This is a genomic window from Runella sp. R0.1_18, assembly GCF_057652155.1.
In genome coordinates this window covers 57672-173014 of sequence record NZ_JBYFCK010000013.1, presented here as the reverse complement: position 1 = coordinate 173014, position 115343 = coordinate 57672, and the positions used below count along the sequence as shown (strand labels likewise).

95 protein-coding genes and 2 tRNA genes (1 of these 97 only partly in view) are annotated in these 115343 nt (G+C 45.0%); 48 read left to right on the top strand and 49 right to left on the bottom strand.

The window, feature by feature from the left end; translation table 11 throughout:
- The first annotated feature begins 339 nt into the window (after positions 1–339).
- Entirely contained in the window at positions 340–1152 is an 813-nt protein-coding gene (locus AC23P2_RS21305) for an Rpn family recombination-promoting nuclease/putative transposase (protein ID WP_487775077.1), read from the top strand.
- Positions 1153–1195: 43 nt separating this feature from the next.
- On the opposite strand, the gene AC23P2_RS21300 is transcribed toward AC23P2_RS21305, so the two are convergent.
- From AC23P2_RS21300 to AC23P2_RS21270, 7 genes are all read right to left on the bottom strand, one after another.
- Entirely contained in the window at positions 1196–1492 is a 297-nt protein-coding gene (locus AC23P2_RS21300; RefSeq protein ID WP_487775076.1) for a DUF3817 domain-containing protein, read from the bottom strand.
- Positions 1493–1582: 90 nt separating this feature from the next.
- A complete protein-coding gene (locus AC23P2_RS21295; RefSeq protein WP_487775075.1) occupies positions 1583–2407 on the bottom strand; it encodes a sterol desaturase family protein in 825 nt (274 codons plus the stop codon).
- 40 nt (positions 2408–2447) lie between these two features.
- Positions 2448–2984, bottom strand: a complete 537-nt coding sequence (locus AC23P2_RS21290; RefSeq protein ID WP_487775074.1) for a DUF4833 domain-containing protein — start codon at positions 2982–2984, stop codon at positions 2448–2450.
- A 97-nt stretch (positions 2985–3081) separates the two neighbouring features.
- Positions 3082–4200: an MFS transporter gene (locus AC23P2_RS21285; protein ID WP_487775073.1), complete on the bottom strand. Its 1119-nt coding sequence runs from the start codon at positions 4198–4200 to the stop codon at positions 3082–3084.
- Positions 4200–4898: a DsbA family oxidoreductase gene (locus AC23P2_RS21280; RefSeq protein ID WP_487775072.1), complete on the bottom strand. Its 699-nt coding sequence runs from the start codon at positions 4896–4898 to the stop codon at positions 4200–4202. The genes AC23P2_RS21285 and AC23P2_RS21280 overlap by 1 nt, the downstream gene beginning before the upstream one ends.
- A 14-nt stretch (positions 4899–4912) precedes the next feature.
- Entirely contained in the window at positions 4913–6580 is a 1668-nt protein-coding gene (locus AC23P2_RS21275; RefSeq protein WP_487775071.1) for a S8 family serine peptidase, read from the bottom strand.
- A 673-nt stretch (positions 6581–7253) separates the two neighbouring features.
- On the bottom strand, positions 7254–7934 hold the full coding sequence (locus AC23P2_RS21270) for a hypothetical protein (protein WP_487775070.1): 681 nt from the start codon (positions 7932–7934) through the stop codon (positions 7254–7256).
- Between the two features lie 193 nt (positions 7935–8127).
- Between AC23P2_RS21270 and AC23P2_RS21265 the strand changes: the two genes are divergently transcribed.
- The 6 genes from AC23P2_RS21265 to AC23P2_RS21240 all read left to right on the top strand — a co-directional run bounded on the left by AC23P2_RS21265 (position 8128) and on the right by AC23P2_RS21240 (position 18110).
- Positions 8128–10323 carry a peptidase domain-containing ABC transporter gene (locus tag AC23P2_RS21265; RefSeq protein WP_487775069.1) on the top strand — a complete coding sequence of 732 codons (2196 nt, stop codon included), beginning with the start codon at positions 8128–8130 and terminating at the stop codon, positions 10321–10323.
- Between the two features lie 4 nt (positions 10324–10327).
- Complete coding sequence (locus tag AC23P2_RS21260; RefSeq protein ID WP_487775068.1) at positions 10328–11689, top strand: HlyD family secretion protein; 1362 nt, start codon at positions 10328–10330, stop codon at positions 11687–11689.
- Positions 11690–11702: 13 nt separating this feature from the next.
- Positions 11703–13130, top strand: a complete 1428-nt coding sequence (locus AC23P2_RS21255; RefSeq protein ID WP_487775067.1) for a TolC family protein — start codon at positions 11703–11705, stop codon at positions 13128–13130.
- Positions 13131–13248: 118 nt separating this feature from the next.
- Entirely contained in the window at positions 13249–15576 is a 2328-nt protein-coding gene (locus tag AC23P2_RS21250) for a glycoside hydrolase family 65 protein (RefSeq protein ID WP_487775066.1), read from the top strand.
- A 118-nt stretch (positions 15577–15694) separates the two neighbouring features.
- Complete coding sequence (locus AC23P2_RS21245) at positions 15695–17734, top strand: S9 family peptidase (RefSeq protein ID WP_487775065.1); 2040 nt, start codon at positions 15695–15697, stop codon at positions 17732–17734.
- Positions 17735–17759: 25 nt separating this feature from the next.
- Positions 17760–18110 carry a DUF2200 domain-containing protein gene (locus AC23P2_RS21240; protein WP_487775064.1) on the top strand — a complete coding sequence of 117 codons (351 nt, stop codon included), beginning with the start codon at positions 17760–17762 and terminating at the stop codon, positions 18108–18110.
- A 171-nt stretch (positions 18111–18281) separates the two neighbouring features.
- Here AC23P2_RS21240 and lgt read toward each other — a convergent pair whose 3' ends face one another.
- From lgt to AC23P2_RS21220, 4 genes are all read right to left on the bottom strand, one after another.
- Entirely contained in the window at positions 18282–19133 is an 852-nt protein-coding gene (gene lgt / locus AC23P2_RS21235; protein WP_487775063.1) for a prolipoprotein diacylglyceryl transferase, read from the bottom strand.
- A gap of 20 nt (positions 19134–19153) precedes the next feature.
- Complete coding sequence (locus AC23P2_RS21230; RefSeq protein ID WP_487775062.1) at positions 19154–19351, bottom strand: hypothetical protein; 198 nt, start codon at positions 19349–19351, stop codon at positions 19154–19156.
- Complete coding sequence (locus AC23P2_RS21225) at positions 19338–19853, bottom strand: RNA polymerase sigma factor (protein WP_487775061.1); 516 nt, start codon at positions 19851–19853, stop codon at positions 19338–19340. Before AC23P2_RS21225 ends, AC23P2_RS21230 begins: the two co-directional genes overlap by 14 nt.
- Positions 19854–19953: 100 nt before the next feature.
- On the bottom strand, positions 19954–20850 hold the full coding sequence (locus AC23P2_RS21220) for an alpha/beta hydrolase (protein WP_487775060.1): 897 nt from the start codon (positions 20848–20850) through the stop codon (positions 19954–19956).
- 212 nt (positions 20851–21062) lie between these two features.
- Between AC23P2_RS21220 and AC23P2_RS21215 the strand changes: the two genes are divergently transcribed.
- From AC23P2_RS21215 to AC23P2_RS21205, 3 genes are all read left to right on the top strand, one after another.
- Entirely contained in the window at positions 21063–21389 is a 327-nt protein-coding gene (locus AC23P2_RS21215; RefSeq protein WP_487775059.1) for a rhodanese-like domain-containing protein, read from the top strand.
- Positions 21390–21461: 72 nt separating this feature from the next.
- Positions 21462–21701, top strand: coding sequence for a hypothetical protein (locus tag AC23P2_RS21210; RefSeq protein ID WP_487775058.1), 240 nt, complete (start codon positions 21462–21464; stop codon positions 21699–21701).
- Positions 21685–21888: a DUF6132 family protein gene (locus tag AC23P2_RS21205; RefSeq protein ID WP_487775057.1), complete on the top strand. Its 204-nt coding sequence runs from the start codon at positions 21685–21687 to the stop codon at positions 21886–21888. The genes AC23P2_RS21210 and AC23P2_RS21205 overlap by 17 nt, the downstream gene beginning before the upstream one ends.
- A gap of 167 nt (positions 21889–22055) precedes the next feature.
- On the opposite strand, the gene AC23P2_RS21200 is transcribed toward AC23P2_RS21205, so the two are convergent.
- From AC23P2_RS21200 to AC23P2_RS21190, 3 genes are read right to left on the bottom strand one after another with little or no spacing between them, the layout of a single operon-like run.
- Entirely contained in the window at positions 22056–31352 is a 9297-nt protein-coding gene (locus AC23P2_RS21200; RefSeq protein WP_487775056.1) for a DUF7933 domain-containing protein, read from the bottom strand.
- Between the two features lie 35 nt (positions 31353–31387).
- Positions 31388–34549 (bottom strand): hypothetical protein, encoded by a 3162-nt coding sequence (locus tag AC23P2_RS21195; RefSeq protein WP_487775055.1) that lies wholly within the window; start codon positions 34547–34549, stop codon positions 31388–31390.
- Between the two features lie 47 nt (positions 34550–34596).
- Positions 34597–36255 (bottom strand): tetratricopeptide repeat protein, encoded by a 1659-nt coding sequence (locus AC23P2_RS21190; RefSeq protein WP_487775054.1) that lies wholly within the window; start codon positions 36253–36255, stop codon positions 34597–34599.
- Between the two features lie 358 nt (positions 36256–36613).
- Between AC23P2_RS21190 and trxA the strand changes: the two genes are divergently transcribed.
- From trxA to AC23P2_RS21150, 8 genes are all read left to right on the top strand, one after another.
- Positions 36614–36937 carry a thioredoxin gene (trxA, locus tag AC23P2_RS21185; protein ID WP_183971506.1) on the top strand — a complete coding sequence of 108 codons (324 nt, stop codon included), beginning with the start codon at positions 36614–36616 and terminating at the stop codon, positions 36935–36937.
- A gap of 41 nt (positions 36938–36978) precedes the next feature.
- Positions 36979–37185 (top strand): YgaP family membrane protein, encoded by a 207-nt coding sequence (locus AC23P2_RS21180; protein ID WP_487775053.1) that lies wholly within the window; start codon positions 36979–36981, stop codon positions 37183–37185.
- A gap of 96 nt (positions 37186–37281) precedes the next feature.
- Entirely contained in the window at positions 37282–37623 is a 342-nt protein-coding gene (locus AC23P2_RS21175; RefSeq protein ID WP_487775052.1) for an ArsR/SmtB family transcription factor, read from the top strand.
- A gap of 25 nt (positions 37624–37648) precedes the next feature.
- Positions 37649–38683, top strand: coding sequence for an ACR3 family arsenite efflux transporter (gene arsB, locus AC23P2_RS21170; RefSeq protein ID WP_487775051.1), 1035 nt, complete (start codon positions 37649–37651; stop codon positions 38681–38683).
- Complete coding sequence (locus AC23P2_RS21165; RefSeq protein ID WP_487775050.1) at positions 38680–39285, top strand: arsenate-mycothiol transferase ArsC; 606 nt, start codon at positions 38680–38682, stop codon at positions 39283–39285. The genes arsB and AC23P2_RS21165 overlap by 4 nt, the downstream gene beginning before the upstream one ends.
- 839 nt (positions 39286–40124) lie before the next feature.
- Positions 40125–40730, top strand: a complete 606-nt coding sequence (locus tag AC23P2_RS21160) for a transposase (RefSeq protein ID WP_487775049.1) — start codon at positions 40125–40127, stop codon at positions 40728–40730.
- Positions 40731–40923: 193 nt separating this feature from the next.
- Positions 40924–41481 carry a Tll0287-like domain-containing protein gene (locus tag AC23P2_RS21155; RefSeq protein ID WP_487775048.1) on the top strand — a complete coding sequence of 186 codons (558 nt, stop codon included), beginning with the start codon at positions 40924–40926 and terminating at the stop codon, positions 41479–41481.
- A gap of 200 nt (positions 41482–41681) precedes the next feature.
- Complete coding sequence (locus AC23P2_RS21150; RefSeq protein ID WP_487775047.1) at positions 41682–42632, top strand: hypothetical protein; 951 nt, start codon at positions 41682–41684, stop codon at positions 42630–42632.
- A 90-nt stretch (positions 42633–42722) separates the two neighbouring features.
- On the opposite strand, the gene AC23P2_RS21145 is transcribed toward AC23P2_RS21150, so the two are convergent.
- The 5 genes from AC23P2_RS21145 to AC23P2_RS21125 all read right to left on the bottom strand — a co-directional run bounded on the left by AC23P2_RS21145 (position 42723) and on the right by AC23P2_RS21125 (position 49779).
- Positions 42723–43301, bottom strand: coding sequence for a Uma2 family endonuclease (locus AC23P2_RS21145; RefSeq protein WP_487775046.1), 579 nt, complete (start codon positions 43299–43301; stop codon positions 42723–42725).
- Positions 43302–43563: 262 nt separating this feature from the next.
- Complete coding sequence (locus AC23P2_RS21140) at positions 43564–46686, bottom strand: efflux RND transporter permease subunit (protein WP_487775045.1); 3123 nt, start codon at positions 46684–46686, stop codon at positions 43564–43566.
- A 171-nt stretch (positions 46687–46857) separates the two neighbouring features.
- Positions 46858–47916: an efflux RND transporter periplasmic adaptor subunit gene (locus AC23P2_RS21135; protein ID WP_487775044.1), complete on the bottom strand. Its 1059-nt coding sequence runs from the start codon at positions 47914–47916 to the stop codon at positions 46858–46860.
- 2 nt (positions 47917–47918) lie between these two features.
- Positions 47919–49244 carry a TolC family protein gene (locus tag AC23P2_RS21130; protein ID WP_487775043.1) on the bottom strand — a complete coding sequence of 442 codons (1326 nt, stop codon included), beginning with the start codon at positions 49242–49244 and terminating at the stop codon, positions 47919–47921.
- Between the two features lie 58 nt (positions 49245–49302).
- Entirely contained in the window at positions 49303–49779 is a 477-nt protein-coding gene (locus tag AC23P2_RS21125) for a MarR family winged helix-turn-helix transcriptional regulator (RefSeq protein WP_487775042.1), read from the bottom strand.
- Between the two features lie 169 nt (positions 49780–49948).
- Here AC23P2_RS21125 and AC23P2_RS21120 point away from each other — a divergent pair, with 169 nt between their 5' ends.
- Positions 49949–50596, top strand: coding sequence for a response regulator (locus tag AC23P2_RS21120; protein ID WP_487775041.1), 648 nt, complete (start codon positions 49949–49951; stop codon positions 50594–50596).
- A gap of 2 nt (positions 50597–50598) precedes the next feature.
- Here AC23P2_RS21120 and AC23P2_RS21115 read toward each other — a convergent pair whose 3' ends face one another.
- Positions 50599–52608: a tetratricopeptide repeat-containing sensor histidine kinase gene (locus AC23P2_RS21115; protein WP_487775040.1), complete on the bottom strand. Its 2010-nt coding sequence runs from the start codon at positions 52606–52608 to the stop codon at positions 50599–50601.
- Between the two features lie 110 nt (positions 52609–52718).
- On the opposite strand from AC23P2_RS21115, the gene AC23P2_RS21110 reads away from it, so the two are divergent.
- Positions 52719–53507 carry a nuclear transport factor 2 family protein gene (locus tag AC23P2_RS21110; RefSeq protein WP_487775039.1) on the top strand — a complete coding sequence of 263 codons (789 nt, stop codon included), beginning with the start codon at positions 52719–52721 and terminating at the stop codon, positions 53505–53507.
- A 136-nt stretch (positions 53508–53643) separates the two neighbouring features.
- On the opposite strand, the gene AC23P2_RS21105 is transcribed toward AC23P2_RS21110, so the two are convergent.
- The gene (locus AC23P2_RS21105; protein WP_487775038.1) at positions 53644–54204 is read right to left on the bottom strand and encodes a Uma2 family endonuclease; all 561 of its coding nucleotides are present in this window, start codon (positions 54202–54204) and stop codon (positions 53644–53646) included.
- A gap of 52 nt (positions 54205–54256) precedes the next feature.
- Positions 54257–55045 (bottom strand): TrmH family RNA methyltransferase, encoded by a 789-nt coding sequence (locus tag AC23P2_RS21100; protein ID WP_487775037.1) that lies wholly within the window; start codon positions 55043–55045, stop codon positions 54257–54259.
- A 20-nt stretch (positions 55046–55065) separates the two neighbouring features.
- Between AC23P2_RS21100 and tamL the strand changes: the two genes are divergently transcribed.
- Positions 55066–57702 (top strand): translocation and assembly module lipoprotein TamL, encoded by a 2637-nt coding sequence (tamL, locus tag AC23P2_RS21095; protein WP_487775036.1) that lies wholly within the window; start codon positions 55066–55068, stop codon positions 57700–57702.
- Positions 57703–57818: 116 nt separating this feature from the next.
- Here the strand turns inward: tamL and AC23P2_RS21090 are convergent, their stop codons facing one another.
- Positions 57819–58478 carry a lysoplasmalogenase gene (locus tag AC23P2_RS21090; protein WP_487775035.1) on the bottom strand — a complete coding sequence of 220 codons (660 nt, stop codon included), beginning with the start codon at positions 58476–58478 and terminating at the stop codon, positions 57819–57821.
- A 2-nt stretch (positions 58479–58480) separates the two neighbouring features.
- Positions 58481–58891: a methylmalonyl-CoA epimerase gene (gene mce, locus AC23P2_RS21085; RefSeq protein WP_487775034.1), complete on the bottom strand. Its 411-nt coding sequence runs from the start codon at positions 58889–58891 to the stop codon at positions 58481–58483.
- A 102-nt stretch (positions 58892–58993) separates the two neighbouring features.
- Here mce and AC23P2_RS21080 point away from each other — a divergent pair, with 102 nt between their 5' ends.
- Positions 58994–60019 carry a LacI family DNA-binding transcriptional regulator gene (locus AC23P2_RS21080; protein ID WP_487775033.1) on the top strand — a complete coding sequence of 342 codons (1026 nt, stop codon included), beginning with the start codon at positions 58994–58996 and terminating at the stop codon, positions 60017–60019.
- On the opposite strand, the gene AC23P2_RS21075 is transcribed toward AC23P2_RS21080, so the two are convergent.
- Positions 59994–60902, bottom strand: coding sequence for a sterol desaturase family protein (locus tag AC23P2_RS21075; protein WP_487775032.1), 909 nt, complete (start codon positions 60900–60902; stop codon positions 59994–59996). The genes AC23P2_RS21080 and AC23P2_RS21075 overlap by 26 nt on opposite strands.
- Positions 60903–61019: 117 nt before the next feature.
- On the opposite strand from AC23P2_RS21075, the gene purE reads away from it, so the two are divergent.
- The 3 genes from purE to AC23P2_RS21060 all read left to right on the top strand — a co-directional run bounded on the left by purE (position 61020) and on the right by AC23P2_RS21060 (position 62998).
- Positions 61020–61508 (top strand): 5-(carboxyamino)imidazole ribonucleotide mutase, encoded by a 489-nt coding sequence (gene purE / locus AC23P2_RS21070; protein WP_487775031.1) that lies wholly within the window; start codon positions 61020–61022, stop codon positions 61506–61508.
- 104 nt (positions 61509–61612) lie between these two features.
- Complete coding sequence (locus AC23P2_RS21065; RefSeq protein ID WP_487775030.1) at positions 61613–62326, top strand: LysM peptidoglycan-binding domain-containing protein; 714 nt, start codon at positions 61613–61615, stop codon at positions 62324–62326.
- Positions 62327–62365: 39 nt separating this feature from the next.
- Complete coding sequence (locus AC23P2_RS21060) at positions 62366–62998, top strand: acetyltransferase (protein WP_487775029.1); 633 nt, start codon at positions 62366–62368, stop codon at positions 62996–62998.
- 72 nt (positions 62999–63070) lie between these two features.
- On the opposite strand, the gene AC23P2_RS21055 is transcribed toward AC23P2_RS21060, so the two are convergent.
- Positions 63071–63142 (bottom strand) — tRNA-Arg (locus AC23P2_RS21055).
- 200 nt (positions 63143–63342) lie between these two features.
- Here AC23P2_RS21055 and AC23P2_RS21050 point away from each other — a divergent pair.
- Together AC23P2_RS21050 and AC23P2_RS21045 are read left to right on the top strand one after the other, a co-directional pair.
- Entirely contained in the window at positions 63343–65007 is a 1665-nt protein-coding gene (locus AC23P2_RS21050) for an amidase (RefSeq protein WP_487775028.1), read from the top strand.
- A gap of 18 nt (positions 65008–65025) precedes the next feature.
- A complete protein-coding gene (locus AC23P2_RS21045) occupies positions 65026–65454 on the top strand; it encodes an energy transducer TonB (protein ID WP_487775027.1) in 429 nt (142 codons plus the stop codon).
- 54 nt (positions 65455–65508) lie between these two features.
- Here the strand turns inward: AC23P2_RS21045 and AC23P2_RS21040 are convergent.
- From AC23P2_RS21040 to AC23P2_RS21020, 5 genes are all read right to left on the bottom strand, one after another.
- Positions 65509–65583, bottom strand: a tRNA-Val gene (locus AC23P2_RS21040).
- 29 nt (positions 65584–65612) lie between these two features.
- A complete protein-coding gene (locus AC23P2_RS21035; protein ID WP_487775026.1) occupies positions 65613–66920 on the bottom strand; it encodes an MFS transporter in 1308 nt (435 codons plus the stop codon).
- Positions 66921–66928: 8 nt separating this feature from the next.
- Positions 66929–68380, bottom strand: coding sequence for an APC family permease (locus AC23P2_RS21030; protein WP_487775025.1), 1452 nt, complete (start codon positions 68378–68380; stop codon positions 66929–66931).
- Between the two features lie 65 nt (positions 68381–68445).
- Positions 68446–70929, bottom strand: coding sequence for a bifunctional glycoside hydrolase family 9 protein/polysaccharide deacetylase (locus AC23P2_RS21025; protein ID WP_487775024.1), 2484 nt, complete (start codon positions 70927–70929; stop codon positions 68446–68448).
- 73 nt (positions 70930–71002) lie between these two features.
- Positions 71003–71839, bottom strand: a complete 837-nt coding sequence (locus AC23P2_RS21020) for a 1,4-dihydroxy-2-naphthoyl-CoA synthase (RefSeq protein ID WP_487775023.1) — start codon at positions 71837–71839, stop codon at positions 71003–71005.
- 386 nt (positions 71840–72225) lie between these two features.
- Between AC23P2_RS21020 and AC23P2_RS21015 the strand changes: the two genes are divergently transcribed.
- Positions 72226–72957, top strand: coding sequence for a hypothetical protein (locus AC23P2_RS21015; protein ID WP_487775022.1), 732 nt, complete (start codon positions 72226–72228; stop codon positions 72955–72957).
- A 478-nt stretch (positions 72958–73435) separates the two neighbouring features.
- On the opposite strand, the gene AC23P2_RS21010 is transcribed toward AC23P2_RS21015, so the two are convergent.
- From AC23P2_RS21010 to nadA, 4 genes are all read right to left on the bottom strand, one after another.
- Positions 73436–73726: a hypothetical protein gene (locus AC23P2_RS21010; protein ID WP_487775021.1), complete on the bottom strand. Its 291-nt coding sequence runs from the start codon at positions 73724–73726 to the stop codon at positions 73436–73438.
- An 88-nt stretch (positions 73727–73814) separates the two neighbouring features.
- A complete protein-coding gene (gene yidD, locus AC23P2_RS21005) occupies positions 73815–74024 on the bottom strand; it encodes a membrane protein insertion efficiency factor YidD (protein ID WP_028526289.1) in 210 nt (69 codons plus the stop codon).
- 87 nt (positions 74025–74111) lie between these two features.
- Positions 74112–75008: a nucleotidyltransferase family protein gene (locus AC23P2_RS21000; protein WP_487775020.1), complete on the bottom strand. Its 897-nt coding sequence runs from the start codon at positions 75006–75008 to the stop codon at positions 74112–74114.
- Between the two features lie 112 nt (positions 75009–75120).
- Positions 75121–76119 carry a quinolinate synthase NadA gene (gene nadA, locus AC23P2_RS20995; RefSeq protein WP_487775019.1) on the bottom strand — a complete coding sequence of 333 codons (999 nt, stop codon included), beginning with the start codon at positions 76117–76119 and terminating at the stop codon, positions 75121–75123.
- 140 nt (positions 76120–76259) lie between these two features.
- Here nadA and AC23P2_RS20990 point away from each other — a divergent pair, with 140 nt between their 5' ends.
- Positions 76260–76691, top strand: coding sequence for a hypothetical protein (locus AC23P2_RS20990; RefSeq protein ID WP_487775018.1), 432 nt, complete (start codon positions 76260–76262; stop codon positions 76689–76691).
- Positions 76692–76702: 11 nt separating this feature from the next.
- On the opposite strand, the gene AC23P2_RS20985 is transcribed toward AC23P2_RS20990, so the two are convergent.
- The 4 genes from AC23P2_RS20985 to AC23P2_RS20970 form a co-directional block, all read right to left on the bottom strand.
- A complete protein-coding gene (locus tag AC23P2_RS20985; RefSeq protein ID WP_487775017.1) occupies positions 76703–77248 on the bottom strand; it encodes a Uma2 family endonuclease in 546 nt (181 codons plus the stop codon).
- Positions 77249–77379: 131 nt separating this feature from the next.
- Positions 77380–78285 (bottom strand): prohibitin family protein, encoded by a 906-nt coding sequence (locus tag AC23P2_RS20980; protein ID WP_487775016.1) that lies wholly within the window; start codon positions 78283–78285, stop codon positions 77380–77382.
- Positions 78286–78404: 119 nt separating this feature from the next.
- The gene (locus AC23P2_RS20975) at positions 78405–79718 is read right to left on the bottom strand and encodes an NAD(P)/FAD-dependent oxidoreductase (RefSeq protein ID WP_487775015.1); all 1314 of its coding nucleotides are present in this window, start codon (positions 79716–79718) and stop codon (positions 78405–78407) included.
- Positions 79719–79887: 169 nt separating this feature from the next.
- A complete protein-coding gene (locus AC23P2_RS20970; protein WP_487775014.1) occupies positions 79888–81021 on the bottom strand; it encodes a 5-(carboxyamino)imidazole ribonucleotide synthase in 1134 nt (377 codons plus the stop codon).
- Between the two features lie 256 nt (positions 81022–81277).
- Here AC23P2_RS20970 and bcp point away from each other — a divergent pair, with 256 nt between their 5' ends.
- From bcp to AC23P2_RS20920, 10 genes are all read left to right on the top strand, one after another.
- The gene (bcp, locus tag AC23P2_RS20965; RefSeq protein WP_487775013.1) at positions 81278–81727 is read left to right on the top strand and encodes a thioredoxin-dependent thiol peroxidase; all 450 of its coding nucleotides are present in this window, start codon (positions 81278–81280) and stop codon (positions 81725–81727) included.
- Between the two features lie 130 nt (positions 81728–81857).
- Positions 81858–82715 (top strand): transketolase, encoded by an 858-nt coding sequence (locus AC23P2_RS20960; RefSeq protein WP_487775012.1) that lies wholly within the window; start codon positions 81858–81860, stop codon positions 82713–82715.
- A gap of 133 nt (positions 82716–82848) precedes the next feature.
- Complete coding sequence (locus AC23P2_RS20955; RefSeq protein ID WP_487775011.1) at positions 82849–83865, top strand: AAA family ATPase; 1017 nt, start codon at positions 82849–82851, stop codon at positions 83863–83865.
- Entirely contained in the window at positions 83859–84425 is a 567-nt protein-coding gene (locus tag AC23P2_RS20950; protein WP_487775010.1) for a hypothetical protein, read from the top strand. Before AC23P2_RS20955 ends, AC23P2_RS20950 begins: the two co-directional genes overlap by 7 nt.
- A gap of 21 nt (positions 84426–84446) precedes the next feature.
- Positions 84447–85403 (top strand): transketolase family protein, encoded by a 957-nt coding sequence (locus tag AC23P2_RS20945; protein WP_487775009.1) that lies wholly within the window; start codon positions 84447–84449, stop codon positions 85401–85403.
- 101 nt (positions 85404–85504) lie between these two features.
- Positions 85505–86062, top strand: coding sequence for an RNA polymerase sigma factor (locus AC23P2_RS20940; RefSeq protein WP_487775008.1), 558 nt, complete (start codon positions 85505–85507; stop codon positions 86060–86062).
- Between the two features lie 71 nt (positions 86063–86133).
- Positions 86134–86571, top strand: coding sequence for a hypothetical protein (locus tag AC23P2_RS20935; protein WP_183971443.1), 438 nt, complete (start codon positions 86134–86136; stop codon positions 86569–86571).
- A 21-nt stretch (positions 86572–86592) separates the two neighbouring features.
- Complete coding sequence (locus AC23P2_RS20930; protein WP_487775007.1) at positions 86593–87030, top strand: Spy/CpxP family protein refolding chaperone; 438 nt, start codon at positions 86593–86595, stop codon at positions 87028–87030.
- A 112-nt stretch (positions 87031–87142) separates the two neighbouring features.
- Positions 87143–89785, top strand: coding sequence for an alpha-L-rhamnosidase N-terminal domain-containing protein (locus AC23P2_RS20925; RefSeq protein ID WP_487775006.1), 2643 nt, complete (start codon positions 87143–87145; stop codon positions 89783–89785).
- A gap of 21 nt (positions 89786–89806) precedes the next feature.
- Entirely contained in the window at positions 89807–91504 is a 1698-nt protein-coding gene (locus AC23P2_RS20920; protein ID WP_487775005.1) for a M14 family metallopeptidase, read from the top strand.
- Positions 91505–91927: 423 nt separating this feature from the next.
- Here the strand turns inward: AC23P2_RS20920 and AC23P2_RS20915 are convergent, their stop codons facing one another.
- The gene (locus tag AC23P2_RS20915) at positions 91928–95305 is read right to left on the bottom strand and encodes a UvrD-helicase domain-containing protein (RefSeq protein ID WP_487775004.1); all 3378 of its coding nucleotides are present in this window, start codon (positions 95303–95305) and stop codon (positions 91928–91930) included.
- 380 nt (positions 95306–95685) lie between these two features.
- Between AC23P2_RS20915 and AC23P2_RS20910 the strand changes: the two genes are divergently transcribed.
- The gene (locus AC23P2_RS20910; protein WP_487775003.1) at positions 95686–96972 is read left to right on the top strand and encodes a hypothetical protein; all 1287 of its coding nucleotides are present in this window, start codon (positions 95686–95688) and stop codon (positions 96970–96972) included.
- A 6-nt stretch (positions 96973–96978) separates the two neighbouring features.
- Here the strand turns inward: AC23P2_RS20910 and AC23P2_RS20905 are convergent, their stop codons facing one another.
- Both AC23P2_RS20905 and AC23P2_RS20900 read right to left on the bottom strand, forming a co-directional pair.
- Positions 96979–97692, bottom strand: coding sequence for a hypothetical protein (locus tag AC23P2_RS20905; RefSeq protein WP_487775002.1), 714 nt, complete (start codon positions 97690–97692; stop codon positions 96979–96981).
- Positions 97693–98952, bottom strand: a complete 1260-nt coding sequence (locus AC23P2_RS20900) for an AAA family ATPase (protein WP_487775001.1) — start codon at positions 98950–98952, stop codon at positions 97693–97695. It lies immediately after the preceding gene.
- Positions 98953–99094: 142 nt separating this feature from the next.
- Here AC23P2_RS20900 and AC23P2_RS20895 point away from each other — a divergent pair, with 142 nt between their 5' ends.
- Positions 99095–100876 (top strand): ABC transporter ATP-binding protein, encoded by a 1782-nt coding sequence (locus AC23P2_RS20895; protein ID WP_487775000.1) that lies wholly within the window; start codon positions 99095–99097, stop codon positions 100874–100876.
- A 17-nt stretch (positions 100877–100893) separates the two neighbouring features.
- Here the strand turns inward: AC23P2_RS20895 and AC23P2_RS20890 are convergent, their stop codons facing one another.
- The 4 genes from AC23P2_RS20890 to recF all read right to left on the bottom strand — a co-directional run bounded on the left by AC23P2_RS20890 (position 100894) and on the right by recF (position 103032).
- Positions 100894–101118: a VF530 family protein gene (locus tag AC23P2_RS20890; RefSeq protein ID WP_122929281.1), complete on the bottom strand. Its 225-nt coding sequence runs from the start codon at positions 101116–101118 to the stop codon at positions 100894–100896.
- Positions 101119–101150: 32 nt separating this feature from the next.
- Positions 101151–101564 (bottom strand): putative toxin-antitoxin system toxin component, PIN family, encoded by a 414-nt coding sequence (locus AC23P2_RS20885; protein ID WP_487774999.1) that lies wholly within the window; start codon positions 101562–101564, stop codon positions 101151–101153.
- Positions 101561–101797 carry a hypothetical protein gene (locus AC23P2_RS20880; protein ID WP_487774998.1) on the bottom strand — a complete coding sequence of 79 codons (237 nt, stop codon included), beginning with the start codon at positions 101795–101797 and terminating at the stop codon, positions 101561–101563. The genes AC23P2_RS20885 and AC23P2_RS20880 overlap by 4 nt, the downstream gene beginning before the upstream one ends.
- Positions 101798–101925: 128 nt before the next feature.
- Positions 101926–103032 carry a DNA replication/repair protein RecF gene (gene recF, locus AC23P2_RS20875; RefSeq protein ID WP_487774997.1) on the bottom strand — a complete coding sequence of 369 codons (1107 nt, stop codon included), beginning with the start codon at positions 103030–103032 and terminating at the stop codon, positions 101926–101928.
- A 95-nt stretch (positions 103033–103127) separates the two neighbouring features.
- Between recF and pdhA the strand changes: the two genes are divergently transcribed.
- On the top strand, positions 103128–104147 hold the full coding sequence (gene pdhA / locus AC23P2_RS20870; protein ID WP_487774996.1) for a pyruvate dehydrogenase (acetyl-transferring) E1 component subunit alpha: 1020 nt from the start codon (positions 103128–103130) through the stop codon (positions 104145–104147).
- A gap of 85 nt (positions 104148–104232) precedes the next feature.
- The gene (locus AC23P2_RS20865) at positions 104233–104964 is read left to right on the top strand and encodes an MlaE family ABC transporter permease (protein ID WP_487774995.1); all 732 of its coding nucleotides are present in this window, start codon (positions 104233–104235) and stop codon (positions 104962–104964) included.
- A gap of 39 nt (positions 104965–105003) precedes the next feature.
- Here the strand turns inward: AC23P2_RS20865 and ung are convergent, their stop codons facing one another.
- Positions 105004–105669 (bottom strand): uracil-DNA glycosylase, encoded by a 666-nt coding sequence (ung, locus tag AC23P2_RS20860; RefSeq protein ID WP_487774994.1) that lies wholly within the window; start codon positions 105667–105669, stop codon positions 105004–105006.
- 84 nt (positions 105670–105753) lie between these two features.
- Here ung and apaG point away from each other — a divergent pair, with 84 nt between their 5' ends.
- Positions 105754–106140: a Co2+/Mg2+ efflux protein ApaG gene (gene apaG / locus AC23P2_RS20855; RefSeq protein ID WP_487774993.1), complete on the top strand. Its 387-nt coding sequence runs from the start codon at positions 105754–105756 to the stop codon at positions 106138–106140.
- A gap of 57 nt (positions 106141–106197) precedes the next feature.
- The gene (locus AC23P2_RS20850; protein ID WP_487774992.1) at positions 106198–106977 is read left to right on the top strand and encodes an O-methyltransferase; all 780 of its coding nucleotides are present in this window, start codon (positions 106198–106200) and stop codon (positions 106975–106977) included.
- A gap of 37 nt (positions 106978–107014) precedes the next feature.
- Here AC23P2_RS20850 and AC23P2_RS20845 read toward each other — a convergent pair whose 3' ends face one another.
- Positions 107015–108289, bottom strand: coding sequence for an OmpA family protein (locus tag AC23P2_RS20845; protein ID WP_487774991.1), 1275 nt, complete (start codon positions 108287–108289; stop codon positions 107015–107017).
- Positions 108290–108465: 176 nt separating this feature from the next.
- Here AC23P2_RS20845 and AC23P2_RS20840 point away from each other — a divergent pair, with 176 nt between their 5' ends.
- The 3 genes from AC23P2_RS20840 to AC23P2_RS20830 all read left to right on the top strand — a co-directional run bounded on the left by AC23P2_RS20840 (position 108466) and on the right by AC23P2_RS20830 (position 112565).
- Entirely contained in the window at positions 108466–108903 is a 438-nt protein-coding gene (locus AC23P2_RS20840; protein ID WP_028526256.1) for a MarR family winged helix-turn-helix transcriptional regulator, read from the top strand.
- 162 nt (positions 108904–109065) lie between these two features.
- Entirely contained in the window at positions 109066–111531 is a 2466-nt protein-coding gene (gene topA / locus AC23P2_RS20835) for a type I DNA topoisomerase (RefSeq protein ID WP_487774990.1), read from the top strand.
- Positions 111532–111704: 173 nt separating this feature from the next.
- A complete protein-coding gene (locus tag AC23P2_RS20830; protein WP_487774989.1) occupies positions 111705–112565 on the top strand; it encodes a dienelactone hydrolase family protein in 861 nt (286 codons plus the stop codon).
- 169 nt (positions 112566–112734) lie between these two features.
- On the opposite strand, the gene AC23P2_RS20825 is transcribed toward AC23P2_RS20830, so the two are convergent.
- Positions 112735–115343, bottom strand: the 3' portion of a protein-coding gene (locus tag AC23P2_RS20825) for a TonB-dependent receptor (RefSeq protein WP_487774988.1). It continues 73 nt past the right edge of the window; 2609 of the gene's 2682 nt are visible here — the last part of the coding sequence; the start codon falls outside the window, past its right edge; its stop codon occupies positions 112735–112737.

The following is a 115343-nucleotide window of genomic DNA, read 5'->3' as shown; positions in this document are numbered from 1 at the left end:
TTTTTGTTTGTGTTGTTGGATGCTCACATCCAACAACACAATAAGTCGTACCTACGTCAGGTTGAACGCATTAAAAAAAGTAGCCTCAGCGAGGCTAAATCTTAATAGAAAAAAGGGATAAAGGCCATCCAAAAGCCCCATCGGGGTGACATCTTTGACCGAACGTCGTCCGCCCAGATGGGGCTTTGTGGTGGATTTGATTCATTTTTCTACTAAGATGTAGCTCCTCTGGAGCAATCAATAGCCGCTTTATATTTTAATGCGTTCAACCTGTACCTACGTATCTTAGCAAAATGAAACAAAGAATAATGTGTAAATTGCATTAAAATCAATGCGCGAATGGCTAAATACATCAATCCCTATACCGATTTTGGCTTTAAAAAATTGTTTGGTGAAGAAGCCAACAAAGACTTATTGATTGATTTTTTAAATCAGCTTCTTCCTCAACATCATCAAATAACTGAACTTAACTTTCGTAATGTAGAAGGTTTTGCAGAAATACCCATTGAACGAAAAGCTATATTTGACATTCATTGCCAAACAAAAAGTGGTGAAAGAATCATTGTTGAAATGCAGAAAGCAAAGGTGAATTTCTTCAAAGACCGCTCACTTTTTTATGCAACGTTTCCTATTCGCGAACAAGCTAAAAGGGGTGAATGGGATTTTCGACTCACTCCTATTTACATGATTGCTATTCTTGATTTTCAATATGATGAACAAGAAGAAAAACAGAAGTTTTTGCGAAGCGTTAAGCTCAAAGACCAAGACGGCGATATTTTCTTTGATAAATTAACATTCAAGTTTTTGCAAATGCCCTTGTTTTCAAAAACAGAACATGAACTTCAAAGCCATTTCGATAAATGGATTTACTTCTTGAAAAAACTAGAAAGTTTTGATGAGATACCAACCATACTAAAAGAGCCTATTTTTGAAAAAGCCTTTGAAGTAGCCGAAATAGCAAATATGTCGCCTCAACAGTTTGAGTTGTATCAAGAGAGCCTAATGACGTACATTGAGGTAAAAGAAGTAGTAAAAACGGCTGAATTGGACGGAGTAAAAAAAGTCGCAAGAGAACTGAAAGATGACGGGGTTTCGGTTGAAAAAATCATGAAATACACCAACCTTTCTGCCGACGAAATAAAGAATCTTTAATAAGCGGAGAAAAAAAATATCCTCCGCCCCATTCATCACAGACTTATACCTGGCGAAACAACTTCGCGTCGGCCCAAAAAGTACCAAAAGGAACAATAGAGACGAGCAATGCCAAAGCCGTTTTTTTCAGAGGCCAGTTGTACTCAATTTTACTCTGCACAACCGCCAATACGTACAACACAAACAGCAAACCGTGCACCATACCAATCACTTTGTTGGGGCCTGGCATCTCGGCATAATACTTCAATGGCATGGTTACGAACAGGATAAGCAAAAACGAAACACCTTCTATAAAACCAATGACCCGCAATCGTCCTATTTGAGTTTTAAGTAAATCCATTCTTTTCTAAAATTAAGGTTGAAAAACGCACCAATCAATCTACAAAGAAAGGCGATTTACTACTTCATTTAGCGTTTATATACCAAAAAATTAAGGCGGCCCAAACAATACCTCTGTTACCTCTCGCCAGCTTTTGGCCTTCCGAACATCCCTAACAATGTCTCGCCACTCGTGAAAATTGAGATAGACCACGTTGTTGGAAGTTACAGGCTTCGTTAGCCCGTAAATGGGTCGTTCGGTTTCTTCTTGAAATGTTCCAAACAAGCGATCCCAAAGAATAAAGGTGGTTCCAAAGTTTTTATCAAGGTAAGCATCATTTTTGCCATGATGCACCCGATGATGCGAAGGCGTAACAAAAATATACTCAAACCAGCGAGGCATCTTGGTAATGACCTCCGTATGAATCCAGAACTGATACAATAAGTCGATTTGGTAACACATAAACGTAATCACGGGGTGAATGCCTGATAGCCAAACGGGCAGGAAAAAGATGATTTTGATGTGCTGCGTCCACGAATTTCGAAACGAAGTGGACAAATTTAGGTGTTCCGACGAATGGTGTGTTACGTGGGTAGCCCACCAAATCCGTTGTTTGTGCGCAATGTAATGGGCAAAATAATTACAAAAATCAATGCCTAAATATGCCAACACCCACGCCCACCAAGTATTTGGGATACGCCACGGTACGAGTTCGTAGCAAAACAAACTCAAACCAACCGTAAACGCTTTCAATAATCCATTGATAACCAAACTCCCAACCCCGATTCCGACCGAAGCTTTCAAATCATCAGCATCATAATGATGATGCGGGTCGTGGCGTAAAAACCAGTATTCAAGGGCTACAAAAATAAAAATAACGGGGGCTGCGTACAGCAATAGTGGCTGCACGTCTTGTTCAAACTGCAAAGGATTCATCAGAATGTCGAATTAAAAATGGAGGATATCGAATAAGAAATCACTGAATGTCAATACGTTCATACGCTTTGGCATGGGTGTCAGTATCGAAACCAAAAAGCTCCACGTACTTTACTTTTGGAATAAACGCATTGTTGGCCAACTGCACAAACACTTTCTGTAACAGCACTTTACGGCCATTAATGTGGGTCATAGCCACGGGTTTATTTTCTTGATACGTAACCCAAATTTGGCGTTTCTTAAACGCATTCAAGGAAATTTCGTAGGTATTGGCACTAGGAGTTGAATGGTGTTTGTAGCCATAAGCTAGCTGCCACTGAAGCGTCGAGAGACTTTCACGTTGCCCGCGGTCGGCGTACCGTATCCAATATACGTTCATCGGGCTTTCATCGTCCAATTTTTTGTCCGCACCGACATTCGCCTCGTACATGACGGTATTGATGTTATTGCTCCGTTGGATGTAGAACAAATGGTTTGATGTGCGCGGAGGCTCGGGGAAATGGAGTTTTGAGGGCGTTTCATCGGCACAAAAAGTACCCAACGCCCCTGCTACCAGAAGCATACTCAAAAGTTTCATAGCTGTAAGTAAGGTTGTTTTTAAGACCTTCAAACCCATGACAACTCAGCGCAGCATCCCCCCTATGGCTGACATTACTTTTTTACAAATGGTACTTTTACCGAAAAATACGAAGTAAATAGACCGTCAAAGCAGTAATCACTACCTCAAACACCAACAAGGCATTGACAATTCCGACGTGGTCAGACAGGTAGCCAAGAAAAATAGCTGGAATCCCAAAGCCGATGTAGCCCATAAACATGTAGCCCGACACCGCCCTTGCCCGCTGAACCCCGCCATAGTTAGCGATTAACGCCAAGCCTCCCACGTACGAAAAGCCGTAGGCCGCCAAGCCAACGAGTGTAGTTCCACTCAAAATTACCCACAATTGCCCCAAGTGACTGCCCAAAACTACAAGCCCGAAACCCAACGGTACCAGTACATAACCGATGCGAACCGATTGTTTCGGGTCGTTTTTACGAATAAAAGGTTGCAAGAAAGCGCCCGTCCAATTGATTAAGACCAAGCAAAAGCCCGCGTAAGGCGTCAGATGAAATTTCGCCAATTGGGTCGGGATAATGGCAATGACCGTGCCCGTTGCCGCCCAACAAATCGCAATGGCCATGTTGACGGGAAAAGAGCCTTTAGGAAAATAGGGAAGTCGAAGGATATTGCCACCAATGGGTTTGGGGTTAGGCAACGTAAAAAGAAGGATAAGTCCAATAAAAGTGATTCCTAAAAGCAAATAATACGTAGGCGGAACAAGCTGAAAATCAACGAGCAAATACAAGGTGGTGGCAAGTGCGCCTCCACTGAAACCAATTGCCGTAGAAAGTGAAGCCAAATTAGCGGCTTTGGTTGGCGCATTTTTGTCGGGGTACAAAACTTCGGTTAAATAGGCGGTTCCAGTGCCCATACTCAACGCCAAAGCAACCCCTTGTAACATCCGAGCAAATACCAAAGCCGTTACATTGGGAAAAATAGTAATGACGAGCGTAGCTAAAAAGGAACAAAAAACGCTCACAATCAGCACAGGTTTTCGCCCGATTCGGTCAGAAATTCCCCCTAAAAAAACGTAACAAGGCAGCATACCTGTAATGTACGCTGCCAAGACTAAAGCAGTTTGGCCGTTGTTGAGTCCTGCTTCAGCCGCATATACCCGAAAAAGGGGCATCGAGATATTTACGGCCAAAGTAACCAGCAACAACGCAAACGAAATAATGCGAAAAGGCGGCATTAGCATACACCCGTTTCGAGGTCACATGCTTCTCCTTGCGTTGGCGCTTGAATAGGTGCTTTTACCGCAATATCTGGCAATGCTTGCAAAAATAAGTCCGTTGGCTGCGCGCCTGACACCGCGTATTTGTCGTTGATGATATAATACGGCACACCGCTCACGCCCATCAAACGGTTTTGGTAAAGAAGTTGATCCACTTCTTCTGAGCCCTTTTCAGAAGCAATAAATTGACGCACTTCTTCGGCATCTAACCCCACCGACTGCGCCACTGCTACTACGTTTTCGACATTGGCAAGGTTAACACGGTTTTCAAAATAAGCTTTAAAGAATGCCTCTACCAATTCCAATTGTTTGCCTTTTTGCTGGGCAAACCATACCAAACGGTGCAAACCATGCGTGTTGGGTGAAACTTGTTGGTTCAACAAATCAAATTCTAGCCCTTCGCCCGCCGCCACATTCGACACTTGGTTGGTCAATTCATAAAAACGCTCTTCTCCGCCAAATTTAGCCGAAAGCCTTTCTTTCATATTTTCTCCTTCCAGCGGCGTATCTGGTGAAAGCTGAAAAGGTAAGTAACTGATTTCAAACGTGTAATCATCTTTGAGCTGGTCAACTGCCTTTTCCAAGCGGCGCTTTCCGATGTAGCACCACGGACAAACAACGTCCGAAACGATGTCGATTTTAATGTGTGGTTTCATGTCAACTTTTTTTCTTATTTGATTACTTTCAAAACCCGCACGCGTTCGTTATCGTTCATTTTTAGCACATAACTCCCTTGAGGCATTGCCGTCGGTAGTGTCAGTTTACTTGATGGTTCGTTGGCCATGACCGACTGCTGTAACCATACTCGCCCCACCACGTCTGTCAATGCAACTTCCACTTTTTTTCCCGTAAATTCAGCTCCCCATTGAATCTGTAACGCATTGGCATTCCCCAATGGATTCGGAAACACAATGACTTCCGCTGGTTTATTTCCACCAACTCCCATGGGCAAATATTTGGCCCGTGCCACCTCCGTCGCTGCGGCAAAAGTGGGAATGCCGTAGCCAAATTGAGGGGTTGGGCTGGCAAAACGATCTCCTGCCCGACGAATACAATCAATTACTTGCATGGCGGTAAGTTGGGGTTGTGATTGCCAAAATGCCGTAACCAAACCCGCAATCAACGGGGCAGAATACGACGTTCCGTTGCCAGCGGTCACATTGCCCGCTTGATTTGATAAAACAGTGGCAAACCCTTGAGCGCAGACGTCAGGTTTCACCCGCCCGTCGGCCGAAGGACCAATGGAACTAAACGACGCCAATGCTTTGGTACTTCCCACGGCTCCCACGGCCAAAATCGAATCGGCATCGGCAGGGGCTGAAATGTATTTCCACGCGCTCGCCCCTTCGTTCCCAGCCGAGGCCACTACCACCATTCCAGTCGCTGCTGCCCAGTCGGCCGCACGCGTAATCAGCGTCGTTTTACCGTTCATATCGGCGTAGGTATAATCGTCGGCTTCGTTATCAAATTGATAGTAACCCAATGAAGTATTGATAACATCAACTCCAAGGCTATCGGCGAACTCGGCCGCAATGAGCCAATTGGCTTCCTCCAAACGCGACTCACTGTTATCGTCTTCCGTACGGAGAAGTGCGTAAGAAGCGCCGTAAGCTGGACCAATCAAGCTATTTTCTTTAAAGCTTGCCATGATACTAAACACGTTGTTTCCGTGCGAATGGTCTTCGTAAACGCTAGTTTCGTTGGCCACAAAATCGTAAGTAACCACCACACGTTTGTCGGAAAACAATGTACTCAGCGCAGGATTTGTATTGGAATTTAAGAAACCAGCATCCAAAATCGCCACCAACATTCCTTTGCCATTGTAGCCTTGGTCGTGCATGGCATCGGCACCCAACATTTGAATTTGGCTAAGCGAAGCTCCATAATTGAAAGCATCCATGCCAAATTTTTGTTGCGCGGCATTGGTTTGTTTTTCGGCAGACAAACGGGCCGTACGAAGGGAACGATTAAACTCAACCCCTTTCACCGACGACAACGCCCGAATGGCCGTCAGTTGTGCCGAGGTTGCTTCAACCAATACGGCATTCAACCAACGGGAGGTGTACCAAACTTTGGCACCCGTTTGACGAATTTGAGATACATAACTAGGATTGACAGGCAAATCTCTCGACGTCAGCGCAATCCCTTGTCGCGAACGACGATCCACGGAGCGCTGACTCAGATAGGCCGTGGGTTTGTCGGTCGTAAAGGGCGTACCTGTTTTGTCTTTTAACAAAACCAAGTACTTGGCGGTCTGCGCCTGTACCATCCCACTCCACATAAAAAGCCAAGTGAGTACCGCCACAAAAAGCCATTTACTCTTCTGATTACCAATCATTTGTGTGTATTTTTATGTATTTATTCTTTTTCTAGGGTTCGACACTCGCTCCTCGGGTTGTGAGCAACCCTCAACACGATTCGACATTCTGCATTCTACCCTCGACATTCTCTACAAATATGTAGCTCCTCTGGAGCAACCAATTTCGACATTCTACCTTCGACACTCGCTCCTCGGGTTGTGAGCAACCCTCCTCACGATTCGACATTCTGCATTCTACCCTCGACATTCTCTACAAAGATGTAGCTCCTCTGGAGCAACCAATTTCGACATTCTACCTTCGGCACTCACTCCTCGGGTTGTGAGCAACCCTCAACACGATTCGACATTCTGCATTCTACCCTCGACATTCTCTACAAATATGTAGCTCCTCTGGAGCAATCAATTTCGACATTCTACCTTCGACACTCACTCCTCGGGTTGTGAGCAACCCTCCTCACGATTCGACATTCTGCATTCTACCCTCGACATTCTCTACAAAGATGTAGCTCCTCTGGAGCAATCAGTTTCGATATTCTCTACTCTACCTTCGACACTCGCTTGTCGGGTTGTGAGCAACCCTCAACACGATTCGACATTCTGCATTCTACCCTCGACATTCTCTACAAAGATGTAGCTCCTCTGGAGCAATTCAGTTTCGATATTCTCTACTCTACCTTCGACACTCGCTCACCTACTCTACCCCTGTGCGTTTAAAACGAACGAACTGACGTGTTCCAAAATCGACTTGTGCCTTTCCAATACAAGAAGGCGTTGACGAGCAAAATTGCACATTAATTCGTTCACGATAAATCAGTCCCACGCCCGCTGCGTATGTTTCAATACGTTTATCCTGATTCACCAGTGTTGAGTCATTTTGTTGAACTACCGTTACCGTTCTATCAAAAGCTGTTCCTCCGATTTTTATCGACTTATTTACTTCTTTTAATAAATACTCATCTTCTCCCAAATTGTTGTAAACATTCCCATTCCAAGTGCGTTTTTCTGCAAGAGGGAACACCATTTTTACGTATTCTCGACCACTTTCGTTGCGGACAACATAGTCGATTTTTAATCGTACTGTAAACGTAGAATCTGGAATCCAAGGCTGGCCTTCCAATGTCCGACGGAAACGGGCAATACGATGTACTTTATCCCCCGCAGGATCAAGGTAAGTTTCGGCCACCTTTTCTCTCCATTGAAACGCCCGAACCACGGCTGGGCGTCCAAGAGCTACTTCTTCTTCGTTTACGTCATATTCCACAAATCGCCCTACCTCCAGTGGAAAAAATTCACTACCTTTCAACGGCGTAGCACAATCATTGCAAGGTGAACTGCAAGAATTTATCCCAAAAGTCAAAACTATGCCTATCAAAGTCCAGTTTATTAAAGAAAAGTGTCTTAACAAAATGGTCACACAAAAATCCCAATAAACACGCTTCATTGTTCTATTTTCGTTTTAGTTTACCTCAAAAGACCAATATTAGAATTGAGTTAGAATTAACGAATATCGGAACAAATATAACGGTCTATTGCTTTTTCAACTATCAACCCATCCAAGAAAACGCATGAATTCGCAGTATATACGGCAAATTGTAGAACAACTTGCTATTTCGACTGGGCAACCCGTTGTAACCCACCGAACGACCTACGACCAAGTCGAGCAGACGTCTTCATATTCAGGAACAGATATACATCGGTTTATTGAAGACCTCCACCGAAGCGCTCGGCTCAACAACCTAACGTTGGTGGTGAATTGTTTGCCCAAAGACCAGTTTGTTTCGTTTATCGAATCAGCAACCCACCCAGTGCTTTACTTTGAGAAGCATAGTTTGGGCCTCACCCCTGTCATTGTAGGCAAAGATGATCAAGGCGTCCCCATTCTTTGGAGCCCCATCATCGAAAACCGTCCTCGCCATACCACAGCAGAAGTATTATCTCCTTTGGTGTTTGAAAACCAATCTGACACTTCTAAAAACGGACAAGTATTGTATATCACCGCTTTTCCGATGCAGCCTCTGGTGAGCGACGACAGCACATTAAGCCAAACTGAGAACGAAATTCTCAGCCCTGTACAGCGGCTAATTCGTCTGTTGCGTAACGAAAGCAAAGACATAGGTTACATCTATTTTTATGCCGTGGTGGTCGGTCTAATTAGCCTCGTGTTACCATTAGGCGTACAAGCTATCTTTAGTTTGGTTTCGAGTGGTTCTGTGTTTAGTTCCGTCTATGTGCTAATGGGCTTGGTTGTACTGGGACTTATCGGAAGTGGGATTATGCAAATCATCCAAGTGTCGCTGGTAGAAACCCTTCAAATGCGAATCTTTGCCAAAGCAGCGTTTGAGTTTACGTACCGTGTACCACGTTTGAAATACGAAGCCCTCCGCCAAGACAATCCTACGGAGCTTATGAACCGTTTTTTCGACGTACTGACCATCCAAAAATCGCTTCCTAAGTTTTTGATAGAGCTCACTGCTGCTTTATTACAAATCATTTTTGGGTTACTTTTACTTTCGTTTTACCACCCTTTCTTTATTGCTTTTAGCTTATTTGTCATTCTAATCTTCCTTGCCATTATCCGAATTAACGGACGCAAAGGACTAGAAACCAGCATTAAAGAATCAAAATACAAATACCGCGTTGTGGCCTGGCTCGAAGGAATGGCCAGTACACTATTTTCATTTAAAACCGCAGGCTCAACCCACCTACCCATTCAGCGCATGGACGGGCTCGTGACCAATTACCTCACCTACCGAAACAAGCACTTCAAAATTTTAAAAGGATTTTACTACTATTCGTTGGCCTTTAAGGTAGTTGTCATCGGTGGTTTATTGATTCTGGGAACGTACTTACTTGTCAACCGCCAAATTTCGTTAGGCCAGTTTGTTGCTTCCGAAATCGTCATTGTGTTGTTGACAGCTGCCGTTGAAAAACTACTGTTGAGTATCGATGTGGTTTTTGACCTCCTTACAGCAGTCGATAAACTAGGATATGTTTCTGATTTAACGTTGGAAAAAGAAGGTGGTTTGCGTTTCTCAGCTACGCAGTTTCCCAAAGGGCTTGAACTTAAAACACGGCAGTTGAGCTACACCTATCCCGACGCTTCTAGCCCTGCTATCAAAGAAATTTCGATGGATATAAAGCCTGGAGAGCGGATTTGTTTGACAGGGCAAAATGGTTCGGGAAAACATACACTTTTAAAATTGCTTTCGGGCATCCTTACCGAGTATGAAGGAAGCCTTATTTATAATGGTGTTTCTATGCGGGACTTAGACATCACTACCCTGCGTAATTACCTGAGCATGAACTTTCCCAACCAAGAAATTTTCGACGGAACTATTCTCGAAAATTTGACCATGGGGCGCGCAGGCATCACGTTGGAGCGTGTTATGGATGCCCTAGAAAAGCTACACCTTACCGAAGAAATTGCCCAATTGCCCGATGGCCTTGCCACCTCAATCATCTCGGGTGGGCGCCATTTCTCGTTGAGTTTTGTGACCAAAATTGCCCTAGCTCGTTGTTTGCTTACTCAGCCTAAATTGCTCTTATATACCGATGCCCTTCGGCAAATAGAACGCAGCGAACGGATTAGAATCATTGAATTCTTGACAGATCCTGCTCACAATTGGACGCTTGTGGTACTTTCCAACGACCCCGCATTTATGGGAGCCTGCGACCGCGTGGTGGTCTTGGAAGAAGGCCAAATTCTCGCCGAAGGCCCCTACAAAACTGTATTAAAGCACGTTGCAACGCTCGAAAACTAAGACCATGCTCAATATATCAAAACAGCGGGTCAATGTACCTGCCATCGAAAATGAAGTCAATTCACTTCATACCCTCCATTCCCCAAAAACCGCCAGGATTGTTTATCGCTGGATTTTGGGTATCGTCATTGTTTTAATTCTGGTGATGTTTTTGCCTTGGCAACAAAACATCAATGGGAAAGGCTACGTAACCGCCCTGACCCCCAAAGACCGTCCCCAAAATATTCAGAATGCCGTAGCGGGACAAATTCAGCAATGGCATGTTCGAGAAGGCGACTACGTCAAAAAAGGAGATACGCTTGTCACTATTTCGGAAGTTAAAGATGATTATTTTGACCCGCAAATACTAATCCGAACTCAAGAGCAAATTCAGGCCAAGCAAGAGGCTATCAATGCTTACAAAACCAAAATTCAAGCCACTGATTCGCAAATTTCATCGTTGCGACAAGGGCTTCAACTGAGCCTTGAAAAAACGCGCAACAAGTTGCTCCAGGCCCGTCTTAAAGTAAAAAGCGATAGTGCCGATTTCATCGCTATCAATCGGGGTTTTGAGATTACTAAAGAGCGCCTCGAACGTGGGGAAGCCATGTACAAAGATGGGACGATTTCGTTGGTGGACTTGGAAAGCCGTCGGGTAAAGTTTCAAGAAGACCAAGCAAAATTTGTATCACAAAGTCAAAAATTGGCCATTTCGCGCAATGAACTCATTAATGCACGCATTGAGCTCAGTTCGGTTGAGGTTGACTACCAAAAAGACATTGCCAAGTCGTTTTCCGACCGCAGTACAGCACTTTCAAGCCTCGCTGATGGTGAGTCTGAGTTGTCGAAACTTAAAAACAAATACGAAAATATCCGAATCCGCCGCGAACAATATATAATCCACGCTCCACAAGATGGGTACATCATCAAAACCCTTAAAGCAGGTATTGGGGAAACCATAAAAGAGGGGGAGTCTATTGTTACGCTCCAACCCGATAAGCCTGATTTGGCGGTAGAATTGTACATCAAAGCCATGGATTTATCGCTCATCAAACCTGGACGCCACGTTCGACTCGAATTTGATGGGTGGCCAGCTTTGCAGTTTTCGGGTTGGCCAGGTACATCAGTAGGTACATTTGGCGGAACGGTAGCGATTGTTGATCGCGTCAATAGCAAAAATGGTGAGTACCGCCTCCTAATCAAATCAGACCATGAAGGCAATGAAAACGACAAATGGCCTGATCAACTCCGCATTGGCTCTGGTGTCAACGGCTTTGTAATGCTCAAAGATGTGCCTATCTGGTGGGAAGTTTGGCGTCAGCTCAATGGTTTCCCGCCCGACTACCTCAATGATATTTTGCCTGCGGAAGAGAAGGAGAAAAAATAAAAAGTGTAAATCGATGAAATTCGTCATAAAGTTACTTGTCGTACTACCCTGCTATGTAGGTTTTTTACCTACTTGGGCGCAGACCGACACAGCTAAGGTCTTTTCTTACCGCGATTTTTATGAGTTGGTGGCCAAAAACCACCCCGTATTGCGGCAAGCAAGCAACCTTTCTGACCAAGCCAAAGCTGAGTTAATGATGGCCAAAGGAAGCTTTGACCCAAAGTTAGAAGCCAACTTTGACCGCAAATATTTTGAGAACAAAGCCTATTTTAATTTTTGGGACAACCAACTTAAAGTCCCACTCTACTGGGGAGGAATTGATGTAAAAGCAGGGTTTGAAAGAAATGTAGGTGACGTGCTTGGAACGGATATTCGTACGCCATTGGACGGGCTAAGTTACATCGGCATTACGGTTCCAGTCTTGCAGCGATTTGTCATTGATGAACGCCGCGCTACGCTTCAAAATGCCCGTTTGTTTCAAAACATGGCCGAGGTAGAGCGTGTAAAATTGGTCAATAAACTAATACTTTCAGCTGCCAAAGAATACTGGACGTGGTACTTTGCCTACCGAAATTACGCCCTTGTCAAAGAGTTTCATGATTTGGCCCTTCAACGATATGATTTGGTCAAAAAACGCGTGGCACAGGGAGATTTACCCGCCGTAGATACCGCCGACGCCCAAGTGACGCTCATCGATCGACGAATTATGCTCGAGCAAGCCTACGTGGATTTTCAAAACGCCCGACTCATTTTGTCAAATTATTTATGGGATGACAACAACGGCCCTCGTGAGTTGCCCAGCAATGCAATCCCTCAGCTCACTCCTGCCCAACGCATTGATAATAATACACTTACGCAATTTCTGGACATGGCACGCCAAAGACATCCCGAAATTCAAAAGTTAGACATCAAAACTCAGCAATTACGCATCGATGAGCGACTAGGTCGTGAAATGCTCAAGCCCAAATTTGACATTGGGCTATCATCCCTCAACTACACCCATCGCTTCATTACTGGGCTAGAAATCCCCAAATCGACGGGGCCTTTCCCGCCTTTTTACAAACTAAATGTAGATTTTTCGATGCCGTTGCTTTTCCGCAAAGAGCGTGGTAAGCTGGAAACCATCCGCATCAAACAAGCCCAAAATAACCTCGAACTACAACAAGTGCGCCGCGAAATTAACAACGATATTCAAACAGCTTACAATGAAGTCATTAACCTAGAAAAACAAATCCAAAGCCAACAAATTGCCATCGAACGCCAAGCACAAGTATTACAAGCCGACGAACAACGTTTTGCCATTGGAGAAACCCAATTGCTTCAACTAAACATGCGCGAGTCGAAACTCAATGAACTGAAAGTGAAGCTCGAATCCATGAAATCGAAGTACGAAAAAGCCAAAGCTACGCTTTTATTTTCAGCAGGTTTGAGTGAGTGGTAAACACGAAAAGGTAACTCGCTACTAATTATTGAAAAAATCGTTATAAAAACCCTCGCCCGAAATGCCTAATTTTGGGGTTTGATTAAACACTTTCCCTAGTGGGTGGGCTCTTCTAACGATGAAAAATTACATAAAACACGACCCTTGGTGCATTATCGAGGAAGGATTTTATCCTGAATACAACGAAATCACCGAAAGTCTTACCAGCCTTGGCAACGGCCGAATGGGCCAACGAGGCAACTTTGAAGAACAATTTTCGGGCAAAACACTACTCGGAAACTACGTCGCTGGCGTTTTTTATCCCGATAAAACCCGCGTAGGTTGGTGGAAAAACGGCTATCCGCGCTATTTTGCCAAAGTACTCAATGCTTGCAATTGGATTGGTATCAACGTTGACATCGAGGGAGAAACGCTCGACTTGGCAACCTGCACCGTTTCTGATTACTCGCGTGTGCTCAACATGAGAGAGGGTATTTTGGAACGTACGTTCGTTGCTACCCTCACCAGCGGCAAACAGGTACGTGTTCAAGCTCAGCGTTTTTGCAGCATCGTTGACGACGAAGCGGGAGCGATTCGCTATTCGGTGACGCCGCTTAACTTCGACGGCACCATCACCCTGACGCCTTCGCTTGATGGCGATATTAGCAACAAAGACTCCAATTATGGCGAGAAGTTTTGGGACGAAATTCACAAAGAGACCGCTTTCGGAGAAGCTTATCTTGAAATGCGTACAAAAGACACCCCGTTCAAAACGGAGTTGTTCAACGTATGTACAGGAATGAAAATTGACATCACGATCAACGGAGAAAGTGTTGATTTTCAAAACAAACCTGTTAAGTCTGAAAAATACGTTGCGTGTGAGATTGAGCTAAAAGCCAAAGCCAACGAAGAAATTACGTTGTACAAATATGCCGTTAACTTGGCTTCGCTGAACCACGCACTTGAAGACCTTCTCCCCAATGCCAAAGCCTACATCGCACGCATTTCGGCCAAAGGTTTTGAACAAATGAAGGCCGAACAGGCGCAAGCGTGGGCAGAACGCTGGGCTCAAAATGACATTGTTATTGAGGGAGACTCGGACAGCCGCACTGATGCGGCTCAGCAGGGGATTCGTTTCAATATTTTCCAACTCGAACAAACCTACACGGGCGAAGACGCTCGCCTCAACATTGGCCCTAAAGGCTTTACGGGAGAAAAATACGGCGGAAGTACCTACTGGGATACCGAGGCGTATTGCTTGCCATTTTATCTCGCAACGGCTGACCAAAAAGTAGCGCGTAATCTGTTGGTGTACCGCCATAAACACCTTCAAAAAGCCATTGAAAATGCCGCAATGCTGGGCTTCGACAACGGGGCGGCGTTGTACCCAATGGTGACCATGACGGGTGAAGAATGCCACAATGAATGGGAAATCACGTTTGAGGAAATCCACCGTAACGGCGCGATTGCCTACGCTATCCACGATTACATCCGCCACACGGGCGACGAAGGGTATTTAGCTGAGTATGGGCTAGATGTGTTGGTAGGAATCGCTCGTTTTTGGGCACAACGTGTCAACTGGTCGGCAGACAAGAAAAAGTACGTGATGCTGGGCGTGACAGGGCCTAACGAATACGAAAACAACGTCAACAACAACTGGTACACCAACTACCTAGCGGCTTGGTGCTTGCGCTATACGTTATCAGCGATTAGCAGTTTGCAGTCAGCGGTTGGTGGAGAACAGCCTGCGGTGTTGGGCACATTGAGTGAGGCAGAATTGGCTAAATGGCAGCATATTGTGGACAATATGTACTACCCTTATGATGCTGAACGGCAGGTATTTTTGCAGCAAGATGGATTCTTGGACAAAGAACTTTTGACCGTTGACGACATTAAAGAACACCGTCCTATCAACCAAAAATGGTCGTGGGATCGCATTTTACGGAGTTGTTTTATCAAACAGGCCGATGTATTACAAGGGCTTTATTTCTTTGAAGAAGAGTTTGATACCGAAACCATCCGTCGCAATTTTGACTTCTACGAGCCGATGACCGTGCATGAGTCGTCGTTGTCGCCTTGCGTACACGTGATTCAGGCCGCGAAATTGGGTTACAACGAAAAAGCGTACGAAATGTACCTTCGTACTTCCCGCCTCGACCTCGACGATTACAATAACGACACCGAAGACGGCCTTCACATCACGAGTATGGCAGGAACTTGGATGTCGGTCATTAAAGGTTTTGCAGGAATGCGCATCAAAGATGGTAAACTGGCCTTTACCCCATTTTTGCCCGAACAATGGAAAGGCTATTCGTTCCGCATTGGTTTCCGTGGACAAGTAGTACGCGTAGCCGTACGCCCCAACGAAGTGGAAGTGGAGAACCTTTCAACGCAGCCGTTGAGTCTTGTCATTAACGGTACCGAAATCACCGTTGCTGCGCAGGCTACGGGGGTAGTGAAAGGGTAAAAGAAAAATATTACTTTCAAAAAGCGGGGTCTGGCGACTCCGCTTTTTTTGTACTCCAACTTGAGTCTATCTTCGATATACAAGCCTCGGAGAGGCGAAATATTTGTAGGAGAGCGAAATGAACATACAAGCGGTGGAAATAGATGCCTACGGCATGACAAAATGGGCTATCCTTATTTTTCCGACCCACAGCTTTTTTGGGCTTTCTCCATTCCCTCCCTATCTTTGGTTTTCAAACACTATCTTGAAAATCAGCATGAAAAATCTAAGTTTCATTGGGCTGCTCCTGTTGGGCATAACTACCCAAGCCCAAACACTATTGACGCCCGAACAGCTCTGGAAATTAGGGCGCGTGAGTGGGAAGGGCATTTCTAAAGACGGAAAATCGGTCATTTATAGCGTCAGTACACCCAATATCGACGAAAACAAAAGTAGTAGTAAAACCTACGTTGTCCCCATCGGCGGCGGCAACGCCTCGCTCGTCACCAACGTGGACGAGTTACTTGTCAATCCCAAAATTTCGCCCGACGGGAAGTTCAAAATCAGCAGTGAAGAAGTAAAAGTGATGAAAGTGACGGGTAAAGATGCCTACCCTCAGCTCGCCAAAAGTAACGTCCTTATTTATGACCAGCTCAATTATCGCCACTGGGACGAATGGGAAGACGGTAAATTTGGACACGTGATGCTCACGCCTATAGGGGGCGGAGCTGCCAAAGACCTGATGGAAGGCGAACCCCACGATTGTCCGCTCAAACCCGACGGCGGTGACGAAGATTTTGTGTGGAGCCACGACGGGAAAAAGGTTGTATATGTAACCAAGAAAAAATTCGGAACGGCCTACGCAATCAGTACCAATACCGATTTATATGCGTACGATTTAGCCACAGGCACAACGACCAACCTCACCGAAGACAATAAAGGCTATGACCTTCAGCCTGCGTTTAACCGACAAGGGCAACTCGCGTGGCTTCAAATGAAACGCGACGGCTATGAGTCTGACAAACAGAACATTATTGTAAGCAACGGTATAACCAAAATGAACCTCACCGCCCAGCGCGACGACTTACACGTGGATGGTTTTAAGTGGAGCGAAGATGGACGTAGCTTGTTTTTTACGGCAGCTACCAACGGTACCTCACAGCTCTTTCAGGTGACGTACCCTGGTTTGACCAAAATGATGCCCATCATTACCCAAATTACCAAGGGGGATTTTGACGTAAATGGAATCATCGGACAAAGCGGAAATACACTCGTGGTAAGTCGTGCGGATATGAACCACGCCAGCGAACTCTACACCGTGAACATTTCGGATGGCGCTATGACGCAGCTGACCCACGTCAACGACGCTACTTACGCTACTTTGGGGATGTGCAAAACCGAACGTCGTTTTGTTAAAACCGTGGACGGGAAAAGTATGTTGGTATGGGTGATTTATCCTCCCAATTTTGATAAAAACAAAAAATACCCTGCCTTGCTTTACTGCCAAGGAGGCCCTCAAAGCGCTTTAACGCAGTTTTATTCGTTTCGTTGGAATTTTCAATTGATGGCATCCAATGGATATATCGTTGTGGCACCTAATCGACGTGGCATGCCTGGACACGGCACTAAATGGAATGAGCAAATCAGCAAAGACCACGGTGGCATTGTGATGCAAGACTACTTAGCGGCCATCGACGATGTGAGTAAGGAGCCGTTTGTCGATAAAAATCGGCTAGGTTGCGTGGGGGCAAGTTACGGAGGTTATTCTGCGTTTATGCTGGCAGGAATGCACAACAACCGTTTCAAAACCTTCATTGCCCACGATGGCATCTTTGATTTTCGTAGTATGTACGGCACGACCGAAGAGCTTTGGTTTCCGAATTTTGACTACGGCGGGCCGTACTGGGACACCAAAAATGCAGCAGCGCAAAAATCGTACGCTCAATTTTCACCCAGCAATTTTGTGGCAAAATGGAACACGCCTATCTTAATTTTTCACGGTGAAAAAGACTACCGCGTTCCGCTTGAGCAAGGCTTGCAAGCATTTCAAGCGGTGCAGCTGAGGGGTATCAAAAGCCGTTTGGTGGTGTTGCCCGACGAAAATCACTGGGTGCTTCACGCCCAAAACGCCCAAGTTTGGCAGAAAGAATTTTATCGATGGTTGAAAGAGACGTTGTAAGGTAATTAAAAGAACTGAACCCCCTATGAATAATACCCGAGTGTATAAAATGGCTTTTGCGGGCGTGTATCCGCATTATATTCAGAAAGTTGAGAAAAAAGGACGTACGAAAGAAGAACTGCACCAAATCATCCATTGGCTAACGGGCTATGACGAAATGGCACTCCAAAAAGTGCTCGAAGAACGGGTGGATTTTGAAACGTTTTTTGCGCAGGCACCCCTTATGAACCCCAACGCTCATAAAATTACGGGGGTTATTTGTGGGTACCGAATCGAAGACATTGAAGACCCTTTGATGCAAAAAATTCGCTACCTTGACAAACTGGTGGACGAACTGGCGAAGGGAAAAGCCATGGAGAAGATTTTGCGAAAATAGAAATTTGTCCCTCATTATTAAGCACTTCGACAGTGCCGTCATAAAAACCCCTGACAGGAATTGTTCTTGTCAGGGGGGATTATTTTTCAACTTTGCCCTGTCCTAGAATAAGGATACATAAAAGGTATCATAAAAATGAAAGGACAACCCAAACTACAATTTGGGTCAAAATCAGTTTCGCGTCTCTGACGCAGCAGTCACTCGTCGCTTCTGGGCATAAGCCAGTACAAAGAATCCCATCAAAATAGCAGGTAAACTGAGCCATTGCCCCATATTTACAACCATCTCATTTTCAAAATCTTCCTGTGGATTTTTAAGAAATTCGACCATAAAACGAAAGCCAAAAAGCAACACCAAAAACAACCCCAAAATAGTTCCTTGTGGCAGTACTTGCCTTTTTTGTTTCCATAAATAAAAAGTCAATGCGAATAAAAATAGGCAGAAAACGGCTTCGTAGAGTTGGGTAGGATGACGAGGAACGAGGGGCAATAAGCGAAAGTCGGTTTCGTGGACAAACACAAACCCCCAAGGCACGTCCGTAGGTTTGCCGTAAATTTCGGAATTGAACAAATTTCCAGTTCGAATCAAAGCTCCACCCAACGCAACCGCAATGACTACCCGATCGGCCAACCATAAAAACGAAGGATTGCCTGCCTTCTGACTATAAAGAATCAAAGCCAACACAATGGAAATAATAGCCCCGTGGCTGGCCAAGCCGAAGAAAGGTAGGCTGATTAACGACAATAACCATTCCTTGGGTTGGGAAAAAAGAAGCTCCCATTCATAAAACAAATAATGCCCCAAACGAGCGCCGATGACGGTGGCAACTGCCACATAAATCAACAAAGAATCGGCTTTGACAGCATCCACTTTTTCGGTTTGAAAAATGAAGGCAATCAGCGATTTCCCTACCAAAAAGCTAAAAGCAAACAACAAACTGTACCAATGAATCGGGAAAGTCTTTCCCAAAAAGTCAATAGTGATGAGGTCGGGATGAATATCCCAAATGATATATACCAACATGCGAAAAAGAGGTTATGAGTTTAACAACCAGAAGTAATGCCCATCAGAAAACAACTCACGCAAAAGTGGAGCAAAGGCCGTTGGACTCTTTGGTACCAAAGCACTGGTGCGGGGCGGGTTTGGATGAGTTGCGAAAGCTCCGAAACACTCCACTCCGACTGGTCGTTTACCTGCGTTTTGTAAGACTCCCACAGTGGTTTTAATTCATCTAAATTCATGGCCATTGGTTTTTAAAAGCCGTTCGAGTTTTACTTTAATTCGATTGATTCTGGTACTGACATTGGTGCGGCTCAAGGTCAAAATACTTGCGATTTCGTCGTAGCTATATTCTTCCAAATAAAGCGTAATAATGGCCTTATCCAAATCGGAAAGTTGCTCAATCGCCCCGTAAAGTTCTTGGGTAGCCTGCGTTAGTTCAAGTGAACTTGTTGCCTCCGAAATCTGATACACATCGTCCGAATAAGGTTCATTTTTTGGGCGCGACTTATCCTTTCTCAACTTCGTAAAGATGGTATTAAGCGCAATTCGGTAAATCCAAGTAGATTCTTTGGACTGGTGTTTAAACGAAGGAAATGACTTCCAAAGTTGAAGAACGATTTCCTGAAACATGTCTTTTCGGTCTTCGCTTTGGGAAAAATAGAGACTGCAAAGGCTATGAATTAGCTTTTGCTGGGTAGTTATTAGCCGTAAAAATTCTTCCTGCAACGAAACTTTTGCCACAACAATAAAGGCTTAATGTGTTTTGAAGTATTAGTTGCAGGAAGTGCTATAAAAGTCACACGTTGTCAAAAATATTTACGTGTGCTCCTCCGATTTATATCTAATTTTTAGGTTCGAGCAGTCCCATTCCTTCCATCCACGCTTGGCAACCGTCGGGCCAGTGTTTGACTGAGCCTTTTTGTTTTTTGCCCAAACCAAAACCATGACCACCGTTTTCATAGACCAAAATCGAAGCAGGAATTTTATATTTTCTTAGGGCATCGTAGTACATCAAGCTGTTTTCAACGGGTACACCTTTGTCGTCGGTGGCATGTACCAAAAGCGTAGGTGGCGTTTTGTCGCTCACTTGCTTTTCGCTAGAGTAATATTCCAATTGCTCAGGTGACGGGTTTTTACCCAACAACAACTCAAACGAACCTGCGTGTTTGAAAGGCCCCGAACTAATAACAGGATAGATTAAAATTGAGAAATTGGGCTTGCATATTTCGGCATTGGAAAGGTTTTTCAAGCCTGTCATCGAGGTAGCAGACTGCCAATGCGTACTTACCGTTGAGGCCAAATGCCCTCCTGCGGAAAAGCCCATGATGCCAATGCGATTGGGGTCAACTTTGTACTTGGTAGCATTGCTACGCACCAATTGCATGGCTTTAAGCGCATCTTGGAGCGCTACTTCGTGTTTGTTGGCCCAAAGAGCATCGTCGGGTAAGCGGTATTTTAACACAAAAGCCGTTACCCCAAAACTATTAAACCACTGCGCCACGTCCACACCCTCGTGGCCAGAGGCTTCGATGCGATAACCACCGCCTGGGCAAATTACCACGGCTGCTCCCGTCGGCTTTTCGGGCATATAGACCGACAGCGTGGGTAGCACAATGTTGCTAATGCGCAAAACTCCGTCATTTCCGACTTCGATTTTTTCCTGAATGCTACGATTTTTTAGGTCATTGGGAATTTGTCCATCGGGCCAAAGAGGAATGACGGTTTGAGAACGCGACATAGTACAACTGAAAAAGAGAGCTATAAGACCAAAAACAAAACGCAAAGATAAGGCGGATTTCATGGGGTTCGTGTTTTTTTCATTCGAGTTTAATATAGCTCTAAGTTTATTTTAGTACGATTTCTACTCATGTGTAACAAATATCACGCTTTCAGCCTGTTTTCTTCCTGACCTTTGTACCATACATTCACAATCTTAAACATCTCAAAGCCATGTTTAGCTTTTTTAAAACCAAGAAAAATTACGAAAACGTAAACGCTTCTACATTCAAACAATTACTATCAGAAACGCCTAATGCCGTAATAATCGACGTACGAACAGCCGCTGAAGTTCGTTCAGGAGCCATCAAAGGAGCAACGAACATCGACCTAATGAGAATGGATTTTCAGCAAAACATTGCTAAATTGGACAAAAATAAAACTTATTTTGTTTACTGTCGGAGTGGCAATCGCAGTGGACAAGCCTGCCAACTGATGGGCGACATGGGTTTTGAAAAAGTCTATAATCTCTCGGGTGGAATGATGGGTTGGCCTTATTAAGCAAATTTGCAAGGGAGAAAAAGGCAAGAAGCAAAAAGAGAGAAATTACATTTTTTATTAAAAAATAATCGAATGCTAACGGTACTTGAAAATTGGAACCTAATGCGAATTTTACGCATGGGTATGGGCCTTTGGCTCATTTACTCGGCTTTCGCTGATCATCAACCACTTTTAGGATTGATGGGAGGTTTGTTTGCCCTTCAGGCCGCATTAAATGTCGGTTGTTGTGGCGGGGGAGGTTGTGCTTCGCCAAATCTTCGTCAGTCGTCAACATCATTAAACGATGAACCTGTTTATGAAGAAGTTAAGTAATTTCAACTGGGCTTGGATTGGCGCAGGCGCTGGAGCCATTGTTGGCTATTGGTATTGGAAAGAAATTGGGTGTGTCACTGGTACTTGCCCCATTAAATCGCAGTGGCAAACCATGGTGCCGTATGGTACGCTTATGGGGTATTTGGGTACGGATTTGCTCCAATCTTTCTTTAAACCAAAGGAATAAAGTTTACTATTTTTCAGATTAGTTTTTATACGAAACAGCCCGTCGGCAATGCTGACGGGCTGTTTTTTTCTTCTTACTCAACGTTATGAAAACTATCTTTTGTCAATCGGATGCTCGTTGGGGTTGCGAGCAACCCCAACGCACAATTGAGCACCCCCGATGCACGATTACTTCTTGATTTTACGCGTCGTAAATGGTACGCAAAGTTGATCTGAGCAGCAATTTGTACCCGCTTGGATGATGATTGGGCAACATCCTCCCGTTGGACATCCACCGTTGATGGCAGTGTAGGTATAATTTCCTACGGCATCCAACAATACCACGTGCTGCCCCGCCAGAGCTGTCAATTCTTGACCATCTTTGAACCATTTCACGCCCGTGTAGTTGGTTCCAATACTCACTTCTACTTTGCTTCCACTACACAATGGAATTGGCACTGTAAAACACTGACGATCTAAATCGTCTTCGGCGTCTTGGTTGTTGTCTGGGGTTGAATCCACGTCTTTTTCACCTGCCGACGTAATTTCGGCCTTGTTGAAGTACAAACCAGGTTGCAACACTTTTACGCGGTAAGTGAGCGTTACGGTATCGCCGTTGGCTGCAACATTTCCAATCGTCCAATTTATCACATTGCCCGTGAGGGTAGCAGCCCCTCGATTTGTGACAAAACTATTGGCAACATATTGCACTGCCGTTGGCAATGTATCCGTCACCACTACGTTGGTAGCTGCATTGGCTGACTGGTTATAGACTTTAATCGTATAAGTCAGCTCCTCGCCCACTTGAGCGATTTTCTTGCTGATCAACTTTTTCAAGGCCAAGTCAATTTCTACCAAGCAGTTTTGCGCCGTCACCGTTACAGGAATTCGTTCACTTACTTCTCCTGCACACGTTCCGTTGGTACTACGGGCTTGTACATAAAACGTGACCGTTCCTGTGACATTTCCTGCGGGTTTGAAGCTCGTTGTATTCACTGCTACTGGTGCTCCGCCCGTTGGCAACGTAAACCAGTCAATTGTTGCCTGACCGATGACAGTTGCTTTAAGCGTTGGGAAAGTATCGTTCAAACAAGCAGTTACACTTGAAGCCAATACGGCTGGATTAGACGGCACACAACCACAATTAGGCTGCGCATAAGTAGTGGTAGCCGAGCAGTTAGAAGCACTAAACGAAGCTGTTACTGTCTGGTTACCTGCCCCCGTCAAACCTGTTAATGAGAACGACATTGGGCTTGTAAAAGGTGCGCTGAAGGTCAACGTTTTGCCAGCCGCTACGATGGTCAACGTACCTGTTGTGGGGGCGCTCACAAAATTCACTATCCCATTCAATGTATAACTACCCGTTGTTGTGTTACACAACGTTCCTTCTACGGATACGTTAATGGCGCATTGTTGGGTAGTTGAGCAGTTCTGCGGTGCTTTGTAAGTAGCGTTAGCGCTACAAATCGACGTTGCCGAGAAGCTTACTTTTACTTGATGCTGCGCTCCGTCACTTACCAATCCTGCGATTGAGTATGTTTGAGTAGGGCTAAACGGTGCTGTAAATACTTGCGTTTTTCCGCCTACTGATACGGTCATTGTACCTGTTGTGGGGGCATTGCTTACCGTCACTGTTCCACTCACGCTGTAGGTGTTGGTTGCTGCCACACAACTACCTGGCGTTGCCGTAATCGCAACCCCGCATTCATTAGCACGGCAGTTGACAGGAGCGGTATAAGTTGCCGATCCTACACAACCAGCATCTGCACTAAATTTCACCGTTACTACGTGGCTCGAACCATCACTCATCAAGTTTTTGATGTTATAAGCTTGAGGACTTGTAAATGGTGCCGTAAACACTTGGCTTTGCCCATCTACCGTCACCGTCATTGTACCTGTTGTTGGCGCATTTGAGAAACTCACACTGCCGTTCAGCTCGTACAAACCTGTGGCTGCGACACAAGCCGTTGGCACTGCTGTGAGGGTTGTCGTACATGGATTTGTTTTACAGTTTGCGGGAGCCGAATAAGTCAATGATGACTTACAAGCACCATCTGCCGAGAATGCGGCTGTAACAACCTGCGCCTGACCGTCGGCTGGCAACCCTGATAATGTGTAATTAATAGGGCTTGTAAATGGTGCATTAAACACTTGCTCAACACTTCCGACACTCACTACCAATGTTCCAGAAGTTGGCGGGTTACTGAATGTCAATTTACCCGTTAACGAGTAAGTGCCTGTGGCTGGTACGCAACTTCCTGGAGCTGCTGTCATGCTCATTGTACACGCTACAGGTTCTTCGATACAAGTAGGAACAATGATTTGCACCGTATCTCTACACGTTTGTCCGCCTCCTGTGATTGCGTAAACAAACTTATACGTACCTGCGGTTGACATTCCTGATACGGCATTTCCTGACACGGTCGCTACTGCTGGGTTAGTACCCATAACACTCCAAACACCACCTGCTGTAATCGGCGCAAGGGTTGCAGTCGTTGGAGCAACACCACCGCTTCCACATACCAAGGTTTGGTCATTTCCTGCATTCGGTTTAGTACAAACCGCACAAGGCTGAACAATCACCGCTACTGTGTCTTTACAACCCGCCGCTGTGGTATAGATAAACTGATACGTCCCTGCGACCGTCATGCCTGATACACTGTTGCCCGAAATCGTCGCTGCCACTGGTGTAGTGCCCAACTGTGCCCACGTTCCCCCCGCTGGACTTGGCGACAAGGTCGCGCTCGTTGTCAGCGTATTCGTCGATGGATTCGCACAAGCCAATACTTGGTCTTGACCCGCACTTGGTTTGGCATTCACCGTCACCACCACTTGCGCTGTGTCTTTACAGCCTGCCGCGTTTTGCGCTACCAAAATATACGTCGTTGTTGAGGTAGGTTTCACCGACGATGGCGTGGTTACTACCGTGCCATTCGCTGTACTCAACGTCCACACTGGGCTCAACAACGATGCGTAACCTGTAATCTTTGAAATCAAATCCACCGACTCGCCTGCACATATCGTAGCACTGCCATCAGCTATCACTGGCTTGGCTTTTACTTCTACTTGTGCCGTGTCCGTACACGTTTGTCCGCCCGAAGTTACAGAATACACATATTTGTAAATACCTGCCGAAACCAGTCCCGTAATGTTACCGTTGGCATCTATGCTCGTCACCGCTGGGTTGGCTGGGCTACCAATCGGTGCCCACGTGCCGCCAGCTGTCGCTGCTGTCAATTTTGCCGTACTCGTTGGTTGGCATAACGAAGCAGCATCTGGCCCCGCGTTTGGTTTTACACAACCTGCACAAGGCTGAACAATCACTGCTACCGTGTCTTTACAACCCGCCGCTGTGGTATAGATAAACTGATACGTCCCTGCAACCGTCATGCCTGATACACTGTTGCCCGAAATCGTCGCTGCCACTGGCGTAGTGCCCAACTGTGCCCACGTTCCCCCCGCTGGACTTGGCGACAAGGTCGCGCTCGTTGTCAACGTGTTCGTCGATGGATTCGCACAAGCCAACACCTGGTCTTGACCCGCACTTGGTTTGGCATTCACCGTCACCACCACTTGCGCTGTGTCTTTGCAACCTGCCGCGTTTTGCGCTACCAAAATATACGTCGTTGTTGAGGTAGGTTTCACCGACGATGGCGTGGTTACTACCGTGCCATTCGCTGTACTCAACGTCCACACTGGGCTCAACAACGATGCGTAACCTGTAATCTTTGAAATCAAATCCACCGACTCGCCTGCACATATCGTAGCACTGCCATCAGCTATCACTGGCTTGGCTTTTACTTCTACTTGTGCCGTGTCCGTACACGTTTGTCCGCCCGAAGTTACAGAGTACACATATTTGTAAATACCTGCCGAAACCAGTCCCGTAATGTTACCGTTGGCATCTATGCTCGTCACCGCTGGGTTGGCTGGGCTACCAATCGGTGCCCACGTGCCGCCAGCTGTCGCTGCTGTCAATTTTGCCGTACTCGTTGGTTGGCATAACGAAGCAGCATCTGGACCCGCGTTTGGTTTTACACAACCTGCACAAGGCTGAACAATCACCGCTACCGTGTCTTTGCAACCCGCCGCTGTGGTATAGATAAACTGATACGTCCCTGCGACCGTCATGCCTGATACACTGTTGCCCGAAATCGTCGCTGCCACTGGTGTAGTGCCCAACTGTGCCCACGCTCCCCCCGCTGGACTTGGCGACAAGGTCGCGCTCGTTGTCAGCGTATTCGTCGATGGGTTCGCACAAGCCAACACTTGGTCTTGACCCGCACTTGGTTTGGCATTCACCGTAATTGAGTGACTGGCACTTGCCGAACAGTTGGTCGTTGCATCCGTATAGCTGTAACTAAAGGTCAAGCTTGTGATATTAAATCCTGGGTTCAACGTTAGCGTACTTCCATTTTGGGTTGCTGCTCCCACAGGGAATCCTGAAGGAAGCGTAAATGTTCCACCAGCTGGTGACCCAGTAAATGTCACTGGCAGGTTCGTTTCACAAACCGTCGTTGGTCCCGAGATTGTTACGACTGGACGCGCTTTTACCGTAATCTCAGCACTGTCTTTTTGCGTACAGCCGCTTGTAGTTTGTGTATAATAAATGTAGAATGTTCTTGGTGCAGTGGCAGAAAGCTGCGTCAACGCGGTGGTAGTATTCACTGTTGCACCCGTTCCTGTATCCGTCACGCCAGGGCCTGTCCAAGTACCGTTGGTAGTTGCTGGGTCTGGGTAGGTCACTTCAGCTCCTACGCATACATTGGCTGCGGCGAAGTTCTGTGGCGTTGGCTTTGGATTAACTATTAATTGTACAAAAGCTGTATCCGAACAAGTTGTATTTCCTGTCGTATTGACAATCACCGCAAAATACTTCGTACCTGCGATGGTCAGCGCCGTACCTGTTGGAGTAAAACTGGCGTTGGTTTGACCTGAGATAGCCGTTCCTAACGCCCCCGTTGTATCAGTCAATGGCCCGAACCACTTGTACTCTACGCCCGTACTTGGGGTTGCCGCATAAGCCGAAGCCGTTGCTCCCGAGCAAATGGTTTGGGTTTTAGGACTCACTGCTGCAACTGGTTTAGTACAGGTGGGGGCACAAACAGGTGCTGTTATTTGCAAAGTATCTTTACACCCATTCAACGTATAAACAAAGCCATAGCTTTTTCCTTGGGCGTCGGCGTTGGTGATAGTCACTAAGCCTGCGCTGCTCACGGTCATTCCCGCTGGGTTGGCGGCCAAGGCTGTCCACGTACCATTGGCAGGTGCTCCTGTCAGTTGAACGGTGGCTGGTAAGCTACCATTGTTACACGCCAAGGTTTGGTCAGGCCCTGCATTTGGTTTGATATTGATGGTATCTTTATCAGATTCGGTAGCAGCACCGATGCTGCTAAATGCAGTAAACGTTCCACTTCCTGCTGGGTCTTCTTTGGCCTCGTACAAGTCAAAATCATCTTTTGCTTCTACAATAAACTTATCCCCTGTATAATTGGCAGGAACTTGAATTTTTACTTTAAAAATCCAATCTGGGAAGTCACAATTTACGTCATTTTGCCCCAAAGCAGAACAAGGCTTACGCGCGGTGTTTACAGGGTCAGCTTCATCTAAAATATTTGACGTATTACGGCCACCATCAGCCCCACTTTGATCTGTAACTTGCTGAATAGTAAGCCCCACTGGCGGACTGAAAGGATCAAAAGCCGCTCCACCATTTAACAACGGAGAGGTAATACGCATGTTTCGCGCTTCAAAACGGCGCTTTGGCAGCGTAATCGTCTGTCCACCCACAACAACCGTCCCAGGATTTTGAGCAGCATCCTCGTCGATGAGTAAACGTGCAATCAAATCAGCCTCTACAAACTCTCCTGGTTTGACGCAGTCATTGGTAATTTCTACGTCCATGTTGACACCCGCTGTAAACAACAAGTCAGCATTCCCCGCCTTGATGGTATCAGTCCCACACAATCCTTTGGCCAGCCCGCAAATCAAGAAAACATCGCCTGGATTGTAGGGGGTATTAGCCAACGTAGCAGTAAACAACCACGATTCGAGCGGTTGCATGATGCCATCGTTGTTGACATCACCACTTTTCGTGACGGTCAGTACCGTAGGTGCGCCTACCGTTCCTTTAAATAGTTTGTATGTACCTTCAAAAGTTATGTTTGATAGTGGCGAAGAGCCATTATTAACCACCCCAAACGTAATGGCGACAATGTCGTTTTGCGTACGGATGCTTTGTGGAGCTAAGACAATACCCACTGCCATTTTAGCCGCTGAGCACACATCGCCTACTTTTACAACCGCAGGGTCTGCATCATCTTCGTCGCTCAAGGCATTGGTTTCAGTAGGGTTTCCTGTTCCATTGCCATAAATACTATCGTCGCTTGGGGTTCGTTCTTTCCCTCCCGCATCGTTGGCTGGATTATCGTCTGGCGTGCTGTCAATGTCTGTTCCACCCGTAGCGGCACTAATTTCCGAACGGTTGATTAAATCGCCCGTTGCCGTATTTTCTACCACTAAGCTAATTGACAAAGTAGTATCACGACCTGCTTTTAACAATGGTAATGGCGTAATCAGCGTTGCTTTACCTGCTGCTGCCGTCCATTGGGTGCTTGTCGGAAGGCTCATTCCAGTTGGAATATAATCCGTGACTTGGATATTGGTCGCATCTACCGTTCCTTGATTAAAGAGGCTAATCTTGTAGTTAACCGTTGCTCCTAGGGTCACTATAGAATCTTGTCCTGGGGCGAGGGTTTTGCGCAAGGCCAAGTCAAATATCGGACTAGGAACTACTTTCAAGCACGCTTCCGCAATATCTTCATTTCCCGTCATCACCATAATGGTTCCGTTGCTTACTTCACCAGTCATGGCATTCATCGGAATGGTATTACAATAGTCGCCTGCCGTAGCGCTGGTAACAGGGACAGTGATGGTACACGTTCCTGGCGCTATCGTTGACCCCGACGTCAAACCTACTTCATTGGTGCTGCTGAAAGTACTGATTGTCGCACAAGTTCCCGTAGCAACTCCCGCCAGTACTACCCCCGCTGGCAATTCGTCTTTAAAATTTTGCCCAAGCGTAATGGCCGTACTGTTACGGTTTTCAATGGTGATGGTCAGGATACTATTTTGGTTGGTTTGTACCATTGCTGGCGCAAACGCTTTTTTAAGCAACGGTGCGGCGATGTAGGCATTTTTAAATTCAATACATGCTTCGGTGGTGTCTATCGTGCTACAAGAGCTAGTTTGAAGTGCCCCTGGCACTAATTTATTACAATAAATCCCCTCCGCTGGCACAATCACATCTACCTGAATCTGCGTCAGACCTGGTGGTAGCGACGTTCCGTTGGGGATAAAAATTATGTTGCTTCCTGCTGCCGCAATCACTGGTGTTGCATTGTTTACACTTACATTGGGCGTAGCAGCAACGGTCATTTGGGCTGGACTGCTTGGAAGATTATCCACAAAGGTAGAGGTCAACGTAATTGGCGTTGTCTCGTTGTTGTTAATCTTGAGTGTCAAACGAACAGGAGTACCAGGTTTCGCCGACGATGGGCTAAACTCCTTCGTAATGGTTGGAACGTTTGGCCCTGTCACGGTGATGGTGGCGCAATCGTCGTCGTCTTCGTTCAAAGCAGCTTCATTGCCTGGGGTTGAATCTGGGTCATTCAACGGGGAAGCCGTATTTACCCACGCACAGTTGGTAAATGTTCCTGCTTTTGTGGCTTTGGTCGTAATGGTCAGCGTCACCGAGGCATTGGCCGCCAAGCTCGGAATAAGCCATCCTCCGATGGGATTGTAGGTAGTTCCAGCAGCAGGATTGCTACTTAATACCAATAATTCAAGCGGCATATTGTCCACTACTTGAACATTGGTAGCCGTCATCGTTCCCTCATTGGTAAGTGTCAATGTCCACACAAAATTTGAGCTGACGGGACACGTCACACCATTGGTTGGGTTGACGGTTTTAGTCAACTTTAAATCAATGAAAGTCGGGGCTTTACAAACTTCGTAAGTTGCTAAGTCGTCTTCCGTTGTATTATTATTATTAGGGGTGGAATTGGGGTCAGCTTGGTCTGCTGACATCACTTGCACCACCATTTTTTTACATCCGCAATCGGTTTCTGCAAGAGTTACAGGGAAATCTTGGTAACAATCGTTAGACCCGTTAAACACCCGCACGGTATATAATTGATTTCCATTCGGGTTGGGTAAATTACTAAAGGAATAAGCTCCGCCCGTCAGGGTTTGTGCCGAAGCGTAAGCTGTTCCCGTATATGTCCCCCCCAACGAAATCCCGACTTTATCTCCGTTTGTTACCCCCGAGAGGGCGATACTGGCGTTGCTGTTGGAGCTTGTTCCTGTACAGGTCGCTGGTGTTGGCGTCAAGGTAGCGGTAGGTTTAGTACACGTACCCGAAGGGCAACTGGTTGGATTAAGCACTACCTGTAAATCAGTGGTACAGCCTCCTGAGTTAAATACCCGAACCGTATAGGTGGTCGCCGAAGCGGGGTTAGGCAAGGTACTAGCAATGACACCACCCGCTGGAATCGCCGTGGCAGTAGCGTATGTTAGTGACCCAGTATAGGTATTCCCAACCACATAATCGTATTTATCGGTTGCCCCGAAATTCGATAAAGTTATTTTCCCATCGTTGTTTGGGCTCGTAGCGCCACAAGTCGCAGGGGTGATGGCAGCTACGGGCACTGGTCCGCCGCCGCCGCAAGTGCCGTTGAGGCAAATATCATCATATCCTACGGTAGGACCCACTCTTACTGAGCCCCAGCTTCCAGTCTCAATAAGCCTATGGACAAGCCCAAAAACGACCGTCCAAGTTACTTCCGACGAGCCGTCCGAAGTAAAATCTGCGGTAGTGGGAAATGAAAACGTAAAGGGAGTTCCGTTGACGTTGGACGCTGCTACATTTTGGGTTTGGTTATAGACCAATACCCCGTTACGGTACACACCCACGCCTTGTTTTTCGTAAGGAATAGAAGTTCCATTGTATTGTTTTTGGATAAGTTTGACCGAAAAGCTAGTAAGAGAACCCGATTTCCCCGCTGGCAACTTATACTCTACATAGATATTTCCGCCTATTTCAGGCTTAAATACCGTTTCTGAGGGAGACCACCCCTCCGAGACGGCATAAATATTAGTACCAGGGCGCCAGTAACCCGACAAACAAAGCGCATTGGCGAAGTCGTTGGTGTTACTAAAACCTTTAGATCCCAAAAGTGCTTGTCCACAACCACTGTTGGTATTGGGACAAAAAGTATTTTTGTTTTGGGCAAGTATTGGCACAGTTTGTTTGTACGACCACCCTTTGGTAGAAGGGACAGCACCATTACACTGAGCTGTTCCCGAATTAAAATCCCACTTGGCGAGTACCGAAGGGGCGGAAGTGTTGCATTGTGCATGAACCTGCGTGGAAATCATCCCACACATGATTCCTAGGGCTACGATGAGCGTAAATAACTTTTTCATCCGATGGTTGAGTTTCAGAAATATGTTGTGAGAGATTAGTTTACTTTTAGGGTGAAAGTCAGGGTTGTATTTCCTACAGCCAAGTTCGGCACCGTCCACTGCTGGGTTGTGGCATTATACGTTCCTGATGCTGGTGATACGGTCAGCAGTGAGGCTGCGGGCTCTGGCATAGGAACTGATACAACCACGTTGGTAGCGGTTAGGGGGCCTGCGTTGGTGAGCGTAACGATGTAGGTAAGTTGTTCGCCCTGCGCGCCTGTTTTTGAGGTTGGAGGAGCAATGCTCACGCTTAGATTGGCCTGCGGTGCTGCTGCTGTAATGGTTACATTGACAGCCGTAGTAGCGGTTCCTGCCCCCGAATAACAGTTTGAAGCTGCATCAAAAAAAGCCGCATATACCGTTCCTGAAGTAGCGTAAGCCGTTGGATTCGCAATCTTGTTGGCCGTGGTTGCAGGCGTACCAGTATGCCATGTCAGCGTCGTACTTGCAGGTAAATTAGAAGCAGTAATCGTTGAAAGGTTCACCGAGCCCGAACCCGAAATTGAGGTGCTGCTTAGGGTAGGAGAATTTTCACCCGCCACACAACTAAAATAAGTACAAGGATCGGTTGGGGCAAACACGACAAGCTTGGCCAATGAATGGTAGAGGTTAGCAAAGAACTTGTCAGTATTGCTTGTGATTGCCGCCCCCGTTGTTAATCCACCCAATTCGGTAATTAAATCTACATCGGCTAGGTAAATGTCGTTGGTAGATTTATCAACCACTCCCGTTGTTCTCTTGTTTGGACTTGCAGCATCTTGCACAATGATACAAGCAGAAGCTGGAAGAGCAGAATACGAACCTTGGTATCCCCCCCCTTGGTTGAACCCGACCACACTTCCGAATGGGCCACTGATAACGGCCTCCCCCAGAGTTGTTAAGGCATTGGGATTTGTATTTCCTGAAACACCTGTGTAGCCCGACACCAACACCCCTGCATAGTTTTGGAACGCCAAAATCACGTTACTTTTTGAAGCGGCATTCCAGCTAATAAGCTCGGTTTTTTCGGCAGTAGTATATGCACCCACTGTTCCTCCTGCGTCGTTATTATCAATTCCTAAATCTACAATTTGACAACCTGCGGCTTCAAGCCCTGTTTTTGTGAATGCTACCGTAAATGGGACTATTTTAAAGGTAAATGTAGAAGTCCCAGTTAGGCTAAAGTTTGCTACATTCAACAGTTTATCGGCGGCGTTTGTCCTTTGCGCTCCCCCAATACCGTAGTCTTTCCCTGTTTTATAACACACTGTAATCGTTCGCTTAAGCGGTGGAATTTCGCGGTATTTGACTTCACTTACACCTGGGTTTGAGCTGGCCAGCACGTTTTTAGGCACATCGACAATCCCGTTGACATCGGCATAAGTATCGGCGGTTTCGGAGCCACTATCAAGGCCGTTTACCCCTGACACGTTATTAAAAGTTAACCCTGACTCTACTTTATCTAAATCTAAATCTCCGTCTGAGTCGGTATCCAAAAAGTCTTCGCAGCCATCGGCATCGGTATCCAGCGGTGTCAATCCACCCAAGTATGCGGAATTTACGCCATTATTGGTTGTATAAGTAGCAGCGTTATCCACGTTTGAGGCAACGTAAGTCAAGGTAGATTGGGCTTCTACGTTATCAGGAATCCCGTCGTTGTCTGAGTCCAGATCAAGGCTATTGGCAATGCCATCTCCGTCAAAATCACACACACCTTGAACGGCAGTGTTAACAAACAATTCATTGATCCAAGGGGTAGAACGAGACGTACCCGAAACCCCATACAAACGATACGATTTATATGCCGTGGTATTGGCAGGGAAGGCAAACGTTTCGGCATCATCACAAGTCCCATACACACAAGCCGCTGTCGTAGCCGTACGCGTGGAAGAAATAATATCCGTCCAGTTAGTACCATCATTACTTCCTTGGACTTTCATCACCGCCCCGTTAGAAAAAAGGTACGCTCCTACGGCCAGTTCGATTCCTTTCAATAAAGTTGGTTTAACAAAGTCAACCCTAACGTAGGTTTTTCCTGCCACTGTTTGGGCTGTTCCAGTATAGTAGAAAGAGTTATTCGCCACATTTCCATCCAATAGTACATTAATATTTCCTGTAACAGCAGCATCTGTTGATACTTTTAATTTACCTTTATTAGTAAGGTCTGTATTATAATTCACCGCCCCACAGTAGGCATCTTCTACCGTATCTAAGATACCGTCGTTATCATCGTCCAAATCTACTTTATTGCCCAATCCGTCACCGTCGGTATCCACAAAAGGTACTACGCCAGGATCTACAATTGTTTCTGTTATGTCACAGGTAATAGCTGTATTGGTAATTGTCAAAGAAACATTACCTCCACCAGCCGAACCCGGTTGAAGCTTAAAGTTGGTAGTTGTCCCATAAGTACCTGTAGTTGGTGTCACCGAACCACTCGAAACAGCCACTGAATACGTACCAGTCCCCCCCTGAGGGTTGAGTTTAAAGGTAATTTCATCATCAGCAGTTGTACTGGTATTCGCTCCGTAGGTACAACTAATATCTGACAAACCTGACGTTAAAACTGGGCTTCCGAAGTAAAGCTCGTTGGTCCAGCTATTAGCTGTTGTCCCCGAAATACCATAAACGCGATATTGCAAATAGGGCGTTGTATTTCCCGTAATTGGAAATTTTCGGGAGTTACCAGATGCCCCATAAGCGGGAGCGGTTGCGGTTGATGAAAACGTTTGCGTCCCCGTCAAATCTGTCCAGGTTGACCCATTATTACTTCCTTCAATCCGATACGTTGCACCGTTATTGAGAGGGGTATTAACAACAATTTCAATTCCATCAAGAATCGCCGCCGAGGAAAATACAAATTTATATACCTCTTTGTTGGCAATGGCCTGACTCGCTTGAAACCAAAAACCATTGGTGGCGGCGTCACCATCTCTAAGCGCAGCAAGGTTTCCTCCACCAGTATTTAACCCCGAAGTGATGGTGATACCCGTTTTATTGGCCGCTAAGTTCCAATCTTTGTAGCAATCAGGATTGGCTACCATCGGAGCGGCTTTTTTAGGGGAAGAATTGGCATAGGAAACCAATGACCAGCCCATCCCCAAACACGCCACCAGCATTACCTGCATGACATGTAAGAATCTTTTGTCGCTGTTTTTGAGTAAAGCATGGGTTCTCATAACATTTTTTTGAATTAAAACGGTTTATAATGCACTTCTTTACAATGTCAGATAAAATGAATCAATCGGCTATTGGGTCTTTTTTGTAATGCTTGTTGTTTTGCCTGACGATACGCTGTTTGTTCTCCTCGAAATTTTCGGAGCAACGCCAATTGTTCCTCTACGGGAGCCATTAGGCGCGGCGGTTCGTCGTATTTGATGGCACTTTGGAGACTTAATGCTTCTTTCCAAGCCGCCTCGTTGAAGGGTTGGGTTTTGTCCATGTTGTCCACCCAGCCCGCCAATTCGTAGCGCATCATATTCATAATATCGTAGGTTTCATTGATGCTCTTAAACTCGGCGGTCGCCTGCTTTGTCGCTCCTTGTTGCTCGTATTGCTGCATCAACTGGCTCAGTTCCATGCCGTATTGGTTGGCTTCTTGGAGTCGCTGCTGACGCACTGCCTGCATTCCTAGGCAATACAAACGCAGGGTTTGATAATAATTTGTCACCAATGAATACTGAATCGGGCGCTGCGAATCGTTAAGAAGCGTTTCGAGGTACGTCACTGCTTTTTGCCATTCTCCAAAACGTATATGAACCCACGCGGGTAAAACTTTACCTTCATAGTACAGCATCATTGCAGCGCCTTCGTTGATAGGTTGCATTTCAAGGGTTATATTAGTAAGCGAAGAAGCCGTTTCAAGCGCCCCTTTTTCGTCACCTGCTTCGGCTTGGGCTACCGCTAAAAAGTGAAGATTATGTACGTAGTTTTGATTGGCCGAAAAGGGAATCTTTTCTGAAACATGGTAGTCGGTTTCTTGTTTTTTTGCTTTGGCATAAGCGCTTATTGCTTTTTCATAACTTCCCTTCAAATAGTATAAATGCCCTGGCATGTGCGTAATGTGCGGGGCATTGGGGGCTATTTTTACCATTTGTTCGGCAACAGGGATGGCTTTCGCAAATTCTTGGCGCAGCTCCATAACGTGAATATAGTAGTGCATCAATGCCACATTTTCGGGAAACCGACGCAGCGATTTTTCGAGCAATTGAATGGCTTCTTGTTGGCTTTCCTCTTTTTCATGTTGACGCAGTATAATCGACGCCCAGGCAATGGCTTCGGGTTCGTCGGGATAAGTTTGGTATAGTTTTCTAAAAACTTGTAGTGTTGTTTCGGTTAATCCTTGTTTTACAAGTACCTCTGCCGCCTTGATAAAATCTTTTTCTACGGAAGAAACCGTCCCAGACAATGCCTTCGCTTTCTCGATAGCTTCTTGCCAAACGCTTTTATCATCTCCCCCAAACCCTGGCTGACAAAGCGCTATTCCCCAATATCCCATGGCACAATTAGGGTCATTTTCTACCACTTGCTGAAAAGCCCGATAGGCTTCGAGGTGCCAAAAACCGTGTAAATGATTGAGCCCTTGGTCAAACCATCGTTGGGCTTCTTTGTTTTTGGTCGTAATTTCTAAATGGCTATTTCCTATTCCCGTTCTAAAGACTGGTTTTTTTATGTCTTTCAGTATATTTTTTGAGACAATCCCTACAGTGCACAACGGAATACTATTTTCAACACTAAGAATATCCCTTTTCGCTGTTTCATTACTTTTTTGACACGCTCCAATTCCTCCTAAGATAACATAGGGTAGGATAAATTTAACCAAAAACGACTTTAAGTGACATTCGTACAGCTGAAGGACAATATCAACAGAGGTATATACTATCATTGGATTGACACAACATTGAGTATAGATTTATATGTTTGCCAAAATCAATAAACGTGCCAAAATAATACCCACAACACCCAAATAGCATTTCATAATATCCTATTTCTCTTTTTTGGTGTACAATAAACAAGATAAAAATGCCTTATGTAACACAAATAAGTATATACAAAACAATCATAAACCACTGTTAATCAATTGATTACTTAAAACAAACACATGCTTCATAATACAAAAACACAAATCATAAAAAACTAAGTTGGTATATTCAAAATTTTATTCATTTGGCCTTATGTGATATTCATCACGTACAAACACGCCGTTCTGCATTATCTTTGCTACATAAAAACATTCACATGTCATGGACTCGAAACAACAATCATTCAAAGACATCATTAGCGGAGATACGCCAGTAGTTGTAGATTTTTTTGCCGAATGGTGTGGGCCTTGCAAAATGATGGCACCCATTCTCAAAGATTTTGCCAGCCAAATGGGCGACCGCGTGCGGGTACTCAAAATTGATGTCGATAAAAATCCCGCCGCTGCCCAAGCCTACCGTATCCAAAGTGTACCTACGCTTGTAGTGTTTCAGAAGGGCGAAGTAGTGTGGCGTCAGTCGGGCGTAGTGCAGAAAAAACAATTGGAGCACGTTGTAAATCAACTGCCACGTACGTATGCACAGTAATTGCAGAAATTTATTGGCTAAACCTTCTAAACTCGATTAATATGAAACCTAACATGGGCGGCACAGACCGCATAATTCGCCTTATTGTAGCCGCCATTGTGGCTGTTTTATATTTCACTGGCACGCTTACAGGAACCCTTGGCATTGTTGCACTGGTAGTGTCTGCAATTTTTGTACTGACCAGTTTAGTGAGTTTCTGTCCGCTTTATACGCTCATTGGGCTAAACACTTGCCCAGTGAAGAAATAGCGTTTTGTCATTTTTATCCTCTGAGCAATCAAAAACCACTCAGAGGATTTTTTTACAACAATTAACATCGTATATTTGCGATATAAAATAAATAACATGGCTATCAACCGAAAATTAGATTTTGCTGCCGACGAAATTGCCTTAGCCGATTTTGCAAAAGCGATTGCGCATCCTGCTCGCATTGCGATTCTGAAAATACTCTCCCAACAAAAAAGCTGCATTTGTGGGGAAATCGTAGAAGGCTTACCACTAGCCCAAGCGACCGTTTCGCAGCACTTAAAAGAACTCAAAGCCATTGGGCTTATCAAAGGCACTATTGAAGGAAAAACTTCTTGCTATTGCATTGACTGGGAAGTTTTTAACCAATTTATAACCCGCTTTGGCGTTTTTGCAGATTTGTCGCAAAATGCTTCGTGTCAGTCTCAATCATGCTGTTAATTCCAGTGACTAACAAACCATCTGTATGGCTCAAAAAAAACTCTCATTTTTAGACAATTACCTCACCCTTTGGATATTTCTGGCCATGCTCATTGGTGTGGGTATCGGCTATTTTTTTCCCGAATCCGAGGCATTTATCAATAGTTTCAACGTCGGCACTACCAATGTACCACTGGCCATTGGCCTCATTTTGATGATGTACCCACCCTTGGCCAAAGTGCGTTACGAAGAACTTCCCAAAGTGTTTTCCAACACCAAAATTCTAGCGTTGTCACTGATACAAAACTGGATTATTGGTCCATTGTTGATGTTTGGTTTGGCGGTTATTTTCTTACCCGATAAGCCCGAATACATGACGGGACTGATTATGATTGGAATAGCTCGCTGTATTGCGATGGTCATCGTTTGGAACGACCTCGCAAATGGCGACCGCCTCTACGCCGCAGGGTTAGTAGCGTTCAATAGTATCTTTCAGGTGCTTTTTTACTCAATCTATGCTTGGGTATTCATTACGGTTTTACCTCCTTTGTTTGGATTAAAAGGTTACGAAGTTCATATCACTATCGGAGAAGTTGCACAGAGCGTATTTATCTACCTTGGCATTCCGTTTTTGCTGGGCATTATTTCTCGTTATGTGCTCACAGCACTAAAAGGACGTGAATGGTTTGAGCAGGTGAATTTACCCAAAATCAGCCCAATTACGCTGATTGCTCTGTTGCTCACAATTGTAGTGATGTTTAGCTTAAAAGGCCAGTTGATTGTACAAATTCCACTGGATGTAATCAGAATTGCGATTCCGCTTACTTTCTATTTTGGCATCATGTTTTTATCCGCTTTTTACCTTTCCAAACGAGCAGGCGCCAATTACGCTAAATCCACTTCGTTGGCTTTTACAGCGGCGGGCAACAACTTTGAGTTGGGCATTGCCGTAGCGATTGCAGTCTTTGGCATCAACTCAGGGGCTGCATTTGCCGCTGTGGTTGGGCCATTGATAGAAGTACCCGTTTTAATATTATTCGTGAATTACGCCCTCAAACAAACCCACAAATTTCACCCATGAATTCCCAGCTAAGCACTTATTTTGAATCCCTCAATCTCAACGAAGTTGCCACCGAACGCCAAGCTGTTTTGCAACCTTTGGCAGATTATATCAAGGCAAAAATAAAGAGCCAGCAACCTATCAATCTGACCTTTATCTGTACCCACAATTCTCGTCGGAGCCATTTGGGGCAAGTGTGGGCGCAGGTAGCAGCGTCCTATTTTGGGGTTATGAACGTCCACTGTTTTTCGGGAGGAACTGAAACCACGGCTTGCAATCCTCGTACTATCGCAGCATTAGAGCGGGCAGGTTTGCGAATTTCCAAAACTGCGGATACTGATAACCCGACCTACGAAATCAGCTACGACGAAGCGTCTGTTCCCATCATCGCCTTCTCCAAAGTCTATGACCAAGCGCCTAATCCAAGCAGTGCATTTGCGGCCATTATGACCTGCGACCACGCCGAGGCCAATTGTCCGTACATTCCAGGAGCTGAAAAACGCTTACCGATTATGTACATCGACCCCAAAGTATCAGACGATACGCCCGAAGAAACCGCTACCTATGACGCCCGCTGTCGGCAGATTGCGACGGAAATGAAATGGGTGTTTGGGCAGCTATAAACAAGATTTGAACCCTAGGTCAGACGATAGTCAGACCGACGATGACCTAATAGCCAGACTGACGACAATTAGACCAAATACTTCGAGTCTGACTATCGTCTGACCTCACCACTCACACCAGAATGACCCATCATACAGTGAATAATCTTATCGACGAGGTCAGACGATAGTCAGGCCAAAAGTGACCTACTAATAGTCAGACCGACGATAATTGGACCAAATACTTCGAGTCTGACTATCGTCTGACTCTCACCACTCACACCAGAATGACCCATCATACAGTGAATAATCTTATTGACGAGGTCAGACGATAGTCAGGCCAAAAGTGATATACTCCGAGTCTGACTATCGTCTGACTCTTCCCACTCACACCAGAATGACCCATCATACAGTGAATAATCCTATCGACGAGGTCAGACGACAGTCAGACCAAAAGTGACCTACTAATAGTCAGACCGACAATAATTGGACTATATAATCCGAGTCTGACTATCGTCTGACTCTCACCACTCACACCAGAATGACCCATCATACAGTGAATAATCTTATTGACGAGGTCAGACGATAGTCAGGCCAAAAGTGATATACTCCGAGTCTGACTATCGTCTGACTCTCACCACTCACACCAGAATGGCCCATCATACAGTGAATAATCCTATCGACGAGGTCAGACGACAGTCAGACCAAAAGTGACCTACTAATAGTCAGACCGACAATAATTGGACTATATAATCCGAGTCTGACTATCGTCTGACTCTTGCCACTCAAACTACCCTAGCCAGAGTGACTTATAAAACAAGTAATAGTCTGAATTTGACCAAATTTCAACTATTCACTGTATGCAAGTTTTAGCCGAACGCCTGTATCATGTATATAACCAAGGGAACAACCAAGAAATCATTTTTCACACCAAAGATGACTATGTCCAATTTCTTAAACACGTCAGAGAAAAGGTATTTCCCCATTGTGAAATAGTAGCCTATTGTTTAATGCCCAACTACTTTCACTTTTTAATCAATACGACTCAAAAATCAATAGAACCTGTTAAACTAGGACAACTGACCAGCACAGTTTTAAATAATAGTTTCAGGTTGTTACTCAGCGGATATGCCAACGAATTTAACAAGAAATACCACAGAACAGGCTCTTTATTTCGCCAAAAAACGAAATTCAAAAACTTGGAAAGCGAAAGTGATAAGCCAAGCAACAATTACCCTTTCGTATGTTTTCATTATATACATCAGAATCCATTCGTGGCCAACCTTTGCACCAAAATAGAGGATTGGGAGTTCAGTTCGTTTAGGGATTATTTAGGGTTACGAAGCGGCACTTTGGTTAGCAAACAATCCGCGTTTGATTTAATTGGTATTCAGCAAGATAGCTTTTATAAGGAGTCCTACCAAGTAATCACTGAGTCGAAAATCAAGTATTTATACGATATGTAGGTCCGACGACAGTCAGACCGATTGTGTTATGCTTGAGCAGCGGTCTGGCTATCGTCTGACCTGAGCCACATTAAACACCTACAACCATGGCCGCTTTTTTCTTTGGTCTTGTTATGCTACATTTGGTAGCGGGCTTCGGCTGGGTATTGTATAAAATTGCATTTCAAAAAAAGACACTAACTGACCTTCTCCTATGAAATCGGTACTTACTGCGGGACTCATTTTTATTATGGCTATTATTGGCACGGCCTTTCAGCCGAGTTCGCAGGCTCCCATTGATTACCGAAAACTGGGCGATTCTCTCAGCCTCCAAGCCCAACAAGTACTTGTGCGTAACTTATTAGGAGCGATTCAAAAAGGAGGCTCCGACTACGCCGTCGATTTTTGTAGCGAACGAGCCATGCCCCTGACCGATTCATTGTCGAAGAAATACAAAGTTCGTATTCAGCGGATTTCGGTCAAAAATCGTAATCCCAAAAATGCGGCATCACTCTTTGAACGCAAATTATTGGAATCATTTGCTTCGGCCAATTCTCCCAAAGATACCCTCCTCCAAACTCCCAAAGGCGCTATTTACTACAAACCGATTCGGGTAGCGATGCCCACTTGCCTCCAATGCCACGGTAACCCCAAATCGGACATTAATTCAGCAACACTTTCTACCATCAAGGAAAAATACCGTTTCGACAAAGCCACAGGCTATGCCCTCAACGACCTCCGTGGCGCTTGGAAATTGTCGTTTGAAGAATAACACTTCCCCTTTTTCTCCCTACCGTTTACTCAATATGTGGAATATTCACCACAATTTTACCCATAACACTGCGTTTTGGGCTAGGAATGGCTTTTTTGATATTCTTGGCATACAAACACGATTGAAACCTCATTTATACAAAACATGAAACAACGCTGTACTTGCTTTAATTAAGTTACACCAAACAATCAATTACAATCATGGAAAACAATCAGCAAGGAAAAAGCCCTTTTGCGTGGGTAGCGCTAATCATCATGACTTTAGCGACAGGTACGTTTGGCATCTTGTTTTACAATCAAAAACAAGAAACGGAGTCGAAAGAGGTAACCATCGTCCAAAAAGCCAAAGAATTGGCCTTCACTCAGACCAAATTGGATTCGGTGTCGCGTAGTTTGGACATCAAGATTGCCGAAGTGCAACAATTGGGCGGAAACGTAGAGGAATTGATGAAAGTAAAAGCGAAGTTGGAAGCTGATAAACTAGCGTTGCGTAAAAATGCAAAATTTGAAGTAGCTAAATACAACGCTAAAATCAAGGAATACGAGCAGTTTTTGGCCGATAAAGACGTGGAAATTGCGAAGCTAAAAGAAGAAAACGGTTTGTTATCGGTTGAAAATCAATCTTTAGCCAGTGAAAACACGAACTTAAAAACGGAGAAAGAAACACTTACACAAGCCAAAATGCAGCTAACAGATTCGGTAACAGCTTATTCTAGCAAAAACCGTGAACTTAGCCAGAAAGTAGCAATCGGGGCGGCACTTAAAGCCGAAAATATCAAAGTGTTGGCCGTTTCACCAAAAGGTAAAGTTCGCACCGACGACACCTATCGCTCGAAGCGAGTTGACAAGTTGAAATTACAATTTACGCTTCCTCCTAACCCATTGACAGAGACGAACGAAAAAGAAATTTATGTTCGTGTGCTCGACCCCGAAGGAGCCGTTATCACCGACGAAGCAATGGGCTCAGGGAAGTTTAACTGGCAAGGTCAAGACATGATGTTTACTACCAAAGACCGCGTGGCTTATCAAAACACGAATCAAACTGTTGAAATGATGTACGATAATCCACAACGCCTACGCCCAGGAAAATACAACGTTGAAGTTTATGCTGAAGGTTTCAGAATCGGAAGCAGCCAGTTTACCATCAAGTAAGATGGCTTAGACCAAGAAATCCCTTTCATATATACACAATGCCCAATTACCCAAATGCGGTCAGGTACTTACCCGACCGCATTTTTGTTTTTAAGCACTAGGCGCTTTATCGTTTTGTGCTCGGGCAAACAGCTCGTTGACACTTATTTCAAAATCTGGCAAAACAGGGTTAGCCGAACAAATATCATCTTCCAGGCAAATTTTCACATTACGACGAGAGGTATATACATACACTACTTCTTGCTCAGGAATAACATTCCAAACCACTTTCACACCCGCTTTGAAATATTCCGTTAGCTTTTCTTCTACTCGATAAAGTTGGTCTGATTCAGACACCACTTCGATAACAAACTCTGGAATGACATCGTTACCCTCGCGCCCTTGATATACTTGTGCTCTAGTAAAATAAGCAATATCTGGTCTTCTCATTTGAATACTATTAAGCATTACATCAGGTTCGGCAATGAAAACGCCTTTTTGATAGTAGCCTTTATTGATAAATAGTAAATTCAAAATATCGTAGATGTAATACTGCCTTTTTTTCATTCCTGTAAATTGAATTAGTTCCCCGTCATACCACTCATACTTTAGGCCATCGTTGGGCTCCCACTCCTGAAACTCCGCAAGCGTCCGAGGCAATACTGGATTATTTTGTGTAGTCTGCACCATGGTTGTGATTTCTTTTTTCAAATATAAAACATTTGCTGGTGATTCTGACAATGCTTATCAAGCGACGATTCGGTTTTGAGAAACCGAGTACGCAGGTTTTGAGAAACCTGCAGCACCGTGTACACCGTGTGGGAGGTTTCTCAAAACCTCCCCGAAAGAGATACACAAACCTCCCCGAAAGAGACACAGCAAACCTACCATACAACAAACCCTCGCTAGTGGATACTAACGAGGGTTTGTCAATAAATTCTCAGAACAACTACTAGGCTATTTCTGCCAAGTCAACCTTCTTTGCTTTCTTTTTCTTGCGTCCACTGAAACGCTCTTTTATACGGTCAACGACTAAGTAAGTCCCTGGCACGATGAAAAGTGTTAAAATGAGAGAGCTGGTCAACCCTCCGATAATGACCCATGCCATCCCGTTTTTGGTTTCGGCACCTGCACCGCTTGCCAAGGCAATCGGCAACATCCCGAACACCATCGCGAGCGTCGTCATCAAAATGGGCCGCATCCGTTCTTTCCCTGCTTCAATCAACGCATGAACGACATCATAACCTTGTTCTTTGAGGTGATTGGTGAAATCGACAATCAAAATGGCGTTTTTGGCCACCAAACCTAGCAACATAATCATCCCTACAATGGAGAACACCGTCAAACTTTCCATCGTAAGAGCCAAAGCCAACAACGCCCCAATCAACGCCACGGGAATAGAGAACAACACCACAAACGGATACACCACGCTTTCGTATAAGCCTACCATGACGAAATACACCAACAAAATCGCAATCCCGAGGGCTAAGCCAAGGCTTCCAAAGGCATCAGATTGTTGTTGCATTTGCCCCAAATATTCTACCGAAACGCCATCGGGGAGTTTTACTTCGTTCATCTTTTTCTGAATGTCAGCTCCTACCGTACCTACAGGTCGGCCAACTACTTGGGCATTGATGGTAATCGACGAAAGACGATTGATACGCTCCAATACGCTCTCGCCCGATTGTTCTTGCACCTGCGCAAACTGCGATAGCTCAAATGTTTTTCCTTGGTTATTGACAAACAACAGATGGCTTACATCATTCAGGCGTGAGCGGTCAAACTGGTCGAGACTGACTAAAATATCGTATTCATTTCCGTTTTGCTTGAATTTGGCACGGTCGTTTCCTCTAAACGAGTTTTGTAACGCCATCCCTACGTCAGTCGCACTGATACCCAACTGCGCCATTTTTTCGCGGTCAAGTTTTACCGTTACTTCTGGTTTTGGATCTTTTACCGAGAATTTTACGTCTTGCGTACCAGGCACTGATTTTACAATCTCCAACGACTGCGCCGCTGTCTTACGGATGGTTTCGAGGTTCGTGCCTTTAATTGCAATCTGAATCGGCGCTTGCGACGCTCCTACGATACTCGCAGGACTTACAGTCACTTTGATACCTGGCAGTTCCAACAATTCGTGTTTGAGCATTTGCCCAAATTTCTCCGTAGAAAGCGTCCGCTGTTTTTTATCCACCAACTTGATATTCAACTCAGCAATGTTACTATTGGACGACGCCCCAAAGTTGGTACTTGTGTAACCTACGTTGGTAAAGACGTTGGTCACTTCGGGGTGTTTCATAATCATCTGCTCCGCTTTTTGCGACAACTCGTTAGTTTGGTAAATCGAGGCGGTTGGTGCTAGTTCCAATTGAATATTCATCTCTCCTTGGTCACTTTGTGGCATAAATGCCGCTCCAATAAAGCCCGCTGGTACTAGATAGATGGTTCCTACTAACATCCCCAAAATAGCCAAGTACATCCAACGTTTATGACCCAGCACCCATTTCAAGAAATAGACATAAACCGCCGTAAGGCTATCAATAAATCGTTCAAAACCTAGGTTGAGTTTTCCCCACAAACTGTCTGGATTCAAAGTTTCGAGTTTCCCAAAACGTGATACCAACAACGGGGTCAGCGTAAATGAAACCACCAAACTCATCAAGGTCGAGAACACCACCACGAGCGAGAACTCACGCAAAATATTACCAATCAATCCGCCCGTCAAGGCCAACGGTACAAACACCACCACGTCCACCAAAGTAATGGCCAAGGCCGTGAAACCAATCTCACTCCGACCATCGAGGGCCGCGGTGCGTTTGTCTTTGCCCATTTCGAGGTGTCGGTTGATGTTTTCCAACACCACAATTGAGTCATCGACCAAAATACCTACCACCAACGAAAGCGCCATCAAAGTCATCAGGTTGAGTGAAAACCCTGCTAGGTACATCAGCAAAAACGTTGGCAAAATCGAAGAAGGCAGTGCGACCAAGACAAACAACGACGAACGGAAACTGTGTAAAAACAACAACATCACAACTGATACGATAAGAATCGCCAAAAATAAGTCATCGACTACCGCGTGAGCTGATGCAAGGGTATAGACCGACTGGTCGGAAGCAATGTTAAATTTTAGGTGAGACTTAGCATATTGCTTTTCCAACACTTCCATTTTCTTACGCGCCAACTCACTTACGGACACAGCATTGGCATCCGACTGTTTACTAATCTGAATACCAATCGACGGTTTGGCGTTGATGTGGTTGATGGCCGTTGGTTTGGCCGTCGCATCCACTACTTCGGCAATATCCCGCAATAAAATTTCACTACCGTTGGTGCGGCGCGCTACTACTAAGTCGCGCAAGCGGGAAGTGGTTTCGAGGGTAGCATCAAAACGAATGGCATACTGTGCCGTACGGGTTTCGAGCTGGCCCGCTGGGTAACTGGTGTTGGCGTTATTGATGGCTTGCGAAACTTGTACAATCGACACCCCATAAGCTCGCAATTTATCACTGTCCACGTTGACCTGAATCTGGCGTTTATTTCCCCCAACAACGTTTACCTGACCTACCCCTGGTACGTTGGCCAACTGTGGTTTCAACTCATCATCAATCAAATCGTACAATTCGGTGGGTGACAAATCGGCCGTCACCCCCATACGTAACACGGGAATTTCGTCGGTCGAAAACTTATTCACAATCGGGCGGTCGGCCTCGTCGGGAAGTAAGTTAATAATTTGCTCAATCTTACGCTGAGCATCTTGCTGCGCCAAGGTGGTGTTTACCCCATTTTTCAACTGAATCGTCACCAACGATACGCCTTGTTGCGACGTCGAAGTCATGCGATCCAATCCTTCTAACGACGACAAAGCGTCTTCGATACGTTTCGTTACGTTGGTTTCTACCTCGTCGGCCGAAGCCCCAATGTAGGTAGTTGCCACGCTAATAACGTTGGCTTCAAACTTGGGCAACAAATTATATGACAACTGTTTATAGCCCAACACCCCGAATAAAATCAGGACGATAAAAACAGTAGTGACCAATAAAGGTCGTTTGACGGCTATTTCGGTAATTGACATAGTTGTATTTTTTTAATGTCGAGGGTAGAGTGCAGAATGTCAAATTTAATGTCGAGTGTCGAGTGCAAAATGTCGAATAGAAATTCATAATTCGACAATCTCCATTATGCTCTCGACACTATTTTTACTAGGACTCATTCGACGTTCTGCACTCTACATTCGACACTTTATCTATTTAGTTATCTGCACATTGCGCCCTTCGCTGAGGTTCAATTGACCTGTAACGACCACCACATCACCTGTTTCAAGGCCACCGAGCACCTCAATGTTATCGCCCAATTCACGTCCTACTTTGATGATGCGTTGGTGCGCTACGTTGTTGTTAATCACATAAACGTACGGGTTCTTCAAACTTTCTACCAACGCCAAACGCGGAATAAGCAACGCCCGCTGATTTGATTTTTGGGAGAAATCAACGTTCACAAATGTCCCCGCCTTCAATCCCGCAGGATTAAGGATGGTAATTTCGACGGGATAATTGTGTTCGTTGCTTCCTTGCGGTGCGATATAGCTAATTTTACCCGTCAACACTTTATCAGGGAAAATATCCGTAGTGACTTTGACCACCTGCCCAATTTTCAATTGGTACACATCACTTTCATTGACTTGGACGTCCACTTTCAAACGCGCTACGTCCAAAATCGTCCCCACAACTGCACCTGCACCTACAAACTCCCCTGGTTCGATGTCTTTTTTCACGATTCGGCCGCTAATGGGAGCTTTGATAGTCGCATCTGCAATTTGCTTTTTAATCTGTTCGGCCTGATTCAAGGCATTTTCGTAGTTAAACTTTACTTCGTTGAGTTGAATTTCGGTCGTTGCATTACCTGCCAACAAGGTTGTATAACGCTCCACATCCTTCTTGAGTTTGTTGATAGTCAACTGCGTCGATTCGAGCGATAATTCTTTCAATTTGTTATCCAGCTGCACCAAAGCGGCCCCTTGGCTTACTTGCGAACCCAATTCAAAGTTTACGTTGGTAACGCGCCCTGCGGTCATGGCCGTAATAGCGGCTTCCTTAAACGGCACCAAGTTTCCCGTTTTAATCAATTGTTGCGACACCTCTCCTTCGGCTACCTTACTGACAGTCACAGGAATAGGCGTATTATTATTGGTGGTTGGTAATGCTTTTTGGGCATCAATTTTCTTTTTATTGGCCGTCAATCGAAATGCAATCAGTGACGCAGCGACTACCAAAACCAGAGCGACGATTAATGATGACTTCTTCATGTCTAGAGTTGATTATAGAAAGTTAGCAACGTTCCTTGCGACTGTTCGAGGTCGAGGCGTGCTTGGTAAAAATTAATGAGTGAGTTAATATAATTCGATTGAGATTGACGGTACGAGTTGTCGGCATTGATGAGGTCGGTCAACGACTTGGTACCTTGTTTGTACTGCAACGTCACGACGTTATAAACTTCTTGTGCTTGCTTTACTGTACGCTCATCGTTTTGAATGCTTGTACTTGCTTTTTGAATTTGGGTCTGGGCATTGTTAAACTGCAACCCAAACGCCGCGACGTTCATCCGCAATTGCTCTTCTTGGGTCAAAATTGTAAGGCGCTGTTGTTTGTATTGCGCATCTCGCTGAAAACCGTCGAAAATCGGTACGTTCAAACGTAAACCCACACTCCCGAAGCCTGTAAAACTGCGAAATCCATCGGCAAATTGATTGCCCAATGCCATCGTACCATAGCTGGCCGTAAAGTTCAACGTAGGTTGATAACCCGCTTTAATTCGCTGCAATTGAAGCTTTTGAAGCTCCAAGTTGGTCGCCGCTTTTTGGTACGACACCAAGCCTGGGGCATTAAATTGACTGATGTCAGCTTGCGGAGTTTGGCGCAATAGCAATGAATCCGACACGTTTACCTCTTGGTCTTGCGTAAGCCCCATTTGGTACTTGAGGCGGTTTAAGGCCAACGCCAAATTGCTCTCACTCAATGCCAACTGTGAACGCGTATTGTTATAAGTTACCTCCGTATTGGTCACATCAATGGCTTGAATCACGCCATTGTCACGCTGTAACCGCAAGACATTCAACACTTTTTCGGTACGGTCTAGGTTGTCTTTCAACAACGCTATCTGCTGTTTCACAATAAATACTTGGTAGTAATTACTGGCGATGTTATAAATAATCTCCTCTTTCGTTTGGCGCATCGACAAATCAGCCAATTTCTGGTTGGGCTCCGCCGCTTTTAAACCAAGCAAAGCCGCTTTATCATAAATGGTCTGGGTCAATTGCGCCGAAGCTACAGTTTGATACTTCGAACCCAGTGAAATCCGCTTGGGTTCGGGACCTGCAAAACCCGCTGGAAGGAGCGTGCTTTGGAGTTTGAGGTTATCGGTAAAATTTCCCGTCGCCGATACTTGCGGCAGATACGTGCCCAAGGCTTGCCGAGCTTGCTCGTTGGCCGTCTCTTGTTGGTACTGAGCGATTCGCACCGAACCAAAATGCTGAAGGCCGTAGTCGAGGCAAGCTTTCAACGACCACGTTTGCTGCGCGAAGCTCGGTAGCGACGCCGACAGCAGAAGCGTTAAAAAGACTGCGATTTTTTTCATGGTTGTACTTTACTAAGAAAAATTATAAGTTGATATATCAACTAATTGGATAAAAAATTTAAAATTCAATGGTCGAAGCTATTTTTTGCAAAAGCTTCATCAAGGTTTCTACCTCTTCTTGCGTAAGTTTTCCTGTTACTTCTTGATTGATAACCGCTGCCAAATCTGCAATTTTATCCACGGCAAATTTCCCTGCGGGCGTCAGGTGGATAAGGTTACGACGGCGGTCAACATCGTCGCTCACAATTCGGATATAACCGTCTCTCTCTAACGTACGAATCGAGCGTTGAATCGCCGATTTATCCTTCTGGAGCAAATTGGCAATGTCTTGCTGAGAAAGAGGCTCATCTGCCGCATAACGAACCAAAAACAGAATCGGGAACTGTTCAATTTGAATGGACAACCCCGTCTGTCCCAACTCACGATTGACTTTTCGCACAAATAAGTGCGATACGTGGTTGATGTTGAAGGTGAGATACTGGCCCAAATGTTTCCAGATGTTTTCCTTAATATGTATGCTTTGATTAGATTCCATGCTGCAAATGTAAATATAGTTGACATATCAACCAAATAATTTCAAAAAAAGTTGATGAGTGGTTAAAAATCAAGAATGACCGCTGGATAAATTTTGACAAATAGTACCTTTTGCCATGACCAAGTACGGTGACTATCTATTATTTTTAATGGTTTTTCATTTTTAGCGTATGCTCAATCCCATCAAAATCATCCTAGTAGATGACCACCAAATCATTGTAGATGGTTTGCGGTTTTTGTTTTCATCGCTCGACAATGTAGAAGTAGCAGCGACCTTTACCGATAGTCGCCAAGTTATACCCTATTTACAACTACACGAAGTAGATCTTTTGGTAGCTGATTTACACATGCCCCATCTGACAGGCATTGATTTAACGTTGCAAGCCCGTCAACTGTTTCCTCGGCTCAAAGTACTTTTGTTGACTATGGCCGAAGACGCTGCCCATATTCGTGAAGCCATCAAAGCAGGTGTACACGGATATCTTCTCAAAAAAACGAGCAAGCGAGAATTAGAGCAGGCACTACAAACGATTTTGGCAGGCAAACGTTACTACAGCAACGATGTAATTGAAGAGTTAGCCAGTGCTTCGACCGATGACCTCAACGATTTAACTCCCCATACCATTCAACCGCTTACAGGACGTGAGGTAGAAATTTTGAAACTGATTTCGGAAGAACAAACGACCGCCGAAATCGCTGATAAACTTTGTATAAGTATTCCTACTGTAGAGTTTCATCGACGTAGTTTAATGATAAAGCTCAATGCCAAAAACGTTGTTGGCCTAGTCAAATACGCGATGAAACACGGTTTAATTTAAAACTACAATGGCAATCGCAGCAAGTGTGTTGTTCCTAGCGAGGTATTCCCCAATACTTTCCAAGTTCCGTCTAAAGCTTTTACTCGCTCGGCAATATTCCTCAAGCCTTTTCCTTCAATGTTTGGCGATGACATTCCTTTTCCGTTGTCCACAACCCTAAGATGTAACTCGGCCCCTGTTATTTCAAAAACAAGTTGGGCTTCTGTAGCCTCGGCGTGTTTGAGAATATTATTGATGAGTTCGAGGCAAATGCTATACAGCTCAAACTCCATTCTCGATGTTAACCGTTGTTGTTGTTCAGGAAGAGTAAGCAAAAACGTTATCGACGTAGTTCGGTTTAGTTTACGTACAAGTTGTTCGAGGGCTTTCCAAATTCCTTGTTTTTCTAACTCTTCGGGGAAGAGATTATGAGACAGCAATCGAACTTGGTTGTATGCCTGCTCAATGGTGGACTGGACGTGCCGATACACTTCTTGTTCGGTAGGTTCCAGTTTTGTTTGATTGATGGCTTCGATACTCCAACGCAAGGCCGACAACGTACTTCCGAGATTATCGTGCAAGTCGGCGGCTACTCGTTTTCGCTCCTGCGTTTGTCCTTCGAGCAAGGCTGCTTGAAGCGCTTTATTTTGGCGGCGGAGAAGAAAGTTACGGTAGTAAACAAATGAAAGAAAAACAACCAGCGCAATCAAGGACGCTATCGCGAGCATTTTCTGCTGCTGCTTCTCTTGCTCTTGTGCAAGTAGTCGAGCTCGCTCTAGGCGACGTTGTTCTACTTCTATCACCTCCACCCGTTGTACTTTTTCATGCTTAAATAAACTATCCTTAATCATCACGGCGAGGTCTTGGTATTTTAGGGCGCTGTCTGCTTGACGACGTATCTTATAGACTCGTGATAAAGCATAGCTCGACTCCCATAAACCCCGAGGGAAGTTTGATTCGACGGCGACCTGGATTCCTTCTTTGGCACAGTAATAACTTGAATCAATTTTTCCCATTCGACTATACAAATTAGCCGTTTCTGCACAGACGACACTTAACGTTTTTTTATTGTTTTGTTGAAGGCACGTCTCTATACCACGGCGGTACCAACCGATTGCGGCTGAAAAACGACCCAAGCGTTCTAACGCTTTTGCATACGTCATATAGATGTATCCCAGCTCATGTTTTACTTGGTGGAACTCTGCTTCTTTTACCGCTCCTTTGGCAAAGTATAAAGCCGAATCCAATTGATTAAGCCCTTCATAGGCATTACTCAAATGTGCTTGCTCATAATGAGTTCCTTGACGAGTGAACTCTTTAAATTTTTTGGCAATGTACAAGTAGGTTTTGGCTTTCTGAAAGTCACCTAAAGTAACGTACAAATACCCAATAGCTCGGTGGCAATCTTCTCCTAACAAATCACGAAGTTGATAACGCTTTTTAAGTTCTAGCGCTCTAAAATAAAAGTCTAACGCCTTGGCATAATCACCTCTATTAATATAGCTGTTGCCAATCTGTAAAGTAATTTTAGCCTCAAGGCGGTGGGTTTGAAAACGGACTGCCAGCAGGAGAGCCTCCATACGACACCTCAAGCTACTATCTATCTGATAACCGTCGTACTGATCGGCCATTTCTTGCAAAATTTTAAGTAGCAAATTATCCTCTGAATACGGGTTTAATCCATAAAAATTCAACTCTCGGCACAGAGCCAAAGCCTTCTTATAATGGGTCAACGCAAGGGTATGGCTTTGAGACTTATAACCTTGCCCTAGAGCGTACAACGCCATCGCTTCCGCTTTTTTAGAGGATATGTTTTTGGCTTCCTGCAATGCCATTTGGGCAATAACCAAACACGAGTCTGACCGTTGGTTATTGGCATACACTTCGGCCAAACGGGCCATTGCAAAAGTTTTTTGTTCGCCTTTTTGTGACAAAGTAATGATTTTTTTGAGGCTGTCAATCGTAGTTACTTGTCCTGAGCATTCAAGCAACAGCAGCCAAAAGAGGCAAAAAAAAGTAATGGGTCGAAACATACAAAGGCTAAAAAATCATGGTTTTCCTTAGCAAAACCTATGGAAAACCATGGGGAATTGCACAAGCTACTTACACTACTTTTGCATTGGTACACTTAACTTCTATTCCAATGAAAACACTATTAATTACCCTGTCTGTTTTATTGATAAGTTTGGCTGGTTCTGCTCAAAATTTAGAACAAACTTTTGCTAAACTTATGGACGAGTACAAGAAAAGTCCAAGCGATTTTGCCAAAAATTATTATTCGGACGACTACCGTTTTGTAGGACCCCCGAGTGGTAAATTTACTGATAAAAATACTATGGTTAGGTCTTTGGCTCCATTAAACGTAACAGAATTAACGTATTCTGACGTGAAGTTTTTTGAGTCAGGCTCATTAGGCGTTGTCAGTGGGTATATTACAATCAAATATGCAGTCAATACCTACAAAGATGCATTTACTTATACCTTTCAAAAACGGGACGGAAAATGGCTGAATGTATCTGCTCAACACACTGAAGTAGCCTACAACAGACCCAACGAAGTCGCCAATACGATTGAAACATTTAAAACTTATTTTGAAACCTCTCGACTTGCCTTCCTTGCAAACCCTGTCAAGTTCTTCGACGAGGAATGCACCCCTGATTTTCAGTATGTTACTTCTAAAGGCTCCATCGTTTCACTGCCAATCATACGAAATTCTTTTTTGCCAAAAAAAGTACTCCAACGTGACATTACCCAACTTGTTTGCAAGCTGTATGGCACTACGATGATGGTAACGGCCCAAATGACCCACAAATACCAAAATACCCAAGACAACGTGCTTACTGATTATGGAACGGAGACAGTTACTTACATGTACGTGAAAACAGCAAATGGTTGGAAACTTGCCTCTGCTCATCATAGTAAAGGGGAATAAAGCCCATTTCAACGACACTATTTATTCTGCTGTTCCCAAACTCCGATTTGGGGACACAACGGCCCAGCGTCTCTGACGCAAAAAAAACGTCGAGATACCAACATCCCGACGCATGGTGATTCATTTTGAAAAACGGCTAGTCCATTTCTCCCGAAAATAGAGCCGATGCCTTTATTTCAAACAGCGGTAATACAGGCTTAGCCGAACAGACATCCTCTTCGATACATATTTTCACCTCCCGACGAGAAGTATAGACATAGACCACTTCGTGTTCAGGGATAATATTCCAAATAACTTTTACCCCAGCTTTAAAATATTCAGTGATTTTCTTTTCCAATTGATTGATTTGGTCATTGTTGGAAATAATCTCAATCACAAACTCAGGAATTACGTCCTCCCCTGCTTTACTCTTCTGTATTTGCTCTCGGGTAAAATAGGAAATATCTGGTCGGCGCATTTGAATGCCTGACAACATCACATCCTGTTCTGCGACTAAAGTTCCTACTTTTTTATATCCTTGTTCAAAAAATAAACCAAGCAGTAGATCGTAGATATAAAGCTGCTCTTTTTTCATTCCTGTAAATTGAATTATATCCCCGTCGTTCCATTCATATTTGTAACCGTCATTAGATTCCCAATCAAGAAACTCTTCCAGCGTACGAGGTAATTGCACAGTATTTTGTGAAGTTTGTATCATGGTGGTAATTCTTTTTTCAAAAATACAATTTTTTAGCCAAAACTCTTCCTCCCTACTTTCGCCGCCAATTGTCCAGCACAATCGCCGTGGCAATGCCCACATTGAGTGATTCCGCCTCTCCGAAACGAGGAATTGTCACCTTGTCCGTCACAAATTTTTCAACAATGCTACCAATGCCATTCGACTCATTGCCCATCACGATGTAGCCTGTTTTGGCAAAGGTAGTTTCGTGAATATTTTTCCCTTCCAAAAACGTCCCGTACACGCTCGCGCTCGCCCCGATTTCCAATCGGGGCGCATCTGGCCCAGCGTTTCCAACGCTAATTCGTTCAAAATAAGCCCCTAAATCAGTGTAAAAGCCGCGAACCCGCGTAAACGAGCCTTTGCTGGCAGCAATTACTTTCGGATTGTACCAGTCGGTAGTAGTAGTCGAGCACACCATTTTGCGAATCCCGTACCAGTCGGCAATCCGAATCATGGTTCCTAGGTTCCCAGGGTCGCGAATATCATCCAACACCAGCACGTATTCGTTCTGTTCGGCATACAAAAAATCGTTCGATTTCGTTTTAACCACGGCAAGCGCCGCATCATTGGATTGCAGCGTTCCTGCCCGTACAAGCTCATCAGGCGTAGCTATTTCAACCCGAAAAGGTTGTTTCTCTAAGCTTAGCGTGTTTTCTTTGTAAAATTTGTCGGTTGCCACCACCATTTCTACCTCGAAATCGGAGGCAAGTAGTTCAAGGACACTTTTAGCCCCTTCCACCAAAAAAGCGCCGTATTCTTGACGGTATTTTTTTTGCTGGAGCGAGGTGAGATATTTTAATACGTTCTTAGAAAGCATCAGGTATATAATTGTCGATAATGCACAATAAGGCAACTCATTTTCGCCCCTTTTTGGGGTATTTGTCGCTGATTTTTCTTCTTATTTTAGGTGCTTGTTCTCCCAAAAGTACCCTCAAAAAAGATGAATTTTTGCTTGGAAACCAAAGTTTCCGTGGAAATAGTGCCGTCAAAACCGAAGATTTGACCACCCTCCTCCCCCAACGCCCCAACAAGCGCTTCTTGGCCATTCCTGGGGCGACGGTTTCGCTGTGGGTATATCAGTATTTCGACAAACGCTACGACCGAGAACCTGCCCGCCAAAAACTTGACTCCCTTACCAGCTACTACGAACTCCAGTTTGAGCGCTATGCCAACGATAGCCGAAAGCTTGCCAAACTGCGTCGCAAATACACGCGATTGGGAACAAAATACCAAAAACGCATCGAGTCGGGCAATTGGTGGATGCAAACCGTAGGAGAAGCTCCCGTTTATTTTTCAGACAAAGATGCGCAAAGTAACGCCCAGAAAATCAAAAATTATTTGATTAATCAAGGCTACCGCGATGCCCACGTTTCTTTTGATACCGATACCCTCTTGCGCCACGTTCGAACCACCTATATCATCAAAGAAGGGCTTCCGCACCGCCTCCGAAACGTCGATATTTTTACCCACAAAGATGCCGCCATTGACTCCTTGTTGCAAAAAAATAAGGAAGTGTCTTTTTTGAAATCCAACAAAAACTACCGCAATAGCGACGTCATCAACGAAAGCGGACGCATTGAACGCCTTATGCGTGAAAATGGCTACTATGGCTTTGACAAAAACTACCTTCGCCCCGTTCAAAATGCCCTTGGAAAGCGCTACGGCGGTTTTTTGGTGGATACCAGCGCGCACGACCCCGCCACCGACTCTCTGTTTCATATCGTGGACATTAAAGGTTTACAGGTCAATTACCCCCGCAATCAGACCAAACATACCCAATATCGGTTTAGCAGCGTAGGTTTTCGGGTTGAACCGCTTCCCAGCGACCCCAATAGTACGCCACGCTCTACTACCTCTTTTCGCGGGATTACGTATTCATTTTTGCCCAAACAAAACTACGCCCCACGCGTTTTGGATAGTAAAATTTTGCTTCGCCCAGGGGCATTGTATAAACAAAGCGATTGGGAAGAAACCTACCGTCAGTTGAGTGTGCTTGACCAATTTCAATTTATTAACATCGAATCGGATACCACCAACGGCCAAATTCGGACACTCATTCGGGTATTGCCCCAAGACAAATACCAAGTAACAGGCGAAAGTGGTGTCAACGTAGTACAAAACCTCCCTGGGCCGTTTCTAAACGGTACATTTCGAGTTCGTAATATTTTTGGACGGCTCGAAAACTTCGAAGTATCGCTGCGCGGCGCATTGGATGCCAATTTTGGGTTAAATAATACCTCTCAACTCGTTCGCACGCTGGAACTTGGCGCCAATACCGCCCTTATTTTTCCCCGTATTTTATTCCCTGGCAAACTCGCGTCGCGCCTCAACCGCAAAACCCCACGAAGCATCCTGAGCCTTGGCTATAACTACACCAACCGCGACTTCTTAGGTGCTGACCCCGACTTTGTACGCAGTGGTTTTCAGGCGAGTTTGCGGTACAACTGGAAAAAAAGCGAGTACGAATACCTCAACTTTACGCCCATTGATTTGAGTATTTTGGAAAGTAAACAAAGCCAGAAGTTTTCCTATCTGCTAGACTCGCTTTACACCTACGGAGGCAATCCACTGAAATTCAGCTTTCAATCAGCGGTTATTTCGAGCATGAGTTTTTCGTATGTGTTTAATAATAACATCATTGGTCAAAACCGAAAAGCGCATTATTTGCGCTGGTTTGTAGAAGCTGGAGGGACATCGCTCAACATTCTCCGACAACAAAAACTCCCTCTCATCCTCGATGGCTTTGAATTGTATAAATTCCTGAAATTCAACGGAGAATACCGAACCTACCTCCCCATTGGCCCCAAAAGCACGCTAGTCTATCGTGCCAATGCTGGTTTGATTTTTAATTATAACAACCGACGCGTTGCTCCCTACGAAAAATCGCTCACGGGCGGTGGTAGCAACAGCCTCAGGGCGTGGCCTCCTCGACGGCTAGGGCTTGGTTCGGCCTACCCTAACGTCGATTTGCAAACGGGAAGTCCGATTTTCCGCAACGGTACGACCACCACTTTGCAGCCTGGCGTCACAGAATACAGCAGCTTTGAGTATCGTTTTGAGCAACTAGGAGATGTTTTGATGGAAACCAACCTCGAACTTCGGGGGCATTTGTTTCGGTTTGTGGGCGATGTTAATTACGCTTTGTTCATCGACGCTGGTAACGCGTGGCGCTTACGCCTCGACAAAAACGCCACACCCAACCAAAATACCCTCAAAGGCGCCTTTGACGTCAGCCGTTTTTACAAAGAGATTGCAGTAGGTACTGGTGTAGGGCTGCGCTATGACCTTTCTTATTTCATTTTTCGCCTCGACATGGGGATCAAAGTCTATGACCCGAGCCGCATTTTTGAAACTACAGATGCCGAAGGCAAACCTGTTACCATCGACGAGCGTTATATTCTGCCACGGTTTTCATTTCGTCGCTCCAGCGCCAATTTGCCAGTGTTTAACATCGGGATTGGGTATCCTTTTTAAAGGTTTTGGTTTCCCGTTTTGGGTTTACTGTTTGGGGGTTTGGGGTTTTCAGATAGCGCGAGCGTGTCAAAAGCACTCATCGGGTTGTGGAGCAGCCCGACCCACAAATTGCCCCCTTACTTCTTCACTCCCCAAATAATCAGCCACTGAGCAGCCGCGTAGGTCGTCATCACCAAGAGCGATGAAGCGTCAAAAGGCTGCATAAATTTATTAAGCGCGATGGTAGAATCGGACAAAATGAACAGCACTGCTCCCGCCAACACCCATACGTAGCTCACCTGAGAAACCGAGTATTTGCGCAAGGCCGCCGCTACTCCCATACTGCACAAACACACCGAATAAGCCACTACGGGAATCCAAAGCCCCTTGGTAGCCGCATTATTCATCATCGAAGGGTATAATATCGCCAAAAAACTCAGTCCATACAGCGCAAAGGGTACGACAAGTTGCCAAGTTTTACCTGCTAATTCCTGCCTTCCTTTCGTCGTTTTTTGCTTTGTGAATGCTGTTATATAAAACAATTGCATCACCAAAAAAGACCCAAGGCCAGCCATGAACATCTGAGTGCCGCTAAACATCAAAAATACATCACCGCCAAGACCAAACCACATCCCAATCCACAGCAACGGATGCGTTTTTAGGTAGTCGAGGTGCCAATAAATGAGCGATAACATAATGAGGGGCTTCAATACATATACGCCTTCCCGAAAACCCACATAGCCGCAGATGATTTCGACAACTACGATGGCCATGTAGATAAATAGTTTTATGTTCATCTTCAATCAGTATTTTTTTCTTGACAAAGCTCAATCAACACGCCATTGGTGCCTTTGGGGTGAAGAAAACACACCAGTTTGTTGTCTGCGCCGTTTTTAGGCGTTTCGTTCAACAGCACAAACCCCTCATTTTTAAGCCGTTCCATTTCAGACAAAATATCGTCCACCTCAAACGCAATGTGGTGAATCCCCTCTCCTTTTTTCTCCACAAATTTCGCAATCGGACTGTCGGGATGGGTCGCTTCGAGTAATTCGATTTTGGTTTGGTTGATTTTGAAAAAGGAAGTAGTCACACCTTCCGAAGCTACTTCTTCGTGTTTGTAAGGAGCAACATTGAATAATTTGGTAAACAATTCGTCCGAAGCAGCTAGGCTTTTTACGGCAATACCGAGGTGTTCTACGTTCGTTAGCATAGTGAGTTGATGATGAAGATGTAAAGGTACATTTCTTCCAAATATAACGCTCATTTCAGCACTATTCTGTACTTTCGAGCTAGCAAATTTACCCCAACTCGCATGGCCACCGACCGCCCCGTTACCATCAAAGACATTGCACGGAAGTTTAAGTGCTCTCCATCTACTGTTTCGAGGGCATTGAACAATCATCCGTTGATCAATGAAGATACCCGCCGAAACTTGCAAGAATATGCCCAAAAAGTGGGTTATCAGCGCAATTCGGTGTCGTTGAGCCTGCTCAATAAACGAACGGGCACGTTGGGCGTCATCGTACCTTCACTCAATCACCAACACGAAACGACCATCATCGAAGGGCTTCAGAGTGTGCTTCAGCCACAAGGCTATTTGATGAATATTTGTGTTACCAATGAAAGTTATGCGTTGGAAAAAGAATACGTAGAAAAACTATTGGCCAACCGCGTAGAAGGTATATTTCTGTCGATTTCGCAAGAAACCTATGATTCGGGACATTATGAACACCTCGAAAGCATTATCCAGCGCAAAGTACCTTTGATTTTTATTGACCGCGAATACGAAGGTTTTGAAGCAGGGCGCGTCACTATCGACGATTATTTGGGGGCTTTTGCCGCCACCGAGCACCTCATCAAAATGGGCTGTAAGCGCATTGCACACCTCAAAGGACCACAGGGTTTGGCCATTACCGAACAGCGTTTTCTGGGTTATACCGAATGCTTGAAAAAATACAATCTGCCTGTTGTAGAAGAATTGATTGTGAGTACCAATTTTAAAATCGAAAGTGCCATCATTCCAACCCAACGGCTGCTGGATTTACCACAACCTCCCGACGGCATTTTTGGGGTCAATGACCAAGTCGCCATTGGTGCCATGCACGTCATCAAAGAGCGCGGTTTACACATTCCCAACCAAGTGGCCGTCGTTGGTTTTGATGACTCTCCCATTTCCGCCTATATCTTTCCTTCGCTTACGACGGTGCGGCGTCCTGGCAAACAAATTGGGGCCGAAGCTGCCCGTATTTTTTTGAACGAAGCCGTACAAAAAAGTTCGGCAGAAAGCCTGATGCTTCCTGCCGCTTTGGTGATTAGAGAGTCGTCACTGAAGAGCTAGACTTTTGTTTTTCCTCCATCTCCCTCAACTGATTGCTCGTCATGGTGCTCCCATCGTGCGACCAGCCAGGGGGATTGAGGAGGTATTTTAATTTTGTCCCAACCCCCACATTCCGTCCTAAATCCTTGGCAATAGCCTTCCATTCGTGAAAGATGGTATTACCTAAACTTGTATCTTCCAACGCCTTCGTAAGTCCATAACGTACAGGCTCTTGGTCAAGCTCTTCTTGGAAAGTACCAAACAATCTATCCCAAATAATAAGGCACATGCCCATGTTTTTGTCCAAATAGGCCACATTCGAGGCGTGGTGCACTCGGTGATGGGAAGGTGTCACAAATACATACCCAAGCCAGCCCAATTTCCCTAAGTAATTGGTATGTACCAAAATTCCGTAGGTCTGGGTAATCGAATACATTAGGACAATATCTGCGGGCTTAAAACCAAAAAGTACCAACGGAATAAAATAAACAAAACGATACAAGGGCTGAAATACCGACGAACGGAAGCCTGTCGTTAAGTTGAAATGCTCGGACGAATGATGCGTGACGTGTACTGCCCAAAACAATCGACAATAGTGATCGACGACGTGCAAAACATAAAACACAAAATCTTCGGCCAAAAACAACAAAAACCAGTACAAATAAACGTTATCAATGACCGTGAAGTGGAATTGATAAAACCATACCAAAACAACAACATAAACCGCCCGAAAGGCCAAATCAATGCCTCCGTTGAGGAGCATCAAAACGAAGTTGGTAAGGGTGTCACGCCAAGTGTAAAAATCACGATGTTGGCGGTGGCTCAACAAAGCCTCCAGCCCAATCAAAAGGGCATACAAAGGCGTTGTGAGCTGAATAATGGTTTGTTCTAATTCGTTACTCATTAGAAAAATACTATTTTTGTGCCGCAATTTACGCAAAATCAAACGAGAATTAATGCGATAGAGTTGACAAAGCCGTCAAAAGCTCGTATTATAGCAACTAATACACACAAAAACAGCATGGTAGGAATCATAATGGGCAGCCTCTCAGACCTCAAGGTCATGCAAGAAGCTGCTGACGTTTTAAAAGAATTTGGTATCGCTTACGAAATAGACATAGTGTCGGCGCACCGTACCCCCGAAAAAATGGTTGAGTACGGAAAAACCGCCCGTGCGCGGGGACTAAAAGCCATTATAGCGGGAGCAGGTGGAGCCGCTCATTTGCCTGGCATGATTGCCTCACTCACTACCCTTCCCGTGATTGGAGTTCCAGTAAAAAGTAGTAATTCTATCGACGGCTGGGACTCGGTACTTTCTATCTTACAAATGCCAAGTGGTGTTCCAGTAGCAACGGTTGCGCTCAACGGCGCTAAAAATGCGGGGTTGTTGGCCGTACAAATTGTAGGTACTTTCGACGAAAACGTAGCCAACCAACTCGCCGACTACAAAGAGTCTTTGAAGCAAAAAGTAGCCGAAATGAGCCTAGAAGCCCAAAAAACTGTGGCATAAAATTTGCCTTTGTTTTGTAGTTCCGTAGCTTATCACGGCGTTATTTCTGAGAATAGTACAAATCGGAAGTATCCTCAAATGTTCTCAACTTTTTTTTAATACACATGTCTGAAAACGAAAATAGAAACCGCCGTCCTGACGAGGCTTCTAAACTACCCTACATCTCTTTACTTGTTTTGGTTGCGATGATTGCTGGGCTACTTTATGTTGGCTATGAGTATATCGCCGACGATGCCGCCGACGTGGACCAGCTCTTAAACACGCCCGTTGACCCTAACGCCCGTGAGCTTCAGCCTGTACCTGAAAATACAGACCCCGCGGCTGTTGCGCCCACTGAGCAGACCGAAAACGCTGATGTTGCTATCGACGATAAATCGACACCTGCACCCGCTGCGGACGAAGAATTAGCAACCGCTACGCCACGCCCAGAAGAGGAAGAAACGCCTAAAAAAACAGAAGAAAAACCAGATGAAAAGCCCAAACCCGTGGCCGTTGACCCTGGTGGAATTGAAATCACGCACGTTGTTCAGGCAGGAGAAACATTTTATGGTATTGCCAATCGCTACAATGTGCGTGGCACTACGCTCAAAGGTAACAATCCAAATATTCAGGACGAAAGCAAAGACGTCAAATCTGGCGTAACCAAAATTAAAATTCGGGTACAGGCGGTTCATACCGTTGGCCCAGGCGATATTTTACGGGTGGTAGCTGCCAAATATGGAGTGACTGTAGAGCAACTCATGGCCGCCAACAAAAAGACCCAAAACATCACTGCACGCGGCGAAAAGCTCATTATTCCATTTCCTGAAAAGAAATAGCGAAGGCGGCCGCATCCAGAAATCATCTGAAAATCATTTATGGAAAATCCAGTTCTTATTTTTGGGGCAAAAGGCTTAGGGCTTGTTGCCTTAGATATTTTTCAACGTAATAATGTTGTTGTGTATGGCTTGCTCGATGACGATGCCACACTTCACGGCAGCGAAATCGGAGAATACTCAGTTTTAGGCAATACCGACGACGACGGTTTTTTAAAACTTATTGGCAAAAAATGTGAAGCGTTTGTGGCCATCGAAGAACGGACTATCCGTCGCGACCTCGTCGAAATGCTCAACGAGCGCCGCCACGTGATGCCTGTCAATGCCATTCACGATACGGCGGTTATTTCGGCATTGTCCGAAATTGGCCACGGAAATTTGTTTGCACCACGAAGCGTCGTTAACGCTACCGCCAAAGTGGGTAGTCACAGCATCCTCCAAACGGGAGCCATCGTAGAACACGGTGCCGAAGTAGGCGACTTTGTGAATATTGGCGCAGGAAGCGTCGTTGGAAGCAACGTAACGATTGAAAACGACGCCTTCATTGGCTCAGGCGTAACCATCATCGCGGGAGTGACCATCGGCCAAGGAGCAAGTGTAGGTGCTGGTTCAGTGGTGGTCGAAAGCGTCCCTGCGGGCGGAAGAGTATTCGGAAACCCTGCGAAGAAAGTGTAACTTCTTATAAAAGCCAAACATAAAAGAGGCTCTCTGATAAGTCAGAGAGCCTCTTTTATGTTTGGCTAAATGTGCGCCCGAAGGGACTCGAACCCCTATCGTTGGTACCGGAAACCAAAATTCTATCCATTGAACTACGGGCGCAAAAATTTCAAAATGACATAGATACCTATCGTTGATATCGGAAACCATAATTCTTTGGGGCGGCCTTCCGCACATTGAACTACGGGCGCATTTTGAGTGAATCGGGCTGCAAATATACAGATTTGTACTAAATTGCAAACACCATTCGGGCTTTAATCGTTGCTATTATTAGTTCTACTTTACCATCAACCTAAAAATCAATGAGAAAACTTTTACTTCCCTTAGGGGTTATTGCTGCTTGTACAGGCAGCTTTTTGCTGGGAACGGCCTACCGACCTGCCGAAGCACCCATTACCGCCGACATCGCCAATTACGCCTCTAAGGTATTTGGAATCGAATTTTCGGCCGCCGAACGAGATTCCATGCTCGACAACCTCAACGACCAATTCAAAGGTTTTGAGCGCGTTCGTAAAGTGCCACTTACCAACGACGTTGCTCCAGCATTGCTTTTTGACCCTGTTCCCGTTGGATTTGAGTTTGAAAAAACAAAAAAGCCTTTTCAGGCCAGTGTCGTAGGAAAAATGGCTTTGCCTCAAAACCGCGATAGTTTGGCATTTTATACCGTGGCTGAATTAGGAGCACTGATTCGTAGCAAGCAAATAACGTCGGTGGAGCTAACAACATTTTTTCTTGAACGCCTCAAAAAATACCGCCCCACCCTGCTTAATGTCATTACCCTCACCGAAGATTTAGCCCTCAAACAAGCCGCGCAGGCCGATGCCGAAATCAAGGCAGGTAAGTACCGCGGGCCGCTGCACGGAATTCCGTACGGCGCTAAAGATTTATTGGCCAAAACAGGATATCCGACCACGTGGGGCTCAAATATTTATAAAAATCAACAATTGCCCTACGACGCTACAGTTATTGCGCGCCTCGAAAAAGCGGGAGCGGTTTTAGTGGCAAAAATGTCGGTAGGCGAGTTTGCCTGGGGTGACGTCTGGTTTGAAGGTATGACCCGCAACCCTTGGAATACCAAAACGGGGGCAAGTGGTTCTTCGGCAGGGTCGGGCTCGGCAGTATCGGCGGGCTGTTTGCCGTTTGCCATCGGAACCGAAACGTTAGGTTCTATCGTTTCGCCATCAACCGTCAACGGTGTTACGGGACTGCGCCCTACCTTTGGACGGGTGAGTCGCTTTGGCGCGATGGCGTTGAGCTGGAGCATGGACAAAATTGGCCCCATGACTCGTTCGGTCGAGGATTGTGCGCTGGTGTTTAATGCCATCGTTGGCCCCGACGGCAGAGACGCCACCGTTCGGGATTTACCATTCAATTATGCCCCACTTGCCACGCTCAAAGGCACCCGCATCGGTTATTTGAAAAAAGCGTTTGAATCCAATTATCCCAACCGCGCCAACGACTCTTTAACGCTTGCCAAACTTCGTCAGCTTGGGGCAGAGTTGGTGCCGTTTGAACTCCCGTCGTATCCCGTTGGTGATCTTACCATCACGATTGGGGTAGAAGGTGGCGCCGCGTTTGACGAACTTACATTGAGCAACAAAGACGATCAAATGGTTCGTCAGGGTAAAAATGCGTGGCCTAACGAGTTCCGTTCGGCTCGATACATTCCTGCTATTGAGTACGTACAGGCCCAGCGCGTTCGTAGCAAAATGATTCAAGATTTGTACCAAGTCCTCAAAAAAGAGAAAATCGACGTGTATATTACACCCACTTATGCAGGTGGCAACCTTACATACACCAACTTATCGGGACACCCAAGTATCTGTGTACCAAACGGTTTCAACCGCAACCGTATGCCAACCAGCATTACGTTCAGTGCCCAACTGTATGCCGAAGCCAAGCTGTTGGCCGTCGCTAAAGTATATCAAGATGCCACTACTTGGCACAAACAACACCCTAAATTGTAATTACAAAACTTAACCCTAATGATGAAAGCTGCGTTCGTTTTTAGTCTTTTCGTGGTTGCTATTACGTTCAAATCATGCGCACCCACTCAATCGGCCTCCAAAGGGCAAGTTCGGGCCGTTTATAAAGAAGATGATAGAGAGTTGAGCACCAAACCTGAGCCAGTTGATAAAGCGGCCTTTGAACAATGGCTGTACGAACATAATAAACAACTCCAAGCAGCAGCAGCCCTCAAAGGTGTTGAAAAAGTAACGTTGGTGCTCACGGTTGATGACCAAGGAAATGCGCTTAAACCAATGGTTTGGCGCGGTATTGGGGATCCGTTCGACAGCGAAGCACAACGACTGTTAAAAGAAATTCCGTTGAAATGGAAGCCTGGCACGGTACGCGGCAAGGACGTCAATGTGGTAACGTATTATACGGTCTCGTTTGTAAAAAAAGGGGAATAATCGCATTATTCATCAATAAAAAACCCTCAAAACAGCGTGTTTTGAGGGTTTTTGTAGGACCTAACGGGCTCGAACCGATGACCTCTGCCCTGTCAAGGCAGCGCTCTGAACCAACTGAGCTAAGATCCTAGCAGGTTTCGGCCACAAATATAGCAACTTTATGTACCACTCAAGGGAGTTCGGTAAATTTTTTGCGAAGGGATTCTACGCAAAATCAAAAGACCCAGCACAAAAATCACCGCCAAGAACAAAAGACTGTTACGCATTCCCGAAAGTTGGGTAATAATCCCGAAAATGGTTGTTCCAAGAAATGTTGAAAACTTGTCGCAAGCGTCGTAAAAGCTAAAGTACGAAGCCGTATCGGTTGTATTTTCGGGTAAAAGCTTGGCATAAGTAGAGCGCGAAAGCGATTGAACACCTCCCATTACAAAACCAATCATGGCAGCCAAGCCATAAAACTCCAGTTCGGTATAAACAAAATAGCCCGATACACACACACCAATCCAGATGAATAAAATCAGCGCAATGGTCTTCGTATTCCCCCATTTTCCCGACAAAACCGCCGCACAGTAAGCCCCAACAATCGCCAAGATTTGCAACAACAAAATGGTCACAATCAGTGCATTGTCAGGTAAATGAAGTTCGTTGCTTCCAAACAACGTCCCGATGTACATCACGGTTTGAACACCCATATTGTAAAAGAAAAAAGAAACCAAAAAGCGTTTGGTAATGGGCAAATGGTTGAGCTCTAAAAGCACTTTCTTCAGTTCTCGAAATCCATTCCAAATCCATCCGCCCGTACGCTCTTCGGTGGAAGGTGTACCATTAGGTAAATAGTAAAACGGGATAAGCGAAAACCCAATCCACCACACGGCCACCGTCACAAACGAAATACGGCAGGCCGTTCCTGAGTCAATACCCCCGTACCATTCGGGTTTGATGAGCATGGTTAGGTTAAAAACCAACAACAGGACGCTTCCTACGTAGCCCATCGTAAAACCACGGGCAGAGAGCTTGTCGAAACGGTTTTCGGTAGCGATTTCGGGAAGATAGGCATTGTAAAAAACAATACTCCCCGACCAGCCAATGAGTGAAAGTGTAAAGGCTAAAACACCAGTGGTAAGGTGCTCACGATCAAAAAAATACAACCCTAAACAACTCAAAGCACCCAAGTACACAAAAAACTGCATAAAGCGCTTTTTCTTCCCACTAAAGTCGGCAATCGCCCCCAAGATTGGGTTGATGACCGCAATAAACAGAAACGCAAACGATACGGCAAAGGAAAATAACGCCGAGTTGTTGACAGTCACCCCCAAAAACTCCACGTCGGGACCACCTTGCGCATTGACGGCGGTATTGCTAAAATAAATGGGAAAAATTGCCGATACAATCACCAGCGCATGGACGGAATTGGCCCAGTCGTACATGCACCATGCGTTCAGGATGGAGGGTTTATTCTTTTCCATAAATAGAGTTAAGCCTTTCTTGTTTTCGTTGTAAAATAATACACGGGCACGCCAATCGCTGCAATCAATAGCCCCATGCCAGTATCAAAACGGGTTTTGTCATCAATCAACAAAATCAAACAAATACCAAATGTAACAACGAGGTACAAAATGGGCACCAACGGATAACCAACCGCTTTGTAAGGGCGCTCAGTATTGGGTTCTTTGCGGCGAAGCACAAAAATACCTGCGATAGTAACCATGTAAAACAACAACGAACCAAAGGTGCAGTAGTTGAGAAGTTCGCCGTACGTGCCCGAGAGACACAACAAACTCGCCCACAAACACTGCAACCAAAGCGCTTTGGCAGGTACGCCGTTTTCGTTGAGGGTAGAGGCTTGTTTCAAGAAAAGGCCATCTTCCGCCATGGCGTAATACAAACGAGCACCCGCCAAAATAAGGCCATTGTTACAACCAAACGTCGAAATCATAATGAGTGCTGCCATGATTCCTGCCGCCGAATCGCTAAAAATCACTGACATGGCTGCCGTAGCTACGCGGTCGTAGTCCGCAAATTGAATCCCTTTAGCTAGTACATCGGCGCCGTCGGGACTACCTTTCAGCGGGAGAATACTCAAATAAGCAAGGTTGGCCAATAAATAAATGACGGTTACGATAAGTGTTCCTAAAAACAAACTACGCGGAATATTCCGCTTAGGGTCTTTGATTTCGCCCGCGATAAAGGTTACGTTGTTCCACGCATCCGACGAAAACAACGAGCCAATCATCGACACCCCCAAAGCCATCACCAACGCCATGCCTCCGATGGCAGTGATGCCACCTTCGTTGGTTGCCTTTGAAGCATCCCACGCGTTTTCAAAATTTTGGGACAACATCCCACTTTTAAAACCATAACCAAGTCCTACCACAATGAGTCCAAATAAGGCCACCAATTTGGCCATGGTAAAGGTATTTTGAATCATTTTGCCGCTCTGAATCCCTTTGGTATTGATAAAAGTAAGCAAAATAATACTCGCAATGGCATACAGCGACCCTACCGATACCTTGATAGAGCCAAGGGTAACAAGGATATTTTCTGGATTAAGAATGGGAAAAAACACCGCAGAGAATTTTGTAAAAGCCACGGCTACCGCCGCAATCGTCCCTGTTTGGATGACCATAAAAACCGTCCAGCCATAGACGAAACTTAACAACGGCCCAAACGCCCGCTGAATGTAAATGTATTGCCCCCCTGCTCTGGGCATCATCCCCGCCAGCTCTCCGTAACTCAAAGCGGCCGCCACCGTGACTAATCCCGTAACGAGCCAAGTCAGCAAAAGCCATCCTGTAGAACCGACGTTTCGGGACATATCGGCACTCACAATAAAAATACCAGAGCCAATCATGGCACCAGAGACCAGCATAGTTGCATCGAGCAACCCTAGCGACTGTTTAAATCGCGCAGAAGTAGAATCAGACATGTGGAAAACGTGAAGGTTAGGTTTTGAGGCAAATATAAAGATATTATTGAAAGAATCACTCCTAATCAAAACCTCCCAAAACGATACCCTTTGGCTTTGAGGTCTTTTAGTAACTGGGGAAGTAACGTGTAAAATTTATCAGTGCGGCGAGGGTCTCTCCCACTATGGATGAGTACAATCGCCCCGTTCAAACCATTTGCCGACGTCTTTTCCGCATACATTAGTCGGTCGTAAAGCTGCTGACTGGTACGGTAGTTGGGGAGTTCGGGCCAGGTGTAGTCTGCGTTGGTTCCTGTCCCTGGCGTAAAGTTTACTAAAGTGAGTCCCAAGTGCGACGCCCAGTCGTTGGTAACGGCATTATACCATTCGTACGGGGGCATGAATACAGAAGTTTGCTCAGGACGCAGCCCCAATTTGGCCAATTCAGCAAAATTATCGCGAAGGTCTTTTTCAAATTGCGCTTGGGTGACCAACAACGAATCACGTTTTCCCCAATCGCAATACAGCAGGTGTTTGTCGGAGTGCATTCCTACGTAATGTCCCTCTTGTAACATCCTTTTAATGGCTGGTTTGAACGTCGGGTTTCGTAAAAAATCTCCCGTCAGAAAGAAGGAAGCCTTCGCATTGTGTTGCTTCAAAGCATCCAGTACACTCAGATTTCCTTCCCCAAACTCGTGCCCCGTAAAGGTCAAATACACCTGCTTTTGAGTAGTATCCATCCGCACCCACGCACCTTGTGGCTCTTGTAAGCCATTTTTCACGTACGACTGACCTTCTTTTTGGTACGCCGACAAGATATAACTCAAACTCGCCGTGCCGTCCATGGTCGGTTCGTTGGTCGAATAATCACCGTAATCATCGTGATACACCACCAATTTCGACTGAAAATCAGCGTATTCGTCGGGGCTGTACAGGGTAATTCCAATTAGTTTACCAAAAATACTACCGTAAATAGGCCCGTCTATCAATCCACCGTCAATGCGGTAATTATACAAATGTGTAAACGCCGAATGTGGGTCATTGGGCCAATCGCCTCCTTCGGGTAAACCGCAAATCATACTCGTTCCCCACGGGTTACAGCCAAACAACCAATCGCGCATGGCGGCTTCTATTTCTTCGTATTGCCCATCTTGGGTAAGGTTACGGTAAAGGTGAAGCTGGGTTAAAATACCGACAGTCAAGTTGTTAGAACACCAAATAAACGGCACTCCATTCAAAAAAGGATTGTTTTCTCCCCGCGCTTTTACTTTATCTATTCCCAATTTCATGAACTGACGAAACTCCGCTTGCATCGCGTTGGTGTGTTTCGACAACCAATAATGCCCTAAATTCACAAACGGATACCACTGATAATGTTTGGCCGTGTCGGCACCCATCCACGGAGTGCTGGGTTCTTGGCGTCCAAACGCCGCCGCTTCTTTCCAAAGCGTCGTACCCGCCGTCGTAGTTTGTGCCAACTGCGCTGCCGCCAACTCCATATCGTCCACGTAATTGTCTTCCTCGTAAAAATACGGAGCACGCCCTGGTGCGGTTTGACACACCCCAGGAAAGCGTTTGCCGTACTCATACGCTTCCTTGGCCTTTTGTAGCAATTTTTCGGCAAATGTCGGATAATACTTGGCTAACACTTGGCTTCCCAACGCAAAAGCAGACGCGTACTTACCCGCCGTGGAAGCCACTCCCGTTGTGCGGTTTTTGTACTTAAAAAGTCCTTGTGGTTGACCAGTTACGCGGTAAACGGGACGGCCTAATCCCCAATTGGGGTTATAAACAATGACGTCTTTGTTGGGCAAACGCATTCCTGCGTGGTCGCGGTCGTCGGCCAATTGGTTGTACATAACCTCTTTTTCTGGATTCATTTTTACCAACCAATCCAGCCCCCACTTGGCTTCGTCCAAAACGTCTGGAATACCGTTGGGTTTAGGATGCCCCCAAGCATCGTGTTTATCACCAAAAGATTGGGGGTTTTGTTGGTACGCAAACAACAATTGGTAAGTCGCATTGGCCGAGGTAGTGACGTACTGCAAATAGTCCGACGCGTCGTGCCATCCACCCGACGCGTCCATAAACGTACCGTTTTTGGTAGAATCGGGGTGATAAATGATGTAGCCGTCTTGACGATGGCAGGAATCTTTGAGAAAAGGATTATAGCCGCTGCGTTGTTGACGCATGTATTTCAACACAAAATCGGCCGTACCGTCATAGACGTTGTTGGCAATTCGGAAATTGGGCGAACGTACGCCCGCAGCGCGAAGATAATAGGCTCCCGTTTTTTTGAAAGCGCTGAAATTGAGTCGAAATCCTGACTTAAACGCCGCATAGGCGCCATACGTTTTCACCGATTTCGACGACCAAACAACTTTGTCGGTGAGGGCTTCGCATACGTCAAACGATGAAATAGTGGGCCATTCTTTACTGACCAACACCGCGACTTTGGTTGAATTGGGCAAGTATCCCAGTTGATTGATACGTATCCACGAGGTTTGAGCAAGTAGTGTGTTGCTCGCGATGCTGCACCCAAGGAGTAAAAGAAGGAAGAGTTTTTTCATGAGTTGAAGAAGTGTAATAAAAACTCGAAACCTATAAGGTTTTAAAAACCTTATAGGTTTGATTATAGTTTTTTTACGAAAACCGCTCAAACTTATCCCAATTCGGTTTACGTTTTTCGAGGAACGCGTCACGCCCTTCTTGTGCCTCTTCGGTCATATAGCCCAAACGCGTGGCTTCTCCCGCGAAAAGCTGTTGCCCTACGAGCCCATCATCAACGAGGTTAAACGCAAATTTCAACATCCGAATGGCCATGGGGCTTTTTCCTAAAATCTCCTGCGCCCATTGGAAAGCCGTATCTTCCAATTCATCGTGTGGCACCACGGCGTTGACCATGCCCATTTCAAAAGCCTCTTGCGCCGAATAACTCCGCCCCAAAAAGAAGATTTCGCGGGCGCGTTTCTGGCCAATCATCCGCGCCAAATAGGCCGAACCATAGCCCGCGTCGTAACTTGCCACGTCGGCGTCGGTTTGTTTAAAAATAGCGTGTTCTTTACTCGCTAACGTCAAATCGCAGACTACGTGAAGGCTGTGCCCCCCTCCTACGGCCCACCCTGGCACTACCGCAATGACGGGCTTGGTCATAAAGCGAATTTGGCGCTGTACTTCCAAAATATTGAGGCGGTCGCGGCCATCTTCGGCGCGGTAGCCTCCTTTTTGGCGGGCTTTTTGATCCCCTCCCGAACAAAACGCCCAAATCCCATCTTTGGGAGAAGGCCCTTCACCCGATAGCAACACCACCCCTACCTTGGGATCGTGGGTGGCATCTTCAAAAGCATTGAGGAGTTCAAAGGTCGTTTTGGGGCGGAAGGCGTTGCGCACTTCGGGACGGTTGAAGGCAATGCGTGCCACTCCGTCGCATTTTTTGTAGGTAATATCGGTGTATTCTTTGGCCGTAATCCAGTTTGGCATAGTCGTAGTTTTTTCTACAAATATGCTTGTCGGTTTTGATTTTTCCGAATCCTTGTCCAAAGCGCTGTTTTTCTAGCTAGGATGTTATTTAGGGCGTATCTTTTCGTTGGTTGGTTTTGCTTGGGTAGGTGCTCTTCTTTACCTACTTTTCGGGTAAACGTTTCTAAATCGTACAAATAATCATCGTTCTTTGGGCGTTGTTTCAGTACCCCCGATAGCGCGAGCGTACCGCTCGTGCAAAGTATTAAGAGGCTTCCAAGCCTAGCTGAGTCAATAAAAAAGCTAGCAGCTTTTTTATAATTATCACGAGGCAGAGCCTCCGCTATTGGGGGGGGGCCAAGTAAATCTGGTACGACGTATAGAAATAAATCAAAAATCTTTTTGATATGGTACATTTTGAAGACACAGAAAAATACCTAATTGAGATAGCAACCAACTACCTCAAAAGCCAAGGTTTTGAGCATTTGGCAGAAGCCCCTGCTTATGTATTTACCCGATTACTCCCTTTTGGTTTTGATAGAATTACTTTTGATGTTTCCGAATTATTTCATGGTTGTAGTATAAAATATGTTCTCGTCAGAGGATATAATGACATTGAAAAACACTTGGAGAAATATTATGAGATAATGGGGTATTCATTGACTCCTGATGTACCTACAATAGGAGTCCATTCCACAGCCATTGATAAAAAATATGAAAAATATCCTGACGATGCCATGATGTATGGTGGGGCTGATTTAATAAGGAAAAACCACGAGAAAGAGGACATAGAACAATATTTTGAAGAGTTCAAATGGCAGTATGAAAATCTATTGATGCCCGTTTTGGAAAAGTCGAGAGATGTAAGGTGGTTAGATCAGAAGATTAATGCCAAACTTCTAAAATTTAAATACTTCGGAGAAATTGAGCCAATAGGATATAGTATTGAATTTCACAAACTCATTATTGCCAAGTTAGCAGGCAATCCTAATTATGAGCAAATCTATCAGCTCGTCAGAGGCACACTGGTGGAGTGGGCAACGGAAGAAGAAGATGGAAAGCGAATGCTACGCGTTTTTGATAAAGTCTATGAGGATTTAAAAGATATAAAGCCTTTGAAAAATCCTATTTTAGAGTGATTATCAAAACCCGTTCATCAATATTTCATGACCCCCAACACATTCAATAATTCATTTCATTTAACCATTTATTTATGTTCAAACACCTTGCTGCTTTTTTCATGATTGCTGTTTTATTTGTCGGCTGTAGCTCCAAATCCGAAGAGTGCATCGCCCCAACTAGTCAGTACATGAAAAAACCGTGGTGATAGAGATAAAAATCCGCCGATGACGTGAGCGTACTCCCCCTGCGAAGTATTAAGAGGCTCCCAGCCAAGCTAAGTCAACAAAAAGGCTAGAAGCCTTTCAATAATTATCACGAGGCATAGCCTCGCGCTATCGGGATAGAAGATAAAAATCCGCCGATGACGTGAGCGTACTCTCCCCCTGCGAAGTATTAAGAGGCTTCCAGCCTAGCTAAGTCAACAAAAAGGCTAGAAGCCTTTCAATAATTATCACGAGGCAGGGCCTCGCGCTATCGGGATTTTCCGAACCTACATCAACGATTCAAAAAATAGTCCCTAAATATCCGCATTTCCTGTAACTCAATTTCTACCTGTTTCTCAAAAATCACCTCCCCCACTTGCGGGCGCAGGGCTGAGATACCCACATCAATAAGACGAAGTCCTTGTTCGGTCAACAAAATATTATCAAAAGCCAGCCCTCCAATGTCAGAAGGACGCTTTAAGTCGCGGTGAACAAATCCCGCCTGATGCAACGCACGAAGCTCGTCTTCAAACACATCCAACCACAATTCGCGTATTTCTACTTCGTAGGCACGATAATCCATGGGTCGTATCGGCGCGGGTATTTCATTTTATTTTTTTTTATGCCCAAAAACAAAACTTCCCGAAAGTAATAAAACTTTCGGGAAGCTGCTAAGGTACGGGATCATGGCCGTGGCCACCCCAAGGATGGCAGCGGCCAATACGCTTGAGCCCTAACCAACCGCCTTTCAGTACACCGTGCTTTTGCACTGCCTCAATCATGTACTGAGAGCAGGTCGGAGAGTATCGGCACGAGTTGGGCAAATACGGCGACAACATCACCTGATACGCCCGCACAAAAAAGATAAGGATGGTTTTCATTGCCCCCTAGCCCCCAATGGGGGAATATTGTTTTTCGTTTTAATTTTCCAAGTCCCTCTCCTTTTTGGAGAGGGATTTAGGGTGAGGTTACCACAACTGATTCGGGTATTTCCCGTCTTCGTGTAGTTTTTGGAGGGCTGACTGCACCGTCGGTTTGTCTTCTGGGTAGGTCACGCCAAACCATTCTGAGGCGTTAGGAATTACTTTTAGCTTTCCTTTGCCGCTCTTGATAAGGTGCGTTGCTACCACGGGAATATAAAACTCCGCTTTGGGTGCGTTGTAGTTGTGGCGTGCATAATCGGCAAACAATTCGTTGGTAATCGGAAACACCGAAGGTTTAAAACCCCAAAAATTCATCGAAACGGGGGTTTCAGGGGTCAATTCCGTAAGCTCACCGCTTTCATCGAAAAAAATCTTTCCGTCTTGCGGGAAAATTTTGGTACGCTCGGTCACTACGTCGAGGTAGCCCTCTTCGTTTACTTCACACACCCCACGCGACACCGTTCCGTTTTCGGAAAGCGTCTTTTGCACTTGGTAAGCAATGAGGGTGTGCTCCGTGTCGTCGGCGCTCGTAGTCAAAAACTCCGCTACCAATTGAAACGCTTCGAGACCATAAAAGTCATCGGCATTGATGATGGCAAAAGGCGTTTGGGTTTGTTCCCATCCGCACAACATGGCGTGACCTGTTCCCCAAGGTTTTGAGCGCTCAATCGTCCCTAGTTCTTCGGGCACGTAGCTTTGAAACCCTTGAATGGCGTAATCGTAGTCAATTTTTCCCCGAAGTTTAGGGCCAAAAATTTCTTCAAAATCGTTTTTTAGCTCTTCGCGGATGATAAAGACAATCTTGCCAAATCCCGCGCGAATGGCGTCGTAGAGAGAATAATCAATAATTGTTTCGCCGTTGGGGCCAAATTGGTCAAGCTGTTTGATACCGCCATAACGGCTTCCCATACCAGCCGCAAGAATTAAGAGGGTGGGTTTCATTTTTTTATAATAACTTAGTTGAGGAGATACCAGGCATTCAATGTCGAAGGTAGAGTGCAGAATGTCGAGTGAGTTCATATTCGACACTTTGCACTTTACATTCGACACTCTTTTAAAGATTTTTGCTCATTTCCAGCATTCTATCTACCGACTCGTAGGCTCTCAAGCGAATATCTTCAGGGACGTTGATTTCGGGTTGTTCGTACAAAAGTGCGTTGTACAGTTTTTCCACCGTATTCATCTTCATGTACGGACACTCGCTGCACGCGCAGGTATTGTTTTCGGTGGCAGGGGCAGGAATAATTTTTTTGCCTGTTCCAGCCGCCGCTTGCTTCATTTTGTGCAAAATCCCCGCTTCGGTCGCCACAATAAACTCATCGTGAGCACTTTCACTCACAAACTTCAAAATCGCCGTGGTAGAGCCTACAAAATCGGCTTGAAGCAAGATATTGTCTTTACATTCGGGGTGGGCAACCAACAACGCCTTCGGGTATTTTTCGCGCAATGCCTTCAATTTTGCCTCCGAAATGTCCACGTGAACAATACACGCACCGTCCCAGAGCACCATGTCACGGCCCGTTTTTTTGGCTACGTAACGGCCTAAGTTGGCATCGGGCGCAAAGATGATTTTCTGGTCTTTGGGCAACTGTTCTACAATCTTCACGGCGTTGGACGACGTCACAATGATGTCCGACAATGCCTTAATTTCAGCCGAGCAGTTGATGTACGAAAGCACCAAGTGGTCAGGATATTGCGCCTTGAACGCCGCAAATTTATCCGCAGGCGCCGAATCGGCGAGCGAGCAACCCGCGTTCAAGTCAGGGATGACCACCTTTTTCTCTGGGCTGAGGATTTTGGCCGTTTCTCCCATAAAATGCACCCCACAAAACACAATCATGTCGGCAGGCGTACTAGCGGCTTGTTGCGACAAACCAAGGCTATCGCCAATATAATCAGCAAGGTCTTGAATCGCGCCATCCACGTAGTAGTGCGCCAAAATAACGGCGTTTTTTTCTTTACGAAGTCGGTTGATTTCAGCAACCAAATCTAGGTCAGGTGCGGCGGTTTCGCGCACGTATCCGTATTTTTTTACTTGTTCGAGAATTTCCATTTTCAACTCATATTTGGCTCAAACTTACACAATTTGTTGTTTGCTTTTAAGCAGATTTTTTTGAATTTAAGTTGTTCATCCCATAACAAGCGCTATTTTGCCGCTTTAAATCCCAAAAATCAATTAAATCCTTTCTCATTATGCCTTGGGCAAAATACATTTCGGTCGTGCTTGCTAGTATGGTAAAGTTTGTGGCAGGGCCTATTACGGGCGTGGCTTTGGGCTTGCAATGGTGGGAAACAGCCCTTTGCACCGTAGTCGGGATGATGCTCAGTGTAGTTATATTTTTGTTTTTGGGAACAGCCATCCAGCACTTGATGAATCGCTACCGCAAGCAAAAGCCAACACTGTTTAGTAAGCAAACGCGGTTAGCGGTACGGGTCTGGAAAAAATCGGGTATGACGGGCATTGCCTTTCTGACGCCCTTACTTTTTACGCCCATCGGGGGGACATTGATAGCCTTGTCGTTCAAAGTCCCGCGTCTCACAGTCATTGCCCAAATGTTATTTTGGGGCGTAGTTTTGGGGGTAATTATTACTTTGGTAGTGTATGAATTTCGAAGCTTTTTTTAAACCTTTTGGTATCAAGCAAAAATGGCATTAACACTCAACTCAAATTCGGGAAGAATAGGCTTGGCCGAACAAATATCATCATCGGTGCAGATTTGTACTTGCTTGCGTGAGGTATAAACATGAATTATCTGATTTTCAGGATAAATCAACCACATTACTCGAACTCCCGCTTTGAAATATTCTGTTATTTTTTCTTCTATTTTGTAGGCATTGTCGCTTCCAGAAATAATCTCAATCAAAAATTCGGGGATTTCGTCTTCACCTTGCCTCATTTTGCCTTCTTGCTCAATTGAAAAATAGGCAATATCAGGTCTTCTCATTTGAATTCCTGTCAATTGAACATCCTGCTCAGTAATGAACGTACCAGTTTGCCAATAGCCTTTTGAAATAAAAAAGCGATTCAGTATTCCAAAAATGTGAAATTGTGTTTTGTTCATACCAACAAATTTGATGACTTCACCATCATTCCATTCGTATTTGAATTCATCTGCTGGTTCCCAAGCCTTAAATTCCTCCAAAGTTTTGGGCAGGGTTACTGTATCTTTTGCTTGAATCATTGGTTTGGAAGTTATTTTACTCAAAAATAAAACAAAGTGGCTGATTTCCAAAAAGAGAAACCAGCCACTTTTACACTCGTTCTATATAAAATCAACCAACAGATTTATACATTCGGTCAGTTTGATTCTTCTTATTGATTTCCCAAAATCACGGGCACGCCTTTGCCCCCACCCATAATCACCACTTTGGCGTTTGGAGAGGTCGCGAGTTCTTTTTGGGCTTTAATTTGTTCGTATTGCAACTGACGGTCGGTGAGGCTTTCCGAAATAATCTTTTGGTAGTCAGAAATCCCTTGCGCTTCTACGCGCTTCCGCTCCGCTTCTTGCTTTTCTTTACTTAGGACAAATTGCATTTTTTGCGATTCTTGCTCGGCGTTAATTTTCGATTCAATCGTCTTTTTAACCGACTCGGGCAAATTGATATTCCGAATCAGCAAGCTCTCTAGGAACAAGCCCCGTACTTTAAAATCCTTCTCAATTTGTTGAAAAATTTTGTCTTGAAACTGCTGACGTTTATTCGAATACAAGGCTACGGCTTCGTAGTTGACGGCATTGTCACGGATGCGCGTACGGGTAACGGGGCGGACAATTTTATCTTGGTAATTAGGCCCAATTTCCCGCAAAATCTTAGGCGCTTCGGTCGGAATCACGCGGTAAAGCACCGTCAAATCGACGATGACCTCCAACCCGTCCGAAGTCAACACCCGAATCGCATCGTCGCCTTCTTTGTCGCCTTCATCGCGCACTGCCGACATCGTGTAGTTTTGGGTTTTTACGTCAATGGACTCCACATCTACCAACGGATTGACGAAGTTTAGCCCACTCGTTAGAATACCATCACTTACTTTTCCAAAAAGAGATTGAACTCCCACCGTACCCGCATCAATTTGCTTGATACAAGCCGTAAGAAAACCAATAACCATCACAATAACACCTATTGTTTTAACAGGACGAGAAAATTTGGCAAAAGCCAACGCAGGGGTGTTGATAGCAAAGCCTGCTATCAGAACAATGGCACCAATAACTATCAGAAACATAGTAGTTTGAGGTTAAAATTTACGGCACAAACGTACATGCTTCTTGCGCTGATTATTCCCGATTGGGAAGAATGGTTTTGGGAGAACAAGAAAAGTAAAAAAACAGGAAGAATGGTAAGTTAGACCGTTTCCTTTTCAGGCACTTCCGCTCGTTCTTTGAGTATTTTTGGTTTGATAATCAGGCGTAATGATTGGTCGTAAGTGACATAATTCCAAAGCCAGTTGATAAAAATCAAAAGGCGGTTTTTCACCCCTACAATCGAAATCAGGTGCACAAACATCCACGTCACCCAAGCAAAAAAGCCCTGAAACTTCCAGAACGGCAAGTCCACTACCGCCAAATTACGCCCCACGGTTGCCATAGAGCCTAAATCTTTGTAGGTAAAAGGCTGCATTTCTTGACCTTTCAATAATCGACTGAAATTTTTGGCCAACAACTCCCCTTGCTGCATGGCGGGTTGCGCCAACTGAGGGTGTCCATTGGGATATTTTTCTTCGGTCATCAATGCCACGTCACCCAGCGCAAAAACGTTAGCGAAGCCTTCTACCTGATTAAAACGGTTTACTTTGATACGCCCACCTCGGCCGTACGCTTCCGTTGGGATTCCGTCGATACCATTGGCTTTTACTCCTGCCGCCCAAATCAAGTTGTTGGTTCGTAAACGGTCGCCTGTATTGGTGTACGCATATTTTCCGTCAAAGTCAGTAATTCGCATTCCGAGGCGGAGGTTTACGCCCAAGTCGGTGAGGTACTCTTTGGCTTTGACCGACGCCTCTTGCGACATCACTTCCAGTACCGCAGGCGACGATTCGTAGAGGTAAATCTGCATCGAATCGAAGTTCAGTTCGGGATAATCTTTTGGCAAAATATGACGTTTCATTTCGGCCAACGTCCCCGCAATTTCCACGCCCGTCGGGCCTCCTCCTACAATGACGATGTTCATCAGCCCCAGCCGTTCTTCGAGCGATTGCGTACTAAGTGCCTCTTCAAAATTCTGTAACATCCGATTTCGAATTGCCAACGCCTCGCTCACTGATTTCATCGGCATGGCATTTTCGATGATGTTTTTCATCCCAAAAAAGTTGGTATCTGCCCCTGTCGCCAATACCAAATAATCGTACTCAATCATTCCTAAACCCGTTTCAATGACGTTGGTTTCGGTATTGATGTGCTTCACGTCCGTCACTCGGATGTGAACGTTCTTTTTTGATTGAAACACTTTCCTCAACGGAAACGAAATAGAACTCGGCTCTAACCCCGCCATAGCCACTTGATAAAACAAGGGCTGAAATTGATGGTAGTTATTTTTATCAACAAGTACGATTTGTACATCTGAACGTTGCGAAAGCTTGCGTGCAAGCACAAGCCCACCGAAACCCGCGCCAACGATGACGACGCGCTTAAGCTCGGTTTTGGGAAGATTGGGAGTCATGTTTGAAGAAGAAGTGAGCAAATAAGCAAGTTGATAAAAGGCAAGTAAAATGTTGATTTAGCTTACCTTTTCTAGCTTATTTGCTCAATGTAAATTAAATGGCGTTATGAATATCGGAAGCCAACACAGCTTCCTATCTCAAGAACACATCCAACGGGTGGTTGGTTCTTTATTTTGTCACTACTTTCAACACTCCTTTTACCCACTCCGCTTTTGTTTTTAGCTTTTCTAGGCTACTGTCTGTCACGGTGATGTGACCCATTTTACGGAATGGCTTCGTGATTTTTTTACCGTACAAGAAAGGAAAAACGCCGTGCGTAGCAAGCACTTCGTCCATGCCTTCGTAATATGCAGGACCCGTATGGCCTTCTTCCCCCAGCAAGTTTACCATGGCCGCAGGTGTGTAGGCCGTGGTATCTCCCAAAGGTAAGTTCAGAATAGCCCGCCAATGCTGCTCAAACTGAGACGTCACATTGGCCCGAATCGTGTGGTGGCCACTGTTGTGTGGGCGCGGTGCTACTTCGTTAATAAGTACGTGACCGTCTTTGGTTAAAAACATTTCAACGGCCAACAACCCCACAATGCCCAGCGCTTCGGCCGTTTTTTTGGCAAGGCTTTCGGCTTGTTGTTCTACCTCGACTGAGATTTCGGCAGGCGCAAACAAGTATTCCACCAAATTCGCTTCGGGATGAAAAACCATCTCTACCGTTGGGAAAGTGGCCATTTCGCCTTTTTCATTACGCGCGACAATCACCGCCAATTCTTTTTCAAAATCCACGGCTTTTTCCAATAGCCCAGGTGCATCAAAAGCTTTCTCGAAATCGGCGGGGGTGGCAATGCGTTGCACTCCTTTGCCATCGTAGCCATCGCGACCTAATTTGTGAAAAGCAGGCAGAAAATCAACATAATTGGCCACATCTGCCCGATTATCGGTTAAAATAAAATCGGCGGTTGGCAAACCGTGTTCACGATAAAACTGCTTTTGGGTACGCTTATCTTGAATCAAGCGAATCAGATGCGGCTGTGGAAATACCTTTTTACCTTCTCGTTCGAGGGCTTCGAGGGCATCCACATTCACCTTTTCAATTTCGATGGTTACGACATCTACGTCTTGCCCAAACTGATACACTGCTTCATAATCTTGCAACGAGCCTGTTACAAACTCAGGAGCAATCGGAGCACAAGGAGCATCGGCCGCATCAATGATTTTTACGTTCAAATTCCAGTCAATGGCCGCTTGCAACAGCATTAATCCCAGCTGTCCTCCGCCCAATACGCCTACTTTTTTGTTAGTATCAAACACTGTTATCTGTTATTTTTTGTCCGTTAATTGTTATTCTTTTACCCGTTCCTGCACACTGTTACAGTTATCCAGTTGGTTGCCGTCAGTTACCTCAAACCATTCATAAATAGCCTTTTTCGGCATCAGGCTTTTTGGAAAGGCATCTTTCTAGTGATTTTGGGTTTGGGGGCAAAGTTACAGACTCCTTTCACAATTATTAGTATCTTGCGGCCTCAAAACAATTCTAACTGAGAATAACCCCTTCACGCAGTACGACATGGCACTTCAAGTTGGTGACAAAGCGCCCTCGTTTGAGGCCAAAGACCAAGACGGAAACTCCATCAAACTCTCTGATTTCCAAGGCAAAAAGATTGTTATTTATTTTTATCCCAAAGATAGCACCCCTGCTTGCACTGCTCAAGCCTGCAGTCTTCGCGACAACTATGACGCCTTACTTGCCAAAGGCTTTGTAGTGCTGGGCGTGAGTGTCGATGACGAAAAATCACACAAAAAGTTTGCTAATAAGTATAGTTTGCCCTTCCCGCTCCTTGCAGACCCTGACCACAACATCGTCGAAGCCTTCGGAGTTTGGGGTGAAAAGATGCTATATGGGCGTAAGTACATGGGCACAATTCGTACGACATTTATCATTGACGAAGCAGGGGTGATTCAAGAAGTTATTTCAAAAATTGATACCAAAAACCATGCTGCACAAGTACTTGGATAAGGCAGTCATTGGGAGTTAAAGACTCAGTTTATGAAAATATCTTGTTTTTTCTAAGTAATTATCCTTAAAGTGTCACTTTGACAATTATATTTGCAACAATTTCCAATCTACCAATACTTTACTAATCCAAATGACTGAGCTACAAAGCATTGCTTCGCAAGTAAGACGCGATATTTTACGAATGGTTCACGGCTGCCAATCGGGCCACCCAGGTGGGTCGTTGGGCTGTGCCGATTTGTTAGTGGCCTTGTATTTTCAACAAATGAAAATCAATAACCGCAAAGGCAAAGGCGGGTACTTATCGTTTAATATGGACGCCAAAGGAGAAGACCTCTTCTTCTTGTCAAACGGTCACATTTCGCCTGTTTTTTACAGTGTTTTGGCGCGTCGTGGGTACTTCGATGTCAAAGAACTCGCTACCTTCCGTAAACTTAATTCACGTTTGCAAGGCCACCCTACTACCCATGAGCACCTTCCGGGTGTACGCATCGCCTCTGGTTCGTTGGGACAAGGACTTTCGGTAGCTATTGGTGCCGCTTTGTCAAAAAAACTCAACGGTGACAAGTCACTTGTGTACTGTTTGATGGGTGACGGCGAGCAGCAAGAAGGCCAAATCTGGGAAGCCGTTCAGTTTGCCCCTAACAACAACGTCGATAACCTCGTTGCATTTGTCGATGTAAACGGACAACAGATTGACGGTTCTACGAAGAAAGTAAACGATAACCGCGATTTGGGAGCTAAATACAAAGCGTTTGGCTGGCGGGTATTGCACGTAGATGGCAACAACATGGACGAGCTCACCACTCTTCTTCGCAAAATCAAGCGTTTGGTAGGCAAAGGCCAGCCTATCGCTGTGATGATGAAAACCGAAATGGGCCAAGGTGTTGACTTCATGATGCACTCGCACAAGTGGCACGGTGTAGCCCCTAACGATGCGCAATTGGAACAAGCACTGGCACAGTTGCCTGAGACGTTGGGTGATTATTAATAAATCGAATTTTTTGTCATTCCGAAATAGTCTTTTCTGTCATTCCGACGAAGGAGGAATCTACAAGCGATATAGATTCCTCCTTCGTCGGAATGACAAAAGTTAAATGACAGAAGTGGAACCATCAAATTAAATGAAGCTCCAACGCCTCCATATCAAAAACTTCAAATCCATTGTCGATTTGGAAATCGTCGAACCTAATCCATTTACGGTCTTTGTCGGGCCAAATGGGTCTGGTAAGTCGAATATTTTTGAGGCATTGGAATTTTTTAGCCACCTAAGTAAGAGCAAAGCCAGCCAAGTAGAAAGCCTCTTCGGCGGCCACAGTTTTTTTTTAAATTACAGTTTATTTTCTAAACAACAGCTAACTTTTGAGGTTAAATATAATTTTGAACAATTTGCTTCAGAAGCTGAATTAACTTTTTCTAATAATAGAATAGTAGAAAATTTCAATAATATACAAACAGTCTTTGACAAAGACAAACCCTTCAAGATACTTGGAATTTCAAAGCAAGGCAATTACAAACAATTCATTGACGAGTTCCATAGAATTTTTATAGCTAAACATCAACTATTAAAACTTGCTATAAACGATAACGCACGCTTAAATATCGCAGCTTCTAACCTCGAAAAAGTATTAAAACGCATTCTATTAGACGAAACAAAGCGAGAAGAAATTAAAGAATGGCTTGATTTATTTATTCCAGGTTTTGAGAATATAGAAATCGTCTCAAGCGATTTAAGTGGCACCGATACCTTGGTAATGTATGAAAAAGGAATAAAAAAACCTTTTACCAAAGATTTACTTTCCGACGGTACTTACAATATGTTGGCACTTTTAGCTGCTGTTTATCAATCGGATGAACCCCAATTTTTATGCATCGAAGAGCCTGAAAATGGGCTTACACCTTATGTTATTGAGCAATTTGTGGAGCTTTTTCGCAATGCTTGTCAGGAAAAGGGACATTATATTTGGTTAAATACCCATTCTCCTACGCTTGTCCGCCATTTAAGGGCTGACGAACTGATTGTGGTGGATAAAAAACAAGGAGCTACCCAAATCAAACAGTTTAAAGGCAAAGATTATTTTGGCTTACGCATGGACGAAGCTTGGCTTACCAATGCCCTCGGAGGTGGGTTACCGTGGTAAAAATAGGATTTATTGTAGAGGGCAAAACCGAGCGAAAAATCATTGAGTCGGAAGAGTTTATAAAAACTCTTCACGAGCATAAGCTAGAATTACTTTTGCCTGTCATCAATGCCGACGGAAACGGGAATTTGTTACCAGAAAAATTAAAAGAAGACCTTGACGTTTTGAAATCGGCAGGGGCTAAAAAAATATTCATTTTGACGGATTTAGATGAAGATGCTTGTATCACTAAAACTCGTCAGAGAATCGGAGGTGGAGATGATACCATTATCGTCGTTGCCGTAAAACAAATTGAGGCTTGGTTTTTGGCCGATAGTGATACGCTTCGCCAATTGATGGATGATGCTGGTTTCTTTTTCGATTTTCCAGAAAAAGAAACGTCTCCTTTTGAGAAATTAAGAACTCTTTTCTTAGAAAAAACAAAACGGGGTGTAGGTACAAAAGATATTTTGGCCGCGAGAATGCTTAAATATGGCTTTTCCCTTCGAAATGCCGCTGCGCATCCCAATTGCCCTAGTGCTCGTTACTTTTTAAATAAATTAGAATCACTCAATCTCTAACTTTGCAATTCACGTTTTTATATGAAAAAATACACGTTCACAGAAAAAAAAGACACTCGTAGCGGTTTCGGTGCGGGTATGCAAGTATTAGGTCAGACCAACCCTAACGTCGTTGCGCTTTGCGCCGACCTCGTGGGCTCGTTGAAACTTGACGCGTTTATCAAAGAAAACCCAGAGCGCTTTATTCAGTGCGGGATTTCGGAAGCCAACATGATTGGCATGGCGGCTGGACTTACCATTGGTGGTAAAATTCCATTTGCTACAACATTCGCCAACTTCGCTACCAGCCGCGTATATGACCAAGTACGCCAAAGCGTAGCGTATTCGCACAAAAACGTAAAGATTTGTGCTTCGCACGCAGGTCTTACCTTAGGCGAAGATGGGGCTACGCACCAAGTGTTGGAAGATTTAGGTATGATGAAAATGCTTCCTGGCATGACCGTCATTAACCCATGCGACTACAATCAAACCAAAGCCGCGACCATCGCGATTGCTGAGCACGATGGCCCAGTATATTTGCGTTTTGGCCGTCCTGTCATCCCCGTATTTACGGATGCTGACCAAAAATTTGAAATCGGGAAAGCATGGATGGTCAACGAAGGTACTGACGTAAGTATCTTTGCCACAGGCCATTTGGTATGGGAAGCGATTCAGGCGGGTGAAATGCTCGAAGCAGAAGGCATCAACGCCGAAATCATCAACATCCATACCATTAAACCTTTGGATGAAAAAGCTATCTTAGCTTCTGTAAAGAAAACGGGATGTGCTGTTTCGGCTGAAGAACACCAAGTCGCAGGCGGATTGGGCGACAGTATCGCACAGGTGTTGATTCAAAAACACCTTGCTCCGTTGGAATACGTAGGAGTAAAAGATACATTTGGCGAAAGTGGCACACCTGCTCAATTGATGGAAAAATACGGTCTTTCGGCCAAAGCCATCGTAGAAGCCGCCAAACGTGCTATCTCTAGAAAGAAATAATTGTTAACAGTTATCTGTTATTAGTCAAACGTTTGAGTTTGTATGCTTTCGACCAAAACGGTTAACCAATAACAGATAACTAATAACATAAAGTGTAGCGCATGACTGACCAAACCATTATTGAGAAATTTGCCAATCCTGAAAGCCGTAATTTTGCTTTCAATCAACTGGTTCGAAAGTACCAGCAGAAAATGTATTGGCACATTCGCAAGATGGTGATTGATCATGATGATGCTGACGATTTGACGCAAGAAACCTTCATAAAAGCCTGGCAGTCGCTCGAAAATTTTCGCGGCGACTCCCAGCTTTATACGTGGCTTTATCGCATTGCCACCAATGAGTGTCTTAATTTTTTAAACAAAAAACGTCGTCGTTTTTTTCTTTCTATTAACGACGTTGAGGGCGAACTGCTCGAAAAATTAGAAAGCGCCACAGGCCATTCCGACTACCCCATGGCAGGCGATGAAATACAATTAAAACTACAAAAAGCCGTACTTACGCTGCCCGAAAAGCAGCGTTTGGTCTTCAATATGAAGTATTTTGATGACCTTACCTACGAGGATATTTCTGAAATTACGAAAACCTCCGTGGGTGCATTGAAGGCGAGCTATCACCATGCTGTAGCAAAAATTGAGAAGATTTTAAACGGGGAAGATTAAACTTTATTGTCGCAGGTTTGTCAAAAACAAAAAAGGAATCGTAAAAGGGCATTGGGCAAACTACCACATCCATGAAAAAGATAAAACTTGAACAACTTGACCGCAAACTTCCATTTGAAACCCCCGAAGGATATTTTGACAAACTTCCTTCAATGGTTCAGACGCGTTTGCACGAGCATATCGACGAAAAAGAAACAAAATTTACCATCGGTTGGTCGTGGCGGCGTACGGCCATCGTAGGAGCAGCGGCCAGCGTGGTTGGGGCACTTCTGTGGGTGACATATCCCCAAAAACAATTGTCGCTGAGCGAAGAAAGCCTCAGTCAAGTCTCTGACCAAGAAATCTATAATTATTTAAAAGATACACAAATTACCCAACAAGAAATGGGCGAACAAACGTCTCTCAATGAACTTTATTCCAACGAAGACGTATTGTTACAACAACTCAACGTCGATGACGAAGCCCTTCGAAAAGCGATTCAAGAAGCAGATATTGAAGAAAATATTTAGTAGTCAACTTACATACCAACCATGAAAAAGTTATTGTTTGTCGCCATCGTTTTCCTTCTCACCCACGCCGCTATGGCACAGGACGGAGGAAACCAAAAAATAGAAAACGCCAAAATTGGTCTCATCACCAATCGCCTCAATTTATCTGCCGAACAATCTCAGCAGTTTTGGCCAATTTACAACGATTTTGACGGGAAGAAAAAAGAGATTCGCAAACAAATGCGTCGTCTTATTGTCGAAACCAATACCCTGACAACGCCCGACGAAAAAATTCTTGCCAATATCAAAGAATCGCTGAATTTGCAGCAAAAAGAAGTTGATTTGGAGAAAGAATACGTTACAAAATTCCTCAAAGTTATCAACGTCAGGCAGTTAGCAGAGCTTTATAAAGCAGAACAGATGTTCACGCAAATGCTTTTACAACGCCTCAACCGCAACCCACGTTCGGGAAAAGAGTAATTAAAAAAATATGTCGTATAAAGGTTAGGCAGGGCAATGTAAATTCCCTGCCTTTTTTGTTAAAAATCCGTGGGCTTGTGTAACTTGTAGGCGCATTTACCTAACCTCACGTATGATAGATTTTACTACATCCCGCCGTACGTTTCTGAAAAATTCGTCAGTCAGTAGCCTTTCCTTATGGTTAGCTCCGAACGCTCCAGAAACCTCTACGCCCTCTTCTTTGCCAATCTCCCCCCAACCCTTTTTTGGTCCCTCACCTACCCTTGCCCTCGATTTAAGCCCCGCCAAATGGATTTGGTACCCAATGCAGCGGTGCCTGCCCAATACCGTAGTGCTTTTTAGAAAAGAAGTAAATTTACCTTCTAAGCCACGCAGCGCAAAAGGGTATATCATTGGCGATAGTCGGTATCTATTTTTTGCCAATGGGCAACGTATTCAGTTTGGCCCCGCACCTTCAGATCCCCGTTGGACAGAAGCCGACCCACTTGACCTGACCAATCACCTCAACGCAGGCACCAACGTTTTGGGCGCGCAGGTGTTGTTTTATGGGCACGGTGATGGAACCTGGCCCGTAGGAAAACCTGGGTTTCTTTTTAAAATTGATATTGAATTTGCCAACGGAAATACCCTTCAAGTAATTTCGGATGGGACTTGGCAGACCCTCATTGCGCGCAGTTGGCAACCTGGGCACTACAAACGCTGGTATTTACGGGCTTTTCAAGAAGAATTTGACGCACGCCATTACCCCCACAAATGGTACACCGCCGAATATGTCCCGTTTGAAGAATGGCTTTTGGCACAAGAACTCAACAACCCCGCCAACAAGCCCCCCATCAACAGTACCTTCAACGAATATGCCTTAGACATCAGTGGCCGCGTGGAAGCGTCGCAACTACGCAGCCGAACGATTCCACTGCTCAAAGAAAACCTCGTTTCGGTTACAAAACTGGCTGAGTCGATGACCGTTCGATGGAAACGAAGCCCGCAGGAGTATTTTGAATTTGGTACGCCCGATGCGTACGTTGTTCAGCGCCTACCGTGTGTGGTAAGTAGTACGCCGCAAAGATGGACTGTTAATGTGGACAAAGAGCGTGGTGCCATTTTGACATTTGAGTTGAAAGAGCAGGTCGTTGGTTTTCCCTATTTTACAATTGACGCCCCCAGCGGAACCATCATCGAACTCATGGTGCAAGAAGCGCACCTTGTGGGAGGAGAACCGCTGCTGAATACCAAATTTAATTCGTGGACTCGCTTTATTTGCCGCACGGGCACCAACCGCTTCGAAACCTTTGATTATGAATCATTGCGGTGGTTGCAGCTTCACATACACGGGGGCGAAGGACAAGCCATTGTGAGCAATGTGGGCGTTCGCCGTCGGCAGTATCCTTGGCCGAATCCTGCCCAAGTTCAGTGCAGCGATGCTAAAATTCAAAAAGTACTCGAAGCTGCGATTAATACCTTGCATAACTCATGTCAAGAAACGATTATCGATGGGATGGCGCGCGAACGTCAGCAATACAGCGGCGATTGTGGCCACCAAATCCATAGCCTCCAAAACACCTTTGGCGACCGTCTTTTACACGCTCGTTTTATAAATACCTACAGCCAAGGACTAACCCTCGACGGGTATTTTCTGGACGCATGGCCCGCTTTTGACCGACTCGCGCGCGTCATGGAGCGGCAAGTAGGCCTGACTCCTTGGGGGCCTTTGCTCGACCACGGCGTGGGCTTCAATTTCGATTGTTGGTATTATTATCTTTATACAGGCGACAAGCTAGCTTTGACAGAAGTAATGCCTCGACTGGTTAAGTTTTTTAATTACCTCCTCAAACTTCGCACTTCCAACGGACTTCTTCCTGTCGAGAATTTAGGGGTACCAACCGTTTGGATGGATCATGATGCCTACAAAAAACAACGACATAAGCAGTGCGCATTTAACCTCTACACGGCAGCTATGATGCAAAAGGCTTTCGCTCCGCTTTGCGATGCCGTGGGCATGAGCGACCTTGCCAACAAAGCACGCGCCGTTGGAAACGAAATTCAGACAACTACGGTAAAGCTCTTTTGGAGTTCGGCCAGAGGAATGTTTATCAATAACTTGCCCTGGGTAGCCGAAGAAAAAGAAGAGCGCATCTGCGACCGTTCGTTAGCTACAGCCATTTTATACGACCAATGCCCCGAGGGAATCACCAAATTTTGTGTAAAAGCGCTGGCCAATCCGCCTGCCAACTTGGGTCTTTCCTACCCCGCCAATGCCAACTGGCGCTACTGGGCACTGGCAAAAGCAGGAAACGTCCAGCCTATTCTCGACGATTTTCGTGCGCGTTGGTATGGAATGGAGTCCGTAGCTGAGAACAACACCTTGGCCGAAACATGGCACGTTCGTCACGATACTACACAACAATGGAGCCATTGCCCCGTAGCGCCCCTTTTTGTAACCTACATGGGGTTGGCGGGTATTCAGCCACTCAGTCCAGCGTTTAAAAAAGCCCAAATAAGGCCTCAATTGGGTGATTTGGAACAGCTTTCGCTCATCAATTATACGGCGCAAGGTTCTATTTTATTTAGTGCAACGGGAAAACTCGGCAACCGAACCCTCGAAATTTCACTTCCGCAAGGATGCGAAGCTGAGCTTGTGGTACCTGCTGCCGAAGAGCTAAAAAGCCTACCTGCCATTGGGCAACCTGCCAACGGCCTTCGCAAGTATCGTTTAACTTCGGGTCGTACACACACATTTATTGTCAAAACCATCTAACAAACTAATCAATCACACCGCATGAAAAAAGTGCTACTATTGCTTTTGTGGTCGCCTATTTTATGGGCACAAACCATTTCGTACGAAACCAGTAAAGGCCAAGAAACGGCTACTTACGACGAAATTATTCGCTTCTATCAGGCTTTGGACAAAAAATATGACCAAGCGTCGCTGATTGAAGTAGGAACAACCGACATCGGCAAACCTATTCATTTGTTTGTACTTTCGGCCAACAAAATCTTTAAACCACAGGCGGGAAAAGTTACTTTATTGGTCAACAACGGTATTCACCCTGGCGAACCCGAAGGGATTGACGCCAGCATGATGTGGACGCGGGAATTGTTGGAGAAGAAAGCCCTTCCTGCCAACGTCGTACTCTGTATTGTACCTGTTTACAACGTGGACGGCGCGCTCAATCGCGGGGTTTCGCGCATCAATCAAAACGGCCCCAATACTTACGGATTCCGTGCTAATTCACGAAACTACGACCTGAATCGTGATTTTATCAAAACGGATTCAAAAAATTCGGAGTCGTGGCAACGGATGTTCCAAGCCTGGAAACCACACATCATTATCGACAATCACACCTCTAACGGTGCTGACTATCAACACGCAGTCACGTATTTTTCGACCCAAAAAGACAAATTCAACGCGCTGGTTTCAGGCTTTTTTAGCAAAGAATTTAATCCTGCTCTCGATCAAAAACTGTCCGCTTTTGGTTTCCCTCCCGTTCCGTACGTCAATGCGTTTGGCGCAACCCCCGAAACGGGTTATTTGGGCTTTAACGACGGGCCACGTTACAGCTCTGGGTACGCGTCGTTGTTCAACTGCGAAACTTTTGTAGTAGAACTTCACATGCTCAAGGATTACCCGACACGCGTCAAAGGAACGTATGCCTTTATGGAAATTACTTTGGAGCTTGCCGCAAAACACGCCAACACAATTGTAGCCAACAAACAAAAAGCTGATGCCGCAGTGGCGGCTCAAACAAAGTTTCCGTTAAGTTGGAAATTGGATCGCTCGGTGGCAGATTCTATTACATTTAAAGGGTTTGCCGCCAAATACAAGCCCAGCGAAGTGAGCGGACTTAATCGACTCTATTATGATAGAAATGAGCCGTTTACCAAACGAATCCCTTTTTACGACCACTACGTCCCTGATTTACAAATAGAAAAACCAACATCTTACATCATTCCACAAAGTTGGGGGCGGGTGATTGAGCTTTTAAAACTCAACGGTGTACAAATGCAAACACTGCCAAAAGATACCGAAATGGAAGTAGAGGTATATTACATTGAAGACTACAAAAGCCCCGCCAAGCCTTACGAAGGGCACTATAACCACACGGGAGTAACGCTCCGTAAGGAAACCCAAAAATTGCCGTTTTACCAAGGTGACTACGTCATCTCGACCAATCAGCCGAGCAATCGATACATTATCGAGACCCTTGAACCACAAGCGCCCGATTCGTTTTTTTCGTGGAATTTCTTTGATAGTATTTTGGCACAAAAAGAGCACTTTTCGGCCTATGTGTTTGAAGACGTAGCGGCCGACTTGCTCCGCAAAGACGCCACGTTAAAGCAGAAGTTGGAAGAACGTAAAAAAGCAGACGAATCTTTCGCCAAAAATGGTGCTGCGCAGTTAGAATTTATCTACAAAAACTCTCCATATTCGGAGAAATCATACTTGCGGTATCCTGTGTATCGCTTGTCGAAGTAGCCATTGTATCAGGAGTTTGAGTCGGCTCGTCTGACTCAAACTCATCTTCGCCAAAGTAAAAAAATGGATCCATGTTTTGTCGGGGTTTGTTTTGACAACTGTGTTTGTCATATATACGAGAAAACATACCCTGATGTCACATTTTTTTATAAAAATATTCTACTTATATTATTCAGGGTCAGACGATAGTCAAACCCGATAGTAGCTTGTCAGGTCGGGCTATCGTCTGACCCGAAGACTGCTTTCCTAGAAATCGGTCTGACTATCGTCTGACCTTGTCCTTCACGGTCGTCCGACCTACACCCGCACTTTGAATCCGGTCTGACTATCGTCTGACCTTGTCCTTCACTGTCGTCCGTCCTACACCCGCACTTTGAATCCGGTCTGACTATCGTCTGACCTTGTCCTTCACTGTCGTCCGACCTACACCTTCACCACTTCGTTTCGTTCGATATAGACCAGCAACGCCTCTACGTGCTTTTTCCCCATTTCTTTGAATAAATTAACATAACGTTTGATTTGCCGTGAATGGCTGTCGAGCGGAATACCCGTTTTGTAGTCTAAAATTACGACACGCTCTTCTGGTAAAAACACAACGCGGTCGGGGCGATGAAGGTTACCATCGGGCGTTAAGATTTCGCGCTCGTTGAGTACCGTATTCTCAGCGTCAAACAGACCTTTCAAATCAGGATGTTTCAAAATATTTTCGAGGCTTTTTTGAATTTCTGCGGATTCGGAGGCGTCAATGACGCCGTCGGTTTGCATTTGAGCCAAAGCCATTGGAACATCACTGGGCGTTTTAACCTTCGATAACGCGTAGTGAACTTTATTTCCGTGGTCTTTTTTTCTTTCAAAAGTCTCCACGTCAAACACCCGATTGGCCAACCGACGAAGGCGCAATTCACGACTTCGGTCGGTCGAAATGACATTAGGAATGTAGAAGGAATGTCGAGGGTCGAGTGCAGAATGTCGAGTTTGAGAGCCATCCCCTACTAAAGGCTGATTGCTAACTACCAACTTCTCCTCGCTGCCCGCTGACTGCTGGTATTGATACAACCAATAACTAATGCGGCGAGGTGTTTTGATTTTTTCAAAATTTTCCCCTTTGGCCAGTACGTACAACCGACGCGTAGGGCGAGTAAAAGCCACGTACAACAAATTCAAGTTTTCGACAAATACCCGCTCGCATTCTTCGCGGTACTGGGTTGCGATGGCATCGGGGGTTTGGTCGAGGGCCGAAGTGACTCTTACTGAGCCTGTTTTTAAGAATTTTTCTTCGATGTGTTCAACGGATTCACCTGCTTCTACATTAGCGGTTTCCCACGACGACACACCCAATGCGTCAGCTGGCTCTAAATTCACCCACATGGTATCCCGTTTGGCACTAGGCACAAACTCCCAATCGGCATACGGAATGATAACAATAGGATATTCAAGCCCTTTGGAACGGTGGATAGTCTGGACGGTAATGGCGTTGGGGTCGGAAGGAGCCGAAATCGAAATTTTATCTTTTTGGGTTTCCCAATACTCTAAAAAGTCGGCCAAGTGACTACCGCGTTGCGTGCTAAATTCAAGTACTACGTCCAAGAAGCGGAACAAATAGTCTCTTTCGTCCACCAATTGGAATAAACGAAACACCTGAATTAGTTTTTCCGAAAGCTCATAAGCGCTCATTTGCAAAAACTTATAAGGCGTTAGTTGAGTGTCGAGGGTAGAAGGCAGAGTGTCGAGTTTTTTTTGACCGTAAACCGCTTCTTGCAATTTATTCACGTAGTCGTAAAACAAATGCACATCGGTGGACTCTACAGCCGCCTTGATGAGTCGATTGTCGTTGGCATCGGGAATCCGTTCCAAAATCAGGCGAAAATAAAGATACAGTGCTTCGTATTTGTCCAATCGGCTGTCGGGTTTTACCAATACCCGCATAAACGCCGTCACTAAGTTAACCGCTGCCGAAAACCGCAACGACAAAGAATCATCCGAAATAATGTTATAGCCGTTTTCTTTTAAGTGGTTGGCAATTTTTTTGGCATCTCGTTTAAAACGGCACAACACCGACACGTCTCCCAACGAAAAGCCCTCTTGCTCTGTCACTTGCCGAATCAACTCCAGCGTTCGGGTAATCATCACTGGAGTGTCGTTTTCGTCATCGCCTTCTTTTCCTTCCACAAATTCGATGTTCACTTGTCCACCCGTTTTAGGAGTAGGTGGAATTTCTTGGGCAACTTGGGCAAACACTTCCTGCGCCAAAGGAAATTGGTCGCGGTATAGTTTTTCGACCGTTTCAAAAAAGGCATTGTTAAATTCAATGATTTCGCGGGCGCTTCGGCGGTTGGTACGAAGCACGTCGTCTTTGAGGTGCCAGCGAATATTTTCGAGGCGCTCCACCGTCAGTTCACTGTCGCCCAAAGAGCGGTACAGGCGATCCATTTTTTTGGAATGAAGCGCAATGATTTGGTCCATGTCACCACCGCGAAAACGATAAATTGCTTGCTTAGAATCACCCACGGCCAAGTTGAAGTGTTCATACCCTAAACTATTGTCAATCAGTGGCAAGAGGTTGGCAAACTGCAATTTTGAAGTATCTTGAAACTCGTCAATTAGTATGTGATTAAATTTCTCTCCCAGTCGTTCGTAAATAAACGGTACGGGGTCTTCGGTGACGATTTTGAGGATTTTTTGGTTAAATTCCGAAATGTGGACGCGGTTATTTTCTCGAAGTTGACGGTCAAATTCTTCCTTAATTTCGTTCAACAACGACAAATGGTACAAGTGCGGAATCAGCTGTTGATACAAGAAATACTGTTTGCTGTTTTCGAGGCGAATTTTCTCAATGTGCCCGTAGCAATCGGCCAATTGCGGTTTAAGGGTTTCAACTGCCTCCACCACAAACGGACGCGCCGACTTTGTCAACCACCCTTTGTCATTTTCAAACGCATCTTTCTCGCGACTACCAGGCTCAGACATCGTTTCCGAATCTTCGGTGCGTTTTTTAAAATACTTAAAGACGGTTCCGTACGCAAAATCTTTCTCGTCAAGCCCTTTTTCCAAAATTAGCCGTTGCCCTTCCTCCGCCCATTTAATGATTTGATTCTCCCACATTTTGATGGCTGCCACTAACTGCCGACGGATTTTTTTAAAGTCTTTGGCCGTTAACTCCGAATTTTGAACAATGGCCGCGTAGCGTTGTTCGTTGAGCAAATCGGTGGCAAAACTCGCCAATGCTTCGGGCAAATTATGATAGTTTTGACCATCCTGCCCTGCTTCCAAGTAAAACGACTCCAGAATATCAGTCAATTCTCCGTAGGAATCATCGCCCGTATGTTCGAGCAAACGTTCTACCGCCATCAATAAAAGTTCACCCGCTTCCATCTCCACTTCAAACGAAAACGGCATTCCCAGTTCGTCCGTAAATGCGCTCACTACCCGTTGGACGAAGCTATCAATCGTCATCACTGCAAAATCACTATAATCGTGCAAGATTTGCTTAAAAACACGTTCTGCTCGCGTCCTCAGCGACTGTTCTTGTACTTTGTAGGCACCTTCTAAATCATTGAGTGTTTCGGGGTAAAGTTCACGAATAATATCACCTAACATGGGGTCGTTTCCGCCTTCGGCAAATACCTGCAAACGTCCCAAAATACGTTCCTTCATTTCGCGGGTAGCGGCTTTGGTAAACGTAATGGCAAGAATGTGCTTAAAATAATAAGCGTTATCGTTTTGAAGAACGAGCTTGAGGTATTCTTTGGTAAGGGTATAAGTTTTTCCCGACCCTGCCGATGAGCTGACAATTTTGAACATAAATGAAAAACTAACTTGTTTTCGAGGTACGCAAGTTAGTCCATTTATAGGGAATCTGACAGAAAACAGTATTTTTGTAAAAACAATAAGTCCTACAAAGCAATGAGTGTAGTTGAAGTATTTGGAAACGTAGCCCAGCTAATTGCACAAATGGCCCCTGCCAATGGTACGTCCATGGGCGCAATCACTCGATAGACTTTTTCTTAGACGACCACACAATAGTCGTCAATGTAGAACTCCACTCCATCATTAAACGTAATCCGAGGGCTACCTCTTTTATCTCAAAAGCCGTACAAATACACTAGAATTGTGCACAAGTTAGCTATTTTTTGTTTTTTTGTAAATAGCCCTAAAATAACCAACCTCTTTCCTTTTGTTACATGCTCACATCACCCTCCGATTGGCCACTTTGGCGTAAAATCATTTTTCGTTTCACAGCCATTTACCTCGGTTTGTACTGTATCAATTTCTTTGGTTTGGCGCAGCTACCTTTAATAAACACGGTGTACGGCATTTATACCGCCGCTGAAAAAGCAATGGTGGAATGGCTCAACCAGTCCTTATTTCATATCAAAGACACATTGGTTCCCATAGCGGGCAGCGGCGACACCTCGTTTGGGTACGCAGAGTTATGCTTTCACAGCCTCATGGCCGTCGTCGGAACGGCACTTTGGTCGCTGCTCGACCGCAAAAGACCAAGTTACGAAACTGCCTACTATTGGCTCATTGTAGGGCTTCGGTATTACGTCAGCATGGTTTCGTTCGTGTATGGGATTATCAAAGTGTATGCCCAACAAATGCCTTTTCCCAATTTGAGCCAGTTCGCCACACTCATTGGCGATTTGTCTCCGATGCGCCTTGCTTGGTTTTTTATTGGGTATTCGCAGCCCTACGAGGTATTTTCGGGGGTGATGGAATGCGTTGCGGGAGCGTTGCTCATTTTCCGACGCACAAGTACCTTGGGGGCGTTGGTGGCTGCGGGCGTTTTTCTAAACGTGGCAATGATGAATTTGGCCTACAACATCCCTGTAAAGCTGTTTTCGATGCACTTGTTTGTCTTTAGTTGTATTTTATTATTTACCGATGCCCAGCGCCTTCTTCGCTTTTTTGTGCTCAATCAGCCTACCGAGCCACTTCCGCCCGCTTATGTATTTTCGCAAAAATGGATGCAGACGTCTCGCATTTTGCTAAAAGTTGCTTTCATCGGTTTATTTATCGTTTTTCCTTTTTACTCCTCCTACCAATCGAGCCTTCATCCTTTCAACGACGCCCCTCCCAAAGAAGTCTTGACGACGGGTGTTTTCGACGTGGCCTCGTTTGAAACCTCGGGGCGAATGGCAGCCGATAGCCTCCGCTGGAAGGATGTGATTTTTGAGAAAAACAACAGCGGAAGCATTCAGACCACCGACACCCTGTTCAGAATTCGGTACGGGCGGGCGTATTTTGGTTATAAATTGGATTCTCTACACCAAACGATTTCCTTCAAAAAACGCTCCAGCGATAGCGCTCATTTGTTCATACTCCAATGCGCTTTACCCGACACCAACACCCTAATCCTCAAAGGAAAAGTGCAAAATGACTCGTTGAAAGTGGTCTTAAAGAGAAAAAACAAAACATTTCCCTTGGCCAAAAAACCATTTGATTGGATGTTAGAGACAGTGCCTTGAGGAAGGTTATTTAAGCTTGATTACAAGTTGCTCTACATCTTCAAAATCTTGCATCAATTTTTTCAACGACAATTTAGGGAGCAGCTGAGAAGCTGTTTGAATTTTACTGTATTTCACTTTTTTCCATTTACCTTTTTTCTCTTCTTCAAAACACCCCAATAAATATCCTAAAACACTATCTGGACTTGAAATCTGGCTCACAACTTTGGAACTCAAATGCGTATTTACTTTTTCTTCCCAAGCCTCTCTACGGTGTTTTAGGTATCGAAACTCATTGTAAATTATGTCAGGCTGGGAAAGTATCCAAGCTTCCATCGTCTGAATCATAAAAAACACAACATCCTGATAATATGTCCATTCTTTTCGTGGTTGTGGCCAATACCCAAATGCTATTTTTTCATCCGCGAAAGCAAACAGATTCTTTTTATGTTCTTCTGCATTTTCTCCTCCAAAATCACGTTTTAATTCTTGAAAATCAAGAACTGTATAGGCTCTTACATCTGAAAATCTACTCAAAAAATTTACAAAGGCAAATAACGTTTGCTTATACCCACCGCTCGGACGTATATCAAAAACTACTTTTAAATTCGGAATTTCTTGCTCAAATAAGCGATAAAATGCCGTTTGCAGCAAAAAAGCTTGCTCTGTTAACCCTGCAAACTCTCCCTTTAACTCAGTAGTAGGTGGCCCTCCTCCTTCAATAAATACCGTATCTTTCATCTACCCCCAGCGTCTGCCTCCTAACAAACCACTCAACCACAATTTACCAGGTAAAAACTCTTCGAACCAGTTTTCAAAATCTTCTTCCGATTTTGAGGTTATTAATGTTTGGTTTGCCTCATCTTTTTCAAAAATCCAAACATCATCTAACTCAAAGCAATTTAATAGCATTGGCGAATGAGTCGCAATAATAAACTGCTTCCCTAACTTTACCCCTTCTCGCAACGTTTCAGCAAGAATACTAATCATATCAGGATGCAAGCCCAATTCTGGCTCATCAAAACAAATCAGTTTTCCAGCACTCGGGTTGTAAATAATTGCTAACAAAATCAAGTACCGTAATGTCCCATCAGAAATACTTTCCAATGGAATATTCTGAATGAGTTGTTTTTCGGTAAGAATAATCCGAAAATTACCCCCTATATAATCAAAAGTAATGTTTTTAAAATAAGGATTAACCTTCGTAACAGCTTCTTGAATTTTTCCAAAAGCCAGCGGATATTTCGCGTTAAGGCGCTGAAAAACAAGCGACAAATTACCAGCATCACCATGTAGTCTATCCTCGCCTAAATCTTTATTCCATTGACGAGCTCGACTATTCAATGTCACATCAAAATAAGTATAGACATCTAGGTCTTCGATGGCCTTACGAATTAAAAACAGAGGAAAAAAGCGTAGCGTATCGGTTCCTACCTGACTAATTACTAATTCTTTATCATCAAAAACTCCCCCTACTTCCTTGTATTCTATCTGTATTGTATCCGTTTCCTTCCAAACCAGCCTACTTTTTCCATCTTTTCTTTCAGAGATAAACCCTTTTCCATTTTGCATGTCTAAATAGACAAATGGGCGTTTTCCTCCTACCCCTTCATTGTATAGCTTTTCAGAAATAAAATAAGAAGAATCGTTCCCCAAGCTGTGAATTACAATTTCATAAAATGGGTTATTCGGGAAAGCGAACCCTTTTTTATCTTCTATTACTGAATTGAGGTATGTTTTATCAAACTCAAAAACCAGCCTAATTTGTTTGGACGCTTCTTGAGAAAAGTTAGCTACCGAATTGAATCCTCCCCACAAATTAAATGTCTCTTGAAATCCATTTTTCTTCCTTATGGCATTATTGAGTAAGGTAAATGCTTTGATGAAATTTGATTTCCCGCTCCCATTAATACCTACCAGAAGGTTAATTCCTGCATTAAGACAAACCTTCTGGGAAGCTCTTGTACCAAAGAAATTTTCTACCTCAATACTTTTAATCATGCGCAAAGAATTTATTGTTATTTATCACAAAAATAGCTAAAAGGTCTTTAAAGCCTTAATCCTCCCAACGAATTAAACGTTTTCCGTAAAAATAGTGTTAGACCATCATACCAAACAGCAAACGTAACCAATTCGCGCGCCTTTGAAAGCACTTGCCCACCTCAACAAATACCTCGTCAAATATAAGTGGTACCTTATTCTTGGAACACTTTTCACCATTATTTCCAACCTTTTTGGCATCATTCCCGCCCAATTGGTACGCTATGCCCTCGACTTGGTAAAAGATACCCTCGACGTCTATTTTTTGTTTGAAGGCTCCAAAATTCAGTCCAGTTTTTACGACATTTTTGCCTTCAGTATTCTATTATACGGCCTGCTGATTTTGACCATGGCGCTACTGAAAGGAGTTTTCTTATTTATGGTGCGGCAAACACTCATTGTGATGTCGCGGAACATCGAATTCGATTTGAAGAACGAGATTTATACGCATTACCAAACCCTACCGCTGAGTTTTTATCGACGCCACAACACAGGCGACCTCATGGCGCGGATTTCGGAAGATGTCAGCAAGGTGCGGATGTACGTAGGGCCGTCAATAATGTACGGCATCAATCTCATAACGCTGTTTATTTTGGTGATTAGCTACATGGTATCGGTCAACGCCAAACTGACTTTTTATGTGTTGCTCCCTCTCCCCGTCTTGTCGTTGAGTATTTATTATGTCAACAACATCATCATGAAAAGGTCGGAAGCGCTGCAAGCCCAATTGTCGTCGGTTTCTACATTTGTACAAGAATCTTTTTCGGGAATACGCGTTGTCAAAGCCTTCGTTCGGGAGCGGGAACAACTTCGCCATTTTATTAATCAAAGTAACGACTATCGCAACAAATCGCTTGGATTAACGCTCGTCGATTCGCTGTTTTATCCGTTTATTGTCGTCTTAGTAGGTTTGAGTAACATTCTCGTAGTCTATATTGGTGGGCAGGAAATCATGGCAGGACGGCTCACCCCTGGCAACATCACTGAGTTTATTTTGTACGTAAGTATGTTGACATGGCCTGTGATGGCGCTCGGCTGGACAACCAGCCAAACCCAACGAGCGGCGGCGTCGCAGGTACGTATCAATGAGTTTTTGACCACCAAAACCGATATTGTCTCAGAGAAAAATACAGTACGCGATATCCAAGGCGCCATCCGTTTTGACAACGTTTCGTTTGTTTATCCCGACACGGGTATCAAAGCCATCAAGGAATTTAATCTAAGCGTGAAAGCGGGGGAAACGGTGGCTATTTTGGGAACAACAGGTTCGGGAAAAAGTACCGTAGCCAGCCTTCTTACGCGCTTGTACGACCCTACCGAAGGGCAAATTTTGGTCGATGGTGTTCCTCTCAAAGAGTATAACCTTCAATCGCTCCGAAGCCAAACGGGCTACGTGCCTCAAGACGTGTTTTTGTTTTCAGATTCTATTGCTCAAAACGTAGCGTTTGGAACAACGGGCTTGCCATTTTCTAAAATTGAACAAGCAGCCAAAGACGCTGATTTGTACGCCAATATCATTGATTTCCCCGAAGGTTTTGATACGAAGGTGGGTGAGCGCGGCATCACGCTGTCAGGAGGTCAAAAACAGCGACTTTCGATTGCGCGCGCCATTGCCCGAGACCCTAAAATTTTGATTTTGGACGATTGCCTTTCTGCCGTAGATACGCAAACCGAAAACACGATTTTGAGCAACCTCCAACGTATAATGCAGGACCGCACCTCGGTGATTATTTCTCACCGTGTATCGTCAGCCAAACTCGCCGATTTCATCGTGGTCTTAAACGACGGCGAAATCATCGAACAAGGTACGCACACCGAGCTTCTCGAACGAAACGGCCCTTATAAAGAACTATACGACAAGCAGTTGCAAGGCGAAGAAGTGTAAAACACGCCAAACCTTGCTTACTTCTCGTCCAAACTCATCAAATAGAGTGTTTCTACTTTTTGCCTAGCCCACGGAGTTTTACGGAGGAATGCTAGGCTTGATTTGATACTTGGGTCAAATTGAAAACAACGAATGTTGACGTATTCGGCCATGGTTTCCCATCCATAATGTGCTACCAAATGATGCAACATCATTTCGAGCGTAATGCCGTGTAAGGGATTATTGGCTTGCGGATTATTCATACTTATCAACTTTAAGTCCGTTCCAAAAGTGCTTACTTTGCCAGTATTTCTTTAAATTCAGCAATTCTAACAACAAGTACTTTAGGAAATGGATATGATTTTAACACATTGAAATGTTTGTCTTCTGAAACAATTAACTCTGCTTGGCCAGCTATCGCACAATCAACAAATTTGTTGTCATCAGGATCCTCCTTAATTAGATTCCAAGCATAATACCGTATGATAAAGGCAATATTAGGAAGCATTTCTAGCGCCTCAAGCACCGTTTCAGCCACTTCTTTCCCGTAGAACCTTTGTAGCACTTCTTCATACTCTTGCAAAATCTCAGTGGTTACACATAATTGAAATCCCTTTTCGTATATCAAAGTTTGCCATATCCAATGGTGTGGTGAGCGACTAGAGATAGAGGCAACAAGTACGTTTGTGTCAAGAACGTATCGCTTCATTCTATTGGTCGGTTTTTGTAAGGAAGTCGTTGATGTTCCTTTGAGATAGATTCAGCAGTCAGTCCCTTCTCGTCCCAAGCGATGTCAGCTAAGCGAGTGGCTTTTTTTGCAAAAAATTGAGATAACAACTCTCTTATCTCAGCTAAATCCGCCTCTGAAATATTTCGAGAATATAACTTGAGTAATTCTAATTGTAAATTACTCAATTGAGTATCCAATGTTTGAGATTGCATAACAACTTATTTTATTCTGAGAATAGATACTAATTTAACCACGCAATCATGACTAAAATGATTATCCCACATAGGCAAAGGTAACAAACTTTTATTTCATTTCTTCAAATGACTCTTAGCTCATAAAATCACTGCTTAGTCGTAGCATCTGACACAAAATAACGCACTTCCATTGCGGTATCTTTCAACAATTCACGCGTTCGGTCAGGACGGGCATCGGTCAAAAAAACTTGCCCAAAGGTATCTTTTTCAATGAGGTGAATCAGCTTTTGAATGCGACGGTCGTCGAGTTTATCAAAAACATCATCGAGCAACAACAACGGCTTCATTTCTTTTTCAATGGCAATAAGATCAAATTGCGCCAATTTTAAAGCCAATACAAACGACTTTTGTTGTCCTTGGGAACCAAATTTCCGCAGTGCTACCCCGTCCATTTCAAACCCAAAATCATCTTTATGGATGCCCATGATTGTCCTTTGAGCGTTCAAATCGCGCGTTCTGTGCTCCCGAAAATGATCACGAAAATCGAGGTTTTCAACTTCTGATTCATACTTAATCGTTACCGCCTCTCGCCCCTCTCCCAAAAACGAATAATAATGCTGCACCAAAGGTTCAAAACCCTCTAAAAATCGCTGACGGCGCTCAAAAATTCGATTAGCGAGGGCAACGAGTGGCTCGTCGTAAGTATCTAGCAAGTCATCATCCACGTAGCGGCGGTCGTAAAATAGCTTCAAAACCCCGTTTCGCTGCGCCAATAATTTATTGTATTGAAGCAAATCTTGGAGATAGTGCTGATCAAGCTGCGACAATACCCCGTCAAAAAAACGGCGTCGTTCTTCGCTCCCGTCGCGGACTAAATCAGTATCATTAGGCGCTACCAACACCACGGGATACAGCCCAATGTGGTCGCTGATACGCTCATAGGGCTTTTTATCTGACAAAATTACCTTTCTCTGTCCACGTTGCAAACTACACGTAATTTGCGTGGTTTTATGATCTTTCCAGAATAACCCATCCACCATCATAAAATCAGCTTCGTGCTGAATACTAAAAGCATCTTGCACCTGAAACGCGCTTTTGGTCAGCCCCAACCAATAAATAGCATCCAGCAAGTTGGTTTTGCCACTACCGTTTTCCCCCACGATACAGTTAAGGGAACGACTAAACTCAAAACGTCCCTCCTCGTAGTTTTTAAATCCCATAAGTTGGAGTTTTTCTAGGTATAGCTGTGGCATTGAATAGTTTTATGCTTAATTTCGCGTGGCAAAGATAGAACAGTCAACAGTTCACCGTTCATTGTTTGACCAGAAAACCTTATTTATTGTAAAAAATGGCAACCAAAACCAAAGCAACCCCAGCTAAAATAACCCATCCCAAAGAGAGATACATGTATTGGTATGAGTCGATGTTGCTTCAACGTAAGTTTGAAGAAAAAGCAGGACAACTCTATGGGCAACAAAAAATACGTGGTTTTTGTCACCTTTATATTGGTCAGGAAGCCTGCTCTTCAGGAAGTGTCAGTGCCCTTACCAAAGACGACAAGTGGATTACAGCTTACCGCGACCACGGCTTCCCATTGGCGCTAGGTACAGAACCTAAAGCCGTCATGGCCGAGTTGTACGGAAAAGCAACGGGTACCACCAAAGGAAAAGGTGGCTCAATGCACATTTTTGACAAAGAGCGTAATTTTATTGGCGGCCATGGTATCGTAGGAGCGCAAATTCCACTAGGTGCTGGTATTGCTTTTGCGGAAAAATACAACAAGACCTCAAACCTTTGTATGTGCTTTTTTGGTGACGGAGCCGTTCGCCAAGGTGCACTACACGAAGCGTTTAACATGGCAATGACGTGGAAACTCCCCGTAATTTTCGTCGTTGAAAACAACGGATACGCAATGGGTACGTCAGTCAATCGTACTTCTAACGTGACCGATCTATATACCATTGGCGAAGGTTACGATATGCCATCAGAACCCGTGGATGGCATGGATGTAGAAGCCGTACACGATGCCGTTAGCCGTGCTGCAGAGCGCGCTCGCCGTGGCGATGGCCCTACTTTCCTCGAATTCAAAACGTACCGTTACCGTGGTCACTCTATGTCTGACCCTCAAAAATACCGTACCAAAGAGGAGGTAGAGGAGTACAAAAAGCGTGACCCAATCGAAATGACGAAAGACCGCATTTTGACAAATGGCATCGCAACGGAAGAAGAACTTGCTGCGATTGATGCCAAAATCAAACAAATCGTGGAAGAATCTGTGAAATTCGCGGAAGAGTCTCCGTGGCCAGATCCATCTGAAATCTTTACGGATATGTACGTAGAACCTGATTATCCGTTTATTGTTGATTAGCCGATAGTCCACAGTCGATGGTCGATGGTCGATAGTAAAATTACTGTGGACTATCGACCATAAACTATCGACTGTCTCAAAAACCATGAAAACGTTAGGAAGGTATTTTATTTTTTTGGGGTCTTTGCTACGAAACCGTGAGAAGTTTCGGGTATATTCGAAGTTGGTACTCGACGAATGTATTGAGATTGGCATCAACTCCGTCTTTATTGTTTCAATTGTCGCAACATTTTTGGGTGCTGTGACCTGCGTCCAAACGGCCGACAACTTGGTCAGTCCTTTCGTTCCCAACTACATCATTTCGCTCATTGTGCGCGATAGCAGTATTTTGGAATTTGCCCCTACCATTACATGCGTTGTGCTTTCAGGAAAAGTAGGCTCTCACATTGCAGGAGGGCTTGGTACAATGCGTATTACTGAGCAAATCGACGCCCTTGAAGTGATGGGAATCAATTCTATTTCGTATCTAGTACTCCCCAAAATCGTAGCGGCCATCGTCATGTTTCCCATGTTGGTCATCCTTTCGGGTTTTCTCTCCATCTTTGGAGGATACGTGGCAGGCGTCGCAACGGGCGTAATTACCCCCGAAGATTATATTCGCGGTTTACGTTTCGATTTCCGTACGTTCAACATTCCTTTTGCCATCATTAAATCGGTCTTTTTTGCCTTTTTGATTACATCTATTTCTTCTTTCAAAGGCTTTTTTACCCAAGGTGGAGCACTCGAAGTAGGTCAAGCCTCTACCGCCGCTGTGACCAACAGTTGTATTGCGGTTTTGATTGCCGATTATCTACTGGCGCAGCTTTTGCTTTTGTAGGGTATGTTGGGTTGCGCACAACCCAACCTTTTTCCTCATTTACCAAACGATTTCTTCCAGTCCTCGCCCACGAAGGTAATTATTGGCTTGGCTAAAGTGCTTGGTACCAAACCAGCCTCCGCTGTTGGCCGACATTGGCGACGGGTGTTTGGCTTTCAACACAAAATGACGTTTGGGGTCAATTATCTTGCCTTTATCCTGCGCATATCGCCCCCAAAGCATAAACACAACCCCTTCTTTTTCGTCGTTAATACATTTAATGACGGCATCCGTAAAACGCTCCCAGCCGCGCCCTTGGTGCGAACCTGGGCTTGCCTCTCGTACAGTCAGCGTCGAATTGAGCAGCAATACCCCTTGCTCAGCCCAACGTTCCAAATTGCCCGATGCTGGAAACGGTTGCCCGAGGTCTTCCTGAATTTCTTTGAAAATATTGATGAGCGATGGAGGTTTGGTAACACCGTCATTAACTGAAAAGCACAACCCATTGGCTTGCCCGCGCCCGTGGTAAGGGTCTTGTCCCAAAATCACTACTTTCGTTTGGTCAAACGGACATTTGTCAAAAGCATTAAACATCAGTTTTCCAGGCGGATAGACTTTTTGGGTTTGGTATTCTTCTCGTACAAATGCCACCAAATCAGTAAAATACGGTTGCTCAAATTCTGATTGCAAATGAGCTTTCCACGAAGCGTCGATTTTAACGTCCATTTTTCTAATTTTTGCGTCAACTATTGGTTTTTCAACTACAACGACCTAATTTTGGTTACAAAGTTAGGAAAGTATCAAACAACCATGACATCAGCGATAACAGAAGGTGTAAGAGTAAGCGTCATGACGCAGTATCAGCCCGAGTATTCGAGCCCTACGCAAGCCCATTTTGTGTTTACGTATCGCATTACCATCGAAAACCACAGCGAGCATACGGTTCAGCTTCTACGCAGGCATTGGCATATTTTTGATTCCAATGGCACTATTCGAGAAGTAGAGGGGGAAGGCGTAGTGGGTCAACAACCCACGCTCGAACCAGGAGAAATTCACGAATACGTATCAGGCTGTAATCTTCGTACCAGCATTGGCAAAATGGTAGGCACTTATCTCATGGAGCGCCTCGTGGATGGAAAGCAGTTTAACGTTGCCATTCCCGAATTTACCATGATTGCGCCCTATCGTTTGAATTAAAAAAACTTCTTACCTGATCACACTATTTTGCAATTACGTTCGCTTTTCAACTACTTTTTGAAAGCTCAAGACGAGCACGGACTTCATTCTCCGTTTGTATTTGACTTATACCTCAATACGATAAAAAAAGACATCCACCCCCCTTCGTTTGAGGCCATTGAAGCCATTCGCCAAACGATGCTTCACAGCCAAGAAACCCTCCAAATCACTGATTATGGCGCAGGTTCTCGGGTCAATACTTCCTCTACCCGACAAGTAAAAGACATCGCCCAGCATTCTAAAAAATCGGCGCGATTGGCGCGGTTGTTCTATCGCCTCATTCAGCGTTTTGAGTATAATTCTATTTTTGATTTAGGCACGTCACTTGGCCTTACCACTCTATATATGGCGCAAGCCAATCTTTCAGCCCAAATTACCACCTTTGAAGGCTGCCCCGAAACGGCAAGCGTTGCGCAACAAAATTTTAAGACCTGGGCTAACCGTGCCTTGTCTCCTCAACAACCATTACCTATCGAAACGGTCGTTGGTAACTTGGACGAGACACTTCCCAAAGCCGTTGAAGACGCCCAACGCCTTGATTTTGTGTTTTTTGATGCCAATCATCGCTACGAACCTACAATAAGATACTTTGAAACATGCCTGACCAAAGCACACAACGACAGCCTCTTTGTTTTTGACGACATTCACTGGTCACCCGAAATGGAACAAGCATGGGAATATATCAAAGCCCACCCTTCCGTTTCAGCGACCATCGACCTGTTTGCGGTAGGCTTGGTGTTTTTTCGGCAACAACAACCAAAACAGCATTTCTTGCTTCGTTGGCCTTTTTGGAAGTAAAAACAAATGGGCAAAAGGCAAGTTTGCAAATAGCATTCTAAAGCGCGACAAACTCTACTCGGCGGTTCCTTTTGCGATTTTCTTCCGACGTATTGGGGGCAATTGGGTCAAGCGGTCCTCGGCCTCGGCTTTCGAGGCGGTCGGCACTGATGCCCTTTGTTTTTAAATATTCTACCACTGCCTGACAACGCTCACGTGAAAGTTTGACGTTCAAATCAAAGTCACCAGCATTATCGGTATGACCACGTATTTCGATTCGTGCCGTTGGATTTTTTTGCAAAATCGACACCAATTCATCCAACTGTGGTGCCGACTCGGGGCGTAGCACGGGGCTACTTTGGTCAAAATAAATATTATTGAGCGTAATTACCTTCCCTTTGACCAACTCGCTGAAAGGCGAAGGTGCTGGTGGTTTGGGTGGTTCTTTAGAAAATACGGACGTTCTAGGCGGTTCGTTGGTCACAGCAGTAGCCTTAGGAGCAGCAGGGGGTGGCGTGGCCGCTACCGCAGGTGGTGGCGTAGGAGTTGGCGCAGGTGGTGCAGGAGCAGCAGCTACGGCCGTTTTATCCAATCGGTAAGTTAGTTCGTACGATTTACCAGTAAGGGCTGTTTCTATCGTTATTTTTTTGGTATCAGGAGTGAATCCTTTGGCCGACGCTTCCACTTCCAGTTGCTCTTCGGCATCGTAGGTCAGTTCAGTAAAACCATCTTTTAGGGCCATAAACTCAACGTCATTATTGCTTTTGGTACGTACATTGAGAATACTTCCGATAATGGGACGGTCAGTCGCTTTGTCTAACACCCTAATTTTCAGCACTGATGGCTTTATTTTCTGAAGCTCAAACCCCAACACTCGGTCGTGTTTGATGTCGTTGATATTGGCCGAAGCCTCGGTATATCCTTTGGCCGTCACGTAGATGCTAACGACGGTATTGGGCAAGACATTGATGGAAAAATTTTTATCGGCGCTATTAAATTTAGGCTCAAACTCCTGGCCAGTTTTGGCATCTTTGGTTCTCAATTTAACCCGTGTAAGCAGCGCATTTGTTTCCACATCTCGAATCGCAAAGGTGACCTTGATTAATCCCGACTGCTTTTCTGAATCAACAATCTGAGCATCCCTAACCTTTAACTCCCCTTTGCTATTGTCCAACGTCGATTTTACGACCGTTTCTTTGGTCTTCTTAGGTTTGGCCGTATCAGCAACGGTCACCGAAACCTCCTCTTTTTTGGTAAAATAACGGGTTGGGAGAGCAAATGAGCCCCATGCTTCTCCTACACACACCCCCACTAAAAGCAACATCGTCTTCATACAGGCCAAATATCGGGCTTATTTTTTGTTCATCAAACAGTTTTTTAGCACGGTTTTAGTAGCAAATTACCGTCTATCATGGCTTACGATTTGATAGTCAGATATTCTTGTTTTATTTTGCAAATCAATAGTTAGTAAGCCAACTTGTGTTTCTAGGTCTATAGTAAACGATAAAAATGACTCACCCATCTGATTCCCGTGCTTATTTTTTTAAAATTGACACCACCATTAAAAAAATCAGGAACGTCCTACAAAAGCGTTTTAATGAAGCTGGCTTTGACCTGACCGTGGACCAATGGGTACTTATTGACCATGTAGCTCGTAACGAGGGAATCAGCCAAAACACCCTTGCCGAGCTTACCACCAAAGATGCCCCCACCGTTACTCGTATTCTGGATTTGCTCGTTAAAAAAGATTTGGTCGAACGGCGCATGTCGGAAGAAGACCGTCGGAAATTTAATATTTATTTAAAACCCGAAGGCCAAAAGACCTTTGAAACGGTATTGCCTGTAGTCAAAGAGATACGTCGGCAAGGCTGGGGACAGCTCAGCGAGGAAGATTACGGGCATTTTGTTCGGATTATGGACTCGATTTATCAAAATTTCAGCGACTAAAAGTGCGCCTTTTAGTCGAAAAAATCCCCTATTCTAGCATTATTTATTACCAGTTAGTACCTGTTTAACCCCTTAAATCGTCTGCTCAAAATAAGGATTTGATATTTTTTACACAAAACCCTCCTATATTTGAAGGCAGAATTGGGACCAAACACACCCTCCATGTCAAAAAACTTAGTAATAGTAGAGTCGCCGGCTAAGGCCAAAACCATTGAAGGATACCTCGGAAAAGACTTCACCGTCAAGTCCAGCTTTGGGCACGTGCGTGACTTACCCGATAAAGATTTAGGGGTAGATGTCAAAAATGGTTTCCAACCCCTCTACGAAGTATCGCCTGATAAAACCAAAGTTATCAACGAGTTGAAAAAGCTCGCCAAGTCTTCCGAAGAAGTATGGCTCGCTACCGACGACGACCGTGAAGGAGAAGCCATTTCGTGGCACCTCAAAGAAGCATTAGGCTTGTCTGATGGCACCAAGCGGATTGTTTTTAGGGAAATTACCAAAACCGCCCTACAAAAAGCGATTCAGAGTCCACGTGCGATAGACATGGATTTGGTTAACGCCCAGCAGGCCCGTCGAATCCTCGACCGCCTGGTGGGTTATGAGCTTTCGCCTGTCTTGTGGCGTAAAATCAAAATCGGCAACAACAGCGCGCTCTCAGCAGGGCGGGTGCAGTCGGTGGCGGTACGCCTTATCGTAGAACGCGAGCGAGAAGTAGAAGCGCACGAATCAAAGTCCACCTATAAAGTAACGGCACGTTTCGATTTGGCAGGGGGCAAAGTATTGGAAGCCGAACTTCCTAAAAACTTTGAAACCGAAGCCCAAGCACGCGCTTTTTTGGAAAAATGTAAAGGAGCCACGTTTAGCATCCGTAACTTGGAAGTTAAACCTGCAAAAAAATCACCTGCTCCGCCATTTACCACCTCTACCTTACAACAAGAGGCTTCGCGTAAGTTGAGTTTTTCGGTGGCTCAAACCATGACGGTAGCTCAAAAACTTTACGAAGCAGGTAAAATCTCGTACATGCGTACAGACTCTACCAACTTATCGGAAGAGGCCCTCCAAAAAGCAAAAGACCAAATTACGACCGAATACGGCGACAAATATCACCAGCAACGGGTTTTCAAAACCAAATCGGAATCGGCACAAGAAGCCCACGAAGCCATTCGTCCGACCAATTTTGGAGAGCTAAAAGCCAGTAGCGACCGCAACGAACAACGCTTGTATGAGCTGATTTGGAAACGTGCCATTGCGTCTCAAATGTCTGATGCGCAGCTGGAACGTACGATTGCTACCATTGGCATTTCGACTGCCTCAGAAGAACTCGTAGCCCAAGGAGAAGTCATTAAATTTGACGGTTTCTTAAAGGTATATCTCGAATCGAAAGACGATGAGGAAGAAGATACCAAAGGAATGCTTCCTCCGCTCAACATTGGGCAGGTGTTGGCCTTAAATATCCTTAAAGCAACAGAGAAGTTTTCACGTCCAAAACCACGCTATACGGAAGCGAGTTTGGTGAAGCAACTCGAAGAAATGGGTATTGGGCGACCATCAACCTATGCGCCTACGCTTTCGACCATCATTCGCCGCGAATACGTGGTAAAGCAAGACAAAAAAGGACAAGAACGCGAGTATAATGAGCTTTCGCTCCGCAATGACCAACTTACCGAAACCAAAGGTAAAGAGACGTTTGGGGCTGAAAAATCAAAACTTTTCCCCACCAACACAGGCATGGTGGTGAATGATTTTTTGGTGGACTTGTTCCCCGATGTCGTTGATTTTTCTTTTACGGCCAATGTCGAAAAAGAGTTTGACGAAATTGCCGAAGGTAAACTGTCGTGGCAACAAATGATTGATGGTTTCTACCAAGGTTTTCACCAAAAAATCGGGGATGTTGAAGGCTCGAACATCGTTAAGAAAAATACAGTTCACGACCTAGGAATCGACCCTAAGAGTGGAAAACCTGTTTCGGCACGTATCGGTAAATTTGGCCCATACGTTCAGATTGGAGAAAATATCGAAGGTGAGCCCAAACCGCAATACGCCAACCTCAAAAAAGGACAGTTGGTAGAAACTATTTCGCTCGAAGAAGCACTCGAACTCTTTGCCTTACCACGCGAAGTTGGGTTCTTTGAAGACAAACCGATGATTGTAGGCGTGGGTAAATATGGGCCTTACGTAAAGCATGATGATAAGTTTTATTCGCTCGACCGCAACGACGACCCTTATACCGTAGGCGAAGAGGCGTGTGTGATGGCCATTAAGCTCAAACGCGGCGACCTTGCCAACGAAGGCGAAGGGCTTGGCGAGTTGGAAGGCAAACCGATGACCACTGGCACTGGGCGATACGGGCCGTTTATCAAGCACGATGATAAATATTATTCGTTGCCTAAAGGTGCTAGTTTACAACGTCTTACCCGCGAAGAAGCACTGGAAATCATCCAGAAAAAGCGGGAAGCCGAAAGCAATAAAGTCATCAAAGAATTTCCTGAAAATACAACAGTAAAGGTGCTCCGTGGCCCTTACGGCCCTTATATTGCCGTTGGAAAACGTAACATCAAAATACCCAAAGATACAGACCCTGCTTCCCTCACCTTGGAAGACTGCTTGAAATTGGCAGGTAGCTAGGGCGAGTTTAGGTAGGTTTAAAAAAGTGCGGGCGGTTACTCATAACCGCCCTTTTTTATGCACAAATTCTTCCATAACTATTTTTAAATCCCCAAAAAACCAAGTAGTTTTCCCCCCAAACTGTGTTATTAACTTACTCACAATCAACACCCATTACTAAACTACTTACCATCATGGATCAACGCATTATTAACCTCTTCGACGAGTACACCCACAAGCCCCTCAAGCGCGAAGATTTCTTCCAACGTCTTACTTCGCTCACGGGCAGCACCGCCGCCGCCATGGCCGTTTTACCGCTTTTGGAAGTCAATTATGCCAACGCAATGACGGTCAAACGCAACGATGAGCGCCTTACGACCGAGTACATCACTTATCCAGGAGAAGAAACCCAAATGAAGGGTTACTTAGCTCGCCCAGTGGGAACTGGCAAATACCCTGCGGTGGTGGTCATTCACGAAAACCGTGGACTTAACCCTCACATCGAAGATGTCGCTCGCCGCGTGGCTTTGGCAGGCTTTATTGCCCTTGCTCCCGATGCCCTTTCACCTTTTGGAGGAACTCCCAACGGAGACGACGAAAAAGCGAGGTCGTTTTTTGGCCAACTTGATGCCAAGAAAAACCTCAGTAATTTCATCAAAGCTTTTGATTACTTAAAAGGGCGCGCCGATTGTACGGGCAAAACTGGCTGTGTTGGGTTCTGTTGGGGCGGTGCCATGGCCAATCAGCTTGCCGTAAACGTGCCCTCACTCAACGCTGCGGTCGCGTACTACGGCCGCCAAGCCGACGCCGCCGATGTCCCTAAAATCAAGGCGTCGTTGATGCTCCACTACGGTGGCCTCGATGAGCGCGTTAATGCGGGGATTCCTGCCTACGAAGAAGCCCTCAAAAAAGCAGGTACCGATTACCAGATTTTTGTGTATGAAGGTGCCCAACACGCTTTCAACAACGATACAGCGCCAACGCGCTACAATGAGGCCGTGGCCAAACAAGCTTGGGAACGGACGATTGGGTTGTTTAACAAAAAATTGAAGTAAATACTGGCAAAATAAAAATCTCTGCCACAGAAGGTTGATAGGAGGTTGTGAGCAACCTCCCGCACAGTGGAGGAGGTTGCTCACAACCTCCTCTATCACAAGCAAAAGCCCCTCCGATTGCTCGGTAGGGGCTTTTTTCTAACGATATGGATATAATCAAAAAGCTGTCCTAACCACCACGGCGTCCACCCATGCCGCCTCCACCACCTTGGCCACCGCCACTGTCGTTTGAGTTGTCACCACCTTGTTTTGCATCATCATTGTTTACGCTCTTTTTACGTTGGAAGAAGTTGCCATCAAAAGACATCTTACCAAAACGCTTGCGGAACGTAATACGGAAACCACGGTTGTACATGTAGTTGACTTGCTCCTGAGTAAATACGTTACCCGGTGTGCTGCTGCTTAAATTAGTACGCTGTTTGAAGGCATTTTGCAAGAAGTTCTCAGCACCAAAGCCAAGGCTTGCTTGTTTCTTTTTAAATTCTTTCAAGATATTGAAGCTATACCCCATAAATCCACCTTGCGTACCTTGCAATTGGATTTCACGGGCACGACCAAATCCGAACAACTGAGCGCTCCAATCTTTACCCAATTGGTACTGTACTTGTCCGAATAAATTGAACGTCCAGTTTTGGTTACTGATACCCAACGCAGGGCTGTTCAACATGATATAACGCACATCGAAGTTACCATTGATGGTCAATCCACGGGCTGGTTTTACCATCGCAAAAACGTTAAGTCCATATGCACGGTTGCTTCCGATGTTTTGGAAAGTCGTTAACAGAGAGTTATTGTTCACAACTACCGTTCCAGTGCTTACACCTTGTGCCAATGTCAATTGGTTAAACAACTCTTGTCCACCACGGTAACGCACCGTCTCAATCGAGTTATCAGTCATACGGGTATAAGCTGAGAAGTTCAAAGTCGTTGTTTTGAAGAACGTACTCAAGTTCACTTCAAAGTTGTTGGTATATTCAGGATTCAAGTTCGGATTACCAAACGAGATATTGAATGGATCACTTTGTGAAACGTTTGGATTCAAGAACTGAATCGAAGGACGCTGAATACGGCGGTTGTAGCTAAAACGAATTGTTTTTCCTCCTCTCAAGCTTTTCGATACCGTCAAGCTTGGAATCAATGAGCCAAAATCAGGTAAATCTGTTTCAGGCGCATCTTGGTACTTGGCCGCTAGCTGCGTGTATTCATAACGAAGACCAGGTTTGAAACCCCACTTGTTTTTGGTTTGGAACAAGAAAGACAAATAACCTGAGTACACATTTTGGTCGTAGCTAAATACGTTGGTACGAAGCGGATTGGCTTTCAATATGCCTGTTCCCGTGCTGTCGTAGTTAAAGCGGAAATCACTTTCAATGTGGCGCAAAATCATCTTTGCCCCCGTTTCAACTTGTACGTATTGGCTCAACGGGTCTTGGTAGTCAATCTGTACCGTGCGCTCCTGCGTCTTGCTCTTGTTGGGATTGCTTTCGCGGTAAGTGATTTCTCCGACTGACAATCCTTGATACAAGTCACGCGTGTAGCTATTGTCACCCGCATTTTGGCTAAACTGTGCCAAAACACTAAACTCTTTTCCTTCTTTCTCAAACTTGCGTGTATAGTCCAAGTTAAGGTCTAAGTTGTTCCCTAAATTCTTGGTATTAATTTCATTCCCAAACGTTGGCGTTTTTACACTATTGATAAAGCTATACGACTGCTGATTGTTATCAAGGTTAAACGCACGACGGCTATTGCGAGCACTAAACGTAAGGCTATTTTTAGCATCAATCGAGTAGTCTAAGCTCAACTGAATGTTTCCAAAACCGCCCAACTGTTGTCCGTTATTTTCTTGACGTGTGCGAAGTGTTTCACCACTGGCCAGCTGGCGGCTGATGTCGATATAACCACCCGTTGGCGGGTACATCATACGTCCACCTGCATTGAGGCCAACCCCCAATTTCTTGGTACGTAAGTTGATGTTTCCAAACAAGTTACTTGAACGGTTACCACCTGCCATATCAATCGACCCTGTGATTCCTTGGAGGTTATTTTTCTTGGTAATGATGTTGATAATCCCCGCCGAACCTTCCGCGTCGTATTTTGCTGAAGGCGACGTGATTACTTCAATCGTTTTGATTTGGTCCGAAGGAATCATCTTCAACGCATCTGCCACGCTATTGGCAACGATGGTCGAAGGCTTGCCATTGATGAGCACGCGAATGTTTTGGCTTCCACGCATCGACACGTTTCCGTCCAAGTCCACCGAAAGCATCGGCACTTTACGAAGTACGTCTCCAGCGTCACCACCTGCGTTAGAAATATCTTTTTCGGCATTATAGACCAAGCGATCCACTTTGTCTTCAATAAGGGCTTTTTCACCTTTTACCGTTACTTCGGTCAGGGTAAGTACATCTGGTGGAAGGCTTACGTTACCTAAATTTTGCTCTTTTTGACCTTTACCAATGGTCAATTTAGCAACTTCGGTGTTTTTGTAACCGATAAAACTTACCACAAATTTAAAATCACCATCGGGCACACTCTTTAATAAAAATGCACCTTTCACGTCCGTTACTGTTCCATCGACAGGCTTTCCTGACTTTACATCAAAAATGGCCACAGTAGCATATTCTACTGGCTTGCCTGATACTGAGTCAACCACAATTCCTGAGATACGGCCGTTCCCTCTAGGAAGATCAGGCAACGCTTTCTGTTGTTGATTCATTCCTCCCATTGAACCGTTGCGATCCCCTCCTCTTCCCATACCACCACCACCAAAGCCTCCTC

Coding starts and splice junctions, on each gene's coding strand:
- AC23P2_RS20910 (WP_487775003.1), top strand. CDS start 95,686: ATGCTCACATCACCCTCCGATTGGCCACTTTGGCGTAAAATCATTTTT.
- AC23P2_RS20845 (WP_487774991.1), bottom strand. CDS start 108,289: ATGAAGACGATGTTGCTTTTAGTGGGGGTGTGTGTAGGAGAAGCATGG.
- AC23P2_RS20890 (WP_122929281.1), bottom strand. CDS start 101,118: ATGAATAATCCGCAAGCCAATAATCCCTTACACGGCATTACGCTCGAA.
- AC23P2_RS21120 (WP_487775041.1), top strand. CDS start 49,949: ATGCTCAATCCCATCAAAATCATCCTAGTAGATGACCACCAAATCATT.
- AC23P2_RS21275 (WP_487775071.1), bottom strand. CDS start 6,580: ATGATTGGTAATCAGAAGAGTAAATGGCTTTTTGTGGCGGTACTCACT.
- AC23P2_RS21135 (WP_487775044.1), bottom strand. CDS start 47,916: ATGAAGAAGTCATCATTAATCGTCGCTCTGGTTTTGGTAGTCGCTGCG.
- AC23P2_RS20925 (WP_487775006.1), top strand. CDS start 87,143: ATGATAGATTTTACTACATCCCGCCGTACGTTTCTGAAAAATTCGTCA.
- AC23P2_RS20920 (WP_487775005.1), top strand. CDS start 89,807: ATGAAAAAAGTGCTACTATTGCTTTTGTGGTCGCCTATTTTATGGGCA.
- AC23P2_RS21105 (WP_487775038.1), bottom strand. CDS start 54,204: ATGATACAAACTTCACAAAATACTGTGCAATTACCTCGTACGCTGGAA.
- nadA (WP_487775019.1), bottom strand. CDS start 76,119: ATGGAAATTCTCGAACAAGTAAAAAAATACGGATACGTGCGCGAAACC.
- trxA (WP_183971506.1), top strand. CDS start 36,614: ATGGACTCGAAACAACAATCATTCAAAGACATCATTAGCGGAGATACG.
- lgt (WP_487775063.1), bottom strand. CDS start 19,133: ATGTTGGTATATATCATTTGGGATATTCATCCCGACCTCATCACTATT.
- AC23P2_RS21065 (WP_487775030.1), top strand. CDS start 61,613: ATGTCTGAAAACGAAAATAGAAACCGCCGTCCTGACGAGGCTTCTAAA.
- AC23P2_RS21280 (WP_487775072.1), bottom strand. CDS start 4,898: ATGAAACCACACATTAAAATCGACATCGTTTCGGACGTTGTTTGTCCG.
- AC23P2_RS21030 (WP_487775025.1), bottom strand. CDS start 68,380: ATGTCTGATTCTACTTCTGCGCGATTTAAACAGTCGCTAGGGTTGCTC.
- AC23P2_RS21255 (WP_487775067.1), top strand. CDS start 11,703: ATGAAATTCGTCATAAAGTTACTTGTCGTACTACCCTGCTATGTAGGT.
- AC23P2_RS21210 (WP_487775058.1), top strand. CDS start 21,462: ATGCTAACGGTACTTGAAAATTGGAACCTAATGCGAATTTTACGCATG.
- AC23P2_RS21215 (WP_487775059.1), top strand. CDS start 21,063: ATGTTTAGCTTTTTTAAAACCAAGAAAAATTACGAAAACGTAAACGCT.
- AC23P2_RS20960 (WP_487775012.1), top strand. CDS start 81,858: ATGACTGAGCTACAAAGCATTGCTTCGCAAGTAAGACGCGATATTTTA.
- AC23P2_RS21130 (WP_487775043.1), bottom strand. CDS start 49,244: ATGAAAAAAATCGCAGTCTTTTTAACGCTTCTGCTGTCGGCGTCGCTA.
- AC23P2_RS21195 (WP_487775055.1), bottom strand. CDS start 34,549: ATGAGAACCCATGCTTTACTCAAAAACAGCGACAAAAGATTCTTACAT.
- AC23P2_RS21015 (WP_487775022.1), top strand. CDS start 72,226: ATGGTACATTTTGAAGACACAGAAAAATACCTAATTGAGATAGCAACC.
- AC23P2_RS21140 (WP_487775045.1), bottom strand. CDS start 46,686: ATGTCAATTACCGAAATAGCCGTCAAACGACCTTTATTGGTCACTACT.
- AC23P2_RS21240 (WP_487775064.1), top strand. CDS start 17,760: ATGAATAATACCCGAGTGTATAAAATGGCTTTTGCGGGCGTGTATCCG.
- AC23P2_RS20935 (WP_183971443.1), top strand. CDS start 86,134: ATGAAAAAGATAAAACTTGAACAACTTGACCGCAAACTTCCATTTGAA.
- AC23P2_RS21245 (WP_487775065.1), top strand. CDS start 15,695: ATGAACATACAAGCGGTGGAAATAGATGCCTACGGCATGACAAAATGG.
- yidD (WP_028526289.1), bottom strand. CDS start 74,024: ATGAAAACCATCCTTATCTTTTTTGTGCGGGCGTATCAGGTGATGTTG.
- AC23P2_RS20990 (WP_487775018.1), top strand. CDS start 76,260: ATGCCTTGGGCAAAATACATTTCGGTCGTGCTTGCTAGTATGGTAAAG.
- AC23P2_RS21220 (WP_487775060.1), bottom strand. CDS start 20,850: ATGTCGCGTTCTCAAACCGTCATTCCTCTTTGGCCCGATGGACAAATT.
- AC23P2_RS21290 (WP_487775074.1), bottom strand. CDS start 2,984: ATGAAACTTTTGAGTATGCTTCTGGTAGCAGGGGCGTTGGGTACTTTT.
- AC23P2_RS21295 (WP_487775075.1), bottom strand. CDS start 2,407: ATGAATCCTTTGCAGTTTGAACAAGACGTGCAGCCACTATTGCTGTAC.
- AC23P2_RS20905 (WP_487775002.1), bottom strand. CDS start 97,692: ATGAAAGATACGGTATTTATTGAAGGAGGAGGGCCACCTACTACTGAG.
- AC23P2_RS21110 (WP_487775039.1), top strand. CDS start 52,719: ATGAAAACACTATTAATTACCCTGTCTGTTTTATTGATAAGTTTGGCT.
- AC23P2_RS21175 (WP_487775052.1), top strand. CDS start 37,282: ATGGCTATCAACCGAAAATTAGATTTTGCTGCCGACGAAATTGCCTTA.
- tamL (WP_487775036.1), top strand. CDS start 55,066: ATGCACAATAAGGCAACTCATTTTCGCCCCTTTTTGGGGTATTTGTCG.
- AC23P2_RS20830 (WP_487774989.1), top strand. CDS start 111,705: ATGGATCAACGCATTATTAACCTCTTCGACGAGTACACCCACAAGCCC.
- mce (WP_487775034.1), bottom strand. CDS start 58,891: ATGCTAACGAACGTAGAACACCTCGGTATTGCCGTAAAAAGCCTAGCT.
- arsB (WP_487775051.1), top strand. CDS start 37,649: ATGGCTCAAAAAAAACTCTCATTTTTAGACAATTACCTCACCCTTTGG.
- AC23P2_RS21050 (WP_487775028.1), top strand. CDS start 63,343: ATGAGAAAACTTTTACTTCCCTTAGGGGTTATTGCTGCTTGTACAGGC.
- AC23P2_RS21285 (WP_487775073.1), bottom strand. CDS start 4,200: ATGCCGCCTTTTCGCATTATTTCGTTTGCGTTGTTGCTGGTTACTTTG.
- pdhA (WP_487774996.1), top strand. CDS start 103,128: ATGGCAACCAAAACCAAAGCAACCCCAGCTAAAATAACCCATCCCAAA.
- AC23P2_RS21305 (WP_487775077.1), top strand. CDS start 340: ATGGCTAAATACATCAATCCCTATACCGATTTTGGCTTTAAAAAATTG.
- AC23P2_RS20930 (WP_487775007.1), top strand. CDS start 86,593: ATGAAAAAGTTATTGTTTGTCGCCATCGTTTTCCTTCTCACCCACGCC.
- AC23P2_RS20840 (WP_028526256.1), top strand. CDS start 108,466: ATGACTCACCCATCTGATTCCCGTGCTTATTTTTTTAAAATTGACACC.
- AC23P2_RS21060 (WP_487775029.1), top strand. CDS start 62,366: ATGGAAAATCCAGTTCTTATTTTTGGGGCAAAAGGCTTAGGGCTTGTT.
- AC23P2_RS21150 (WP_487775047.1), top strand. CDS start 41,682: ATGGAAAACAATCAGCAAGGAAAAAGCCCTTTTGCGTGGGTAGCGCTA.
- AC23P2_RS20915 (WP_487775004.1), bottom strand. CDS start 95,305: ATGTTCAAAATTGTCAGCTCATCGGCAGGGTCGGGAAAAACTTATACC.
- AC23P2_RS21200 (WP_487775056.1), bottom strand. CDS start 31,352: ATGAAAAAGTTATTTACGCTCATCGTAGCCCTAGGAATCATGTGTGGG.
- AC23P2_RS21180 (WP_487775053.1), top strand. CDS start 36,979: ATGAAACCTAACATGGGCGGCACAGACCGCATAATTCGCCTTATTGTA.
- apaG (WP_487774993.1), top strand. CDS start 105,754: ATGACATCAGCGATAACAGAAGGTGTAAGAGTAAGCGTCATGACGCAG.
- AC23P2_RS21025 (WP_487775024.1), bottom strand. CDS start 70,929: ATGAAAAAACTCTTCCTTCTTTTACTCCTTGGGTGCAGCATCGCGAGC.
- AC23P2_RS21250 (WP_487775066.1), top strand. CDS start 13,249: ATGAAAAATTACATAAAACACGACCCTTGGTGCATTATCGAGGAAGGA.
- AC23P2_RS21230 (WP_487775062.1), bottom strand. CDS start 19,351: ATGAATTTAGATGAATTAAAACCACTGTGGGAGTCTTACAAAACGCAG.
- AC23P2_RS21115 (WP_487775040.1), bottom strand. CDS start 52,608: ATGTTTCGACCCATTACTTTTTTTTGCCTCTTTTGGCTGCTGTTGCTT.
- AC23P2_RS21145 (WP_487775046.1), bottom strand. CDS start 43,301: ATGGTGCAGACTACACAAAATAATCCAGTATTGCCTCGGACGCTTGCG.
- recF (WP_487774997.1), bottom strand. CDS start 103,032: ATGCCACAGCTATACCTAGAAAAACTCCAACTTATGGGATTTAAAAAC.
- AC23P2_RS21100 (WP_487775037.1), bottom strand. CDS start 55,045: ATGCTTTCTAAGAACGTATTAAAATATCTCACCTCGCTCCAGCAAAAA.
- ung (WP_487774994.1), bottom strand. CDS start 105,669: ATGGACGTTAAAATCGACGCTTCGTGGAAAGCTCATTTGCAATCAGAA.
- AC23P2_RS21165 (WP_487775050.1), top strand. CDS start 38,680: ATGAATTCCCAGCTAAGCACTTATTTTGAATCCCTCAATCTCAACGAA.
- AC23P2_RS21260 (WP_487775068.1), top strand. CDS start 10,328: ATGCTCAATATATCAAAACAGCGGGTCAATGTACCTGCCATCGAAAAT.
- AC23P2_RS20880 (WP_487774998.1), bottom strand. CDS start 101,797: ATGCAATCTCAAACATTGGATACTCAATTGAGTAATTTACAATTAGAA.
- AC23P2_RS21080 (WP_487775033.1), top strand. CDS start 58,994: ATGGCCACCGACCGCCCCGTTACCATCAAAGACATTGCACGGAAGTTT.
- AC23P2_RS21160 (WP_487775049.1), top strand. CDS start 40,125: ATGCAAGTTTTAGCCGAACGCCTGTATCATGTATATAACCAAGGGAAC.
- AC23P2_RS20980 (WP_487775016.1), bottom strand. CDS start 78,285: ATGTTTCTGATAGTTATTGGTGCCATTGTTCTGATAGCAGGCTTTGCT.
- AC23P2_RS21010 (WP_487775021.1), bottom strand. CDS start 73,726: ATGGATTATCGTGCCTACGAAGTAGAAATACGCGAATTGTGGTTGGAT.
- AC23P2_RS21075 (WP_487775032.1), bottom strand. CDS start 60,902: ATGAGTAACGAATTAGAACAAACCATTATTCAGCTCACAACGCCTTTG.
- AC23P2_RS21190 (WP_487775054.1), bottom strand. CDS start 36,255: ATGATAGTATATACCTCTGTTGATATTGTCCTTCAGCTGTACGAATGT.
- AC23P2_RS21125 (WP_487775042.1), bottom strand. CDS start 49,779: ATGGAATCTAATCAAAGCATACATATTAAGGAAAACATCTGGAAACAT.
- AC23P2_RS21035 (WP_487775026.1), bottom strand. CDS start 66,920: ATGGAAAAGAATAAACCCTCCATCCTGAACGCATGGTGCATGTACGAC.
- AC23P2_RS20945 (WP_487775009.1), top strand. CDS start 84,447: ATGAAAAAATACACGTTCACAGAAAAAAAAGACACTCGTAGCGGTTTC.
- AC23P2_RS21090 (WP_487775035.1), bottom strand. CDS start 58,478: ATGAACATAAAACTATTTATCTACATGGCCATCGTAGTTGTCGAAATC.
- bcp (WP_487775013.1), top strand. CDS start 81,278: ATGGCACTTCAAGTTGGTGACAAAGCGCCCTCGTTTGAGGCCAAAGAC.
- AC23P2_RS21000 (WP_487775020.1), bottom strand. CDS start 75,008: ATGAAACCCACCCTCTTAATTCTTGCGGCTGGTATGGGAAGCCGTTAT.
- AC23P2_RS21155 (WP_487775048.1), top strand. CDS start 40,924: ATGAAATCGGTACTTACTGCGGGACTCATTTTTATTATGGCTATTATT.
- AC23P2_RS20885 (WP_487774999.1), bottom strand. CDS start 101,564: ATGAAGCGATACGTTCTTGACACAAACGTACTTGTTGCCTCTATCTCT.
- AC23P2_RS20865 (WP_487774995.1), top strand. CDS start 104,233: ATGAAAACGTTAGGAAGGTATTTTATTTTTTTGGGGTCTTTGCTACGA.
- AC23P2_RS21020 (WP_487775023.1), bottom strand. CDS start 71,839: ATGCCAAACTGGATTACGGCCAAAGAATACACCGATATTACCTACAAA.
- AC23P2_RS21205 (WP_487775057.1), top strand. CDS start 21,685: ATGAAGAAGTTAAGTAATTTCAACTGGGCTTGGATTGGCGCAGGCGCT.
- AC23P2_RS20985 (WP_487775017.1), bottom strand. CDS start 77,248: ATGATTCAAGCAAAAGATACAGTAACCCTGCCCAAAACTTTGGAGGAA.
- AC23P2_RS20940 (WP_487775008.1), top strand. CDS start 85,505: ATGACTGACCAAACCATTATTGAGAAATTTGCCAATCCTGAAAGCCGT.
- AC23P2_RS20975 (WP_487775015.1), bottom strand. CDS start 79,718: ATGACTCCCAATCTTCCCAAAACCGAGCTTAAGCGCGTCGTCATCGTT.
- AC23P2_RS21300 (WP_487775076.1), bottom strand. CDS start 1,492: ATGGATTTACTTAAAACTCAAATAGGACGATTGCGGGTCATTGGTTTT.
- topA (WP_487774990.1), top strand. CDS start 109,066: ATGTCAAAAAACTTAGTAATAGTAGAGTCGCCGGCTAAGGCCAAAACC.
- AC23P2_RS21045 (WP_487775027.1), top strand. CDS start 65,026: ATGATGAAAGCTGCGTTCGTTTTTAGTCTTTTCGTGGTTGCTATTACG.
- AC23P2_RS21265 (WP_487775069.1), top strand. CDS start 8,128: ATGAATTCGCAGTATATACGGCAAATTGTAGAACAACTTGCTATTTCG.
- purE (WP_487775031.1), top strand. CDS start 61,020: ATGGTAGGAATCATAATGGGCAGCCTCTCAGACCTCAAGGTCATGCAA.
- AC23P2_RS20955 (WP_487775011.1), top strand. CDS start 82,849: ATGAAGCTCCAACGCCTCCATATCAAAAACTTCAAATCCATTGTCGAT.
- AC23P2_RS20900 (WP_487775001.1), bottom strand. CDS start 98,952: ATGATTAAAAGTATTGAGGTAGAAAATTTCTTTGGTACAAGAGCTTCC.